107 protein-coding genes, 6 tRNA genes and 1 pseudogene (2 of these 114 only partly in view) are annotated in these 115,343 nt (G+C 50.8%); 78 read left to right on the top strand and 36 right to left on the bottom strand.

Annotated features, from left to right (window positions below):
- Nucleotides 1–515, bottom strand: partial view of a cytochrome ubiquinol oxidase subunit I gene (locus tag CFI10_RS12205; protein WP_206834744.1) — the start only. It extends 1,066 nt beyond the left edge of the window; 515 of the gene's 1,581 nt are visible here — the first part of the coding sequence; it begins with the start codon at nt 513–515; its stop codon lies beyond the left edge, outside the window.
- 277 nt (nt 516–792) lie between these two features.
- Here CFI10_RS12205 and CFI10_RS12200 point away from each other — a divergent pair, with 277 nt between their 5' ends.
- From CFI10_RS12200 to CFI10_RS12185, 4 genes are read left to right on the top strand one after another with little or no spacing between them, the layout of a single operon-like run.
- The gene (locus tag CFI10_RS12200) at nt 793–2,142 is read left to right on the top strand and encodes a sigma-54 interaction domain-containing protein (RefSeq protein WP_242529978.1); all 1,350 of its coding nucleotides are present in this window, start codon (nt 793–795) and stop codon (nt 2,140–2,142) included.
- A 44-nt stretch (nt 2,143–2,186) separates the two neighbouring features.
- Nucleotides 2,187–2,942 (top strand): hypothetical protein, encoded by a 756-nt coding sequence (locus tag CFI10_RS12195; protein WP_206834743.1) that lies wholly within the window; start codon nt 2,187–2,189, stop codon nt 2,940–2,942.
- The gene (locus CFI10_RS12190) at nt 2,935–3,486 is read left to right on the top strand and encodes an elongation factor P hydroxylase (protein WP_242529977.1); all 552 of its coding nucleotides are present in this window, start codon (nt 2,935–2,937) and stop codon (nt 3,484–3,486) included. The genes CFI10_RS12195 and CFI10_RS12190 overlap by 8 nt, the downstream gene beginning before the upstream one ends.
- Nucleotides 3,479–4,009 carry a hypothetical protein gene (locus CFI10_RS12185; protein ID WP_206834737.1) on the top strand — a complete coding sequence of 177 codons (531 nt, stop codon included), beginning with the start codon at nt 3,479–3,481 and terminating at the stop codon, nt 4,007–4,009. The genes CFI10_RS12190 and CFI10_RS12185 overlap by 8 nt, the downstream gene beginning before the upstream one ends.
- Nucleotides 4,010–4,042: 33 nt before the next feature.
- Here CFI10_RS12185 and CFI10_RS12180 read toward each other — a convergent pair whose 3' ends face one another.
- From CFI10_RS12180 to CFI10_RS12170, 3 genes are read right to left on the bottom strand one after another with little or no spacing between them, the layout of a single operon-like run.
- Nucleotides 4,043–4,507 (bottom strand): copper chaperone PCu(A)C, encoded by a 465-nt coding sequence (locus tag CFI10_RS12180; RefSeq protein ID WP_206834736.1) that lies wholly within the window; start codon nt 4,505–4,507, stop codon nt 4,043–4,045.
- Between the two features lie 4 nt (nt 4,508–4,511).
- On the bottom strand, nt 4,512–5,129 hold the full coding sequence (locus CFI10_RS12175; protein ID WP_091826553.1) for an SCO family protein: 618 nt from the start codon (nt 5,127–5,129) through the stop codon (nt 4,512–4,514).
- Complete coding sequence (locus CFI10_RS12170) at nt 5,126–5,614, bottom strand: hypothetical protein (RefSeq protein WP_206834735.1); 489 nt, start codon at nt 5,612–5,614, stop codon at nt 5,126–5,128. The genes CFI10_RS12175 and CFI10_RS12170 overlap by 4 nt, the downstream gene beginning before the upstream one ends.
- Nucleotides 5,615–5,773: 159 nt before the next feature.
- Here CFI10_RS12170 and CFI10_RS12165 point away from each other — a divergent pair, with 159 nt between their 5' ends.
- Complete coding sequence (locus CFI10_RS12165; protein WP_206834734.1) at nt 5,774–6,628, top strand: diguanylate cyclase domain-containing protein; 855 nt, start codon at nt 5,774–5,776, stop codon at nt 6,626–6,628.
- A gap of 7 nt (nt 6,629–6,635) precedes the next feature.
- On the opposite strand, the gene trpB is transcribed toward CFI10_RS12165, so the two are convergent.
- Nucleotides 6,636–7,838, bottom strand: a complete 1,203-nt coding sequence (gene trpB / locus CFI10_RS12160; RefSeq protein WP_206834728.1) for a tryptophan synthase subunit beta — start codon at nt 7,836–7,838, stop codon at nt 6,636–6,638.
- Nucleotides 7,839–7,946: 108 nt separating this feature from the next.
- Nucleotides 7,947–8,186: a hypothetical protein gene (locus tag CFI10_RS12155; protein ID WP_242529976.1), complete on the bottom strand. Its 240-nt coding sequence runs from the start codon at nt 8,184–8,186 to the stop codon at nt 7,947–7,949.
- Nucleotides 8,187–8,303: 117 nt separating this feature from the next.
- Between CFI10_RS12155 and pdxB the strand changes: the two genes are divergently transcribed.
- From pdxB to CFI10_RS12140, 3 genes are read left to right on the top strand one after another with little or no spacing between them, the layout of a single operon-like run.
- Nucleotides 8,304–9,482: a 4-phosphoerythronate dehydrogenase PdxB gene (gene pdxB / locus CFI10_RS12150; protein ID WP_206834726.1), complete on the top strand. Its 1,179-nt coding sequence runs from the start codon at nt 8,304–8,306 to the stop codon at nt 9,480–9,482.
- On the top strand, nt 9,479–10,195 hold the full coding sequence (locus CFI10_RS12145; RefSeq protein ID WP_242529975.1) for a flagellar brake protein: 717 nt from the start codon (nt 9,479–9,481) through the stop codon (nt 10,193–10,195). The genes pdxB and CFI10_RS12145 overlap by 4 nt, the downstream gene beginning before the upstream one ends.
- A complete protein-coding gene (locus CFI10_RS12140) occupies nt 10,192–11,313 on the top strand; it encodes an ATP-NAD kinase family protein (protein ID WP_206834721.1) in 1,122 nt (373 codons plus the stop codon). The genes CFI10_RS12145 and CFI10_RS12140 overlap by 4 nt, the downstream gene beginning before the upstream one ends.
- A 64-nt stretch (nt 11,314–11,377) precedes the next feature.
- Here the strand turns inward: CFI10_RS12140 and htpX are convergent, their stop codons facing one another.
- Nucleotides 11,378–12,268, bottom strand: coding sequence for a protease HtpX (gene htpX, locus CFI10_RS12135; RefSeq protein ID WP_206834720.1), 891 nt, complete (start codon nt 12,266–12,268; stop codon nt 11,378–11,380).
- A 175-nt stretch (nt 12,269–12,443) separates the two neighbouring features.
- Between htpX and CFI10_RS12130 the strand changes: the two genes are divergently transcribed.
- Nucleotides 12,444–12,920, top strand: a complete 477-nt coding sequence (locus tag CFI10_RS12130; protein ID WP_206834719.1) for a 3'-5' exonuclease family protein — start codon at nt 12,444–12,446, stop codon at nt 12,918–12,920.
- Between the two features lie 3 nt (nt 12,921–12,923).
- Here CFI10_RS12130 and CFI10_RS12125 read toward each other — a convergent pair whose 3' ends face one another.
- Both CFI10_RS12125 and CFI10_RS12120 read right to left on the bottom strand, forming a co-directional pair.
- Complete coding sequence (locus CFI10_RS12125; protein WP_091826540.1) at nt 12,924–13,292, bottom strand: hypothetical protein; 369 nt, start codon at nt 13,290–13,292, stop codon at nt 12,924–12,926.
- A 93-nt stretch (nt 13,293–13,385) separates the two neighbouring features.
- Complete coding sequence (locus CFI10_RS12120) at nt 13,386–14,600, bottom strand: pyridoxal phosphate-dependent aminotransferase (RefSeq protein WP_206834718.1); 1,215 nt, start codon at nt 14,598–14,600, stop codon at nt 13,386–13,388.
- Between the two features lie 190 nt (nt 14,601–14,790).
- Between CFI10_RS12120 and CFI10_RS12115 the strand changes: the two genes are divergently transcribed.
- Entirely contained in the window at nt 14,791–15,459 is a 669-nt protein-coding gene (locus CFI10_RS12115; protein ID WP_206834717.1) for a DNA-3-methyladenine glycosylase I, read from the top strand.
- Here CFI10_RS12115 and syd read toward each other — a convergent pair whose 3' ends face one another.
- Complete coding sequence (gene syd / locus CFI10_RS12110) at nt 15,460–16,044, bottom strand: SecY-interacting protein (protein ID WP_206834716.1); 585 nt, start codon at nt 16,042–16,044, stop codon at nt 15,460–15,462. It abuts the gene before it with no gap.
- A gap of 221 nt (nt 16,045–16,265) precedes the next feature.
- On the opposite strand from syd, the gene CFI10_RS12105 reads away from it, so the two are divergent.
- The 16 genes from CFI10_RS12105 (at nt 16,266) to CFI10_RS12030 (ending at nt 26,593) form a co-directional block, all read left to right on the top strand.
- Nucleotides 16,266–16,342: transfer RNA gene (locus CFI10_RS12105), tRNA-Asp, on the top strand.
- A gap of 129 nt (nt 16,343–16,471) precedes the next feature.
- Nucleotides 16,472–16,547 (top strand) — tRNA-Val (locus tag CFI10_RS12100).
- A 6-nt stretch (nt 16,548–16,553) separates the two neighbouring features.
- Nucleotides 16,554–16,630 (top strand) — tRNA-Asp (locus CFI10_RS12095).
- A gap of 47 nt (nt 16,631–16,677) precedes the next feature.
- Nucleotides 16,678–16,753, top strand: a tRNA-Val gene (locus tag CFI10_RS12090).
- 6 nt (nt 16,754–16,759) lie between these two features.
- Nucleotides 16,760–16,836: transfer RNA gene (locus tag CFI10_RS12085), tRNA-Asp, on the top strand.
- Nucleotides 16,837–16,936: 100 nt separating this feature from the next.
- Nucleotides 16,937–17,012: transfer RNA gene (locus CFI10_RS12080), tRNA-Val, on the top strand.
- Between the two features lie 177 nt (nt 17,013–17,189).
- Nucleotides 17,190–18,110: a 1-aminocyclopropane-1-carboxylate deaminase/D-cysteine desulfhydrase gene (locus CFI10_RS12075; protein WP_206834715.1), complete on the top strand. Its 921-nt coding sequence runs from the start codon at nt 17,190–17,192 to the stop codon at nt 18,108–18,110.
- Nucleotides 18,111–18,156: 46 nt separating this feature from the next.
- Nucleotides 18,157–19,044, top strand: coding sequence for an NAD(+) kinase (locus CFI10_RS12070; RefSeq protein ID WP_091823787.1), 888 nt, complete (start codon nt 18,157–18,159; stop codon nt 19,042–19,044).
- 3 nt (nt 19,045–19,047) lie between these two features.
- Nucleotides 19,048–20,031: a metallophosphoesterase gene (locus CFI10_RS12065; RefSeq protein ID WP_206834713.1), complete on the top strand. Its 984-nt coding sequence runs from the start codon at nt 19,048–19,050 to the stop codon at nt 20,029–20,031.
- Nucleotides 20,028–20,876 carry a rhomboid family intramembrane serine protease gene (locus CFI10_RS12060; RefSeq protein ID WP_206834711.1) on the top strand — a complete coding sequence of 283 codons (849 nt, stop codon included), beginning with the start codon at nt 20,028–20,030 and terminating at the stop codon, nt 20,874–20,876. Before CFI10_RS12065 ends, CFI10_RS12060 begins: the two co-directional genes overlap by 4 nt.
- A gap of 41 nt (nt 20,877–20,917) precedes the next feature.
- Nucleotides 20,918–21,187, top strand: a complete 270-nt coding sequence (locus tag CFI10_RS12055; protein ID WP_206834709.1) for a YeaC family protein — start codon at nt 20,918–20,920, stop codon at nt 21,185–21,187.
- On the top strand, nt 21,180–22,016 hold the full coding sequence (locus CFI10_RS12050) for a DUF2797 domain-containing protein (RefSeq protein ID WP_206834708.1): 837 nt from the start codon (nt 21,180–21,182) through the stop codon (nt 22,014–22,016). The genes CFI10_RS12055 and CFI10_RS12050 overlap by 8 nt, the downstream gene beginning before the upstream one ends.
- Nucleotides 22,017–22,028: 12 nt before the next feature.
- On the top strand, nt 22,029–24,644 hold the full coding sequence (pepN, locus tag CFI10_RS12045) for an aminopeptidase N (protein WP_206834707.1): 2,616 nt from the start codon (nt 22,029–22,031) through the stop codon (nt 24,642–24,644).
- 69 nt (nt 24,645–24,713) lie between these two features.
- Nucleotides 24,714–25,100 (top strand): hypothetical protein, encoded by a 387-nt coding sequence (locus tag CFI10_RS12040; RefSeq protein ID WP_091823775.1) that lies wholly within the window; start codon nt 24,714–24,716, stop codon nt 25,098–25,100.
- 14 nt (nt 25,101–25,114) lie between these two features.
- A complete protein-coding gene (locus CFI10_RS12035; protein ID WP_206834706.1) occupies nt 25,115–25,927 on the top strand; it encodes an AlbA family DNA-binding domain-containing protein in 813 nt (270 codons plus the stop codon).
- A gap of 102 nt (nt 25,928–26,029) precedes the next feature.
- Nucleotides 26,030–26,593: a hemerythrin domain-containing protein gene (locus CFI10_RS12030; RefSeq protein ID WP_206834705.1), complete on the top strand. Its 564-nt coding sequence runs from the start codon at nt 26,030–26,032 to the stop codon at nt 26,591–26,593.
- On the opposite strand, the gene CFI10_RS12025 is transcribed toward CFI10_RS12030, so the two are convergent.
- Nucleotides 26,590–27,210, bottom strand: a complete 621-nt coding sequence (locus CFI10_RS12025) for a riboflavin synthase subunit alpha (RefSeq protein WP_206834704.1) — start codon at nt 27,208–27,210, stop codon at nt 26,590–26,592. The genes CFI10_RS12030 and CFI10_RS12025 overlap by 4 nt on opposite strands.
- 80 nt (nt 27,211–27,290) lie before the next feature.
- Here CFI10_RS12025 and CFI10_RS12020 point away from each other — a divergent pair, with 80 nt between their 5' ends.
- Complete coding sequence (locus tag CFI10_RS12020) at nt 27,291–28,181, top strand: TIGR01777 family oxidoreductase (RefSeq protein WP_206834702.1); 891 nt, start codon at nt 27,291–27,293, stop codon at nt 28,179–28,181.
- Between the two features lie 10 nt (nt 28,182–28,191).
- Here CFI10_RS12020 and CFI10_RS12015 read toward each other — a convergent pair whose 3' ends face one another.
- Both CFI10_RS12015 and CFI10_RS12010 read right to left on the bottom strand, forming a co-directional pair.
- Nucleotides 28,192–29,910, bottom strand: a complete 1,719-nt coding sequence (locus CFI10_RS12015) for a BatD family protein (RefSeq protein WP_206834700.1) — start codon at nt 29,908–29,910, stop codon at nt 28,192–28,194.
- Between the two features lie 341 nt (nt 29,911–30,251).
- Entirely contained in the window at nt 30,252–31,556 is a 1,305-nt protein-coding gene (locus tag CFI10_RS12010; RefSeq protein WP_206834329.1) for an IS1380 family transposase, read from the bottom strand.
- A gap of 134 nt (nt 31,557–31,690) precedes the next feature.
- Between CFI10_RS12010 and CFI10_RS12005 the strand changes: the two genes are divergently transcribed.
- From CFI10_RS12005 to CFI10_RS11955, 11 genes are all read left to right on the top strand, one after another.
- The gene (locus CFI10_RS12005) at nt 31,691–32,593 is read left to right on the top strand and encodes a LysR family transcriptional regulator (RefSeq protein ID WP_206834698.1); all 903 of its coding nucleotides are present in this window, start codon (nt 31,691–31,693) and stop codon (nt 32,591–32,593) included.
- 99 nt (nt 32,594–32,692) lie between these two features.
- Complete coding sequence (locus CFI10_RS12000) at nt 32,693–33,508, top strand: putative hydro-lyase (protein WP_206834697.1); 816 nt, start codon at nt 32,693–32,695, stop codon at nt 33,506–33,508.
- Between the two features lie 30 nt (nt 33,509–33,538).
- Nucleotides 33,539–34,504: a TRAP transporter substrate-binding protein gene (locus CFI10_RS11995; RefSeq protein WP_206834695.1), complete on the top strand. Its 966-nt coding sequence runs from the start codon at nt 33,539–33,541 to the stop codon at nt 34,502–34,504.
- A 51-nt stretch (nt 34,505–34,555) separates the two neighbouring features.
- Nucleotides 34,556–35,074, top strand: coding sequence for a TRAP transporter small permease (locus CFI10_RS11990; RefSeq protein WP_206834694.1), 519 nt, complete (start codon nt 34,556–34,558; stop codon nt 35,072–35,074).
- Complete coding sequence (locus CFI10_RS11985; RefSeq protein ID WP_206834693.1) at nt 35,074–36,381, top strand: TRAP transporter large permease; 1,308 nt, start codon at nt 35,074–35,076, stop codon at nt 36,379–36,381. The genes CFI10_RS11990 and CFI10_RS11985 overlap by 1 nt, the downstream gene beginning before the upstream one ends.
- 116 nt (nt 36,382–36,497) lie before the next feature.
- Entirely contained in the window at nt 36,498–37,229 is a 732-nt protein-coding gene (locus CFI10_RS11980; protein WP_206834692.1) for a 5-oxoprolinase subunit PxpA, read from the top strand.
- The gene (gene pxpB, locus CFI10_RS11975; protein ID WP_242529974.1) at nt 37,226–37,921 is read left to right on the top strand and encodes a 5-oxoprolinase subunit PxpB; all 696 of its coding nucleotides are present in this window, start codon (nt 37,226–37,228) and stop codon (nt 37,919–37,921) included. Before CFI10_RS11980 ends, pxpB begins: the two co-directional genes overlap by 4 nt.
- Complete coding sequence (locus CFI10_RS11970; protein ID WP_206834691.1) at nt 37,911–38,831, top strand: 5-oxoprolinase subunit C family protein; 921 nt, start codon at nt 37,911–37,913, stop codon at nt 38,829–38,831. Before pxpB ends, CFI10_RS11970 begins: the two co-directional genes overlap by 11 nt.
- Nucleotides 38,832–38,960: 129 nt before the next feature.
- On the top strand, nt 38,961–43,820 hold the full coding sequence (locus CFI10_RS11965) for an NAD-glutamate dehydrogenase (RefSeq protein ID WP_206834690.1): 4,860 nt from the start codon (nt 38,961–38,963) through the stop codon (nt 43,818–43,820).
- On the top strand, nt 43,821–44,042 hold the full coding sequence (locus CFI10_RS11960; protein ID WP_091823756.1) for a DUF2835 domain-containing protein: 222 nt from the start codon (nt 43,821–43,823) through the stop codon (nt 44,040–44,042).
- Nucleotides 44,043–44,109: 67 nt separating this feature from the next.
- Nucleotides 44,110–45,138 (top strand): quinone-dependent dihydroorotate dehydrogenase, encoded by a 1,029-nt coding sequence (locus CFI10_RS11955; RefSeq protein WP_206834689.1) that lies wholly within the window; start codon nt 44,110–44,112, stop codon nt 45,136–45,138.
- Nucleotides 45,139–45,197: 59 nt separating this feature from the next.
- Here the strand turns inward: CFI10_RS11955 and rmf are convergent, their stop codons facing one another.
- A complete protein-coding gene (gene rmf / locus CFI10_RS11950) occupies nt 45,198–45,404 on the bottom strand; it encodes a ribosome modulation factor (protein WP_091823749.1) in 207 nt (68 codons plus the stop codon).
- Between the two features lie 327 nt (nt 45,405–45,731).
- Between rmf and rlmKL the strand changes: the two genes are divergently transcribed.
- Nucleotides 45,732–47,885 carry a bifunctional 23S rRNA (guanine(2069)-N(7))-methyltransferase RlmK/23S rRNA (guanine(2445)-N(2))-methyltransferase RlmL gene (gene rlmKL / locus CFI10_RS11945; RefSeq protein WP_206834687.1) on the top strand — a complete coding sequence of 718 codons (2,154 nt, stop codon included), beginning with the start codon at nt 45,732–45,734 and terminating at the stop codon, nt 47,883–47,885.
- A gap of 232 nt (nt 47,886–48,117) precedes the next feature.
- Complete coding sequence (locus CFI10_RS11940; RefSeq protein WP_206834686.1) at nt 48,118–49,329, top strand: ammonium transporter; 1,212 nt, start codon at nt 48,118–48,120, stop codon at nt 49,327–49,329.
- A 53-nt stretch (nt 49,330–49,382) separates the two neighbouring features.
- On the opposite strand, the gene CFI10_RS11935 is transcribed toward CFI10_RS11940, so the two are convergent.
- A complete protein-coding gene (locus tag CFI10_RS11935; RefSeq protein WP_091823740.1) occupies nt 49,383–49,865 on the bottom strand; it encodes an FKBP-type peptidyl-prolyl cis-trans isomerase in 483 nt (160 codons plus the stop codon).
- A 268-nt stretch (nt 49,866–50,133) separates the two neighbouring features.
- Between CFI10_RS11935 and CFI10_RS11930 the strand changes: the two genes are divergently transcribed.
- The 6 genes from CFI10_RS11930 to CFI10_RS11905 all read left to right on the top strand — a co-directional run bounded on the left by CFI10_RS11930 (nt 50,134) and on the right by CFI10_RS11905 (nt 57,644).
- Nucleotides 50,134–51,084: an NAD(P)/FAD-dependent oxidoreductase gene (locus CFI10_RS11930; RefSeq protein WP_206834685.1), complete on the top strand. Its 951-nt coding sequence runs from the start codon at nt 50,134–50,136 to the stop codon at nt 51,082–51,084.
- Nucleotides 51,085–51,159: 75 nt separating this feature from the next.
- Nucleotides 51,160–52,080 (top strand): AAA family ATPase, encoded by a 921-nt coding sequence (locus CFI10_RS11925; protein ID WP_425270452.1) that lies wholly within the window; start codon nt 51,160–51,162, stop codon nt 52,078–52,080.
- The gene (locus tag CFI10_RS11920; RefSeq protein ID WP_206834684.1) at nt 52,073–53,041 is read left to right on the top strand and encodes a DUF58 domain-containing protein; all 969 of its coding nucleotides are present in this window, start codon (nt 52,073–52,075) and stop codon (nt 53,039–53,041) included. Before CFI10_RS11925 ends, CFI10_RS11920 begins: the two co-directional genes overlap by 8 nt.
- Complete coding sequence (locus tag CFI10_RS11915) at nt 53,038–55,023, top strand: transglutaminaseTgpA domain-containing protein (protein ID WP_206834683.1); 1,986 nt, start codon at nt 53,038–53,040, stop codon at nt 55,021–55,023. Before CFI10_RS11920 ends, CFI10_RS11915 begins: the two co-directional genes overlap by 4 nt.
- Nucleotides 55,023–55,709, top strand: a complete 687-nt coding sequence (locus tag CFI10_RS11910; RefSeq protein WP_206834682.1) for a M48 family metallopeptidase — start codon at nt 55,023–55,025, stop codon at nt 55,707–55,709. The genes CFI10_RS11915 and CFI10_RS11910 overlap by 1 nt, the downstream gene beginning before the upstream one ends.
- Before the next feature lie 120 nt (nt 55,710–55,829).
- Nucleotides 55,830–57,644: a methyl-accepting chemotaxis protein gene (locus CFI10_RS11905; RefSeq protein ID WP_091823724.1), complete on the top strand. Its 1,815-nt coding sequence runs from the start codon at nt 55,830–55,832 to the stop codon at nt 57,642–57,644.
- A gap of 10 nt (nt 57,645–57,654) precedes the next feature.
- Here the strand turns inward: CFI10_RS11905 and CFI10_RS11900 are convergent, their stop codons facing one another.
- Complete coding sequence (locus CFI10_RS11900) at nt 57,655–58,452, bottom strand: response regulator (protein WP_091823722.1); 798 nt, start codon at nt 58,450–58,452, stop codon at nt 57,655–57,657.
- 239 nt (nt 58,453–58,691) lie between these two features.
- Here CFI10_RS11900 and CFI10_RS11895 point away from each other — a divergent pair, with 239 nt between their 5' ends.
- On the top strand, nt 58,692–59,879 hold the full coding sequence (locus CFI10_RS11895; RefSeq protein ID WP_206834681.1) for an MFS transporter: 1,188 nt from the start codon (nt 58,692–58,694) through the stop codon (nt 59,877–59,879).
- Between the two features lie 3 nt (nt 59,880–59,882).
- Nucleotides 59,883–60,722 (top strand): class II glutamine amidotransferase, encoded by an 840-nt coding sequence (locus tag CFI10_RS11890; RefSeq protein ID WP_091823716.1) that lies wholly within the window; start codon nt 59,883–59,885, stop codon nt 60,720–60,722.
- Nucleotides 60,723–60,740: 18 nt separating this feature from the next.
- Here CFI10_RS11890 and CFI10_RS11885 read toward each other — a convergent pair whose 3' ends face one another.
- Together CFI10_RS11885 and CFI10_RS11880 are read right to left on the bottom strand one after the other, a co-directional pair.
- The gene (locus tag CFI10_RS11885; protein ID WP_206834679.1) at nt 60,741–62,723 is read right to left on the bottom strand and encodes a flavohemoglobin expression-modulating QEGLA motif protein; all 1,983 of its coding nucleotides are present in this window, start codon (nt 62,721–62,723) and stop codon (nt 60,741–60,743) included.
- A complete protein-coding gene (locus tag CFI10_RS11880; RefSeq protein WP_091823711.1) occupies nt 62,707–63,744 on the bottom strand; it encodes a glutathione synthetase in 1,038 nt (345 codons plus the stop codon). Before CFI10_RS11880 ends, CFI10_RS11885 begins: the two co-directional genes overlap by 17 nt.
- A 328-nt stretch (nt 63,745–64,072) precedes the next feature.
- Between CFI10_RS11880 and CFI10_RS11875 the strand changes: the two genes are divergently transcribed.
- Nucleotides 64,073–64,978, top strand: a complete 906-nt coding sequence (locus tag CFI10_RS11875) for an ATP-grasp domain-containing protein (protein ID WP_091823708.1) — start codon at nt 64,073–64,075, stop codon at nt 64,976–64,978.
- Nucleotides 64,979–64,982: 4 nt separating this feature from the next.
- Here CFI10_RS11875 and ptsP read toward each other — a convergent pair whose 3' ends face one another.
- Nucleotides 64,983–67,298, bottom strand: coding sequence for a phosphoenolpyruvate--protein phosphotransferase (gene ptsP / locus CFI10_RS11870; protein ID WP_206834676.1), 2,316 nt, complete (start codon nt 67,296–67,298; stop codon nt 64,983–64,985).
- 167 nt (nt 67,299–67,465) lie between these two features.
- On the opposite strand from ptsP, the gene CFI10_RS11865 reads away from it, so the two are divergent.
- Both CFI10_RS11865 and CFI10_RS11860 read left to right on the top strand, forming a co-directional pair.
- Nucleotides 67,466–70,012: an EAL domain-containing protein gene (locus tag CFI10_RS11865; protein WP_206834674.1), complete on the top strand. Its 2,547-nt coding sequence runs from the start codon at nt 67,466–67,468 to the stop codon at nt 70,010–70,012.
- A gap of 34 nt (nt 70,013–70,046) precedes the next feature.
- Entirely contained in the window at nt 70,047–70,253 is a 207-nt protein-coding gene (locus CFI10_RS11860; protein WP_091823703.1) for a hypothetical protein, read from the top strand.
- Here the strand turns inward: CFI10_RS11860 and CFI10_RS11855 are convergent.
- A complete protein-coding gene (locus CFI10_RS11855) occupies nt 70,250–70,822 on the bottom strand; it encodes a TIGR04211 family SH3 domain-containing protein (protein ID WP_091823700.1) in 573 nt (190 codons plus the stop codon). The two genes, CFI10_RS11860 and CFI10_RS11855, sit on opposite strands and share 4 nt — an antisense overlap.
- A gap of 130 nt (nt 70,823–70,952) precedes the next feature.
- Here CFI10_RS11855 and CFI10_RS11850 point away from each other — a divergent pair, with 130 nt between their 5' ends.
- Complete coding sequence (locus tag CFI10_RS11850) at nt 70,953–71,762, top strand: mechanosensitive ion channel family protein (protein ID WP_206834673.1); 810 nt, start codon at nt 70,953–70,955, stop codon at nt 71,760–71,762.
- 6 nt (nt 71,763–71,768) lie between these two features.
- Here CFI10_RS11850 and CFI10_RS11845 read toward each other — a convergent pair whose 3' ends face one another.
- The 4 genes from CFI10_RS11845 to CFI10_RS11830 form a co-directional block, all read right to left on the bottom strand.
- Complete coding sequence (locus CFI10_RS11845; RefSeq protein WP_206834672.1) at nt 71,769–73,952, bottom strand: sodium:solute symporter family transporter; 2,184 nt, start codon at nt 73,950–73,952, stop codon at nt 71,769–71,771.
- Nucleotides 73,953–73,976: 24 nt separating this feature from the next.
- Complete coding sequence (gene yidD, locus CFI10_RS11840) at nt 73,977–74,279, bottom strand: membrane protein insertion efficiency factor YidD (RefSeq protein WP_175527579.1); 303 nt, start codon at nt 74,277–74,279, stop codon at nt 73,977–73,979.
- 101 nt (nt 74,280–74,380) lie between these two features.
- Nucleotides 74,381–75,871 carry a malate dehydrogenase (quinone) gene (mqo, locus tag CFI10_RS11835; RefSeq protein ID WP_206834671.1) on the bottom strand — a complete coding sequence of 497 codons (1,491 nt, stop codon included), beginning with the start codon at nt 75,869–75,871 and terminating at the stop codon, nt 74,381–74,383.
- Between the two features lie 393 nt (nt 75,872–76,264).
- Nucleotides 76,265–77,653: a PhoH family protein gene (locus CFI10_RS11830; protein ID WP_206834670.1), complete on the bottom strand. Its 1,389-nt coding sequence runs from the start codon at nt 77,651–77,653 to the stop codon at nt 76,265–76,267.
- Nucleotides 77,654–77,870: 217 nt separating this feature from the next.
- On the opposite strand from CFI10_RS11830, the gene ppnN reads away from it, so the two are divergent.
- Nucleotides 77,871–79,262 (top strand): nucleotide 5'-monophosphate nucleosidase PpnN, encoded by a 1,392-nt coding sequence (gene ppnN / locus CFI10_RS11825; protein ID WP_091823687.1) that lies wholly within the window; start codon nt 77,871–77,873, stop codon nt 79,260–79,262.
- Here the strand turns inward: ppnN and CFI10_RS11820 are convergent, their stop codons facing one another.
- Nucleotides 79,263–81,626 (bottom strand): proline dehydrogenase family protein, encoded by a 2,364-nt coding sequence (locus CFI10_RS11820; protein WP_206834669.1) that lies wholly within the window; start codon nt 81,624–81,626, stop codon nt 79,263–79,265. It abuts the gene before it with no gap.
- A 156-nt stretch (nt 81,627–81,782) separates the two neighbouring features.
- On the opposite strand from CFI10_RS11820, the gene CFI10_RS11815 reads away from it, so the two are divergent.
- The 5 genes and pseudogenes from CFI10_RS11815 to CFI10_RS11795 form a co-directional block, all read left to right on the top strand.
- Nucleotides 81,783–82,718, top strand: a complete 936-nt coding sequence (locus CFI10_RS11815; RefSeq protein ID WP_091823681.1) for a M23 family metallopeptidase — start codon at nt 81,783–81,785, stop codon at nt 82,716–82,718.
- Nucleotides 82,667–83,134 (top strand): bactofilin family protein, encoded by a 468-nt coding sequence (locus tag CFI10_RS11810; RefSeq protein WP_206834668.1) that lies wholly within the window; start codon nt 82,667–82,669, stop codon nt 83,132–83,134. The genes CFI10_RS11815 and CFI10_RS11810 overlap by 52 nt, the downstream gene beginning before the upstream one ends.
- Before the next feature lie 3 nt (nt 83,135–83,137).
- Entirely contained in the window at nt 83,138–83,926 is a 789-nt protein-coding gene (locus tag CFI10_RS11805) for a class II glutamine amidotransferase (RefSeq protein ID WP_091823675.1), read from the top strand.
- Nucleotides 83,926–85,584: an AMP-binding protein gene (locus CFI10_RS11800; protein WP_206834667.1), complete on the top strand. Its 1,659-nt coding sequence runs from the start codon at nt 83,926–83,928 to the stop codon at nt 85,582–85,584. Before CFI10_RS11805 ends, CFI10_RS11800 begins: the two co-directional genes overlap by 1 nt.
- 34 nt (nt 85,585–85,618) lie before the next feature.
- Nucleotides 85,619–86,683 (top strand): annotated as a pseudogene (locus CFI10_RS11795) (DEAD/DEAH box helicase); the annotation flags it as partial.
- A gap of 150 nt (nt 86,684–86,833) precedes the next feature.
- Here CFI10_RS11795 and CFI10_RS11790 read toward each other — a convergent pair.
- Nucleotides 86,834–87,235 carry an HAD domain-containing protein gene (locus tag CFI10_RS11790; protein ID WP_206834665.1) on the bottom strand — a complete coding sequence of 134 codons (402 nt, stop codon included), beginning with the start codon at nt 87,233–87,235 and terminating at the stop codon, nt 86,834–86,836.
- Between the two features lie 79 nt (nt 87,236–87,314).
- Here CFI10_RS11790 and CFI10_RS11785 point away from each other — a divergent pair, with 79 nt between their 5' ends.
- Nucleotides 87,315–88,040, top strand: a complete 726-nt coding sequence (locus CFI10_RS11785; RefSeq protein WP_206834664.1) for a hypothetical protein — start codon at nt 87,315–87,317, stop codon at nt 88,038–88,040.
- Between the two features lie 49 nt (nt 88,041–88,089).
- Here CFI10_RS11785 and CFI10_RS11780 read toward each other — a convergent pair whose 3' ends face one another.
- Nucleotides 88,090–89,229, bottom strand: a complete 1,140-nt coding sequence (locus tag CFI10_RS11780) for a zincin-like metallopeptidase domain-containing protein (protein ID WP_206834662.1) — start codon at nt 89,227–89,229, stop codon at nt 88,090–88,092.
- A gap of 150 nt (nt 89,230–89,379) precedes the next feature.
- Here CFI10_RS11780 and CFI10_RS11775 point away from each other — a divergent pair, with 150 nt between their 5' ends.
- Nucleotides 89,380–89,877 carry a hypothetical protein gene (locus tag CFI10_RS11775; protein WP_206834660.1) on the top strand — a complete coding sequence of 166 codons (498 nt, stop codon included), beginning with the start codon at nt 89,380–89,382 and terminating at the stop codon, nt 89,875–89,877.
- Nucleotides 89,878–89,921: 44 nt separating this feature from the next.
- Here the strand turns inward: CFI10_RS11775 and CFI10_RS11770 are convergent, their stop codons facing one another.
- The 5 genes from CFI10_RS11770 to CFI10_RS11750 all read right to left on the bottom strand — a co-directional run bounded on the left by CFI10_RS11770 (nt 89,922) and on the right by CFI10_RS11750 (nt 93,463).
- Nucleotides 89,922–90,401, bottom strand: a complete 480-nt coding sequence (locus CFI10_RS11770; protein ID WP_206834658.1) for a hypothetical protein — start codon at nt 90,399–90,401, stop codon at nt 89,922–89,924.
- A 61-nt stretch (nt 90,402–90,462) separates the two neighbouring features.
- Nucleotides 90,463–91,236 carry a DNA-methyltransferase gene (locus CFI10_RS11765; protein WP_206834656.1) on the bottom strand — a complete coding sequence of 258 codons (774 nt, stop codon included), beginning with the start codon at nt 91,234–91,236 and terminating at the stop codon, nt 90,463–90,465.
- 62 nt (nt 91,237–91,298) lie between these two features.
- Nucleotides 91,299–92,087, bottom strand: a complete 789-nt coding sequence (locus tag CFI10_RS11760) for a DNA-methyltransferase (protein WP_206834654.1) — start codon at nt 92,085–92,087, stop codon at nt 91,299–91,301.
- 76 nt (nt 92,088–92,163) lie between these two features.
- Nucleotides 92,164–92,652 (bottom strand): hypothetical protein, encoded by a 489-nt coding sequence (locus tag CFI10_RS11755; RefSeq protein ID WP_206834652.1) that lies wholly within the window; start codon nt 92,650–92,652, stop codon nt 92,164–92,166.
- A 76-nt stretch (nt 92,653–92,728) separates the two neighbouring features.
- Nucleotides 92,729–93,463, bottom strand: a complete 735-nt coding sequence (locus tag CFI10_RS11750; RefSeq protein ID WP_206834649.1) for a hypothetical protein — start codon at nt 93,461–93,463, stop codon at nt 92,729–92,731.
- 246 nt (nt 93,464–93,709) lie between these two features.
- Here CFI10_RS11750 and CFI10_RS11745 point away from each other — a divergent pair, with 246 nt between their 5' ends.
- Nucleotides 93,710–93,913: a hypothetical protein gene (locus tag CFI10_RS11745; protein WP_206834647.1), complete on the top strand. Its 204-nt coding sequence runs from the start codon at nt 93,710–93,712 to the stop codon at nt 93,911–93,913.
- Here the strand turns inward: CFI10_RS11745 and CFI10_RS11740 are convergent.
- Complete coding sequence (locus CFI10_RS11740) at nt 93,906–94,250, bottom strand: hypothetical protein (RefSeq protein ID WP_206834645.1); 345 nt, start codon at nt 94,248–94,250, stop codon at nt 93,906–93,908. The two genes, CFI10_RS11745 and CFI10_RS11740, sit on opposite strands and share 8 nt — an antisense overlap.
- Before the next feature lie 72 nt (nt 94,251–94,322).
- On the opposite strand from CFI10_RS11740, the gene CFI10_RS11735 reads away from it, so the two are divergent.
- From CFI10_RS11735 to CFI10_RS11710, 6 genes are all read left to right on the top strand, one after another.
- Nucleotides 94,323–94,724: a hypothetical protein gene (locus tag CFI10_RS11735; protein ID WP_206834642.1), complete on the top strand. Its 402-nt coding sequence runs from the start codon at nt 94,323–94,325 to the stop codon at nt 94,722–94,724.
- A 98-nt stretch (nt 94,725–94,822) separates the two neighbouring features.
- Nucleotides 94,823–95,065, top strand: coding sequence for a hypothetical protein (locus CFI10_RS11730; RefSeq protein ID WP_206834640.1), 243 nt, complete (start codon nt 94,823–94,825; stop codon nt 95,063–95,065).
- A 199-nt stretch (nt 95,066–95,264) separates the two neighbouring features.
- Nucleotides 95,265–96,047: a P-loop NTPase family protein gene (locus tag CFI10_RS11725; protein ID WP_206834638.1), complete on the top strand. Its 783-nt coding sequence runs from the start codon at nt 95,265–95,267 to the stop codon at nt 96,045–96,047.
- Nucleotides 96,048–96,064: 17 nt separating this feature from the next.
- On the top strand, nt 96,065–96,685 hold the full coding sequence (locus tag CFI10_RS11720) for a hypothetical protein (RefSeq protein WP_206834636.1): 621 nt from the start codon (nt 96,065–96,067) through the stop codon (nt 96,683–96,685).
- A gap of 80 nt (nt 96,686–96,765) precedes the next feature.
- Nucleotides 96,766–99,714 carry a hypothetical protein gene (locus tag CFI10_RS11715; protein WP_206834634.1) on the top strand — a complete coding sequence of 983 codons (2,949 nt, stop codon included), beginning with the start codon at nt 96,766–96,768 and terminating at the stop codon, nt 99,712–99,714.
- Nucleotides 99,711–102,311 (top strand): hypothetical protein, encoded by a 2,601-nt coding sequence (locus CFI10_RS11710; protein ID WP_206834632.1) that lies wholly within the window; start codon nt 99,711–99,713, stop codon nt 102,309–102,311. Before CFI10_RS11715 ends, CFI10_RS11710 begins: the two co-directional genes overlap by 4 nt.
- Before the next feature lie 45 nt (nt 102,312–102,356).
- Here the strand turns inward: CFI10_RS11710 and CFI10_RS11705 are convergent, their stop codons facing one another.
- Both CFI10_RS11705 and CFI10_RS11700 read right to left on the bottom strand, forming a co-directional pair.
- Nucleotides 102,357–102,860, bottom strand: coding sequence for a hypothetical protein (locus tag CFI10_RS11705; RefSeq protein ID WP_206834630.1), 504 nt, complete (start codon nt 102,858–102,860; stop codon nt 102,357–102,359).
- A 103-nt stretch (nt 102,861–102,963) separates the two neighbouring features.
- Nucleotides 102,964–103,254: a hypothetical protein gene (locus CFI10_RS11700; protein ID WP_206834628.1), complete on the bottom strand. Its 291-nt coding sequence runs from the start codon at nt 103,252–103,254 to the stop codon at nt 102,964–102,966.
- 133 nt (nt 103,255–103,387) lie between these two features.
- Between CFI10_RS11700 and CFI10_RS11695 the strand changes: the two genes are divergently transcribed.
- The 11 genes from CFI10_RS11695 to CFI10_RS11645 all read left to right on the top strand — a co-directional run bounded on the left by CFI10_RS11695 (nt 103,388) and on the right by CFI10_RS11645 (nt 115,280).
- Nucleotides 103,388–103,963 (top strand): hypothetical protein, encoded by a 576-nt coding sequence (locus CFI10_RS11695; protein WP_206834625.1) that lies wholly within the window; start codon nt 103,388–103,390, stop codon nt 103,961–103,963.
- The gene (locus CFI10_RS11690) at nt 103,960–104,379 is read left to right on the top strand and encodes a hypothetical protein (RefSeq protein ID WP_206834623.1); all 420 of its coding nucleotides are present in this window, start codon (nt 103,960–103,962) and stop codon (nt 104,377–104,379) included. The genes CFI10_RS11695 and CFI10_RS11690 overlap by 4 nt, the downstream gene beginning before the upstream one ends.
- Before the next feature lie 40 nt (nt 104,380–104,419).
- Nucleotides 104,420–105,352 (top strand): hypothetical protein, encoded by a 933-nt coding sequence (locus CFI10_RS11685; RefSeq protein WP_206834621.1) that lies wholly within the window; start codon nt 104,420–104,422, stop codon nt 105,350–105,352.
- Nucleotides 105,349–105,822, top strand: coding sequence for a hypothetical protein (locus CFI10_RS11680; RefSeq protein WP_206834619.1), 474 nt, complete (start codon nt 105,349–105,351; stop codon nt 105,820–105,822). Before CFI10_RS11685 ends, CFI10_RS11680 begins: the two co-directional genes overlap by 4 nt.
- 197 nt (nt 105,823–106,019) lie before the next feature.
- Nucleotides 106,020–106,964, top strand: a complete 945-nt coding sequence (locus tag CFI10_RS11675; RefSeq protein ID WP_206834617.1) for a hypothetical protein — start codon at nt 106,020–106,022, stop codon at nt 106,962–106,964.
- 82 nt (nt 106,965–107,046) lie between these two features.
- Nucleotides 107,047–107,253 (top strand): hypothetical protein, encoded by a 207-nt coding sequence (locus CFI10_RS11670; RefSeq protein ID WP_206834616.1) that lies wholly within the window; start codon nt 107,047–107,049, stop codon nt 107,251–107,253.
- The gene (locus CFI10_RS11665; protein WP_206834615.1) at nt 107,250–108,017 is read left to right on the top strand and encodes a hypothetical protein; all 768 of its coding nucleotides are present in this window, start codon (nt 107,250–107,252) and stop codon (nt 108,015–108,017) included. The genes CFI10_RS11670 and CFI10_RS11665 overlap by 4 nt, the downstream gene beginning before the upstream one ends.
- A gap of 74 nt (nt 108,018–108,091) precedes the next feature.
- Entirely contained in the window at nt 108,092–109,330 is a 1,239-nt protein-coding gene (locus tag CFI10_RS11660) for a hypothetical protein (RefSeq protein WP_206834614.1), read from the top strand.
- Nucleotides 109,331–109,449: 119 nt separating this feature from the next.
- On the top strand, nt 109,450–112,173 hold the full coding sequence (locus CFI10_RS11655) for a class I SAM-dependent DNA methyltransferase (RefSeq protein WP_206834613.1): 2,724 nt from the start codon (nt 109,450–109,452) through the stop codon (nt 112,171–112,173).
- A 4-nt stretch (nt 112,174–112,177) separates the two neighbouring features.
- Nucleotides 112,178–114,097: a DEAD/DEAH box helicase gene (locus CFI10_RS11650; protein WP_206834612.1), complete on the top strand. Its 1,920-nt coding sequence runs from the start codon at nt 112,178–112,180 to the stop codon at nt 114,095–114,097.
- Between the two features lies 1 nt (nt 114,098).
- Complete coding sequence (locus CFI10_RS11645) at nt 114,099–115,280, top strand: GIY-YIG nuclease family protein (protein ID WP_206834611.1); 1,182 nt, start codon at nt 114,099–114,101, stop codon at nt 115,278–115,280.
- 7 nt (nt 115,281–115,287) lie between these two features.
- Here the strand turns inward: CFI10_RS11645 and CFI10_RS11640 are convergent, their stop codons facing one another.
- Nucleotides 115,288–115,343: the 3' end of a hypothetical protein gene (locus tag CFI10_RS11640; RefSeq protein ID WP_206834608.1), read on the bottom strand. The gene runs 163 nt beyond the window's last position; 56 of the gene's 219 nt are visible here — the last part of the coding sequence; its start codon lies beyond the right edge, outside the window; it ends in the stop codon at nt 115,288–115,290.

The following is a 115,343-nucleotide window of genomic DNA, read 5'->3' as shown; positions in this document are numbered from 1 at the left end:
CTGGTCATCTCCATGCGCATGGTTTCGTAGTTGAACTCGGAACCGACCGGATTCTGCATCCAGCCGTTGGCCACCAAAATCCAGAGTGCAGACAGGTTTGAGCCCAGTGCGACCAGCCAGGTCACCATCAGGTGCTTGACCTTGGACAGTCGTTCCCAGCCAAAGAAGAACAGGCCGACAAAGGTTGATTCAAGGAAAAATGCCATCAGGCCTTCGATCGCCAGCGGAGCGCCAAACACATCGCCTACGTAATGCGAGTAGTAAGCCCAGTTGGTACCGAACTCGAATTCCATGGTCAGACCGGTAGTGACCCCAAGCGCAAAGTTGATGCCAAACAACTTGCCCCAGAATTTGGTCATGTCCTTGTAGATCTGCTTGCCGGTCATGACGTAAACCGACTCCATGATGGCAAGCATGAATGACAGTCCCAGCGTCAGCGGGACGAAGAGGTAGTGATACAGCGCCGTTATGGCGAACTGTAGCCGGGAAAGATCAACGATTTCCTCAGTGATCATTACCAGTCTCCTGTTGCAGGTTAAAACCGAGTGCGTAATGCGTCTGCCTGCAATAATGCAGGACCTGTGCCATATATTTCAATTTGTTTGTAATGGGTAACATTTTTGCATAAGTCAGTATTCATCAAGTGTAGATCACAATAGTGACTGGAGTTTTACGCTGATCTTGGCGTCGGTGGAAGTGACAAAGTGTCGCGGAGCGTCAATAATGTCAGTCGCTGATGGCGTGGCTGACATCGGTGGCGGTAAGGCTTTAGGTGAAATATGGAGGTAGTCGATGCAACAAACCGGGCCATTTGATCCTGCGACAATGCTGGAAGCAATACCCGAACCGGCAGCGTTGCTGTCGACTGAATACAGAGTCATGGCAACCAATCAGTCTTACCGTGCCCTTTATGCGGGTGAACGGGAGGTGATTGGCCGCACCTGCTATGAGGTGTCACACGGTTATTCGGTGCCCTGTGACCAGGCGGGGGAGTCCTGCCCGTTGAAGGAATGCCGTCAGAGTGGTCAGCGTCAACGTGTATTGCATCTGCACAACACGCCCTATGGTGACGAGCATGTGGATGTGGAAATGATGCCGCTGACCGATGCGCGCGGGCGCCTGACCGGGTTTCTGGAAGTGATGCACCAGGTACGCGAAGCGCGGGCGCAGGTCAGTGATCAGGAAGGGCTGGTTGGGCGTGCGCCTGCCTTTACTCGCATGTTGTCATTGATCCATCGCGCGGCGCCCAGTGAAATCACTGTGCTGTTGCTGGGCGAGTCCGGTACCGGAAAGGAGTTGGTTGCGCGTGCCTTGCATGAGAGCAGCCCGCGTGCGCGTGCGCCATTCGTAACAGTGGAGTGCTCCGGCCTGAGTGAAGGGTTGTTTGAAAGTGAGTTGTTCGGTCATGAGCGGGGGGCGTTCACCGGTGCAGTCAGTCGCAAGAAGGGGCTGGTGGAAGCGGCCCGAGGTGGCACGTTGTTTCTGGATGAGATTGGCGAAATTCCGCTCAGTCTGCAAGTCAAGCTGTTGCGTTTGATCGAAACCGGCAGCTTTCGGCCCGTGGGCAGTGTTGAGCCACAACATGCCGATTTCCGGCTGGTCTGTGCGACTCACCGTGATTTGCGTCAGCAGGTGATAGAAGGGCTGTTCCGTCAGGATCTTTACTATCGGATTTCAGCGTTTCCGGTACCCTTGCCGGCGTTGCATGAGCGTATAGAAGATCTGCCATTGCTGACGGCGTCGCTGCTGCAACGTCTGCCGGGCGGAGTGGGGGTGACGCTGGCTGCGCAAACGCTCGACCTGCTGCAGCACTATGCCTTTCCGGGGAATATCCGTGAGCTGCGCAACATTCTGGAGCGCGGGATTCTGCTGGCCGATGATGGCGTTATTCAGCCGGAGCACTTGCCACAGGAATGTCTGGAGATACAACCGCTGCCGCAGCAGGATCTGGATGCGTTGCCGCTGATGCCACTGGATCAGCTTGAAAACCGCTATCTGGAGCAAGTCAGTGCCCGCTTCAGCGGTGAACGTCGGGAACTGGCACGGCGCTTGGGAGTCAGTGAGCGTACCCTGTATCGCAAGCTGCAGCGTTTGCAATTGGGCCATGAAACGGACTCGGGCAATGCTGATGCCGGCGGCTAGATCGGATAAGATAACTACACATTTTACGGTGACCCGAGGCTAATGTGCGCATCATCAAATTAACCCCCTTGCTGTTGAGTGCCCTGCTTTTGGGGTGTAATGCCACCAATCAGACGCGACCGGAAAGTACTTCTGACGAAGCCCCACAAACTCAGCAGGTGCGTGATGGTGCAAGGGCAGAAGCCTCTGGCGGTCAATCTGCCAGCGAAGATCGCTCACGTCCCGAACAGCAGCCACCTGCGGCGCCAGCGATTTCTAGCCAGTCACAGTTTGATCAACTCAGTGGTCGCCTTACGCTCATTCAGGAGCAGATGCTGCAACTGCGCTCCGATAATCAGCGGCTGCAGGAGCAAAACCAGATGGTGCTCAATCGCTTGCAGCTGATCAGCAGCAGTACTGCAGCTACAAGTGAAGTGGATGTTGAATCAGAAGCCTCGGGAACAGCTGCCAATGGTAGTGAACAGCTGGATATGGCGATCGGGCAGCTGATGCAGGTGTTGAATTCGCTCGACAATACCGGTTCCTCGGATGGTGAATATGCACTCGGCACGACCTATACACGCAACGGCGACTGGATTCTGCTGCGTTACCACCGACGGAACGGTTCGACCTGGCTTGCGGACAGAGGTGAATGGCGTCCGCTGCAGGAGCAGCAAGCGCCATGGCAAGGGGACTATAAAGTGCTGCTGCACCGAGCGGACCAGGATCGCAAAGGGTATGTGGCGGTCAGGATTGATCGTAACACCGGCAGTACCTGGTGGCTCAACGATACCCGCTGGCAGGAGTACATCAGTGACTGAACCGGATTACCAGCCGCTGATTCGGCTGTTCAACCGCCTTTTTCTTCTCAGCTACAATACTGAACTGGTAGCGGGTGACGATGAGCCGATCTATCTGCCGGCCGATCAGGTTCATCCGCATCATCGCATCATCTTTGCGCATGGCTTTTATGCCAGTGCGCTGCACGAAATTGCACACTGGTGCGTGGCGGGTCCCGAGCGTCGTCTGCTGGAAGATTTCGGTTACTGGTACAAGCCGGATGGTCGCACTGCGGATGAACAGGCCGAGTTCGAGCGTGTTGAAGTGCGTCCCCAGGCCTATGAGTGGATCTTTAATATGTCCGCCGGACGCAAGTTTCACTTCAGTGCCGATAATCTCAGTGCCGGTATCGGTGCCAGCGATGGCTTCAGGCAGTCGGTACTGGCTGAGGTGCAGATGATACTGCGGCAGGGGTTGCCGCCGCGGGTCAGAACGCTGGTGGAGGGACTGCAGCAGGAATATGGCACGGAACCGCTTCGGCCGGAACAGTTCTGCCTCGAACATGACGAGTGTGAGTATGCGTAACTTGATGATTCAGGCAACCGACTGGGTCAGTTGCCTGCCGGATGCGTCATGTGAACTGCCAAATCAGGAGCAGTTACTGACGCTTGAGTGTGCCCGCTCTGACCAGTTTTACTACCAGCGCCTGGCGCTGACTCGTGGGGCTGAGGTGTTCTGGTATCTTTATGCCTGGAATGAAGACGCCAGCTGGGTACTGGGTGTATTTGATACCGCTGGGCAGGCAGACTTTTTTCTGGCTCTGCACACCGACAATCCGCTGAAGGTGCCTGCACTGGAGCTGCCTCGGTCAGGCCCGCCTGTAGCGGTGGTCGGCGGGAAGCTGACTTATGCGGATTATGCCGGTGTTTACCGGGTAGGTTTCAAGTCGTATCGGGTTGAGACGGACAAGCTGGATCCCGAACTGCGCAGCATGCACTATGTGGAAGGTTACAACAGTCAATTTTTGGGTGTGGCAAGCGAGAAGGAAGCCTGCCTGGCAATTTACAGCCATTTCGACGCACGCTTGCGCGGCTGCAAGATGTGCTGAACCAGAGCCTGCCAGCCCCGGTTCATTCCGGGCTCAGTGGCTACCGTGTTTTTGCTGTTGCATCTGCATGCCGGCCGGCATCGCCATTTGTACAGGAACCTCAACCTGCTGTTGGCTGCCATCTGCATATTCAAGGCTAAGGTCGATCTGACTGCCGGCCTGCAGCGGTTGCTTCAAGCCGATCAGCATTACATGCAGTCCACCGGGTTGCAGTACAGTAGTTTCTCCGGCGGGCAGTTCAATCTTCTCGATTTTGCGCATGCGCATTACACCTTCGTCATTGGTGTGCGTGTGCAGTTCAACCACGTCTGCCACGGATGACTTGGCTGCGACCAGCGCGGTTGTCTCGCCCTTGTTGACCAGTTGCATGAAAGCGGCGCTGTTAGGCTGGCCCGGTGGTGTGGCACGGGCAACGGGTTGTTCAACGCTGATATCGGCGGCAAAGGCCATGGAGCTGCTCAGGCAAAGGGCGGTCAGCAGAGTCGGCAATCGAGTCATGATGTTATCCTTGTTCGGCGAGAAGTTGTTTAAGGTGCAGCGTTAGTTCATCCGGGGTGCTGTTGTGCAGCAGTGTGTCCACCAGCTGTCCTTCGCGATTGATCAGGTAAAGCCTTGATGAATGATCCACGGCATATCCCAACGCAGAATCACGCATCTCTACGCGTCGATAGAAGGCGCCATATTGTTTCACCACCCTGTCGATTTCACTCTTGTTGCCGGTAACACCGATCAAGCGTGGTGAGAAGAAAGCGGTGTATTGTGCCAGCTTCTCGGGGGTGTCTCGCTCCGGGTCAACACTGATGAAAATGCCCTGTACCTGTTCGCGCTGAGTGTCATCCAGGTTGCGAAGTGCCTGGGTCAGCACGGCCAGCGCAGTGGGGCATACATCGGGGCAGGAGGCGTAGCCGATATATACAACGGCAACCTGCCCCCTGAAGTCGGACAGGGATACCGGCCCCGTGGCAGAAGTCAGGGTGAAATCCCCGCCAAGGCGGGTATCGCCCTGTGCAATGCGTGTCTCGACTGGCTGTGGCCGCAATACAAACGCGAGCGTAAGCCCCGCCAGAAGAAAGGCGGTCAGTAACAGCAATATCTTGAGTGTTTTCAGCTGTGTATTCATCGGGCATTGAACTCGAATCGGGCCTGTTTCTGCCCTGTGGTCGTTTCAAGCATCAGCAGAAGGTACCAGCGCATCTCGCCGGTGGTACAGATGGCAAGCTCGCTGCGTCCGCGCCATAGGTTGCTTTTGCCGGGTTCAGCTGTGAGATTGAAACGGTTCTGTCCCATATACATCTCTACCCCCTGTAACTCTGCATTAACTTGGGTAATATCCAGTTCACCCTGTACCTGCAGAAACAGCTCGAACGGCAGCAATGACCGCAGAGGTCTCGGTGTTGCTTCAAGCTGCATCAATACCCCGTCCAGCTCAAACTGGCACGGCCCCTGTTGCAGGTCACAGTCCACTGTTTGGGCATGAGTCCCACTGCTGAGGCTCTCTTGGATCAAGCGTGCACCCAGCCAGAAGCTGGCCAGCAGGCCGATCATCAACAGCGCCATCAGCAGTGGCTTCAGCCAGTCCATGGCAGTATCGGTGCGCGTATTCATTCGGGCTCCAGTTTAGGTGAGCGGGGGTAAGCCGTGAAGGTGACAAATTGTCGCACCTGATGGCCTGACAGGTCGAGACAATCTGGTCAGATGGCGCAGGATTGGTTATCGTGTCAGGCCCGACAGACTTTGTAACAACCAGATCAGGAAAGCCCCCCAATGAGTGCCAGCAGCACAGAACAAAAAACAGTACAGGCTGTAAACCCGCAACACCTGTATGCCCTTATGGACCAGTTGCCGGAGCTGATTCTGGTCCTGAGTCTGGATGGAACCTGCAGCTGGTGTAATCTTGCGTTTGCGCGTCTCACCGGTAAATCTCGTGAAGTGCTGCTGGGCAAGGCCTACCCGTTGCCTGTCTTGCGTGAACTGATGGTGACGGACGAGCGCAAGGATCTGGAGCGCTGGCTGGAGGTTCCTGATTCCAGCCCGCGTCTGATTCGATTCGAGGTGACTCCCGGAATCGGCGATGACGAGGCGATCGATTCGGTTCTGATTACTGGGCGTGACATGACACCGTTGTACCGCCTGCAACATCCGCTGGCTCCTTTGAGTGAGGACAACTTGCCGCCGGCAGCAGACATGAAGGTGCGGGCACGCCTGGAGCACTCCCTGCAGCGCGCCCAGCGAGCTCAGGAGTATGTTGTGTTTCTGTCGCTGCAACTCAGCGGGCAGCAGCCGGAGCAAGCGGAGGGGCGCTACAACAACAGTCTTAGGCGGATGTCGCAAGTGCTGCAGGAGCAGATTCGCAAGGGTGATACGCTGGCGCGGCTGGACTCAGGCGCCTGGCTGGTGGTGCTGGAACAGATCGACTGCCCGGAAGCCATTGAGCGGGTGATCAACAAGCTGGCGGCGGCGCTGGAACAGATGCAGCAAGCGGATCTGCCGGGGCTTTGCATCAATATCGGCGTGGCGGTGAGCCCGGATGATGGTCTGACAGCGGATGAGCTGATCGACCGGTCAGAGCAGGCGCTGCACCGGTCGATCATGCTTGAAGAGCGGGTGTATTACTTCTAAAGGGGCGTTACAGCCCCAGTTTCAGTGCTACGTAGTCCGCGTCTTTATCGCCACGGCCTGACAGGTTCACCAGAATGCACTGTTCCGGGCTTAGCTCTGGGGCCTTGCGCATCGCCCAGGCAACGGCATGTGAGCTTTCCAGTGCAGGAATGATCCCCTCCACACGGGACAGGGTCATGAAAGCATCCAGGCATTCGTCATCGGTGGCGGTTTCATACTGTACCCGACCCAGATCCTTCAGATAGCTGTGCTGTGGGCCGACCCCCGGGTAGTCCAGGCCTGAGGCGATGGAGTGTACCGGCATCGGTGTGCCATCTTCCTGCTCCAGCACATAGCAGCGCATACCATGGATTTCACTGGGCTTGCCCAGAGTCATGGTGGCGGAGTGCTTGTCGGTATCCAGGCCAAAGCCAGCGGGTTCTACACCGACCAGGTTGACGTTTTCGTCTTCCAGGAATGCCGTGAACATGCCGATGGCGTTGGAACCACCGCCGACGCACGCCGTGACATAATCGGGCAAACGGCCTTCACGTTGCTGGAACTGTTCACGCGCTTCCTTGCCGATGATGCTCTGGAAATCGCGCACCATTTTCGGGAAGGGGTGAGGGCCTACCACTGAACCGATGGCATAAATGAAGTTGTCAGGGTCTTTCAGATATTCTTCAAAGGCGCTGTCGACAGCGTCTTTCAAGGTGGCGGTGCCGCGCGTCACAGGAATCAGTGTGCAGCCAAGAATTTTCATCTTGACCACGTTGGGATGTTCCTTTTCGATATCGACCTGACCCATGTGAATTTCGCAGGGGATGCCTACCAGTGCACAGGCGGTTGCCAGTGCAACACCGTGTTGGCCGGCACCGGTTTCGGCGATTACCTTGGTCTTGCCCATGTATTTGGCCAGCAGGGCTTCCCCCAGACAGTGATTGATTTTGTGAGCACCGGTGTGGTTGAGGTCTTCGCGCTTGAGGAAGATGCGTGCTCCACCCAGTTTCTCGCTCAGGCGGCGGGCATAGAATACGGGGCTTGGACGTCCGACATAGTCGGTGAACAGATCGGCCAGTTCCTGTTGAAATTCGGGCTGGTGGCGGATCTCTTCGTAGGCCTGGTCAATCTCATCCATCACCTGCTTCAGCTCGGGCGGAATCAGCTGGCCACCGTATTCACCGAAGTAGCCGTTGGCGTCGGGCATCTGGGAAAACTCGAATCTGCTCATACTCTCTCCATGCGCTGAGGCATCTGGCTGCCATCAATCAGTCATATTGGTGCGGTCAGAGACTATAAAACGCAGGCGTGAGGGTGCCAAGGCTGAAGTGATAAAAACTCAACTGAAATCAAAGCCCAGTTGTTCTTCATGGGCGGCTGTACGGCGATAGCCTCGCTGGCGTTGTTCACGGCTGATCTGGCGCAGTAACTGCAGTGCTGCCTGATAGGAAGGGGTCAGGGTCTGGTGATAGCACTCCGGCGTCAACCGGTTGCCCTCGCATTGGGTCACGACCCAGTCGCCAGCCAGATCGCGGTAGATCCGGACAACAAGAAAATCATGATTTTTCTGCCAGCGCACAACCAAGGAAGCGTTACCGTTCAATGACCCGAAGGGGGGATAGTCTTATAATGGGGCGCGTGATTGAGCCTGATTCACCGGCATTTGTAAAGCCCCCGGCCTGATAAGGATAGGAACTTGAAGACAGCTGAACTGACAATTGTGGCCGATGAGAACATGCCTGCGCTCGATTCCCTGTTTGGCGGCCTGGGCCGTCTTGTACGCCGCCCCGGCCGGGAGCTGTGTCGTGATGACCTGGTGGCTGCGGATATACTGTTGGTGCGTTCGGTGACGCAGGTGAATGAGGCGCTCCTCGCCGATACGCCAGTGCGCTTTGTGGGCACGGCCACCATCGGCACGGATCATGTTGATCTGCCCTGGCTTGAGCGGCAGGGTATTGGCTTCAGCAGTGCGCCGGGCTCCAACGCCGACTCGGTGGTGGAATATGTGCTCAGCAGTCTGTTGCATCTGGCCGGTGAGCGGGGATTCGATCTGTTTGACAAGGTGGTCGGCATTGTAGGGGTCGGTAATGTGGGTGGCCGGCTGCAGCAGCGGCTACAAACCATGGGTATCGAAGTGCTGTTGTGTGACCCGCCGAGGGTTGGTCAGGAAGGGGAAGCGGGGTTTGTTGATCTTGCCACGTTGTTGCAACAGGCTGATATCGTCTCTCTGCATACACCACTGGTCAGGTCAGGGCCCTGGCCAAGCTGGCATCTGTTTAACGCTGAAACACTGGCGTTGCTGAAACCGGATGCGATTCTGCTCAATACCGGCCGTGGGTCGGTGATCGATAACCGAGCGTTGCTGGCGTTCAAGCGGCAGCGTCCTGACGTGACGCTTGTATTGGATGTGTGGGAACATGAACCTGAAGTTGATCCGCAGCTGGCGGCACTATGTGCCGTAGCGACGCCGCATATTGCCGGCTATGCGCTGGATGGAAAGATACGGGGCAGCTGGATGCTCTATCGTGCGCTGTGTGAGTATCTTGGTCGGCCTGCGACTATTAAGCTGGAGAAGATATTGCCCGCCGCCGAGGTGGAATCCCTGGCGCTGTCACTGGATGCCGACCTGCTGACACCGGTGCGGCTGGTGTATGATCCCTTCCGGGATGATCGAGCCCTGCGCGCTACGTTGTCCCTGTCACCTGAACAGCAAGGGAAAGCATTCGATCAGCTGCGGCGCATGTATCCCGAACGCAGAGAATTCGCTACCCTGCGCGTTTCTGCCAGTGGGGTGCTTGAGCGTCAGCTGGACGCATTGGGTTTCACCATCGATAACCGCTTGGGACAACTGCAACAGACGACAGGTAACGCATGACCGATATGTCCGCCTTCTTGCCAGGCAAAACACTGAAAACGCTGGCTGAACTGAATCCGGTGATCGGTGAAAAGGTACGCTTGGAAGTGCGCTCACCGCGTCAGCGTTTTACGGTTCAGCTGATTGGCCTGAAGGAAAATCAAAGCCTGTTGGTGACGGGTCCGAAGCCGTCCGGCTCGGGGCTGGTACATGCAGGAACCCGTTTTACCGCTCGGCTGATGAGTGGCAATTATCTGTGTACCTTCGAAACCCGCCTGTTGCATATCCAGTCGCAACCGTTTCACTACTGGCATCTGGCCTACCCGCAGCAGGTCGAATTGAAAAAGGTGCGCCAGCACACCCGTGTAGCAATGAATCTGACTGTCAGGATTGAAGCGGATGAGTTTGCGCTGCCCGGCTCAAGCCCGGCCATTACGGCCTACTGCCGTGACCTAAGTCTGTCAGGTGCACGTATTGATGCTGCCCGTATTCTCGGTCAGCCCGGTGACTCGCTCTATGTTACCGCACGAGTCAGTGTGGCCGGTATGGATCATATGCTGTTACTGCCGGCGCGTATCTGCAACCAGTATCAGTCTGCCGCTGGACTGCTCAATGCCTTCAGTCATGGTATTGAGTTCATCGACCTTGAGGAGGAGACACGTCTGATTCTGGCGGGCTTTATTTACCAGCAGCAGTTACTGGATACCGGCTACCTGGAGGAGATGGAAAGATGAGCTTCAGGCTGGGATTGATCATTAACCCGCTGGCCGGTTTGGGTGGCAGTGTGGCGCTCAAGGGGAGTGATGATGTTGCTGCACGTGCGCTTGAGCTGGGAGCGGTCCCGCGTGCCATTGAGCGTACGCGTGTCGCGCTGATGGCTGTCCAGGGCATGGAGATTGAAATACTGACCTGGGACGGTGATATGGGGGCTGATCTTGCGCGTGAGCTGGGCTTTGTCACCCGGGTTATCGGTAAGCCACAGACCGATCCCAGCACCGCTGATGATACCTTGGCTGCGGCGCGAGCCCTGAAAGGGTCAGGTGCTGATCTTATCCTGTTTGCAGGAGGTGATGGGACTGCGCGTAATGTCTGCGAAGCGGTGGACGATACGATTCCGGTACTGGGTGTTCCGGCGGGAGTCAAGATTCACTCCGGTGTCTACGCGATTACACCTGCCGCCGCAGGTGAGTTGCTGGCCATGCTGGTGCGTGGTGAGCTAGTCAGCCTGGGTGGGCAGGAGGTGCGTGATCTTGATGAAGATGCCTTTCGTGCCGGGCGAGTGCAGGCTCGCTTTTTTGGCGAAATGAACGTTCCGGTCGAGCATCGCTATCTGCAGCATGTTAAAAACGGCGGTGGTCAGGAAGATGAGCAGCTGGTGCTTGATGATATTGCCGCCGGCTTTATCGAGCAGATGGAGGCGGACGTGAACTATCTGATCGGTTCCGGTACCACTGTGGCGGCCATCATGGATGCGCTGGGGATTGAGAATACCCTGCTGGGTGTCGACCTTGTGCGCAACGGCGAATTGATTGCGTCTGACTGTACTGCCCACGAGCTGGAGCGCTTAACGGCAGATCAACCAGTGCAGATCGTCATCACTCTGATAGGAGGGCAGGGGCACATCATCGGCCGTGGCAATCAGCAACTTAGCCCTGAATTGCTCAGGCGTGTTGGTCGAGGCGGTCTCTATGTGGTGGCGACCAAAACCAAGCTGAATGCACTTGATGGGCGGCCGCTGATCGTTGACAGTGGTGATCCTGAGTTGGATGCCTCGCTGGCAGGGCTGATTCAGGTGCATACAGGCTATCGCGATGCTGTACTTTACCCTGTTGCGAAACCGGTAAATCAGTAGTTATACGAACAACCTTCCCTGAAGCTGAAAAGGCGCCTGTCGAGGCGCCTTTTCGGTTATGTGTCTAGCGGCCGATCTGCTTCAGGTGAGCAATACGATCATCCAGCGGCGGGTGGCTGGCGAACAGGGCCATGAATCCCTGCTTCATGTGGCTGCTGATGCCAAAGGCGGTCAGCTGACCCTCCAGCTGATCAGGCATGCCGTACTCGGCCTTCAGACGCTGCAGTGCACCGATCATGGCATGGGGGCTGGCCAGCTGTGCGCCGGCTTCATCGGCACGGTATTCGCGGCGGCGAGAGAACCAGGCCACGATGGTGGAAGCAATAATGCCGAATATGATTTCGAACACGAATGTGGTGATGTAGAAGCCGATTCCAACTCCGCCACTCTGCTCGCCGCGGCGCAGGAAAGAGTCCACTGCATAACCGGCAATACGAGCAAAAAACATGACGAAGGTATTCACGACGCCTTGAATCAGAGCCAGTGTCACCATGTCACCATTCGCAACATGACCGATTTCGTGAGCCAGCACGGCGCGGATCTCTTCCGGGCGAAAGCGCTGCATCAGACCTGCACTCACCGCAACCAGTGCATCATTTTTGTTCCAGCCGGTCGCAAAGGCGTTGGCCTGCTGTGCCGGGAAGATACCGACATCCGGCATTTTGATGCCCGCTTTCTGTGACAGCTCTGCAACGGTATCCAGCAGCCAGCGTTCCTGTTCGGTGCGGGGTTGCTCGATCAGCTGGGTGCGGGTGGACATCTTGGCCATCATTTTTGACAGCAGCAGTGAGATGATGGAGCCGGCAAAGCCGAACACGGCACAAAAGATCAGCAGTGAAGTCAGGTTAAGGCCTGTTCCACTGAGGTAGTGTTCAACCCCGAGCAGGTTCAGCGTGACGCTGGCAACCAGAATGACAGCCAGGTTTGTGGCCAGAAAGAGTGCAATTCTCATCATGGTGGTTAAATGTTCCTGAAGTTGGGTTAGCCCATTAGATGGGGGTGTTGTGCGTTAGTTTCAATCAGTGTGCTGAGCTGGACAAGAAAATTTTGCTTCCGCTTTGTCCCCCGAATCGCCACATAAATTGGTATCATGAGCTCCCGTTTGGAAGTTAAGCAGTTGGGAGCAGTGCGTGATCTGTATCGACCTTGAAGCCAGTGGTCTTGCCTCGGACTCCTATCCGATCGAGATTGCATGGGCCTGTGCCGAAACAGGTCGCAATGACAGCTTTCTGATTAACCCGGAATCTGTACCCGGCTGGATCTATTGGGATGAGTTTGCCGAAGAGCTGCATGGAATTGAGCCTGAGTTGCTTCAGCAGGACGGCATCGATGCGGACGAAGCCTGTCGGCGCCTGAATAAGGCACTTAAGGGTGAGGAAGTGATCAGTGATGCGTTTGATTATGATGGTTTCTGGTTACGTCGGTTATATCAAGCCGTTGGCATGCAGCCTTCGTTTCGGCTGGTAGGGCTTGATGCCGTGCTCAGTGGCGAGCAGCGCATCCAGTATCAGTTCATCGCCCGTACCCAGTTTCGCAGGCATCGGGCGATGCGTGATGTGGAGGATCTGATCAGCGCCATTCGCACGGTGCTGTATGAGTCCCCCTAGCGCTCAGGGGTTGGCGACCTGCTGGTCGATCACGCCGCGAAGCTCTTCATAGGTATCCACGTTCTCGGGCGAGAAGTAAAGCTTGTAGTACTGTCGCTCCACCAGGCGGCCCTTGTTGCCGTTGATGGTTTCCTTGTAGGTCGCGTATAGATAGGTCATTTGCAGATGGATGACCCGTGTCTGCAATGGCAGCTCAATGTCGTGGCCTTCCAGATCCTGACGTACCTTGCGATCCTTGATGGTGTAGAAGGATGCTTCCGCAACCTGACTCAGGTTGAGCAGAAAGTTTGAGGTAACCGGAACCAGACGGCCTTTCTCAAGACCGTTGTGTTCCATCTGAATACCGCAGTTTTTCTTGATCTTGATAAACATGATGACTCTCTGTCATGGGTGGGTCTGTCTTGAGTATATGTCATTCAGGTGACATTTTGCTGACAACCCGAGCGGGTTGTCAGCGGAGGTGCATCACTGCTCGTAGGTACGCAGGAAGCTGCCGATGCGTTCGATGGCGTCGGTGAGCAGGTCCTTGGAGGGCAGGAATACAAGCCTGAAGTGTTGAGTGTCAGGGTAATTAAAGCCGCTGCCCTGTACGATCAGCACCTTCTGCTGCTGCAGCAAATCAAGCGCAAACTTCTCGTCGTTGCGAATCGGGTAGCGTGCAGGGTCCAGTTTCGGGAACAGGTACATGGCGCCTTTCGGTTTGACACAGGATACGCCGGGTATGTCGTTCAGCATCTCCCAGGCCAGGGTGCGTTGCTCGTAGAGGCGCCCGCCAGGCACGATCAGTTCATTGATGCTTTGATAACCGCCCAGTGCCGTCTGGATGGCATGCTGCGAAGGCACGTTTGCACACAGGCGCATGTTGGACAGCATCTCAAAGCCTTCGATCAGATCGCGGGCGCGGTGTTTCGGGCCGCTGATGATCATCCAGCCGGACCGGAAGCCGGCCGCACGATAGGTTTTGGAGAGGCCGTTGAAGGTGATGCACAGCACGTCATCAGCCAGTGAAGCCAGTGAGGTGTGTTGCTCGCCATCGTAGAGGATCTTGTCGTAGATCTCGTCGGCAAACACAATCAGCTTGTGTTCGCGGGCCAGCTCCAGAATCTCCAGTAGCAGCGATTCCGGGTAGAGTGCTCCGGTGGGATTGTTCGGGTTGATGACGACAATGCCACGGGTGTTGGGGGTGATCTTGCTGCGAATGTCGTCGATGTCCGGGTACCAGTCCTGCTGCTCGTCACAGATGTAATGTACCGGGTTGCCACCGGCCAGGCTCACCGCCGCTGTCCAGAGCGGGTAGTCCGGAGCCGGAATCAGCATCTCGTCGTTATCGTTCAACAGTCCCTGCATCGACATGACGATCAGCTCGGATACGCCATTGCCGATGTAGATGTCATCAATGCCCACATTGCGGATATTTTTGCGCTGACACTCCTGCATCACCGCCTTGCGCGCTGAAAACAGGCCCTTGGAGTCGCAATAGCCCTGCGAGGCGGGCAGGTTGAGGATTACATCCTGCACGATCTCTTCCGGTGCTTCGAACCCCCAGGGGGCCGGGTTGCCGATATTAAGCTTGAGGATGCGGTGACCTTCCTCTTCGAGGCGCTTGGCCTCCTGCAGGACGGGGCCGCGAATATCGTAGCAGACGTTGATCAGCTTATTCGATTTGCGAATGACGGACATCTTCTCGTTCCTGAGCTCCAGGCGCGACGGGCGGGCGTATGCATCTGGCCGAGCGTGGCACTGACTGGACAGCAAATTTAAAGTGACCAATCATACGCGCTCGGTACTGGTCGTGACAATGGCGCCCTGGTCCCGCTTGAGCAACAAACTGATCTGTTTTCAGACCTGATTTGAACAGGAGATGGTGTCCATGAAGAACTGGTCGGAACTGTGTGAGCAGGCACTTAATTTACATCCGGAACGAAGACTTGATGAAATACTTGGACCGTTGCCTTTGGACTCAATGACTCTGGCTGCGCTGAATGATGATAGGGTGTTTTCCGTAATGACCCGGCGCATCTTTCGCGCCGGCCTGAAGCACTCGCTGGTTGATGCCAAATGGCCGGCATTCGAGCAGGCCTTTTTCGGCTTTAACCCGGAAGCGGTAGAGGAAATGAGTGACGAGGCGCTGGAGCAGTTGATGCACAACCCTCAGCTGATTCGTCATTTTGGCAAGATCAAGGCGACCCGCGCCAATGCAGTGCTGATCACCGACCTGGCGCGTGAGTATGGCAGTGTCGCTGGGATGATCGCTCAGTGGCCGGAAGACAACATCATTGGCCTGTGGCAACTGTTCAAAAAGCGCGGCAAACAGCTGGGCGGCAATTCAGGCGCTTACTTTCTGCGCATGCTGGGCAAGGATACGTTCATTTTAACCGATGATGTAATCGTGGCGTTGAAGGCGCAGGGCGTGGTGGACAAAAAGCCTACCGCTCAACGTGACTTGGAACATGTGCAGGAGGCTTTCAATCAGTTGCGAGAGCAGTCAGGTCGTCCTCTGTGCCAGATTAGTCGCTTGCTGGCACACAGCATAGGCTGATCAGCTCTCCACGTCGGGCAGTTTCAAAGGCGTCAGCTGATCGAGGAAGTCGGCCAGACGGTCGGAGATTCGCTCCAGCGGTGCCTTGCCGGCTCGTTCCAGCCAGATGCTGCCATCCGTGTTGTCGACGCTGAAAAAACGATCGGTGTCCGGCTCCAGTGTGGCAAAAAACAGGGTGAGAGGGCGCTTCTGCTTCTGTTTGCTCAGGGCATGGCCGATCAGGTTGCCGCGCAGCCGCTCGAAATCCTCCCGGTTCCAGATCTGGAGCAGGCTGACTTCTCGTCCGTCGGGCAGCTGGGTCGGAATATGATCTGACCAGTAGCGGCTGTAGAAAGTGATAACGGAGGGGTGTATCGGTTGTTCAAGCGCGTTGCTCAGTCCCTCAAACAGGTCTGTTCCGTCAGTATTGAGCACAGGGCGCCATAGTACCCGTACGCCAGTGGCGGCTTCCTGCTGGTAACAGGGGCTGGGCCAGTCGGGGTCGTATGGAGTGAGTGGCCAGCTATCGGGCTGGTGCAGATCAGTCAGGCGCTGCATGAATGCGTCCAACGCCCTTGCGGTATGATTATCGGCAACTGAAGTCATGGCTGTGTTTTCGATTGGTTTCTGATTTGGTCACACTCTGTCTTATGCCCGTCAGCGCTGCAAGCCGTCTGATCGCCTCGTTGAAACTCTATGCAGGTGGGTGGGCGGAAAATAAAAAAATCTCTGATAAACGATTGACAACGCAGGCGAACTCCTTAAAATGCGCACCTCATTCACGGGGTGAGTTTAAACGCACCGGTTTGTGAATGAATGAAGTAAGTGGAGCGGTAGTTCAGTTGGTTAGAATACCTGCCTGTCACGCAGGGGGTCGCGGGTTCGAGTCCCGTCCGTTCCGCCAACTCCGAGAGAAGAAAGGTTAGAATACCTGCCTGTCAGCTCTCAAGGGATGTTATGGGTCGCAAGCCCCGTCCGTTCCGCCAACCTCTTCATCGAAGTGCTGGTGAAGTTGTATCAAGCCAAGTGTTTTGGGCGAATAGCTCAGTTGGGAGAGCATCTGCCTTACAAGCAGAGGGTCGGGGGTTCGAACCCCTCTTCGCCCACCAAAGCACGGAGCGGTAGTTCAGTTGGTTAGAATACCTGCCTGTCACGCAGGGGGTCGCGGGTTCGAGTCCCGTCCGTTCCGCCAACCTCTTCATCGAAGTGCTGATGAAGTTGTATCAAGCCAAGTGTTTTGGGCGAATAGCTCAGTTGGGAGAGCATCTGCCTTACAAGCAGAGGGTCGGGGGTTCGAACCCCTCTTCGCCCACCAAAACGCGGAGCGGTAGTTCAGTTGGTTAGAATACCTGCCTGTCACGCAGGGGGTCGCGGGTTCGAGTCCCGTCCGTTCCGCCAACACTGAGAAAAGATAGCTTAGAATATCCGTCTGTCAGCTCTCAAGGATGTTACGGGTCACTGGCCCTGCGCGTCTACACGTTACACCCATGTCTGTTCTGGGCGAATAGCTCAGTTGGGAGAGCATCTGCCTTACAAGCAGAGGGTCGGGGGTTCGAACCCCTCTTCGCCCACCAGAACATCCTTCCTGTTTTAGATCTCTTTTATCTCTTTGTAACAAGTAGTTGCGCTTGGTTGCTGTCTTCCGACGAAAGCTGAATAGTTCAGGCTTGGACTGAACTGATAGTCTGTTGTCCAAAATCTGTTTGATGTGATTCTGGAATCTGTCCTTGTTTGAGCCTGCCAAAATAGTGATGCAACCGCTGTGCTCCCGTTTATATGACCGGTTCGGGGTTGATGTGTCAGTGTTGCGCCTTGATGGAATCCATCCCCTGGTGAGCGGTAACAAGTGGTTCAAGCTCAGGCCTGCGCTTGAACAGGCACGAAAACTGAGATGCCCCATCCTCAGCTTCGGTGGTGCCTGGTCCAACCATATCCACGCACTGGCTTATGCGGGTTTTCAATCAGGTGTTGAAACCGTTGGTATCATTCGTGGTGAGCCTGAATATGCAGCCAATGCCATGTTGAGTGATGCGCGGCGGTGGGGTATGCGGCTGCAGTTTGTGGACCGAAAAACCTACCGTTTTCGTGATTGTGCGCACTATCAGCATCAACTGTCGCTGGAGCATGGTGATGCCTTGGTTGTCCCTGAGGGTGGAACTACGCCTTCGGCCGTTCATTCCGTAAGCGAGATATGGCAGTTGCCGGTTATGCGTGTGCAGGATGCCGACCTGCTGCTGACGGCTGTTGGCAGTGGCGGTACCCTTGCAGGGCTGGTGGCCGCAAAGCCTGAAGGTATCCGTGTGCTGGGTGTGCCGGTACTCAAGTGTGGGCCTGAAATGGTCTCAAGGATCAATGCGTTGCTCCTCAGGGCCGGCTATGCTGACAGCAGTGGCTGGGAACTGCTGGAAGATGCCCATCGTGGGGGCTATGCGCGGCTGGATGCCGAGCTTGCAGCCATGATCAAGCATGTTGATGAGGTATACCGGTTGCCACTTGATCCGGTCTATACCGCAAAGCTGTTGATGGCATTCAATCGATTACTGTTCGAAGGGCGGGTCGTCGCAGGCAGCAAGGTGGTGCTGGTACACACTGGCGGGTTGCAGGGCGTTCGCGGCCATCAAGCCAGGCTTTCAATGCTGGCGTCTGCCTTTAGCGGGCCTCTGGTCGTATAATGCGTTCACATACACCTAAAGATCCTATCGGGAGAGCAGGGCTGGCATGGATAACTTTCGCAACATCGGCTTGATTGGGCGCCTCGGCAGCAAGTCCGTCATTGATACCCTGAAACAGCTGATTCGCTTTCTGGACGATCGAGGGTTGAACGTCATACTGGACCAGTCCATCGCCGAGGTGATGCCGGGTCATGGCCAGCAGGTGTGTAAACAGAAGATGATGGGAGAGATCTGTGATCTTGCCATTGTCGTAGGTGGTGATGGGAGTCTGTTGGGTGCCGCCCGCTCGCTCGCACAAAGCAAGATTCCGGTGCTGGGGATCAACCGTGGCAATCTGGGTTTTTTGACCGATATCTCCCCACAGGATTTTGAAGACAAGTTAATACAGGTGTTGTCCGGGCGTTACACGGTTGATTCACGCTTTCTGCTGGATGTGGAGATCAAGCGTAACGGCGAGCCGATTGCCGAGATGACCGCCTTGAATGACTGCGTGATTCACCCGGGCAAGGCCACCCGAATGATTCAGTTTGAGCTGTATATCGAAGGGCAGTTTGTCTATACCCAGCGTTCGGACGGACTGATTGTATCCACGCCGACCGGCTCAACAGCCTACGCTCTGTCAGCGGGCGGTCCCATCATGCATCCCAAAATTGATGCGCTGGTGCTGGTGCCGATGTTTCCGCATACTCTGTCCAGCCGCCCGATCGTGGTTGACGGAAACAGCGAGTTGAAAATGGTGATCAGTGAGGATAACAAAACCTATCCCGCGATCTCCTGTGATGGTCAGTTGAACCTGAGCCTGGCGCCGGGAGACAGTATTACGATCCGCAAGAAATCGCAGAAACTGAAACTGTTGCACCCGCAGGATTACGATTTCTATCGCACCTGCCGTGAAAAACTGGGATGGAGTTCCAAGCCCGGTCAACAGGAGTGAAATGTGAAAAGCCAGGGTTATGATCTGATCGGTGATGTGCATGGCTGTGCGCTCAGTCTGCGCATGTTGCTGGCCCGCATGGGGTATCGGCAGATCAATGGCGTCTATCGCCATGCTGATCGTAAGGTCATTTTTATTGGCGATATCATTGATCGCGGGCCGCATATACGTGAAGCGTTGCATATTGTCAGGGATATGGTTGATGCCGGCCAGGCCGAAATCGTGATGGGCAACCACGAGTACAACTATCTCTGTTACATGACACCACATCCGGACCGGCCCGGTGAATTTCTGCGTGAGCATACCCCGCGTCACCAACGTATTCTGCAGCAGACACTGGAGCAGCTTTCACCCTGGCCAGATGAACAGCGGGAGTACATGGATTGGTTCCTGCAGCTGCCATTGTTTCTCGAATTTGATCACTTTCGGGTGGTGCATGCCTGCTGGCATCAGGGCTTGATTGATCGTTTCCGACAGCAGTACGGCGGCAATCAAATCACGCACGACTTTTTGTGTCGTTCGGCGATCGAAGACAGCTTTGAATGGGAAATAATGGATCGTCTTCTGCGTGGTACTCATTTGCGCTTGCCCAATAATGAAGTGATGGTAAGCAAGGATGGTTTTCGACGTCGCTTTTTCCGCACCAAATTCTGGACGCCGGATCCACAATACCTCGTCGATGTGGTATTTCAGCCAGACCCGCTGCCGCCTCACCTGGCACGCCTGCCCATTACCGAGAGGCAGCGGAAAGACCTGATCTACTATGGCCCGCAGGAAAAGCCGTTGTTCATAGGTCACTACTGGCGGGAGGGGGTGCCGCGGCCTGTCACGGACAATATTGCCTGCATTGATTTCAGTGCGGTCAAGTACGGCAAATTGGTAGCCTACCGACTGGATGATGAAACCCGCATAGATCCTGACAAGTTTGTTTGGGTCGATGTGGCGCGAGAGGTTCATCTGCCTCAGTCGGAGATCGGTGCCTCATGATACCGGCCGTCGAATCGCCTCTGAGCGAGGATCTGACCGAATTTACCGCGTTCCTGTGGCAGCATGGGGTGTCCCATCGTGTGGTCGAGGAAGGTGAGTGGCAGCGGCTTTATGTCAGTCCCGAATTCAACCCGGCTCAGGTGCATGAGTTGTACGAATACTGGCATGGCGGCGGCAAGCTGGATCAGGTCGAAATTCGCTCCCGAAAACGGGCGATAAGGTCTGTCAGCTGGCGTAGCATTCCGATTACCTTGTCACTGATAGTGTTAAGCGCGCTGTTCAGTCTGCTGATTGGCTTCGGTTCGGATCTGCAGCAGATGGCGCTGTTCAGTTTTACCTCCTTTGAGGTGTTCGGCCAGCAGGCGCGTTGGCATACGCTGGCGGCCATGCTGGCAACCGGTGAGCTGTGGCGACTGATTACGCCGGTTTTCATGCATTTCAGCCTGCTGCATATCATGTTTAACCTGCTCTGGGTTTGGGTTGTCGGCGTAAGAGTGGAGCCGGAGCAGGGCAGCCTGCCTTTCCTTGGCCTGGTACTGTTCAGTGGCGTATTGTCCAACCTTGCGCAGTTTGTTGTCAGCGGCCCCATGTTTGGCGGCATGTCGGGTGTGGTGTTTGCCTTGCTGAGCTATGCCTGGTTGTGGGACCGGTCTGGTATGCAGCCTCGTATCGGTCTGCCGCCCGCATTGATGGGCTTTATGCTGCTGTGGCTGGTATTGGGGTTCACCGGTGTGTTGCAGGGAGTCGGCCTTGGCGCAATAGCCAATACCGCCCACCTTGCCGGGCTGCTGGCCGGGCTGCTCTGGCTGTTGCTGGTACGGTTTCTGGGCAGGCGTTTCAGCTGAGCACTGTGCTAAAATCGGAACATCCAACTCAGGAGATGCTAATGACTCTGGACAAGATGATTGAGGCGATGACGCCGGATATCTACCAGTCACTGCGCCGCGCAGTGGAGCTGGGCAAGTGGCCCAATGGCGAGCGTTTGACGCAGGAGCAGCGCGAGACCAGTCTGCGTGCCGTCATCGCCTATGAGCACAAGCGCAATATGCCCGAAGATCAACGTGTCGGTTTCATCGACCGCACCCGCCCCGATGGCAAGCAGCATGGCAGTGATCCGCTGCAGCCGCAGGTTCTGAAGATTCTGGCTGATGGTTGATACTGTAGATACCCCTGCTGTTGGTGGCTTGCGCAAGATGTATACCCGGCTGGAGCAGCCCGTTCACTATCAGCTGCCGATCGGTGATGAGCAGGTTGATCTTAATACACTGATCGGAAAACCGATTCGACTGGTGTACCAGCAAGAAATCAACTGTCTTCACTGTGGTCGCAAAACGAAAAAAAGCTTCAGTCAGGGCTATTGCTACCCCTGCTTTACCAAGCTTCCCCAGTGTGACAGCTGTATCGTCAAGCCGGAAAAATGTCATTATCACGAAGGTACCTGTCGTGATCCGGCCTGGGGCGAACGTCACTGTTTTCAGCCCCACGTGGTCTATCTGGCCAACTCATCCGGCCTCAAGGTAGGCATTACCCGGGGTGAGCAGATACCCACCCGCTGGATGGATCAGGGCGCCATTCAGGCGTTGCCGATCCTTGAGGTGGACAACCGCCTGCATTCGGGTCTGATTGAACAGATCATTGCGGCCCACGTCAGTGACAAGACCAATTGGCGGACCATGCTCAAGGGGGGAAATCCGGGTATCGACCTCAAAGCGGAACGTGACCGTTTGCTTGGGCTCTGCTCTGATGAGCTCAATAAGCTGCGTGAGCGTTTCGGTGAGGCGGCAATCCGCCAGCTGGAGGCCGATGTGGTCGAGATCGAGTATCCGGTAGACCAGTACCCGAGCAAAATCAGCACTCATAATTTTGATAAGGAACCGGAGGTATCCGGTGTGCTCCTGGGTATCAAGGGGCAGTATCTGATTCTGGATACCGGTGTCATCAATATACGTAAATTTTCCGCTTACAAGGTACAGCTAAGCGTTTAGGCAGGAGTCGCAATGTCAGCTCAACAGCCCCATGCAATCTATCTGGAAGACTATCAGCCCCCCGCCTGGCGAGTGGAGCGTACAGCGCTGCGCTTTGAGCTGGAAGAAGAACAGGCACTGGTGCGAGCGCAGCTGAGCATCAGCATCAATCCGGAAGCGGGCAGTCGCCAAGCGCTTGAACTGTTGGGTGATGACGAGATTGAGCTGCAGCGGCTGAGCATTGACGGCGAGGTGCTGTGTGCATCCGACTATGCCCGCGCCGATGGCCGATTGGTCATCCCAAACGTGCCTGACAGCTTTACGCTGGAATGCGTCACCCGGCTGCTGCCACAGCAAAATACTGCACTGGAAGGCCTGTACAAGTCCGATGGCATGTTTTGTACCCAGTGTGAGGCCGAGGGTTTCCGGCGCATCACCTTTTTTCCCGATCGTCCGGATGTCATGTCGGTATTTACCACTACGCTGGTAGCCGACAAGACGCGTTATCCTGTACTGCTGTCAAACGGTAACCCGGTTGCCTCAGGCGATTCCGATGGCGGCCGTCATTGGGTGACGTGGGAAGATCCCTGGCCCAAGCCCAGCTACCTGTTTGCGCTGGTCGCAGGTGATCTCGCGTTGGTTGAGGATCACTACACCACCGCTTCGGGCCGTGAAGTGGCACTGCGTATTTATGCCGAACGCAAGGATCTGGACAAACTGGACCATGCGATGGTCTCGCTCAAGAATGCCATGCGCTGGGACGAGGAGGTGTATGGCCGTGAGTACGACCTCGACATCTACATGATCGTGGCGGTGGATTTCTTCAACATGGGTGCGATGGAGAACAAGGGGCTTAACATCTTCAATACCTCCTGTGTGCTTGCTCACCCGCAAACCACTACCGATGCTGCATTTCAGCGCGTGGAAGCAGTGGTGGCACACGAGTATTTCCATAACTGGTCGGGTAACCGTGTCACCTGCCGTGATTGGTTCCAGCTCAGTCTGAAGGAGGGTTTTACCGTCTTCCGGGATGCCGAATTCTCGGCTGATATGAACTCCCGTACCGTGAAGCGTATTGAGGATGTGACGCTGTTGCGCACGGCCCAGTTCGCCGAAGATGCCGGCCCCATGGCGCATCCGGTACGGCCGGAGTCCTACATCGAAATTTCCAACTTCTATACCCTGACAGTGTACGAGAAGGGGGCAGAGGTGGTGAGGATGCTGCACACCCTGCTTGGGCCGGAGCTGTTCCGAAAAGGCAGTGATCTCTATTTTGAACGGCATGATGGCCAAGCCGTTACCACAGACGATTTCGTACGAGCTATGGAAGATGTCTCAGGTCGCGACCTGAGCCAGTTCCGCCGCTGGTACTCTCAAGCCGGTACGCCCAGGCTCAATGTTTCCGATCAGTACGATGCCGAAACCGGTTGCTACGAGCTTCAAGTCAGTCAGAGCTGTCCACCGAGTCCAGGCCAGGAGCACAAGCTGCCCTACCACTTGCCGCTGGCCATGGGGCTGCTGGCTGATGATGGTACCGAACTGTGCAGCCGGGTGCTGGAGTTGACCGAAGAGGAACAGGTGTTCCGCTTCGAAGGTATTTCGAGCCGCCCGGTGCCCTCACTGCTGCGTGGTTTCTCGGCCCCGGTTAAACTGGACTATGCCTATACGGATCAGCAACTGTTGATGCTGCTGCGTCATGATACTGATGGCTTCAATCGCTGGGATGCCGGCCAGCGATTGAGCGTGCGTTTGCTGCAGCAGCAGACAGAAGCCTGGTGCCGGGGCGAGCCGATGCAGTGTGAACAGGCGCTTGCCGATGCCTGGCGTGGCCTGCTGCGTGATGAGAACCTTGATCCCGCGATGGTGGCTCAACTGTTGCGTTTGCCATCCGAGGCACAATTGAGTGAACTGGCCGATGAAATTGATGTCATTGCCATTCATGAAGCGCGTGAATTCATGCGCACAGCACTGGCGCGAGCGCTTGAGTCGGAGTGGCTGGCAGTCTACCAGCGCTGTGATGCTGCATCCGGTACCTACTCGCCGGATTCAGCATCGATCGGATTGCGCAGCCTGAAGAATCTGGCCCTGGAGTATCTGATCGCCACAGGACGTGAGCCTTGGCTGGAGCTTGCACGCCAGCAGTTCGAGCAGAGTGATAATATGACTGATCAGCAGGCGGCGCTCTCGCTGGTTGTGCATTCGGGCTTTCGTGAAGTGGGCGCCGAGTTGCTGGAAGCGTTTTACCTGCAGTGGCAGCATGAGTCGCTGGTGATGAATCAGTGGCTGGCAATTCAAGCATCCGACTCGGCTCCCGGTGCGCTGGAGCGCGTGGTTTCGCTGAGCCGGCATCCCATGTTTGATATGCGCAACCCGAACAAGCTGCGTGCATTGATCGGTGGGTTCTGTGGTCAGAACCTGGTGCAGTTTCATGCCGAGGATGGCAGCGGCTATGCCTGGCTGGCAGACTGGATTCTGAAGCTGGACCGTCAAAATCCTCAGGTGGCAGCAAGGCTGCTGACACCGCTGACTCGCTGGAAGCGTTATGAACCGGTGCGTCGAGCGCTGATGCGTGATCAGCTACAACGAATGATGGATACCGCCGAGCTGTCGGCTGATGTATATGAAGTGGTAAGCAAGAGCCTTGTCTGAACAGGGCATTACAGCGCGCCCGTTTGGTGGTGCACACAACCGGAACAACAAACCGTGAAGGATAAGTAGATGGAACCGTATCTGAACGCCAGTGACAAATTTGATCTTCAGCAGAATTACCGCCGTTATCTGAAGTTCCATGATCAGTGCCAGGTACTGAACGAAATACTGAAGGATGCCCGTGCCAGCAGGGTCTGGGTGGCAGGTGTGGTGTTGATGGTGTTTGCGCTGGGCTCCGAGTTCTTTCTGGGTGCTGCAGCTGGTCTGTTTGGCCTCTATTTCTACCGTATCCTTTCGGCCTGGTATCGACTGAGTCAGGTTGAGGAAAATGTTGAAGGGATTGAGCGCTGGTTTGCCAGCAAAGGGCTTAAGTTTGAAAGCCGGGTGCTGTATCAACGCAATGATGACCAGCTGGCACAGCCTCTCGATCCGTTTAATGAAGAACTTTACCGCTGATCTGACACCATACGATGCAGCGAGAGTACCGACGCCTTAGCCAGCACACCCGCCACCTTCTGTCGTTACCGGAAGGTCTGAACGTGGATTTCAAGCGTGAAACCCAGGCGGTGAAGGCGTCGGATCTGGTTGCCTTTGCCAATACGGCACTGGGTGGCACATTGTTGATCGGCATCGATGAGTACACCACTGAAGACGGTGTGCAGCGTGGCAGGGTAGTCGGCTGTGAAGTGGACGACAAAGCCAGGCTAACGCTGGTCAACAAGGCCACCGGCTGTATACCTAACGTTGATATCCATATTTTTACCGAAAACCTCTCGGCTTCCAGGCCCATCTTTCGGGTCGAGATTCCCCCCGGGCAGAATAAGCCCTACTGTACCCAACGCGGCGAATACTCTATCCGTACCGATGGTCGTAACCGAGCCATGCTGCCGGAAGAGTTGCTGGCTATTTTCATGGAACGAGAAGGCGAGCAGTTTCTGTCCCGCTTTCGTCATGCCGTCCAGCAACTGGAACATCAGCTTGGCAGTGTCAGTCACGCCCTCAGTGATGGCATGCTGGGCGTGAGCGAGCGTTTGCATGAGCTGGATCATCAGTTGCAGCGCACCCTGTCACGTATTGAACAACTGACCGACAGCAACAAGAAACGCTCACGCAATTTGATGCAGGCTTTGCGGCAAAGTCAGGATGGCATCGTGCAGCTTGAAAACAGTATTGCTCCGGTCATCAATGACAAGGGGCAGCACCTGCTGCAGGATATCGAGCACAAGCTGGGTATGTTGCTGGATCTGCTTGATATCGACAGCAGCAACGGCAACGGTCACTGATCAACCTTCGTCTACCGCACTGGTTAAGCTTGATCCCTGTCAAGATGAGGCAATGAGACTCGTCTATAGTGAAGTAAAGCAAGCTGTAGCGGAGACACCAACATGACAATTCTGTCAGAACTGCATCAGGATCATATCAACCTGAACCGTCTGCTCGAAATACTGACGCTGAAAGTAGAGAGGTTGCGTGAAGGCAATCATCCGGACTTTTCATTGATGGCGGACGTGGTGGCGTATGTCGGCAGCTATGCCGACCAGCATCACCACCCGCGTGAAGATGTGATGTATGAACACTTCCGTGGCCGTGACGCTGGCCTGGACAAGGGTTTTGACCAGTGTGAAGCCGAACACGCAAAGCTGAAGCAACTGTCTCATGACTTGGCCGAGTCCATTGATGCGATCCTGCATGACGCCGTGATGCCGATGGAACGATTCACCAATCAGCTGAATGAATTTGTCAGCACTGAGCGCCAGCATCTGGATTTTGAAGAGCGAGAACTGTTCCCCGGTATTCGCAAACTGGCCGGTGATACTGACTGGCAACAGCTTGAAGAAGCGTTGCCGTTGCCTGAAGACCCGCTTTTCGGTGAAAAGCAGGCTGCCGAGTATCGTGATCTCTATCGCGCATTGATGGAAGACATGAACCGTAACGGTGCGGCGCACTAGCCGCGCTGTACCAAATAACGCTTGACCGTATCGACGATTGCCTGAGTCTGCGGATCGACCTCCAGATTGACCCTGTCGCCCGGTTGCAGGCTGCCGAACGTTGTCTGCGACAGGGTTTCCGGTATCAATGATATACCGAACTCCCCCCGTTGGTTATCGACCTCAGCCAGTGTCAAGCTGCAGCCGTCCAGGCCGACAAACCCCTTGGGGAGTAGGTAGGGGGCCGCGGCTTGTGGAATTTCAAAGTGAATATGGTGGTTGTGCTCGCTTGCTTCGATTCGGCTGATGCGTGCGCAGCACAAGATATGTCCGGACATCAGGTGGCCGCCTATTTCATCACCAATGCGGGCGGCACGCTCAAAGTTGACTCGGTCGCCGGGTTTCAGCTCACCCAAGTTGGTCAACTCTAGCGTGGTATCAATCAAGTCAAAGCAGACATGGCGACCCTTGAACGAAGTGATGGTCAGGCAGGTGCCATTAACTGCAATGCTGGCACCGGTCTCCAGGGCGCTTGCACGGGCAGGTGGCAGCTCCAGTTCCAGTTCCAGTTGCATGAAACCTTCGTGGCGATGGCAGGCGATAACCTCGGCGGTGCCCTGAACAATGCCAGTAAACATGTTGTGCTAACCTCTATACATCAGATCTGATTCGGTATTGGGAGCGTAAGTTTAACCCAAAGCCGCACGGAGAATAAAAAATGCGTGTATTGATTACAGGTGGTAGCGGGTTTATAGGACAGGCCCTGAGTACGGCCCTCATCGCCCGTGGAGATGATGTCATCATACTCAGCCGGGCGCCGGAGGCCGTGCCTGCACGCAAGCGAGTACAGGCTGTAGGGGCTTTGCATCAAATTGAAAGCCAGGTTGATGCGGTCATCAACCTGGCGGGGGCACCAATTGTCGATAAACGCTGGAGTGGTGCGCGCAAGCAAGTTTTGCGTGACAGTCGTATCCAGCTGACCGATGCACTGGTGAACTGGATGCGACAACAGTCACAGCCACCGGCTGTTCTGGTCAGCGGCTCCGCTATTGGCTATTACGGCAGTCATGCTGATGAAGTGCTGGAGGAGAATGCTGAGCCCATGCCCGGATTTGCCCATGAGCTTTGTCGTGACTGGGAGCAGGCTGCCCTTGAGGCTGAATCATTCGGTGTACGTGTCTGTCTGATCAGGACTGGAGTGGTGCTGGGACCAGAAGGTGGGGCGTTGTCAAAAATGCTGCCAGCATTCCGGCTGGGTCTGGGTGGTCCCATTGGTGATGGCAAACAGTGGATGTCCTGGATCCATCTGGACGATGAGGTGGGTGCCATTATTTATTTGCTGGACAATCCTTCTCTCCACGGGCCGTTTAACCTGACTGCACCAGAGCCGGTGCCTAATGAAGTGTTCAGTCGAACATTGGCGCGTGTTTTGCGTCGACCTGCGTTTATGCGTGTACCCGCGACGATAATGAAACTAATGCTGGGCGAGGCCAGTGAGTTGTTGGTGGAAGGCCAGCGAGTTGTACCTGAAAACCTCCACACCGCCGGCTACGAGTTTCAGCAACCACGGCTGGAGGACGCACTGCGAAAGGTGCTGGATGTGAAATGAGGTAAGGCCCTCAGGACACCATCAAAAGATCCTGTTCGCGAGAGTCCATACTCGGCTCCGCGTTGCGCAGGCGTCTGCGACGCATCGTTTCCAGTGCTTCAAGTAACAGGTCACCCTGCCACAATGTTGGTTCGTGGCGCAGGTGGTGTTCCAGATCCATAATCAGAAAGTCAAGCGCCTGGCTACCTGCCGCTTCGCACAGGGACGTAAGGGAGTGCACATGGTGATCAAGCCAGAATTGCTGTCCCCAATCGATCAAACGTTGTTGAGTGCTGCCGGCATCGTTCTGCTGGCAGGCGATGGCCAGTGCCTGAAAGGTGTTGCGCTCCGCCTGCTGGTGTGACCGGTGCAACTGCGCTGCCTGCGCTGCCTGCACTTCCTGGCTGGCAGCCTTGTCACGGTTACGCAGCTGGCGCAGCTGATGCCAACTGTAAAGCCAGCCCAGAGAGCTGATGATGCTCAGTAGCCCAAGACCTGCGACCAGCATCCGCGAAGGGCTGCTCGGGTTGGTAGCGTCTCGGGCTACGGGTGTGCTTGAGTCTGTAACGGGTGGCAAGGACACCATGTCGATCTCCAGCTGTCTGCCGGGCAGCGTCAGAATTTGCCCTCTGTCACTGAGTGTGTTCCACCAGTGAATATCGATGGCGGGCAGAACCAGTCCGCCTTCACCCAACGGCTCAATCAAGATCCTTTCCGTGCGAGTGCTCACCAGCCCCTGCGGGGTTGCCGTTTCCGTCAGGCTGACATCTTCAGTACGGGCAAATGCTGAGTCCAGCTCTGCAACAAACAGGGAGGGCAAGGCATCGGCGGGCAGGCCAAGTGCTGTCAGGCTGATCTCGCGGACAAAGCTTTCACCAGGTTGCAGGCTGTCAGGCAGAGGAGCCTGTTCCTCGAAGCTGAGCCGCTCTGCTGGCAGCCAGTAGCCACGCTGGCTGTGATGTGCCTGTGGCAGTACCTCTATCTCGAAACTTTCCACGGGGGCCAGTGCAATCGCATTTGGGGTAACATCGCTATCATCGTCAAGAACCAGCCGTGCTCCTCGCAGGGTGTGCAAGCCCTCGTTTGAAGGAAAAAGCGCAAAGGCCTGTTCGGTAATCTGCCAACTTTCGCCACCGCGATCGGTTTCGTAACTGCGCTTTTCCGTCAGTGGTATGACCAGCGCCTCGGGCAGTTGGGGAGGCTGGAACCGGGCTGATTCAGGCAGTGGTTCTGTATGAAATACCCGCGCGGTATACAGCAGCTGAGCATGGCTGTAGATCTGATCCTGACTCAGTAGGCTGTCCATAAACAGGTTGCCGCGGTTCCGTGTCGGAGCGAGGTTACCTGTTACCTCAACTTCCATGGGGGCACTCAGATCGCTACCCAGTCGCAGGGGCGGAATCCGGATTTTGCCCGTGGTGCGAGGACGCAATTGCAGTTCCCAGCGCGTTCGTACGGCACGGCTGGAGGAGGAGTGGCTGGAAATGATGACCTTGCGGCTGCTGAGTACACTGAAGTCTCCTTCAAGTGGAGTCAGATCAGGGCGTTGCTCCAGCTGATCCGTTGTTTCCAGTGTCAGGGTCAGTACATCGGCGGCCGTTAGAGAGTAGCGGTCGAGCGAGGCGCGCACCTCAGCCCAGGCTGGCAATGAACAGCTCAGCAGTAACAGCAATGCCAGCAATGAACGCATCCACAGCTCCATGATGGTGCAGAAGATAAATAATGATAATCCCTTGTTATTATCGATCATGATACAGACCAGATCAATATTATATATTGAGAGGATTATGGGGTTTTCTGTACGAGAATGGCTTATCTGGAAATTATGTGCTAATCACTAAGCGGTTTCTTAATCCTGAATCAGTGACTTCACCCGCTGTTGCAGCACCCAGCACTGAAGACGACCTCGCTCTTTAACACAGCTCGATCTTATCTAACGTGTACCGGGTTAATCTACGCCACTGCAGCATCGATCATGCTTCTCACCGCAGTATTTCGTCTCGATTCTGTCTGCAGGCCAAGGCATACCCTGCCATGCATGGCGCTCGGGCGTGTGGCTATTTTGAATGGCTGTAAATCCGACAGTCCGGATCAGGCCAGCCCGTAGACGCGACTGAATGCCCCGAAACCGGGACAATGTCGTCCGAAGCGCAGGTGGAGACGACGACCGCTGCTGACTAAGCGACAGGCCATATACATCAGTTCCTGAATCACGGTTTTCAGCCGCCGACGCTTGGCCGGATGACGCACCGGTGCATCCGGCCCCAATAGCGCGTTCTGTCCCATCCAACGCAGTATGTTGTAGCCCAGTACGGCAAAGGCTATGACCAGGTCGTTGGTATCGAACTTCCCTGACGGCAAACGTTCGAGATCCAGATCAGTCTTGAACTCACTGTGGAACTGTTCGCTGGTGGCGTGATCCTGGTAGAGCGCAATGACCTTGGCGTTATCTGCTGCGTCCGATGTGAGTGAAGTCGTCCAGCCCTCCAGGCTGACCTCCGGCTCCAAAAACAGCTGTCCTGAACTGTCACTCTGGCGCACCGTCACCTTGACGATCAGGCGGTCGTCCGTGCCATCCAGCGGTTCGCTTACCAGCGTTTCCATTTTGCCCGGTCGGGTATGGCACCAAAGTGCGCCGGCCGCATGAGCCTTGTCGACCCAGGCCAGTCCATCTTGTGAGCGGGGGTTCCACTTAATCAGGTAGTCTGCCCCGTGCGCACGGAAGTACCCCCGGTTCTCGGCGGCATCATGGGCGCTGTCAAGACGTACCAGTAGCGGTGCATCGGTCAGCTCTCGGACTCGAGGCAGCACCCGGTCGAGGGTGTGAATAAACTCTTTATTGGCATGTTGGTTACCCGGTCGCAGCTCACAGCCCAGACACCAGCCCTCCGTGCCCAGGTAGGCCGCGATGGGGGCATAACCGTCATGCCCCTTGTAGGTATAGGCCACGCCCTCTTTTTTACTGTTGCTGTTGTCCATGGGAAACACGTCCATATCCAGTGGCACGTGCCCGGTGGTGAGTGTGCCGATAGGCACCGAAGCGTTACACAGAAACTCGACGCTGGCCTCATCCAATAACGGGATCAGTGCGCGGGCATCTTCATCAAAGCGCTGACGCAGCCGGGCCGATGAAGGTGATTGCTTGATGCCCATGGCCGCTTTGAAGAAGGGATCATGGCGTGCGTGCTCGACCGCTTCGAAGTCGCTCTTGCCAAGGCAAATCAACCCCAGGTAGGTACGGATGAGGTCGATGTTGGCGATGCCATGGCGCTTGACGATGGAGCGCGAGGTCTTAGCCAGAGAGGTCATCCTGTTCACGCTGTGCCCAACCAGCGCCAGACCACCGTGGGGTGTGATAATCTCGGTTTTTGACTGTTCAAGCTTGAAGGTACGCATAGTCAGATATCACTGCCTGGGTGAATCGAGAATGGCGTCCATATTACCGCCGCAGGCCGCGTGGTTACAGTGTTGTAGAGGTGTGAGTGGGGTTGTAAGTCACGGAATCAGGTTAATATCATGGAAAATGCAGCGTGAATTTTAAACGACTGGAAACTTTTGTTTGGGTAGCCACTCTTGGCAGTTTTCGAAAGGCCGCTGAACGCCAGCATACCACTCAGCCTGCGATCTCCAGCCGTATTGCGATTCTTGAGGATGAGTTGGGTGTCAAACTGTTTGAGCGAGAAATGGGTCCGGGGCCTGTGGCTCTCACTGCAAAAGGTAAGGAATTGCTTCCGTATGCCGAAAAAATAATATATATGCAGGAACAGCTCAAAAAACGTGCAAATAATGTACAGGGGGTATCCGGTATATTGCGGCTGGGTGTTTCTGAAACAATTGTACACACATGGCTACCCGAGTTTCTTCGTCGCTTGAATAATGAGATGCCTCACCTCGAGGTGGAAATGACAGTCGATGTCACCAGTAATTTGCGTGCCGGTCTGCTCGACCGATCAATTGACCTTGCCTTTTTGATGGGACCGATTTCGGATCCCAGTATTGCCAACCTTTCACTGTGCAGTTTTCCGCTGGCCTGGATTGCCAGCCCAGCGCTCAAACTCCCGGATCGTTTGCTGTATATCGAAGAGCTGGCTCAGTGGCCCATTATCACTTATGCACGCAATACCAAGCCGTTTGCCGAGATCAGTCAACGCTTTCGCGCCATTGATGGTGCGCCAGTACGCTTCATGTCCTCCAGTTCGCTTGCTGCCTGCTATCGACTCACGGTTGACGGGGTTGGCATTTCAACCTTGCCCTACCGGATGATCACTGAAGAGCTTGAAAAGGGGATCATCACCCGCCTGCATGTAACCTGGACACCTTCAGAACTGACATTTACGGCATCCTACTCGGCGGTGCCCTACAGCCCGATTGCCGAACGGGCAGCGGAACTGGCGGTGGTGGTTTCAGAAGCCTATGCAGATGAAGCTATATAAATTTTTTTTATCATTAAATAGAAAAAACCATAATTAGACTTTTTTACCCTCTCGATTAGTCTTAGTAAAACACCGATTGTCCTTAACGAGAGGTCAGGCATGAACAGGCAGGCGGTTTCCAACTATAAGCAGGGTTTGCTGGAGACGGCGCATACACTGCGCCACAAGATTCGAGTCGGTGAGTTTACCGGCAGTACCAGTGGTTTCGCCCCGGGGCTGATTCAGGGCAATGTGGTGATTTTGCCGTCAGACTGGGCGCAGGACTTCCTCTACTTCTGCCAGCTCAACCCCGTTTCCTGCCCGCTGATTGCAGTGTCGCGACCCGGTGAGCCCCTGTTGCCAGAGCTGGGCAACGATATTGATATCCGTTGCGATGTGCCCGAGTACAACGTGTTCGTTGATGGGGAGCTGACGCATACGGCCATTGACATTGCTGACCTGTGGAATGAACAGATGGTGACCTTTATATTGGGCTGCTCCTTCTCCTTCGAAGAGGCGTTGCAGCGTGCAGGGCTGTCGGTGCGCAATATTGACCTCGGTCGCAATGTGTCCATGTATGAAACCAGCCTCCCAACATCACCCAGTACACGCTTTCACGGCAATACGGTTGTAACCATGAGGCCGTTTTCACCGGCCGATGCAATTCGTGCCATACAAGTGACAACCCGCCTGCCGAAGGCACATGGCGCCCCGATCCACATCGGGCGACCGGATCTGATCGGTATTGATGATCTGACATCGCCTCATTTCGGAGACAGCGTGCCGGTAGGAGAGGATGAAATTCCCGTTTTCTGGGCCTGTGGTGTGACGCCGCAGGTCGCTATCCGTAATGCAAGGCCACCGCTGTGCATTACACACGTCCCCGGCAAAATGCTGGTGACTGACAGGCTCAACGATGAGCTGGCCGTTCTCTAGGCTGAAACAATAACACGTGGAGATCCAATCATGTTGAAGAAGATTGCTGGTATTGTTGCCCTTGCAGGGGCCATGAGCACTGCGGTGCAGGCAGACACATGGCATATGCCAACCCCGTATGGCGATGCCAACCTGCCCACCAAAATAGCCTATGAATTTGCTGACGAGATTCGTGAAAAAAGCAGCGGTCAGATCGATATCAATGTGCATTCAGGTGCCTCGTTGATCAAGCATCCCGAAATCCCGCGTGCTGTCAGAACAGGGCAGGTACAGTTGGGTGAGGTGTTCATCGGTGTGATGGGTAATACCCACCCGGTTTTCAAGCACGACAATATCCCCTTCCTGGCCACCAACTTCGATGACTCCAAGAGACTTTGGGAAGCAGCCAAGCCCGAAATCGAAAAGCTGCTGGACAAAGAGGGTATGCAGTTGCTGTATACAGTCCCCTGGCCGGCACAGAGCCTGTATACCAAGTTTCCGGTTAACACACTGGAAGACCTGAAGGGAACTAAAATGCGTGCCTACAGCCCTTCAACCTCGCGTCTGGCAGACCTGATGAATACCTCACCGACAACGGTGCAGGTGCCTGAAATCCCACAGGCGTTCAGTACCGGGATCATCGATGCCATGATCACATCCCCCTCAACAGGTGCAAATGGCCAGGCGTGGGACTATCTAACCCATTACACCGATATCCGCGCCTGGATTCCCAAAAACATTGTGGTCGTGAACAAGCGTGCGTTCCGTCGCCTCGACAAGGACACTCAACAGATCATCCTGGCGGCTGCTGAAAATGCAGAGCGCAAGGGCTGGGAAGGCGTGCGAGCAACAGCCAAACAGGATACTGAAACCCTGGCCGCCAACGGCATCGTCGTCAGTGAACCCTCCGCTGAGTTGATGAGAGAGCTGGAAAAAATCGGTGCCATCATGATCAAGGAGTGGGAAGCCGAAGCGCCTGCTGAAGTGGGCAAGATTCTCAAGCAGTATCAGCAGTAAACGCGAAGGGCCCCCGAGCACTGCAGGGGGCCCAATGATGAGGCACTTTCCATGTCAGCATTAAAAGAAAACCTATATCTGACATCCGGTTACCTGTCTGGAGCCTGCATCGTTGCCATCATGGTGCTGATACTGGCGCAGATTGTCGGCCGATTTTTCGGATTCATTATTCCGTCGGCTGAAGACTTTGCGGGCTACGCGCTGGCGGCGTCCATCTTCTTTGGTCTTGCCTACACCTTTCGAGAAGGTGGCCATATCCGGGTTACGCTGGCCATTCAGCGCCTGCCGCGCCACTGGCGTCGGCTGCAGGAACTGAGCGTTCTGTTGTTTGGGCTTGTTCTGAGCGGTTTCATGACCTGGTACTGCTGGTTCATGGTGTGGGAGTCCTACGTCTTTGAAGAGATGACACACGGTTACATCGCCATGCCACTGTGGGCACCTCAGGTGCCGCTGGGAGTGGGCGCTTCAGCGCTGGCGCTGGCGGTGCTGGATGCATTGATTGCAGTGCTCAGGGGCGACCTTCCGGATTACATCGGCGCTGAAGATGAAATTAACCTGGAGGAAATCTGATGGAGCCGATGACGTTATCGATTGTCCTCGCGATCAGCATGTTATTGATGCTTGCGTTGGGTGTCTGGGTTTCGCTTGCGCTGGTAGGGGTGGCGGTTCTCGGGCTGATGCTGTCCGGCAATGAACAAATTGGCCTGCTCTTTGGTACTTCAAGTTGGGGTGCCAGTACGGCATGGTCATTGACTGCGTTGCCGATGTTCATTTGGATGGGGGAGGTGCTGTTCAGAACCCGCCTGTCATCTGATCTGTTCAAGGGGCTTGCCCCCTGGCTCGGCGGGTTGCCGGGCAAACTGCTGCACGTGAATGTACTCAGTTGTGGCATCTTTGCGGCCGTCTCCGGTTCATCGGCCGCCACAGCCGCCACCATCGGACGCATGACCCTGCCAGAGCTTAAGGCTCAGGGCTACAGCGACCGCATGGCAGTGGGTACACTGGCCGGATCGGGTACGCTTGGGCTTTTGATACCGCCGTCCATCATCCTGATAGTGTATGGCGTGGCTGCGGAAGTATCGATCGGACGACTGTTTATTGCCGGCGCATTGCCGGGCCTGCTGTTGGTTGTACTGTTTATGGGCTACACCATGGTCTGGGCCATGATGCACAAGGATGAACTGCCTGAGCATACCCGCGATCAGGTGTCCCTTGCCGCCAAGGTCGCGGCACTGCGAAAGCTGTTGCCGATCATGGGGTTGATCGGTTTTGTACTGGGCTCCATCTATGGTGGATTTACGACCCCGACAGAGGCTGCAGCTCTGGGCGTTTTTGGCGCACTGGTACTGGCGGCCGTGACAGGTTCGTTGAGTCTTGAAAGTTTCAAGCAGAGTCTGCTCGGTGCCGTCAAAAGCTCCTGCATGATCGGCCTGATTCTTGTAGGCGCACATTTTCTCACCCTGGCAATGGGATTCCTGGGTATTCCGCGTGCGCTGACCGAGTGGATCGGCACATTGGGGCTGACACCATTTGAACTGCTGATTTACCTGACCGTCCTGTTCGTAATTCTCGGCTGTTTCCTTGATGGCATTTCGGTTGTCGTGCTGACGGTTGCGGTTGTTCTGCCGATGGTGCAGCAGGCCGGCATTGATCTGCTCTGGTTTGGCATCTACATCGTCCTGGTGGTCGAGATGTCTCAGATAACTCCTCCTGTCGGATTCAACCTGTTCGTGATTCAGGCACTGACCGGCAAAAACATTCTCTATGTGGCCAAAGCGGCCCTGCCTTTCTTCCTGTTGATTCTGCTGGCGATCGTCTTGATCTACTGGTTCCCGGAGATTGTCACCTATCTGCCGACGACCATGACACAGCGCTAGTGTACGACGTTGCCCGTCTGGGGGAGTTACCCGGGCGGGCTTGATGGATATCCAAAACAGTTTTCGCAACTGCGACCTTATCGGTTGCAGGGACCTTTTACAGCTGGAGATCAGAGATGAAGCTCAATTGTGACATGGGTGAGAGTTTCGGCTCATGGAGCAAAGGCATGGATGCGGACGTGATGCCCTATATTGATATGGCGAATATTGCCTGTGGCTATCACGCATCAGACCCCCAGACGATGGACGCGACCGTAAGACTCGCTTGCGCGGCAGGGGTGATGGTGGGGGCCCATCCGGGGTATCCCGATCTGCTTGGATTCGGGCGTCGAGACATGGTGTTGACGGCCGACGAGCTGCGCTTGATGACGGTCTATCAATTGGCGGCGCTGGATGGCATCTGTCGAGTCAACGGGACTCGGATTCAGTACGTCAAACCTCATGGTGCCCTTTACAATCGTATGATGGTTGATCAGCAGACACTGGATGCATTGATGCAGGCCGTCGCAGACTACTCGATAGACTGCCCGCTGGTGGTGATGGCAACGCCGGAGGCTGATGATATTCGAAGGCGGGCTGGCCATTATGGGCTGGAAGTTTGGTTTGAGGCTTTCTCGGACCGGGCCTATGACGACCATGGTCGTCTTGCCAGTCGACACCTTCCCGGTGCCGTCCATACCACGACAGAAGCGATTGAGGCTCAGGTACTTCAGATCGTTGAGCAGGGAACCGTCACAACGTTGGGAGGGCATCGGATCCCGATCAAGGCCGATACCATTTGTATCCACGGCGACAGTGAACATGCGGTTGCAGCGGCGCGTCATATACGTGAGGTTGTGGGCTCATGATTCGGATGCAGGCTGTTAACGAGAACACCTGGATCATTTATCTGGGTGACGAAATCAGCGACGCGGTAGCGGCTCGCGTGGCGCAGTTGACACACAGCATTCGCGCGACTCTGGGGCCAGGTCTGATCGATATCATTCCGTCCTATACCAGTGTGCTGGTCAATTTTGACCTGCAACAGGCAGACCGATTCGCGATTGAGTCGCGATTGAATGCCGCGGTACGCCAGATGCAGAGTCTGGCCGCTCAGGAACTGGACGCCGATGAGATTGTGTTGCCGGTCTATTATGGCCCCGAAGCGGCGCTGGATATGGCACAGATCACCCGGGAGTGTCAGCTCAGCACGGATGAGGCGATCCGGTTGCACTCCGAACAGCGTTATCGTGTCTACACCATTGGCTTCAGCCCGGGCTTTGCCTATCTGGGCAATACCCCCGAAGCACTCCGGGTTGCACGAAAAGCCACACCGAGACTCAAGGTGCCCGCTGGCAGCCTGGGTATCGCGGATAACCAGACGGCCATCTATCCGACTCAAACACCCGGCGGGTGGCAGATCATCGGCCGAACGCCACTGGACATGATCGACTGGAGCCGTGACACCCTGACACGGGTAAAGGTTGGAGACTGGGTTCGCTTTGAGCCGATTGATCGCGACACGTTTCTGGAGATGGGAGGGCAGTTGGATGAGCTTTAAGGTGATTGATCCCGGTGCCATGGCGTTGATTCAGGATGGTGGTCGCAAGGGTTTTCAGCATTTGGGAGTGACCACCGGTGGTCCCATGGATGAGTACGCCTTTGACTGGGCCAACTGGTTGCTGGGCAATACGAGAGGAGCGGCTGCCCTGGAAATCACCTATGGATTGGTCGTGCTTGAAGCGCAGGCTGACGTGACCATCGCCCTGACCGGTGCAGACCTGGGGGCCACCCTGAACGGTAAACCGCTGTTGCCTTGGCGGGCCTGTCAGGTAAGCGCGGGGGATCGGCTGAGCTTTGCAACCCCGGTCAGCGGGTTGAGGGCCTACATAGCCATGCCCGGTGGCATTAAGGCCGAGCCTCGGCTTGGCAGTGTGGCAACGGTGGTCCGTGAAAAGGTCGGCGGCCTGGATGGGAGTGGTCAGTCGCTGAAAAAGGGAGACACTCTTCAGTCCACATCTCCTCACCCAAATGCCTTGCGTCACATGCCTGACTGGGCTGTACCGGATTATGGCGCGCCTCTGCTGTTGGGGGTAATACCGGGTTATCAGTTTGAGTGCTTCTCAACAGTGCAGCGCATGAAGTTTTTCAGCAGTGATTATATGGTTACGTCCAATATTGATCGAATGGGGTACCGGCTTAAAGGAGAGGCGGTCATCAGTGAACAGTCCGGCATTATTTCCGAGGGTATTGCTCTGGGAGCCATACAGATTCCTCAGGACGGCCAGCCGATTGTGTTGATGCGAGATCGGCAGACAATTGGTGGATATCCCAAAATCGGCTGCGTGTTTTCACTGGACCTGGCCAAACTCTCCCAGCGCAAGCCCGGTGACAGTGTTGCGTTTACATTGATGGATGTAGCAGACGCTGAAAACAGGCGGGTTTTATATGATCACCAGTTTAGGCTTTGATGTGGCTTGAATATCAACATGTGTATTGACTTAGATTGATCCGTTTTGAGCGTCTATTATGAAGAACATCAGTAGCTGATAAAGCGAAAAGCTCAGCTTGTTTGCGGAATAGAATAATTGAGGATCTATATGTCCCGGCAACGTGCAGACAGCAAAACCGAACTCATGCAGCAACTTAAAGCGACCATTCGGCAGCGGTTGCCCAAGGAGCGGGCAGCACCACTTGGAAGCTTCGTTGATCACTTCTTTGCCCATGCGGCAGATCAGGATCTTGGCAGCTGGCGCCTCGATGATCTTTATGGTGCCACACTGGCGATCTGGCACTTTCTGCAGCAGCGTTCTGCAAGTGAAGAGATCAAGGTCAGGGTGTTCAATCCTGACTTTGAACGGCATGGCTGGCAGTCGACCCACACCGTTATCGAGGTAATGCAGCCGGATATGCCCTTTATTGTTGACTCGCTGAGGATGGAACTGAACCGTCGAAACCTTACCATTCACGCGATCATCAATACGGTTTTCAGCATCCGCCGGGACAAGAAGAAAGGTGAGCTGCAGGAATTACAGCCGCGTAATGTGGCGTGCAAGGGCGGTGAACCCGAATCGCTGGTTGTCATTGAAGTGGATCGTCATACGGATCCGGCTCAGCTGGAAGAGCTGCGTAAGGGCTTGCTTGAGGTGCTGGGTGAAGTCAAGGCAGCGGTAACGGACTTTGATGCTATGCTGGCCAAGGCGCATGAGCTGCTTCAAGAATATCAAAAGATTCCCGAGGGACTGGAAGAAGAGGATGTTGTTGAAGCCCGCGACTTTATTTCCTGGCTGAAAAACCATTTCACCTTTCTAGGATACGATGAACTGACCCTGACCGGTGAAGGCAAAAGCCGCCAGCTGGAGCCAGTATGCGACAGCTGCCTGGGTCTGTTTAAACAGCAGGATGGCAGTTGCCATCCGGGTGTGCTGCCATCAGGTGATCGAGAGGATGGCGGGTTTACGCTGATTCCTGATCTGATGTCATTTACCAAGTCATCCCGGCGCTCACGCGTGCATCGGCCAGCCTACCCTGACTACATCAGCATCAAACGGTTTGATGCCGAGGGGCAGCTGGTAGGTGAGTCACGTTTTCTGGGACTTTATACGTCATCGGTCTATCTGCATGGCGCCACCGATATTCCTGTCGTCAGGCGCAAGATCAACGCAGTCATGGAACGCTCAGGCCTGCACAGGCAAGGGCATGACTGGAAAGAGCTGAAACAGATTCTCGAAATTCATCCGCGAGATGATTTGTTTCAGGCAAGTGTTGAAGAGCTGTTTGATACCGCCATGGGGATTTTGCAGATTCATGAGCGACGTCAGATCAGGCTGTTCCTGCGGCGTGATTATTATGGCCAGTTTTTCTCTGCGCTGGTGTATGCCCCGCGTGAGGTGTACAGCACCGATTTCAGGCAACGCGTGGAACGCATTCTTCAGCAACAGCTTGGCTGCGACCAGGCCGAGTTCACGACATACTTTTCCGAATCTGTATTGGCCCGTACCCAATTCATTCTGCGGACCAGCAACCATCAGGAAGTTACTCGAGAGTTTGATGTAGTCGATCTTGAGCGGCGTATCACTCAGGCGGCCAGCAGCTGGAACGAAGAGCTGTACGCGGCGCTGGTCGAAAGTCTGGGTGAAGAAAAGGGAATAAAAACCTACAACCATTTTTGCAGCGGTTTTTCGGCGGGCTACCGGGCGGACTTTTCACCGCGTGCGGCGGTGGTCGATATTCAGTATATCCGTCGATTGACCGAAGACGCGCCGATTGCACTGAGCTTTTATGAAGCGCTTGAGCGTGAGCCAGATGAATTGAACTTCAAGCTTTACCATTTTGGACAGGCGCTGCCGCTGTCAGATGTGCTGCCGGTACTGGAAAATCTGGGTCTCAGAGTTATCGATGAACACCCCTACCAGGTGGAAACAGACGGACGCTGTATCTGGATTCACGACTTCAATCTGCGCTACACCGGCAAGCAACAGGTTACGGCCGAAACTATGCAGAACCTGTTCGAAGATGCTTTCCTGAATATCTGGAACGGCAATACCGGTAATGACGACTTCAACAAGCTGGTGCTTGGGGCGCAGCTGCACTGGCGTCAGGTTGCGCTGCTGAGAGCCTATGCCGGCTACATGAAACAGATTCGCTTTCCGATCAGTCAGGAAGCGATCAGTCTGGCGCTCAAACATCATGTGGCGCTGGCACGACTGCTGGTGGAGCTGTTTGCTGCACGCTTCGACCCTGACAGGGCCGATCCCAAACGGGAAGACAAGTTGGAAGCGGATATTCTTCAGGGGCTTGAAGAGGTCGCCAGTCTGAACGAAGATCAGGCAATCCGTCAGTATCTGGCACTGATACGTGCCACATTAAGAACCAACTTCTACCAGCAGCTTGGTGGTCAGCCCAAGCCCTATCTGTCGTTAAAGCTTTCGCCGCGTGATATTCCTCACGTGCCCGAGCCTCGGCCCTTGTTTGAAATTTATGTGCATTCTCCGCGGGTGGAAGGGGTGCATCTACGCGGTGGCAAGGTTGCCCGCGGCGGGTTGCGCTGGTCTGATCGCCTGGAAGACTTCCGTACCGAGGTGCTGGGGCTGGTCAAGGCTCAGCAGGTGAAGAACGCGGTTATTGTTCCTGTCGGTGCGAAGGGTGGCTTTGTCGCGCGACATCTGCATTCGGATATGAGTCGTGAAGCCTGGATGGAGGAGGGCGTAAGCTGTTATCGCACCTTTATTCGTGCCCTGCTGGATATAACCGACAATCTGATTGAGGGTGAGGTCGTACCTCCCAAGGCAGTCGTACGCCACGACGAAGACGATACCTATCTGGTTGTGGCCGCGGACAAGGGCACTGCAACGTTCTCTGATATCGCCAATGAAATTGCCGCCGATTACAATTTTTGGCTGGGTGATGCCTTCGCCTCCGGTGGCAGTCAGGGGTATGACCACAAGAAAATGGGCATTACCGCACGCGGCGCCTGGGTATCGGTAGAGCGGCATTTCCGTGAGTTGGGACTGAATACGGCAAAAGAGCCGTTCACATGCATTGGGATCGGTGACATGTCTGGCGATGTGTTTGGTAACGGCATGCTGCGCTCGGATCAGATCAAATTGGTGGCCGCGTTCAATCATTTGCATGTTTTCATCGACCCTGACCCGGACCCCGCGGCTTCATTCAAGGAGCGTCAGCGTCTGTTTGAGCTGCCACGCTCGGGCTGGGGGGACTATGACGCCAAATTGATCTCCAAAGGCGGTGGTATCTTTAATCGCAGCGCCAAGTCGATCAGTTTGACGCCAGAAATCAAGCGGTTGACCGGTCTGACTTCAAGCCGAGTTACACCCAATGAGCTGATCTCGGCCCTGCTGTGTGCCGAGGTGGATCTGATCTGGAACGGTGGTATCGGTACCTACATCAAGGCCAGCGATGAAGCTCATGCCGATGCGGGTGACAAGGCCAATGATGGCCTGCGAGTCGATGCGCCGCAGGTCCGCGCGCGCGTGGTTGGAGAAGGGGGTAATCTGGGGCTGACCCAGCGTGCGCGTATGGAGCTGGCATGCAATGGCTGCCGCCTTAATACCGATTTCATTGACAACGCAGGTGGCGTTGACTGCTCCGACCACGAAGTGAATATCAAGATTCTGCTGAATCAGCTGGTGGCCAGTGGTGATATGACCGCACGCCAGCGTAATAAGCTTCTCAGTGACATGACTGATGATGTCGCGGAGCTGGTGCTACAGAACAACTACCGTCAGGTACAGGCAATTTCACTGGCGGAGGCGCGTTCTGCAAGCTCCATGGCTGAGTACAGGCGCTTTATCAATGCGTTGGAATCTCAGGGGAAACTCAAACGCAAGCTGGAATTCCTGCCGACAGATGAACAGTTGGCCGACCGGCAGAACAATCGTCAGGGGTTCAGTCGACCGGAACTGTCAGTGCTGGTTTCCTACAGTAAGGCTGATCTCAAGGAGCTGTTACTGGCGTCTACGGTGCCGGATGATCCCTATCTGGCGCAAGAGCTGGCCACGGCCTTTCCTGCACGAATCTGCAAAACCTATTCTGATGCCCTCAATGAACATCGACTGCGCCGCGAGATTATTGCTACTCAGATCGCAAATCAAATGGTCAATCTTATGGGCATCAATTTTGTTGATCGCTTGCTGACCTCTACGGGAGCCGACATAGAGCATGTGGTACGTGCCTATGTTTTGGCTCGGGATATTTTCAATCTGAAGCCGCTGTGGCAAGAGATTGAAGGGCTTGATTACAAGGTTAAGGCCGATGTGCAGCTTGAGATGATGCATGATTTGCAGCATTTGATTCGGCGCGTGACGCGCTGGTTTGTTCGTAACCGTCAAGGTACGCTCGACTGCGCCAAGGAAGCCGAACATTTTAGCCCCTGCTTGGTGAAATTGGTGCCTGAGCTGGGCAACCTGCTGAGTGGGCAGCCATTGGAAGTGTGGCAGAGTGCACATGACCGTTATGTCGATGCAGGCGTTCCCGAGAAGCTGGCGCAGCGTGTCGCTGGCTCAAGAGCATTGTATCCGCTGCTGGGCATCATAGAAGTGGCGCATGACTGCGAAGTGTCTGTAGAACTGGCAGCAAAAGCACATTTCAGCATGGGTGATGCGCTTGAGTTGCAATGGTTCAGCACTCAGCTAAACGATCTGGATGTGAACAGCTACTGGCAGGCTCTTGCGCGGGACAGTTTCCGTGATGATCTGGATACTCAGCAACGCGCTCTGATTGCGACCCTGTTTGCCCCAAAAGGCAAGCTGGACCAGTCGGGGCTGGAAGCGCGCCTGGATGCCTGGCAGGAGCAGAATCAGCCGCATGTGGAGCGCTGGCTTAACATTTTGACCGAGTTGAAAAATGCCAGTGTTCAGGATTACGCAATGTATACTGTCGCCACACGAGAGCTGGCCGATCTGGCCCGCTGCAGTAGCTTGACGGAATCCAGTGGCTAGATGAACGAAATAATTGTTGATCTCAGGATCAGCAGTGAAGAATTCTTGAAAGTGTATCGGGGCCCGTCCCGGGTGGTATCAACCCGCGCCCGGGACGGTCGTCGAGTACAGTTCCCGGCCAATATTCTGCGCCCCTGGCTGCTGCATGAAGGCATCAGGGGCACCTTTCGCATCCGCTTCAGTGACGCAGGCAAACTGGAGGATATCCAGCGCTTGAGTTGAGTGGTGTTCATAACCCGGCCGCTCGCCTATAATGTGGCCTCAGTTTATAACCACCTCAGTGACTCTCATGCTCTACGACCTCGCACGCGCACTCATGTTCAGGCTGGACGCCGAAACCTCGCACGAACTGGCATTGGGTAGTATGAACCTTGCTGCCTCTCTGGGTTTGCCTCGCCTGTTGGGTGCTCAGCAAATTTCGCTGCCAACCAAGGTGATGGGCATTCGCTTTCCCAACCCGGTTGGGCTTGCGGCGGGTCTGGACAAAAACGGTACCGCCGTCGATGGCCTGGCTGCCATGGGCTTCGGCTTTATTGAGGTGGGTACGGTAACTCCCAGGCCACAGCCGGGTAATCCAAAGCCTCGACTGTTTCGGATTCCGGAGCACGATGCCATTATCAATCGTATGGGGTTCAACAACGCAGGCGTTGATCAGCTGTTGAAGAATCTTGATCGCAGCCGGTACAAGGGTGTTTTGGGCATCAATATCGGCAAGAACAAGGATACTCCGAACGAGCAGGCGGATCAGGACTATCTGGTTTGCATGCGCAAAGTGTATTCCCGTGCCAGCTACATTACGGTCAATGTTTCATCGCCCAACACGCCGGGCTTGCGTACACTGCAGTTCGGAGATTCGCTGAACAGTCTGCTGGATGCTCTGAAAACCGAACAGGCCAGGCAGGCCAGTCTGCATGGACGTTATGTACCCATTGCGGTCAAGATTGCTCCGGACATGAATGATGAAGAGCTGGGGCTTGTAGCCACCGCTCTCAAAACCTACGAGATGGATGGTGTGATTGCCACCAACACTACGCTGTCACGCGAGGGGGTTGAAGACAGCCCACTGTCGGATGAGGCGGGTGGCTTGAGTGGCGCACCGGTACGCAATCGTTCTACTGAGGTGATCAGGACACTGGCTTCACATCTGGATGGTGCTCTGCCGATCATCGGTGTGGGGGGGATTACCGAAGGCTTTGATGCTGCCGAGAAAATCGAGGCGGGCGCCAGCCTGGTGCAGATCTATACCGGATTCATCTATCGTGGGCCGTCACTGGTACGGGATTCGCTTGAAGCAATTGAACAGCTTAAGCGAGGTTGAACCCGGCGGCAGGCCTGCGAGCAGGCCTGCCGTTCAGATTTAAGAGGTGAGTTGCACCGTCAGTGCATTGAAGGGTTGTGTTGGATAGCAGAAACGCCGGACATTCCACTCCAGTGCGCCTCACGTCCTTCGCGCCAGCCACTCATCCAGTGACTGCGCAGCTCAACTGTCTGGACTGGGCATTCCTCACGGGAACGCCCGTTGATGCCAGCCATGAATCCACGATTAAACAGAGTAGAGGTACGATCCCGTTTCTGTTTCTTCATACTTTGCGCCTCACATATTCTGATTATACTGTCCCCGACGTTAAGGTAACTGCATGGAACGGGGATGCGCTTTACGGTTTTCTGTCGTGACGTCACACCCCTATTGATATCTGAAAAAACAGGCCGTGGCGATTTAAATAAACTATGTTGTTACAGTGTTGTAATAAAATTTATCCGAGCGCAATTGCAGCATCGGTTATTAAATCAAGTGCTTAATCCGAATTGCTGCAGTTGCGGCGCTTGAATGAATATTTTTCACTTTCATGACAGGTCGTTACCTGCAGACAGTAAAACATCGTCATGACCAGGTCGGAGCTACTCCAGACAATGCAACTTTTCATCACCTGTCCCAAGGGGCTGGAAAATCTGTTACAGGACGAACTGACTCAGCTGGGTGCTGCCGAAGTACGTCAGACCGTCGCGGGTGTGTCCTGTGAGGCCGAACTTGAAACCGCTTACCGCATCTGCCTCTGGTCTCGGCTTGGTAACCGGGTGCTGATGCCGCTGGCAGAAGGTGAGGTGCCGGACGCGGATGCACTGTATCAGTTGGTACAGACCGTGGACTGGCTTGAGCATCTCCGTCCCTCCGGCACTCTGACGGTGGATTTTAATGGCCGTTCTGACGCGATCAACAACACTCACTTTGGTGCACTGAAAGTCAAGGATGCCATCGTGGATCAGATTCGCTCTGCAACTGGACAGCGTCCGAGTGTAGAGCGCAACCAACCCGATCTGCGCATCAATGTTCACCTGCAGCGTAACCGGGCTACGGTGGCACTTGATCTGTCTGGAGACAGCCTGCACCGGCGCGGCTACCGTCTCAAAGCCGGTGCGGCACCGATGAAAGAGAACCTGGCCGCTGCCGTGTTGATTCGGGCGGGCTGGCCCGCCGCTGGCTTTGATACGCTACTGGATCCCATGTGCGGCTCAGGTACTTTGCTGACGGAAGCGGCACTGATGAGCGCCGATATCGCGCCTGGCCTGTTTCGACAGACATTTGGTTTCAGTCGCTGGCCGGGGCATGATTCCCGTCTTTGGCAGCAGCTGGTTGAAGAAGCCCGCCAGCGTCGTGAAACCGGTCTGTCAAAGGTACAGGCGCAGTTCTATGGTTTTGATGCCGATGCCAGTGTGCTGTCACGGGCTGAAGAAAACGCCCGCCGTGCCGGTGTCGCTGAACTGATCCGATTTGAACGCCGGCCACTGGATCAGTTACAGAGGCCAGAGGGGGGCGACAAAGGCCTGCTGATTACCAATCCACCCTATGGTGAGCGCCTCGGCGAAACCCAGGAGCTGATGTTCCTGTACCGTTTGTTGGGCGAGCGACTGAAGCAGGACTTTGCCAACTGGCAGGCTGCTGTATTTACCGGTAACCCTGACCTGTGCAAGGTGATGAAGCTGCGGGCGGAGAAACAATACCGGCTGTTCAACGGCACCATCGACAGCAAACTGCTGCTGTTTACCGTACATGAGCAATCGGAAGAGCAGCGTGAGGAAGCCCGGCAGCGGCTGGAACAGGGCAGCGAGACCGTTGCTTTGTCCGAACAGGCGCAGATGTTTGCCAACCGCCTGAAAAAGAATCTGAAACAGCTGTCCCGGTGGGTGAAGCGAGAGTCGATCAGCTGCTACCGTGCCTATGACGCTGACATGCCCGAATATGCCGTCGCCGCGGATATCTATCCAGACCACGCCGTGGTTCAGGAATATGCACCACCTGCGTCCATTGATCCGGTCAAGGCGTTCTCGCGACTTCAGGATGTGATGCTTGCCGTTCCGCAGGTGCTTGAACTGCCGCCGGAGCGGGTGGTTCTGAAGCAACGCAAGCGTCAGCAGGGCCAGCAGCAATATGAGCGCCAGGACCAGACCGGTCATTTCATGACAGTCATTGAGCATGGCTGCAAGCTGCAGGTTAATTTGCACGATTATCTCGATACCGGTCTGTTTCTTGACCATCGCCCGGCTCGGCTCAAAGTGCAGCAGTTGGCGGTGGGCAAGGATATGCTGAATCTGTTCTGCTACACCGCCAGTGCCAGCGTACATGCCGGTGTGGGCGGGGCACGCAGTACCACCAGTGTGGACCTGTCTCAGACCTATCTGGACTGGGCTCGGCGCAACCTGGAGCTGAATGGCCTGCCGAAGGCGCAACATCAGCTGATCCGCTCGGACTGCCTGCAGTGGCTGCAGCAGCCACACCATAATCGCTATGATCTGATCTTCATGGACCCGCCCACTTTTTCCAATTCGAAGCGGATGGATGATGTGCTGGATGTGCAGAGAGACCACGTGCAGCTGATCAAGGGTGCGATGCAGCTGCTGCGTGATGATGGTCTGCTGATTTTCTCCAATAACTACCGCCGTTTCAGTATCGATCGTGAGGCGCTGGCGGACTTTGAAATCCGGGATATTACGGCCCAAACACTGGACCCGGACTTCAAGCGCAACGCCAGAATTCACAGTTGCTTTGAAATTCGTCATCGTCGCTGATGCACTGCCACGGGGCTTTTATCGCCCGACTGCACTGAACTGGCACAAAAACTGCTTGATTTTGCACCAATGCTCTGCACGGCGCTGGTGCAAATTGTACACATTGGTGCGTAAGCCCAGTCACCACGCCGTCTGAGCCATTCAACTTACTTCGGGTGTTGATTCAAGCGGTGCTGTATTGCGGTGCAGTTGCCTCTTGATGGTGCATCCGTCAACAGACGGAGGGGATCGAGTGGAATCCATCAGCAGTGCAATCTCGCAGCTGTCGCAGAGTGCCAATACTCTGTTTATCCTGTTGGGCGCCGTTTTGGTATTTGCCATGCATGCCGGCTTTGCATTTCTTGAAGTGGGAACGGTACGTCGCAAGAACCAGGTCAATGCACTGGCCAAGATCATGAGTGATTTTGGCTTTTCAGCGCTGGCATACCTGTTCGTAGGCTATTGGCTGGCCTACGGAATCACGTTCTATGACAGTGCTGCCGTGCTATCCCGCGACAGCGGCTATGAGCTGGTAAAGTTTTTCTTTTTAATGACCTTTGCCGCTGCGATTCCTGCCATTATCTCGGGTGGAATTGCCGAGCGGGGTCGCTTCTGGCCGTTCTTGATAGCCTCAACTCTGGTCGTTGGGCTGGTATATCCGTTGTTCGAGGGTATTGCCTGGAATGGTAATTTTGGTGTTCAGGCCTGGCTGGAGGAGCGCTTCGGGGCACCGTTCCATGATTTTGCCGGCTCTGTTGTGGTGCACGGTGTTGGTGGGTGGTTGGCACTGGTTGCAGTACTGTTGCTGGGCATACGTCATGGTCGCTACAAGGGGGGGCGGCTGGTTGCATTCCCGCCGTCGAATATTCCGTTTCTGGCACTGGGTGCCTGGATTCTGTGTATTGGCTGGTTCGGTTTCAACGTCATGTCGGCTCAGACGCTGGATGGTGTGTCCGGTCTGGTGGCAATGAACAGTCTGATGGCGATGGTTGGCGGTATCGTGAGTGCGCTAATTGCGGGGCGCAATGACCCGGGCTTCATTCATAATGGCCCGCTGGCGGGTCTGGTGGCTGTCTGTGCCGGATCTGATCTGATGCACCCACTGGGCTCTCTGGTGGTCGGTAGTGTGGCCGGTGCGCTGTTTGTGTGGACGTTTACACTGATACAGAACCGCTGGAAGATCGATGACGTGCTGGGGGTGTGGCCGTTGCACGGCTTGTGTGGTGTCTGGGGAGGCGTTGCCGCCGGTATCTTTGGCAGTGAAGCACTGGGTGGGCTGGGCGGTGTCAGCCTGGTTTCACAGCTGCTTGGATCTCTGCTTGGGGTTGTGATTGCAGTGCTGGGTGGTCTGGTGGTCTATGGTGCCATCAAATCATTGGTGGGTCTGCGTTTGACTGCTGAGGAAGAGTTCAATGGCGCGGATTTGAGTATTCACAAGATTGAAGCAACATCTGACGATCGTTGAAAACAAAAATGCCCGGCATGGCCGGGCATCCTGATCAGTGCTGAGTTCCGAACTCAGTGCTGGTGTCCACCGGCACCGTGAACGTGACCGTGCTCAAGTTCTTCTTCAGATGCTTCACGTACTTCAACAACTTCTACGTCAAAGCTCAACGTCTGGCCTGCCAGCGGGTGGTTGCCATCCAGCGTGATGTTCTCGCCTTCAACCTTAACCACAGTCACGGGCTGTTCACCCCAAGGGGTCTGAGCCATGAACTGCATGCCCACCTGTACATCATCGATACCGGCAAAGGCGCTGCGATCAACGTCCTGAACCAGCTCTTCGCGCATAGGACCATAGCCTTCTTCAGGCTCAACGGTTACCTGCAGGCTGTCACCCACGGCCTTGCCGAGCAGGGCGTTTTCCAGTCCCGGGATGATGTTGCTGGCGCCGTGCAGGTAGGCAAGTGGCTCTTGGCCATTGGAGCTGTCCAGCACGTTGCCTTCTGCATTGGTCAGAGTGTAGTGAATGGATACAACGGATTTGTCAGCGATCTGCATCAGGGTCTCTCCTGGTGATGCGGAGATGCGTCGATGCACAGGCTCCCGGTCGATCAACCCCTGCCAGTGATGACACAGGGCTCAGCGAGCCGAAAACAGGGCAGCTTGGCAGGGCTCCCGGTTGGTTTGGGGCAACATGCTAACGGCCCGGCAGAGCAGGTGCAACCCGCAGCGGCCTTCAGGCATGATCTCAAGCGACCAAAATGGCGTAGTATGAAAAATTTTGTAGAACATCAAGGAGCATTGGTCGGTGAAGCAGGGAGAACGGGTGGCAATTATAGGTGCGGGGCTTGCCGGTGCGCTGGTGGCTGAAGGACTGCATCGCTTTGGAGCGCAGGTAACCGTTTTTGATAAAAGCCGGGGTACCGGTGGTCGTCTGGCAGCCGCGAGGTTGGGTGAGCTGAGCATGGATCTGGGAGCGCCCGGGCTTAACCCATCTCAACGCAGCGCGCTGGCGGCGCTGTTGCCGGGAGCATCAATGCCACCCCTGTCCCACTGGCAACCCATTGCTGTGGATTTCAATCTGAAGCCTGAGGCGGCTAAACAGCTTTGGATGGCCCAGCCACGCAGCAGTGGTCTTACCCGCGCCCTGTTGAACGGGATTGAGCTCAATACCCGTGTCCGTATTGCTCGGATCGGGTTTTCGGATGAAGCGGGGTACGTTCTGGAAGATGATACCGGTACCGCTCAAGGTCAATTCGACAGAGTCGTAATCGCCACACCGGCCCCTCAGGCAGTATCTCTGCTTGAGTGTGAGCCTGCGCTGCAGCGGGCCGTTCGAACAGTGGAGATGGAACCTTGTTGGATGTTATTGCTGCAGCTTGAGCAGAGACCTGATCGGCTGGCACAGGTAGAATGGCTGGAGGGGGAGCATTCCTTGCTGCAAAGGCTCTGGCGCGATGGCAGCAAGCCCGGCCGCAGTGGCGAAACCTGGGCGGTTGAGGCCAGAGCTGACTGGAGCAGGCGTCATGTTGGTGATACGCCCGAGCGGGTTCAGGCTGAATTGTTACAGGCGTTTTCGGCGTTGTGCATGCAGCCGGCTAAACCGGTCCAGAGCCGTATTCATCGCTGGCTTTATGCCCATGCCAGACAGCCGGTGCTGTCATCATTCTGCAGTGATGATGCCCGTGTACTGGTTTGTGGTGACTGGGTGGCTGGTGGCGGCATCGACGGCGCCATCGCGAGTGCTCGTCAACTGTTGGAGCGGATCCGTTCCTGAGCCATGCTGGTTCAGATGGAGGCTCTGCAGTTACACTGTGGTTATAACAGGGAGGAGATAACTGTGACTGATCAATTGCGACACAAGGTGGAAAATGCACTGAGCACGCTGGGACAGGTGTTGTTGGGCAAGGATGAGCAACTGCGCCTGGCATTGACCTGCTTGCTGGCAGAGGGGCACTTACTGATCGAAGACCTGCCCGGTATGGGCAAAACGACTCTGGCGCATGCCCTGGCGCGCGTGTTGGGGCTGGACGACAAGCGAATTCAGTTCACCAGCGACATGCTGCCGGCCGACATCCTCGGTGTGAGTGTTTTTGAACCCGGCAAGGGCAGCTTCCGCTTCCATCCTGGCCCGGTTTTCACCCAGCTTCTGCTGGCGGACGAGATCAACCGCAGCACCCCCAAAACCCAGTCTGCACTGCTGGAGGCGATGGAAGAGGGGCAGGTCAGTATTGAGGGTGAACGTTATCCGCTGCCTGAGCCTTTTTTTGTCATCGCGACCCAGAATCCATCTACCCAGTATGGCACCTTTCCACTGCCCGAGTCCCAGCTTGATCGGTTTCTGATGCGTATTGCCCTGGGTTATCCAGCCCCGGATGTTGAACGGCGCCTGCTGACGGGCGGGGATACTCGCCAGCATTTGGGGGGACTGTCACAATGCTTGACGCCAGCTGAGTTGTCACTGGCTCAGGCGGCGTGCCGTGATGTACATGCCTCTTCCAGCTTGATTGACTACGTGCAGCGTCTGTTGCAGTACACCCGTGATGCGCCCGGCTTCAGTTATGGGGTTTCACCGCGCGGTGGGCTGGCTCTGTTGCGCTGCGCGCGCTGCTGGGCCTGGCTGGATGGGCGAGATCACCTGGTGCCGGAAGATGTTCAGGCGGTACTCGAAGCGGTGGTCGGTCATCGCGTGCGGGCAGCAGAGGATGTGGCGGGTCATGAAAGCCGTCGGCTGGTGTCAGAGCTGATGGCGGAGGTGGATGTTCTTGGTTGACACACTGCGATCACGGCTACAGGGACGTGTTCGACGCTGGGCGCTGAAGCGCTACCCGCGCAGTCGCAGTGTAACACTGACCCAAAAGCGCATTTTCATTCTGCCTACCCGCGCCGGCGCCGGTTTCATGTTGCTGCTGCTTATGTTGTTGATAATGGGCGTCAACTACGAAAACAACCTGATCTATGCCATCACCTTTCTGGCAGCCGGGGTATTTCTGGTCTCCTGCCTGCATACTTACAGCAACCTGGCCGGCATAAAGTTGCAGGCACTTCGTGGCAACAGCTGTTTTGCAGGTGAGCAGGCCGGTTTCGAACTTGAACTGGATCATCAGGCTGGGCGGCAGCCTGAGCAGATACGATTGCAGTTTGAGCAGGGCAGCCCTCTTTTGATTGATCTGGAGCACAGAGGTCAGCGTCTGGAGCTTTTCTGTGCTGCACCTGAGCGAGGCTGGTTGGATCCCGGTGGCTTGAAGCTGGAAACCTGTTTCCCGCTGGGATTGTTCAGAGCCTGGACCTGGGTCAGCCTGGAGCTGCAGGCACTGGTTTATCCCAAGCCTCTTGGGGGAGAGCTTCCGGCTCCTGAAGGCGGCGGCCAGTCGGGCGAAACCGGCTTGCAAAAGCGGGATGGCACAGATGATTTCACAGGTCTTGAACAGTTTCAGCCAGGGATGTCGCTGCGTCAGATTGACTGGAAAAGCTATGCCCGCGGGCTGGGTCTTCAGGCCAAGCAGTTTGGAAGTCAGCAGAACCCGGATATCTGGCTGGACCTTGAAGCTTGTCCGGGAAACCTTGAGCAGCGTCTGTCGCGCTTGACCTACTGGGTGCTGGAACTGTCCAGACGAGAGCAGCGCTTCGGACTCAGGCTGGGAGCCCTGGAGCTGCTCCCCGAGCAGGGTGATAATCATCGCTATGAAGCTTTGAAGCGACTTGCGCTGTATGGTCGTGGAGGTCGAGCATGAGGCACGTCCAGATAAGTCGAAGTGCGGTGATTCTGCAGCTGGTGACATTTGTTGCTGTGCTGCTGCCCCATCTGAACTGGTTGCCAATCTGGACCACCCTGTTGGCTCTGGCCATGGTAGGTGCACGACTGATGATCCATACCGGTCGCTGGCCATTTCCCCACTGGCTGATCAAGCTGGCACTGATTGGTGCAGGTACGCTTGGATTGATTTTCAGTTTTGGTGGCAATGCGGGTCCTGAAGCGATGGTCGCACTGCTGGTTTTGGGACTGGCACTTAAACTGATCGAGATCTATCACCGCCGTGATGCGCTGATTCTGCTGTTTGTGGCCCTGTTTGTACTGGCGACGGCGTTTCTGTTTCATGAAAGTGTCTGGGTCGCCGCGTACGTATTGCTGGTGGTCTGGCTGTTGCTGGCCGCCCTGTGTGCAATTCACCAGCGACCGGGACGCACGCAATGGCTGCCACCCTTCAAACGCGCCTTTGGGTTGCTGCTGCCGGCCCTGCCGCTGATGTTGGTACTGTTCCTGCTGTTCCCGCGGCTGGAGCCTTTCTGGTCAGTGGAGATCAGTTCTCCGCGTGCGACCACCGGCTTGTCAGACAGCATGAGCCCTGGTGATGTAAGTGACCTGGCGCTGTCAGATGCGCTGGCGTTCAGAGTGAGTTTTGATGGCAATCAACCACCTGCTCCGGCTCAGCGTTACTGGCGAGCGCTGGTACTGAGCCAATTTGATGGACGAAGCTGGCGTCAGGCCTCGCCGGGTCAGCTCAGCCGTTTGCGAGAAGAAAAGTTGATTGCCAAGGCCGAGCCGCAGGGGTATGAAATCGTAATGGAGCCCAGTGGCATGCCCTGGCTGATGGCGCTGGACTTGCCGTTGGCTCAGGCACAGGGGCAACGGATGACGCCGTTCAGAACGCTGGTGAACAACGCTCCTCTGGAGCGGCGCACCCAATATCGGCTTGAATCGGTGCAGGATTATCGGCTCCAGCCTCTGCTGACACAGCAGGAACAGCAACATTACCTGCAGTTGCCGCAAGTGGGTAATGACCGCAGCAGGGCGCTGGCAAGACAATGGCAACAGGACAGCAATGGCGAGCCTGAGCTGTTTATTCGTCAATTGATGAATCATTTCAATCGTGATTTTGAATACACCCTGACCCCCGGGGTATTGGGGCGTGACGGTATCGATCAGTTCCTGTTTCAGACACGTCGCGGCTACTGTGAGCACTTCGCTGGCGCCAGTACCTTTCTGCTGCGCTCAGCCGGGATTCCGGCGAGGGTGGTTACAGGCTACCAGGGTGGTGAGTGGAACACATACGAGAACTACCTGCAGCTGCGTCAGTACGATGCCCATGCCTGGACCGAGGTGTGGCTGGAAGGGGCGGGATGGATACGGCTTGACCCGACCGCTGCTGTTGCACCGGAGCGAATTGAATCTTCAACGGAACAATTTTTTCAGCAGCGTGGCGATACCTCGTTTAGCGGCGGGCGTGGTTTCAGGCTGCAGGCCGATTGGGCTCGCCAGCTGCAGTTGCGCTACGAAGCCTTCAATTTTGCCTGGCATCGCTGGGTGTTGAACTACCAGAGTCAGCAAACGGATCTGCTCAAGGACTGGTTGGGTGGACTGGACTACTGGCGCATGATTCTGGCTCTGATGCTGCCGGCTACCGCCGTTGTGGCAGCCGTTATGGGCTGGCAATTGCGTCAACGCCTCAGAGCGGGTCGCAAGGATCCCTTCGAACGCAGGTTGCAACGGTTACAGGCCGTGCTGGGGCAGCAGTTTGAACCGCGTCAGCCCTGTCAGTCCCTGACAGGCTGGCTCAGGGTTCTGGCTACTCAATGGCCAGAGCAACAGGGCAGGCTGGAGCAACTGGCCAGGCTGGACGAACGGCAGCGCTATGCTCGTGACAGCGATCAACAGCTGCGCCAACAAATGTTGCCGCTGGTTGATCAGTTGCTGCGCGCAGCGCGGGAGCGGTGATGACACACGCTTACCAGCTGATCCGCAGCCGCAAGCGTAAAACCTTGGGCATTCGCATCCGTGATGCCGAAATTCAGGTGCGTGCTCCAGCCGGTGTCAGTCGAGATGAAATTGATCGATTTGTACTCAGTCGCAATGACTGGATCAACCGTCACTTGAGTCATCAGCGGGAGCAGCTCAGCCGGTATCAGATCCAGATTAGTCAGGGTGGTCGTGTAATGTTGGATGGACGCTGGTTGGCACTGGAGTGGCAGAGAGCCGCCCGAAACGAAGTGCGTCAGTTGCCGGAACAATTAAAACTGACCCTCTCGGCTCGGGTGCGCCGTGAAGAGTGTGAGGCCGTGCGAGCTCTGCTGCAGCAGTGGTTTCGGGCCGAGGCTGAAGCGCGTTTGATCCCGCGCTGTCAGGAATTGGCCCAGATAACCGGATTGATACCGGCGAGCATTAGCATCGGCAGCTGGCGAGCACGCTGGGGACAGTGCTCCTCAAAAGGTGAAGTTGGTCTGAACTGGCGGTTGTTGCAGCTAGAGCCCAGGCTTCAGGATTACGTCATTCTGCATGAGTTGTGTCACCTGCAACAGATGAACCATGGTCCGCGTTTTCATGCTCTGCTGGCGCATCATTGCCCCGCACACATTCAATTAAGAGCTGAGTTGGCTCAATATACTGTCTGTTTGAACTGGTAGTCTTGATACCTAAGGAGGATGGTACCTCGCTTGTATCTGTGGCCAAAATAGATCACTTCGTCGCAGGAGGCCGCAAAGCAAGCCATCCCCTGTGCCTATAACGATAAGAAAGAGTGTCTGATGAGTCTCTATACAGCTATTGAGAAGGCCGCTTTCAATACATTGACCAAAAAAATTGTGGGCAATGTCATCTTCCTGCTGTTACCCCATCTGGTTCTGATTCTGGTTGGCATCTATTACGCTGCAGAGCTGCGCCAGCTGCTGCACAGTCTCGATCTGAATGAAACCCAGCTTGGCGCGATCGAAAGCAGTCTTATTGCCTTGATGTTTGCGACCGGTACCACTGTAACGCTGGCGCTGCTGGCGGGCATCTTCACCATCTTTTTCATGCGCCATCTGTTTCTGCGCCCGATTCGTGAAATTACGTCGGTGCTGCGTGCAATCAAGGAGGAAGATGGTGATATTTCAGCCACCTTGCCGGAATACACCCATGATGAAATTTCCGAAATGGCGGCGGCCTACAACGAGTTTTCGGCCAGTCTTAAACGGATGATCGCCGAGAGTCAGCGCCGCTCAGTGAGCGTAGCGCTCTGCGCAACGCGACTGCAGAAGGTGGTGATTCAGGCGCATGCTTCGGCGGAGCGTCAGGAGGGACAGGCCCAGCTGGTATTTCAGTCCAGTCAGGAGTCGACCCAGGCGATTGACGAGATCGCCCAGAGCACACTCACCATCAGTGAACAGAACAACAGCAACATGCAGGAAGTGCATGGCTCCAGCGAAGAGCTCAAACGGGTTCAGGAGCAGGTCAAAGCGGTGTGCGATCTGGCGGTTGGGTTCCAGCAAACGGTGGACAAGCTCAGCGAGAACTCTGGCAATATCACCAGTATTCTGTCCATGGTGAAGGACTTTTCCGATCAGACCAACCTGCTGGCCTTGAACGCATCCATTGAGGCCGCCCGTGCGGGCGAGGCGGGGCGTGGTTTTGCTGTCGTGGCAGATGAGGTGCGCAACCTTTCACAGAAGGTCAGTGCCGCTACCCAGCAGATTGACAAAAACATCAGTGAAATGGCGGGTCTGGTCGAGAGCACTCGCAGCAGTGCCCACAATATTCTGGAGTACGTCGAGAACACGGATCAGTTCATTGTCAGTACCAATGAACAATTTGCCCGCATGGTACATGACTTCGAAGAGGTTAACGCACAGCTGACCGGTATCAGTGCCGCCATTGATGAACTGTCACACACCAACCGGGAATCGCATAGTCATGTGCGTGAGATTACCGAGCTGTCCGGTGGCATCCGTGATGAAATGGCGCAATCGCGCACCTATTCTGAAGAGCTGGAAATCTCGACGGAAGAAACCCAGGAGCTGCTGTCACGTTTCATTATCGGCTATGGTGGTTTTGAGCGCATGATTCAGACCGGCAAGCACTGGGCACAGGAAACCGTTGACGCGATGCAGAGGCTGCAGGCCGAAGGCGTGAATCTGTTCGATCACAACTACCGCTGTACCAACAAGGGGCAGAAGCCTGAGAAGTTCGACTGCAGCTACACCAACCGCTTTGAGCAGGCGCTGCAGCCTTTGTTTGACCGTTTTATCACCGAGCGACCCGAGTTTATCTATGCCATTACGGTGGACAAGAATGGTTATGCGCCGGCACACCACTCCAAGGTTTCGAAGCCTCTAACCGGGAATTTTGAGGTTGATAACCTGCAAAGCCGCAATCGGCGCATTTTCAATGGCAACCGTGCCGAGAAGCGCCGGGCTTCTCACACTTCACCGTTCCTGCTGCAGACCTTTGTACGTGATACCGGTGAGGTGCTGAATGATTTGTCGATTCCGATCTACCTTAATGGTCAGCACTGGGGGGCACTGATCATGGGCTTTAACCCTGAGCAGTTGTTGCGGGATACGGAAGAGAAAACGGTGAACTGATCTTTAGAGATCAGTTCACCGCTACCAGCTGACGCACCAGCTGCTTGAGCATGTCGTAGTTGAGCGGTTTGTTGCAAATGGCAGAAACCCCGGCACTTTGAACAGCAGCCAAACGGCTTTGATTCTGCTCAGAGGTGATCATCATCACCGGAACAGTCGGCTGATCGCTGTAGTGGCGAATATGCTCTACCAGCTCCAGACCATCAATATTCGGCATGTTGTAGTCAGAGATCACCAAATCAAAGCGCTGCTGTTTCATTATCTGCAGTGCTTCGGCCCCATCTTTGGCTTCAATGACATTATTGATCCCGATGGCGTTCATGCTGCGGCGGACAAACTTGCGTGACATGACACTGTCATCCACCACCAGCACCTGCATGTCTTCCAGCTCATCATTATCCAGCGGTTCGGTTTCCTGAGTATCGCGTATATAATGCATGGTGTTGCGCAGGGCCACTTCCAGTTCTTCACGCCGAAACGGCTTCGGCAGGATGGCGATGGAGCCGGCTTGGCGAATCGGCTCCAGATAGCGGTAGTGGGTTTCCGAAGAGATCAACAGGAAGGTCACGTCGGTCAGCTCGGCGCTGGCACGCATGCGGGTTACCAGCTCAGTGCCGGTCATGTCCGGCAGGTGCATGGAAGAGACAACGATATCCGGCACTACATGTTGCATCCGCTCAAGCGCGGGACCGGCCTCTTCAAATGGCTCAATCTCACGTAGCCCGACGTCTTTGAGCATGTCGATGATGATATGCCGTTGAAGTCGTGAGGGCTCAATTACCAGTACCAGAAGTTCATCGAGGTTCATATCAGTTCAATCCATTCTGACTTGAATCAGTCCCAGACCCCGGTCGTGAGTCTGATGTTCAGCTTTTATCTACAGTATACAGGGGGAACTGCCTGTGTTTAGTGTCTCAGATTATCAACATTAGTGCCGCCTTTTCCGTATTTTTTTGCCCCGGCTTGGCTCAGGGATCCGCTACGGCTTGCATCAAGGGGAGAGATCGCCGTTAAATAGCTGGCTTTGGTCTTGGATGGAATAAGTATATGAATCGCCATGTCTGGTTATTGGCACTCTGTCAGGCATTGTTGAACACCGGCAATGTGTTGCTGGTATCGGTCAACGCCCTGATCGGGCTGCAGCTCGCACCGGCCAGTGAGTGGATTACGCTGCCAGTGGCGTTTCAGTTCATAGGTCTGATGCTGGCGACCATTCCCGCTTCTCTGATCATGCAGCGTATCGGGCGGCGCAACGGCTTCTTTCTGGGCAACCTGATAGGCTTCAGCGGTGCTTTGCTCTGCCTGTTGGCGCTGCAACAGCGTTCGTTTGTGCTGTTCTGTACGGGTACTGCCCTCCTTGGGGTGGGCATCGGCTTCGGCATGTTGTATCGCTTTGCCGCCGTTGAAGTGTGCAACAAGGGCTATGAAAGTCGTGCCATTTCCATGGTAATGGTGGGTGGGGTGGTTGCGGCCATTCTGGGGCCCAATATTGCCGTTTACAGCCGTGACTTCGAGATCGGTGCCGATTTCAGCGGCGCCTTTGCCGTACTCGCCGGGCTGTATCTGCTGGCACTTGTTCTTCTGACGCAAATTCGAATTCCGCCGATGCAGCAGGGGACGAATGGCGAAGTAAGGTCGTTGCGGCAAATCCTGCTGCAGCCAAGGTTTTTGCTGGCGGTGATTGTGGGCATGACAAGTTATGCGGTTATGAACCTGCTGATGACAGCAACTCCGCTGGCGATGGATCGTTGTGGCTATGCCTTTTCCAGTGCAGCCAACGTCATTGAGTGGCATGTGTTGGGCATGTACCTGCCATCCTTCTTTACTGGCCAGCTTATTCGTCGTTTTGGCGAAGTGCGCCTTATGCTCTGTGGTGCGATCATCATGCTGGTGTGTATTGGCATCAACCTGCACGGTGTCAGCGAGTGGCACTTCTGGAGTGCGCTGTTCCTGCTGGGTCTGGGCTGGAACTGGATGTTCATCTGCGCAACCTCTTTCCTGACCAGGGCCTATCGGCCGGCTGAGAAGGCGCGGACTCAGGCCGCCAATGAATTTCTGGTATTCGGGACGGTCACCTTTTCGGCGCTGGCAGCTGGCTGGCTGGAGTCCAGCCTGGGCTGGCAGGCGATGAACGCCTTGATGATCCCGGTAGTGGGTTTTACCCTGTTGGCAATCCTGTTGCTGGAGCCCTTGCGTCGACAGCAGGAAGTTCCGCAACCAGCTGGAGTATCCTGAATCATGTGTGAGCTGCTGGCGATCTCAACGGCTGAACCTGTGCATTTGTCACTTTCACTGGAACGCTTTGCTCGTCATGGTGGGCTGGAAGGTCCTCATGGCGATGGCTGGGGTTTTGCTTGGTATGAGGGAGCAGATGTCCAGCTGATTCGTGAAGCGGCCGCTTGTGCTCACAGTGAGACGGCGCACTGGCTGCGGGAGCGTCATCGACCTTCAAGTCTGTTTGTCGGCCATATACGGCATGCCACTCAGGGCGAACTGGCACTGCGCAATACCCAGCCGTTTCAGCGAGAAGCCTCAGGACGCATGCACCTGTTTGCACATAATGGTGATCTCAACCAGTTCATACATAACCCCAAGCGTTTTCCCACTGGTGGTTACCGTCCCGTGGGTGAAACCGACTCCGAACGTGCCTTCTGTGTACTGATGAATCGCATCAGTGCCGTTTGGCAGGATGGGCGTCCCGATCCGGAAGTACGACTGGCGGTGGTGGCCGATTTTGCGGCACGCATGCGCCAGCTCGGTACGGCCAACTTTCTCTACTCAGACGGAGAGCTGTTGTTTGCCCACAGTGACCGCAGGCGTCAGGCTGATGGCACTGTTTCGGCGCCAGGACTGCATCTGCTGGAGTGTGACGAGAGTGGTAACGCCCATATAGACGGTATCGAGATTGAACCGCTGCGTAACAACCCCGGCGTAATGCTGGCAAGCGTGCCTTTGGATGGACGTAGCTGGCAGCCATTGCCTGAAGGAGAGGTGATGATGTTTCGCGATGGGGTGCTGCTGGATCAGTGCCCGCGCCTCTCTCTTTGGAGTGAGGCACGGGAACAGCTGGAATACTGAACGACCGGTTGTAGCAATTCAGCGGATACAGTTCACCAGGTAGGTGATCTCGGGGCTGCAATTTTGTGGGTTGACCAGACTGTCGGGCAGGTAGGTCGGAGGCTCTACAAGACCGCGAGCCAGCAGTTCGTTGATCAGTGGCAGGTAGCTGAAGCCGGTCTTGCCGATATACAGCCCCTTGATATCCCCCTCGCGCCACAGCTTCAACGCCTGGCTGAAACCGCTCAAGTAGAGATGATCCTTGGTGAAACCGCCTCCACGGTGTACCCGTGCAGTGATCTTGAATGCCTCTTCCTCTGGGCAGGCGTGATCTTCCACCAGCGTGCGCCAGGTGCGGCAGAAGTCGTTGTAGCGGATCATCTGGTCAACCGCGATGACCCTTAATGCCAGTGTCTTGAGACGCTTCAGCGTGAGGTGGCCACACAGGTACTCGCTCAGAATCGCCAGTCCTTCCTGCGCATGGGTATTCCCGGGCAGGCCCAGGGTAAACACCTTCAGCGGCTGAGCAGCAGCATTGAGCGACGTGCTCATGTGAACCCCCAGCTCATGATGTGCCAGCGCGTGCAGCTCAGCCTCGCTGGCACGGGCGCTGCGTTTCACCAGCAGTGCCTTGCGGCCGTTATTCACCATCGCCTGTGCCAGCAGTCGATCCGACAGCTCTACCTTGCACTCCAGCCCCCATTGCTGCGCTTTCTGTTCGAAGAACGGGATCATCTCTTCGGCACTGTAACGTACGCCATTATGCTCTTCAGGCCGTTCGGCGGCATGCAGCAGGAAACGGGCATTCGCCAGATCTTCAGAGGTAGGCTCACCGTAATAACGCAGTGAATTATACAGGAAGCGGTCACTGCCGATGCTGACCAGCAGGTCGATCCGCTCGGCCAGTGCATCGATCACCTCACGGTAGAGCTGGCGCAGGGCAGGGTCGCGGATGCGGTCAACCGGCAGGCGGTACAGCTTCTCGCGGTGTACATAAGGGTCAATGCGCAACTGACGATAGCGGAACTGCGGTTGATAGCGACCACGGTTGCGCATGAACAGCCGCTCTTCCCGGGCAATATTGATAGGGTTGATGTACAACAGAGTCTCCAACCCCTTGGCCAGCTTTTTAAGTGCGCGGTCGACGCGCAGCACTTCACCAGGTAGTTCGCTGGGCATCAGGTCATGGCCGCGAATCCGTTGGCCCGACCTTTGCCGGGCCAGAATGGCGGCGGTCTCGTACAGGCTGTGATGCAGCCCGGTGCAAAGTGCATCCACCACCAGTGGATACAGGGCGCCGCTTCTGTCGCGGAATACCGGGTCGATCTGTAAGGGGATGGTCAGGGTCTGTTCATGACGGGTGTTCACATGAGCACCCAGGTACTCTCCCTGATGTATCGGTTCACCGGTCGATACACTGACGCTCTGGTTGGGAAGGCTGATCTGGTCAAGCTGCTTGAGCAGACCATTGACCACCGTTTCACCTTCCGGCAAACGTACCTGACTGGCGATGACGTGAAAAATCCCGCTTTCGGTATCTGGCTCTCGTGGGTGGCTGTGAAGGTCGATCAGCAGGCAGTGGCCATGGTCCTCTTCCAGTGCATCCAACAGTGCATCCAGCAGATGGTAGAAGCGTTGGTGCTGACGATGAGCCCGCTGTTGCATCTGCTTGGTGGGAGGGCGCTGCCACAGGCTGCGGCCGTCGATGCGCCTGCGCAGGCATTGCGACAGCGGAAAATTCAGGTCGCAGCCCAGGCGAGATTCTTCAACAATCAGCGTGATCGGCAGCAGGGCGGCGAGCTGCTCCGTACCGGTCGTCTCGAAACGCTGCCGCTGCTCTTCGCTGATGGCCAGCCGCGAGGAAATTTCAGGCCGCAGGCTGGTGCCCGCATGTAAAACGGTGCATACCAGCGGCACATACTCATCAATGCGTATGGTCAGCCCGGCGTTGCGCAGCCGGGCGTGAACCGGCTGGCGTGCTTCGATCAGGCTGACAACCTGGGCTTCAGACAGCGTCTGCATCTTCGATCACCTTGCGGAAAGCGGTTTTGCGCTGTTCGACCATGTTGCGCGCCTCGACCACATTTTCGACAAAGTCGATCACCTGACGTTGCAGGCGTACCCGATTGAGCTTATTGATTCGAACGATGCCACCCGGTGCCATGACGTTCACTTCCAGCAACTTGCCGTTGATCACATCCAAACCGGTGAAATAGAGGCCGTCACGCACCAGTTTCGGGCCGAAGCTGCGGCACAGTTCCAGTTCCTGTTTTGTGAGGGTGTGTTTCACTACGCGACCGCCTGCGTGCACATTGGAGCGCATGTCGTTCTCGGCCGGGATGCGGCGCATTGCGCCAATCGGCTCGCCATTGAGCATCAGAATACGGACATCGCCGTTCTCGGCGCCTTCAATGTATTCCTGCAGGATGACATAGTTGCTGCTGCTGCCACTGCCGATGTAGAAGTCGAGCAGAGAGCGGAAGCTCTGACGCGCGCTTTTCTCGATGACGATCACTCCCTTGCCACCGAAGCCGTTCAGCGGCTTGAGGATCATGCGCTCGCCGGGTGACTCATCCAGTGCCTTTTCCAGGTAGTCCTTGTTCTTGGATACATGGGTCACCGGCAGATACTGTGCAGCGGGGCCGTTAAATGCCGCTGTATAGAGTTTGTTGTTGCCAATGCGCAGGCCATCCAGTCCATTCATGATAAACACTTCACCATGAACCGAATCCAGGAAGTTCAGCACGATGGTATCCAGCGGCGGGTTCAGACGCACGATGATGGCATCAAAGCCAGCCAGTGGCAGACGGCTGCGGCGGAATTCGGCGTGGCGGTAAAAGGATGGAATGTTGTCCGACACCTTGCTGCCCTTGCGCAATACGTTGCAAAACGCACTGCTGATGTTGTCGCGAATGGTCAGGTTGGCGGGTGAAGTGATCGCCACGGTATGACCACGGAGGGCCGCCTCATGCACCATGCGCAGTGTGGTGTCGGTGTCCGGTTTGATTTGTTCCCAGGGGTACATCAGAAAGCAGATTTTCATGTCTTTCTCCTGCAGACAGACAGACGTACCGGGCAGCACATCTGCCGGAATCAGGAAGCTGTCAGTGTGTCAGATATAGGGGGTAAAAAAGGGCCGCTGTACAGGTCTGGACAGCGTGCGACAAGTGCGCGCATTGGACGCCATATCGCCGTTTGACACAACACTTTTTACCCGGTGAAACATGGATTTTTTTCATCTATTCGCCTGAGTATAGTGTGCTGTGTTCATGTTGTGGCAGGCGGTGTAAAACTTTTTGGCCTAGACTCTGGTACAGCTCATGTGGCGGGCTTAATATCGCCGCTCACACCCTTCGGAGTAGCCCCGACAGATGCTTGGCTGGATTCTTTACAAATCGGACAGCACCCTGGTCAAACAGGAAACCTACGAACTTGAGCGACTGGTTGCGCGTGCGCCTTCGCACGGCATCGATATCCGCGTGTATCAGCCCGAGGACTTCGACCTTACGGTCACCCGTGATGATCGCAACAGCGTAATGATCAACGGCGAGTCCACCCCGCTGCCGGATTTCTTTCTGCCTCGCATGGGGGCAGGCACCAATTACTTTGCGCTGGCGGTCATTCGTCACCTGGAGCGCCTTGGGGTACACAGTTTCAATTCGGCCGAAAGCATCGATACGGTCAAGGACAAACTCTACAGTCACCAGATTCTGGCTCAGAACGGGCTACCGGTACCCAAAACCATGCTGGTTAAGTTTCCAGTCAACCCGGAACTGGTGAAAAAACAGATCGGTTTTCCGGTGGTGGTAAAAACGCTTTCCGGCTCTCAGGGCAGCGGCGTGTTCCTGTGCGAAACCCTGAACCATTTTGAAGACCTGATGCAGATGGTGGAGCTGACCAACCCCAAAGCCAACATCATTCTGCAGGAGTTCATCGCCGACAGTCGTGGCCGAGACCTGCGCGTGATTGTGATCGGGGGGCGAGCTGTGGCCTGCATGGAGCGGGTGGCGGAAGAGGGCAGCTTCAAGGCCAACTTCTCCCGTGGGGCCTCGGTTCGGCCCTATCCGATGACTCCCGAAATCGAATGGCTGGCGATCGAAACCGCCAGAGTACTGGGCCTGGAGATCGCGGGGGTGGATCTGCTGTTTGCCGGCGATCACTACAAGGTGTGTGAAGCCAATTCATCCCCCGGCTTTGAAGGTGTGGAGAGCTGCTGCGAGGTGGATGTGGTGAACGAGATCTACAACTTCCTCTGTATCCGCCTTGGTAACTTCTAATCTGTTATTGGTAGCCCGCTTCGGCGTTGTCAGGGTCGTTCAGATGCGGGCGTGGCTCACGTCCCCAGCCATACTGCTCAAGTACAGGCAGCAACAGTGCACGTACCTCGGCTTCACTGTTGCAGGCTCTGGCCTGCTCCAGTACCGGCAGCAGCTCGTCCCGGTTGATCGAGCGGATAAGCAGTTTGATACGGGGAATGTTGTAGGCACTGAGGCTCAGGCAGTCATAGCCCATGGCAGTCAGTACCAGTACTGCTGCCGGGTCTGAAGCCATCTCGCCACAGATTGACACCGGCAGTGACAGGGCCTTGCATTGCTGCAGAATATATTCCAGGGCCACCAGTACCGCCGGGTGAAGATGGTCAAACAGCGCCGAGACGCGCGGGTTGTTACGGTCTACCGCCAGCAGATACTGTGTCAGGTCGTTGGAGCCGATCGAAACGTAATCGATGTAGGGGGCCAGCTTTGACAGCAGCAACATGGAGGAGGGCACTTCGATCATCATGCCGATCGGTGGCACTTTTACCTGATGTCCTTCGCGCAGCAGTGAATCGACCGCCTTCTCCACATATTGGCGAAACGCCTGCATCTCGTCCACCCGTCCAACCATCGGCACCAACAGCTTCAGATTGTCGGTGTCGACATTGGCCCTCAGCATGGCACGCACCTGACTGATCAACAGTTGGGCATTGTCCAGCGTAAAGCGGATGCCACGCCAGCCTAAATAGGGGTTACTCTCGCTGATGTCGAAATAGGGCAGCTGCTTGTCGCCACCGATATCCAGCGTACGCATTGTAACGGGCCTAGGCGCATAGGCCTTCAGCACCTTCTGGTACAGGGTGAACTGCTCCTGCTCGGTAGGAAAGCTGTCATGAATCATGAACGGAATTTCCGACCGGTACAGACCAACCCCTTCAGCGCCGCGCTGAAGACCGGGAGTGGCATCTGCCAGCAGACCGGTGTTCGTCAGCAGGGTTACGCGGAAGCCATCCTGGGTTACGGCGGGCTCATCGCGCAGCTTCTCGAGCCCTTCCATAAAACGTTTTTCTTCCGCGATCATCCGCTTGTATTCAGCCAACAGCGGTGGTGGCGGATTAAGTACGGCTTCTGCCCGGTTGCCATCAACAATTACGCGAGCGCCACGGTGGTGCTCCGGTTCAAGTTGCTCCAGCCCCATCACTGCAGGAATCCCCAGCGCATTGGCGACAATGGCGGTATGGGACAGGGTAGATCCTTGAGTGCACAGAATGCCGCGAATCTGTTGCAGTGGAAAGTCAGCCAGGTCGGCGATACTGACCAGCTCGCCGGCCAGGACCAGCTCTTCATCCGGGGTTTCGATGACGGGGCGTTCGCGCGATAAAAGCTGGTTCAGTACCCGCTGGCCGATGTTGGCGATATCCTCACCACGGGCGCGCAGGTAGGGGTCTTCCGACTGGTGAAACTGATCAGCCATTTGCTCGATTGTCTGACGCAATGCCCAGGCCGCACTGTCGCCGGCCTCAATCAGTGCCAGTGTCTGCTGGGTCAGCTCCGGACTGTGCAGCATCATTTGATAGACGCTGAACAGCGCGTGTACATCGCTGGGCAGGTGGCTGCCAAGATGGCCTGAACCGGACTCAAGCTCGTCACTGACCATGGAGATGGCCGCCAGCAACTCGTCGCGCTCCTGCACCGGATCACTGTTGATCCCGGGCTGAACCTGATCGAGCGACATGTGTGGTTTTACGAGCCAGAGCCGTCCAAGGCCGAGCCCCGTGGCTCCCTTCAGACCGACATGGCGACGGTACACGCCGCGATTGCTGCGCGGGCGTTGCTCGTACCAGTCCCCCCGACTTTGCAGGGCATGCAAGCTGCCGGCCAGCTGGGAAGCGATGGTAATCAGGAAGGCCTCAACCTCTTGGGAAAAAGGTTCACGCTCGCGCCCCTGCACCACCAGTACACCCACCAGACGGCGCAGATGGATCAGTGGTACGCCAAGAAAGCGGTGGTACGGCATTTCGTGGGTTTCCGGAATGAACACGAAGCGATCATCCGCCGGCGCATCGCCAAGATTGAGAGTGCTTAGTGAGGCGGCTATATGCCCTACCAGTCCCTCGTCAAGCTTCAGTCGGGCCTTGCCAACAGCTTCTCTGGACAGACCTTCGGTCGCGGCCAGGATCAGATGCTCCTGATCCGGTGTGCACAGGTAAAGGCTGCATACATCAACGTGCATCAGCTGACACAGGCGTTGGACGATGGTACTCATCATTGCTTCAGGATCGCCGGTACGCGCAATCTGTTCAACAATAGCGGTCAGGGCGCTCAGAGAGGGTTGTTGCATGGTCGCAGTTCCGAAAAAGGTTCCGACAATGAATCCGGCAATCGGCAGGTAATGCATGGATGCTGTCACAGCTGTGACAGCAGAGCAATGCTTTGATGCGAATCAAAAATCTGTCACTGATAGACTACAATTAGCGCAAATTGCGAAGTGTGGTAATCTTGCAGATCATGAATACACATCTCCGACATCTGCCGGCAATGAAGGTTGCAGCAATCTGCCAGGCTGAAATTATCAGCATCGAACTCGGTGCCCCCCTGTCGCAGGCGGTAACCCTGATGGCGCAGCACCATATTGGCTCAGTGTTGGTGGAAGATGGTGCCCGTCCGGTGGGGCTCTTGACCCGTAGCAGAGCGATGCAGCTGGTGTTGCAGCAGGGCTCCAGCAATACCCTGATTGAAGCCAGTATGCTGGCACCGGTACTGCAGGTGGATGCCAATCTGAGCGTGGATGAGTTGGGGCTTGAGTTCATCAGTCAAAGTGCAGCCCATGCAGTTGTTGTCGGGATGGCCGGTCAATGGGTTGGTATTGTCAGCCAGAGTGATGTCGTTAACAGTCAAGGGCTGGAGCACGACCTGTTTCTCAAATCGTTGGAAGAAATTACCAACTTCAATGTACTCAGACTGTCCCCGGATTGCAGCTTGAGGCGGGCAATCGAGCGCCTGCGCAGCGTGAATTATACCGCCATGCTGGTAGGTGATGATGCTCAAGGCTGGCAGATCATGACTGAAACCGATGTCATTCATCTGCTGGCCGAAGCGGTCGACCTGGATCAGCCGCTGGCTGGCCTGGCACTGCCAAGCTTGATATCCGTTGACAGCCGCCTGAGCCTTTATAATGTGCGGCGCTATTTTCGAGAGCACAACTGCCGTCATATCGGCGTCAAGGATCACAACGAGACAGTGATTGGCCTGGCCTCCTATGGCGATATACTGCGCAGTGTCGAGCTGGACTACATCTATCGGCTGCGAGAGCTGCTGCATGACAAGAGCCGTGCCCTGCAACAGTCTCAGCATAACCTGCGCCTGATTGAACGGGTGATTAATGCATCCCGCGAGGGGATTGTGATCACGGATGGCACGGGTCATATTCAGAGCGTTAACCCGGCGTTTACCGCCATCACCGGTTATGAAGCCTGGGAAGCGCTGGGGCGTAACCCCAGCATGCTCAGTTCAGGGCGTCATGATCGTCAGTTCTACCGTCAGCTTTGGCAGACTCTGGAGCAAGAAGGGCGCTGGCAAGGGGAGATCTGGAACCGTCGCAAGGATGGCAGTATTTATCCTGAATGGCTCAGCATTACCGCCATCGAGAATGACGACGGCCAGATTACACAGTATGCCGCCATATTTCATGACTTGACCGAAGCCAAGCGCTCGGAAGCACGCATGCAGCAGCTGTCTTGGTTTGACAGTGTGACAGGGTTGGCCAACCGTCGGCTTTTTCATGACCGGCTGCAGATGGCGCTGGGTTTTGCCCGCGAGCAGCAGCGATCGTTGGCGCTTCTGGCGCTGGATCTGGATATGTTCAAGCAGATTAATGATCGCTTTGGCCACAGTGGTGGCGACCAGGTGCTGAAGCAGATTGCCGAGAGGATCGAGTCTGCGCTGCAGGAGTGCGGCACCGCGGCGAGACCGTCCGGGGACGAGTTTTATATTATGCTGACAGAGATCAGGGATGAGACCTGCATCACGGCCTGTCTTGACCGGATAAGCAGGGCATTGTCACTGCCGATCCTGATTGATGATCGTGAAGTGCGTGTACGTGGCAGCATGGGTGTGGCGGTCTTTCCGACTGATGCCGATGAGCCGGGAGAACTGGTGCGAGCTGCCGAGGTGGCGCTGGAGCACTCCAAGGAGCGGGGCCGCAACAATATCTGCTTCTTTTCGCCCGCTCTGCACGAGCAGACGCTGAGTCGTTATCGTATTAACAGTTTCTTGCATCAGGCCCTGGAGCGTGAAGAGTTCACCCTGGTGTATCAACCACAGGTCTGTCTTCGAAGTGGCACTCTGCTGGGTGTCGAAGCCCTGATTCGCTGGGACAGCCCGGAACTGGGACGCGTAGCGCCGGATGATTTTATCCCGGTGGCCGAAGATACCGGCCTGATTGAATCAATTGGTGCCTGGGTGCTGGATCAGTCTGTACGGGATGCGGCTGACTGGTTGGCTCAGGGCCTGGTACTGAAAATGTCGGTTAACTTCTCTGCTCGTCAGTTTCAGCGTACTGAAGTGGCGGATCAGGTCCTCAGGGCACTGCAGACCTACCGGTTACCGGCCGATCAGTTTGTGGTGGAGCTGACTGAAACCAGTTTTCTGCACAGTGCCGAGCGCACCGAGCATGAAATCTGCCGCTTGCGCAATCAAGGCGTGCGTATCGCCATTGATGATTTCGGTACCGGTTACTCCAGCCTCAGTTATATCCGCCAGATGTCACTCGATATGCTCAAGATTGATCGCAGTTTCGTCAGTGGAGTACAGGCAGGCAGTACTGACGCGCGGCTGGTACAGGCCATGATCGATATGAGTCATGCGATGGAGCTGATAGTTGTGGCGGAAGGTATCGAGAACGAGCAGGATCTGCGGGTGCTGCATGAGCTTGGCTGTGATCAGGCGCAGGGGTACCATATTGCCCGGCCGATGCGGGCGGAGGAGCTGGTGAAGTGGGCTGAACACTATCAGGCCAATGCTCTCCTTTCACCGGATGATTCGGCTCAGTTATGAGGCGATGGCCTGAGACTTCAGCGGGAGTGAATGCGTGAAAAGCTATATTTTTGCCACCGACAACGAGCGCGGCGGCGTAATACTCTGTGATATTGATACGCTGGAAGAGGCGGTCGAATACCTGCAGCAGCGCTTTGAAGGGGTGATCAGGGTAGAGCAGGGGCGCCATTATTGGGCCAGAGGCGAAGGGTTTGCCGAACTGGAACCCCTGCCTCCGTCTCTGGGGCGTGTCAGCGCCTAGAACCAGTCGTCGCGGCGTTTGCGCTTGCGCGGCATATAGGGCATCACCAGTCCCAGGATGACGCCGCCAAAGGCGATCAGGCCTCCATAGGTCAGCCAACGCATCAGGTTGCTCTGATCCATGTTTGCAATCTGAGACTGCAGGTCCCGAATCTCGGTGTTGAGTGTTCTGATCTGATCATCATAGGTCCCATTCTCGCTTTTCAGCTGGCTCAGGCTGGTGTTGAGCTGCTCAATGGTCTTTGCCTGCTGGCTGATGGTGGCCTTGCTTTGCTCCAGAGACTGCTCCAGTTTTGGCAGTTCGATCAGCTTGCTGTCCCCCGTCGCTACAAACTGATCGGGCATCCAGCCGGTACGACCACTCTCTGTTTGAATCTGAACGTAACCGGTACCGTTGTTACGTCCCAGGATTTCCACGGGCTCGCCACTGTTAACCCGGCCGGTAATACGGTACTCATTGCTTGGGCCGCCGTGGAAAAAAACGTACACATCGTCGGCAATATGTCCTTTCTCAGCCAGAACCGGTAACGAGAAGCTGAGCAGGGCGGTGAACAGGGCTGTTTTTCTCATCGTTTTCCCATCTGCGTAATCAACAAAAACATGATTTTACACTACAAACACTTTATCGTTTAGGAGCTGTCCCGTACATGAACGGCAGCAAAACATGATTAATGTGCCTGAATTTTCAAGGGGAGCACAAATGGAAGCCTTTTCTCAGGAATATATTTTACCTTGGGCGGTCAATATCGCCCTGGCAATCGCGATCTTTTTTGTGGGTCGTCTGGTTGTGAAACTGTTGATGAATGTGGTGGGGCGACTGCTGCGCAAGAGCAAAATGGATGTAATGCTGATCAACTTCATCAGTTCCATCGCGCATGCTCTACTGCTGCTGTTTGTTATCATTGCTGCACTGGGTCAGCTGGGTGTTGATACTACCTCGCTGATCGCCTTGATCGGTGCGGCTGGTCTGGCCATTGGTTTGTCACTGCAGGATTCGCTGAAGAACTTTGCTGCAGGCGTAATGTTGATTGTGTTTCGTCCGTTCAAGGCTGGTGATTTCGTTGAAGCCGGTGGCGTGACCGGTATCGTTGAGCACATCACTATTTTCAACTCTGTTTTTCGTACCGGCGACAACCGCGAAGTCATTATCCCCAATGGCAAAATCTATGCTGACAACATTACCAACTACTCCACACGTGAGACACGTCGCGTGGATATGGTATTCGGCATTGGCTACGGCGATGACCTGCTGAAAGCCAAGCAAATTCTGGTTGATATTCTTGCTCAGGATGAGCGCGTACTGAAAGAGCCTGAGCCAGTCGTGAATGTGGCGGCGCTGGCCGACAGCAGTGTTAACTTCAACGTGCGTCCCTGGGTCAAAAATGCCGACTACTGGCCGGTGCTCTGGGATACCACAGAAAAGGTAAAGCTGGAGTTTGACCGTCAGGGAATCAGCATTCCCTTCCCGCAGATGGATGTCCATTTCCATCGGGAAGAGTCGGCCGACTGAACCTGCCTACCCCTCCTGTTGGGGTTTCTGCAGCAGCTGCTGACGCAGCGTCTCGTTTTCATGACGCAGGCGCTGCGCTTCCACTCGATAATCGAATATCTCCTGGTAACGCTGTTCCAGGCGCGTTTCAAGCTGCTCAACCTGATTCTTCTGCTGGTCCACCTTCAGCTGCAACCGTTCCAGTTGGTTCTGCAGATCATCCAATGCTTCAAAGCTGTGATTTTGTGGCTCGTGCGCCTTGTCCGGGTGAAAACGATAGGACCCCTGCAACTCGTTTACAATATGGCTGTAAATGGCGGTCAGGTCCGAGCGTTCCCGGTCGGTATAGCGAATACTTTCCTCAATGGCAGTATGCGCGCTGGCAGCCCCAATTGAACCTGCCAGTACCTGCTCCAGCATGCGGTGGAACTCCATCAACTCCACAACCGAAATGTGACTCTTGTCGTAAACCTGCAGGTCTTCGGCGATACGATTTACGCTGTGCTGCGCCTTCTCTTCACCCAGGTAGCGCTTGAGTAACTGTTCCGCCTCCACCAATTTGGGGGCTAATTCGATATACGCATTGAGTCCGGTAGGGCGTGTTTTTTCCTGAGTGCGCAGTGCTCGCGTTGTATACAGGAATTCGGTAGTCAGTGTGCGTTCGTGTTTTTGTGGGTGGTAGAACCAGGACCCCAGCAGATAAAACAGGATGTTGGCCAATAGAGACCAGAATACGGCATGAGGAACCTGAGGCAGGTCCAGGCCAAACAGCATTTCCGGTCGCAACCACTCAATCCCGAAAGGCCCGTTATTGAGCAGACTGGCTGACACCCAGCCTTCCTCCACCCAGGCTGGGATGATCAATGTCCATCCCCAGAGGGCAAAACCGACCAGCATGCCAAGAAAAGCCCCCATGCTGTTGCCGCGAGACCAGAACAGACCGATGAGGGTTGCCGGTGCCAGCTGCAGTGCGGCTACAAATGAGATCAGGCCTACAGCCACCAGCATGTGCGTATCGCTGAGTAGCCGTGCCAGACCAAAGCTGCCAAACAGAATCAGTGCCACGAGTACCCAGCGGACCTGCAGTAGCCAGGTACGCATCCAGCGCAGATTATCAAACTTCTCGCAGACCGGCAGTAGCAGGTGGTTGGAGACCATGGTTGAGAGTGTCATGGTTGTGATAATGACCATGCCGCTGGCGGCTGAAAAGCCGCCAACAAAGGCAAGTAATGCCAGAAGCGGTTGGCCCAATGCCTGTGGAACCATCAGCATGAAATAGTCGGCGCGGGCTTCGGGCAGGCCCAGAATCATGCCGGCTGCGGCGACCGGAATCACGAAGGCCGTGATCAGAACCGTATACAGCGGAAACATCCAGCGTGCACGGCCCAGGTGACGGGGTGACACATTCTCCACCACGGATACATGGAACTGACGTGGCAGCAGCTGCACACCAACGAAGCTGAGTACGATCAGCGTCAGCCACTGGATACCCGCATCTTCGCCTCCCAACCCGAGCAGGTGTTGATAGCCGTTGGTCTGGATCTGTTGATACATATCCACCGGACCATCAAAAAAGTACCAGGTAATGAAGCCGCCCAGTACCAAAAAGGCCACCAGCTTGACTACGCATTCGGCCACCAGCGCAAGAATCATTCCCTGGTGCCGTTCGGTGGGGTCCAGGCGGCGTACCCCGAACAGAATGGTAAACACCACCATCATCAGGGTGATCAGCAACCCTGAAGAGCTCCAGTGGATACCATCGGCTTCTTCAATGGTGATCAGGCGAAAAGAACGCACCACCGCTTCAAGCTGCAGGCTGATGTAGGGCAGCAGGCCGAGAAAGGCGATCAAGGTTACCAGCGCCGCGATCCGTTGCGAGCGTCGGTAACGAGTCGAAATCAGGTCGGCAATGCTGGTGATACGGAATGTTTCCTTAACCGCAATCATGCGCCTCAGGGTCATCTGCCAGAAGAAAATGGACAGTAAAGCGCCAACATAAATACCCAGATACAACAAGCCGGACTGAGTGGCAAAACCGATACTGCCGTAGAAGGTCCAGGTGGTGAAGTAGACTCCCATAGACAGGGCATACAGGGTAGCCGAGTTAAACGGCTGGCCGCGTCGTGTGCGCTGCTCACCCCACTGAGCCAGACCAAACAGGAACGCGATGTAGACAACAACAACCAGAATGACACTCAGTGGAGAAAACATCTTTGCTCCTGCAGCCGGTGGCGGTCAGTGATTCTTTTCAGTGTAGTCAGGTTGTGACAATTCGGAACGCTCGTCGTGGCCGGCACAGCCACAGCGTGGAGGTACAGGATCAATTCCACCGTCGCTGTAGGGATGGCAGCGCAGGATGCGTCGAGTACCGAGCCATAGCCCTTTGAACACGCCATGCACTTCGATCGCTTCGATCATGTAGCTGGAACAGCTGGGATAGAAACGGCAGTTGTTGCCGAGAAAGGGGCTGAGCAGTAGCTGGTAGCCACGCACCAGCAGAATAAGGAGTTTTTTAAGCCATTGGGTCAGTTGATGCATGGGAACCTCGAAACCATCTGTTGCAGATGATAGCCCGTGCAGCAGGCAACAGCCAGTGAAGAGAACTGTGAGGGGCCTGTAAAAGGCCCCTCGGCAAGTGATCAAGACTGGCGATCCAGCTCCAGTACCGACAGCGTGCGCTTGCGCACCTGAAGCAGCAGCTCCGTGTTTTCAGTCAGGTTCTGGCCGTAGGAAGGCACCAGTTCGGTGATCTTTTGTTTCCAGCTCTCTTCCTTCATGCGCTCTGCAAAACAGCGCTCGACGATGCTCAACATGGCGCTGACAGCAGTGGAAGCGCCCGGAGATGCGCCCAGCAGTGCCGCCAGTGAGCCGTCAGCAGAGGTTATTACTTCGGTACCGAATTCCAGCTTGCCCGCGCGTTCGGTACCAGGCTTGATGATCTGCACACGCTGACCGGCATAGGACAGTTCCCAGTCTTCCTCTTTTGCATCCGGGAAGAAGTTGCGCAGAGATTCAACCCGCGAACGGTGAGACTGGCGCACTTCACTGATCAGGTATCGAGTCAGGTCCATGTTGTGCATTGCCACCGACATCATTGGCGCCAGGTTGCTTGGGCGAATGCTCAGCGGCAGGTCCAGAAACGAGCCCTGCTTGAGGAACTTGGTGGTAAAGCCGGCGAAGGGCCCAAACAGCAGCGCCTTCTTGCCATCGATCACACGGGTATCCAAGTGTGGAACCGACATGGGCGGAGCACCGATCGGTGCCATGCCGTACACCTTGGCCTGATGCTGTTCGATGACTTCTGGGCGTTTGCAGACCAGCCACATGCCGCTGACCGGGAAGCCGCCGTAACCCCGACCTTCTTCGATTGCAGACTTCTGCAGCAGTGGCAGTGCGCCGCCGCCAGCACCGAGAAACACGAAACGGCTGCGAACGGTTTCAGAGCTGCCGTTGCTGTTGTTTTTCAGCACCACGTCCCAGCTGCCATCACTGTTCTTGTTCAGGTCCTTGACGTTGCGGCCAAGCAGCAGATCGAAGCCATCCTGTTGTTCAAGGTTGCTGACCAGGTTGCGTGCCAGGGCACCGAAGTTGACGTCAGAGCCATAGCGAACCCGGGTGCCGGCAACCTTGTCGGACGGGTCGCGGTTCTGCATTACCAGCGGCATCCACTCGCGCAACACGGCGTGGTCTTCGCTGTACTCCATGTCTTTGAAGCAGGGGTGCTGGCTCAGCGCGGCGTAGCGCTTGCGCAGAAACTCAACGTTTTTTTCGCCCCAGACGAAGCTCTGATGCGGAGCCGGGTTGATGAACTCACGGGGTGAAGGCAGGTTACCCTGCTCGACCAGATAGGACCAGAACTGCAGGCTGACCTCAAAGGAGGTGTTGATTGCGAACGCCTTGGTGGTATTGATGCTGCCATCAGGCTGCTCGGGCGTGTAGTTCAACTCACAATAGGCCGCATGGCCAGTACCGGCGTTGTTCCAGGCGTCGGTACTCTCGCGCGCAACATGGTCAAGACGCTCGACCATACAGATCTTCAGGGCCGGGTCCAGCTGTTTGAGTATCATCCCGAGGGTGGTACTCATGGCACCGGCACCGACAAGCAGCACATCTACAGTTTTAGTGGTCATATGAGTTCGCCATTTGATCGTAAACAATGGGATTCAGAAACCGGGAGGAAGGCTTTTGGCACACCTGATCGGACCCGTGCCGTTGGGCACAAAATCGGTCAGGACCTCCGGGTCTCACTGCAGCGGTCACCGGCTGATGCTCGGTCCCGCGCGCAGATTGCATGATTATTTACGCTGAATACGTTGGTGCGGTGCATTATATGCAACTGTCGACAGAATAAAACTCACTGCTCGAATCCGGTGCCTTGCCGGGGTGGTGTCATCAGGCTGTAACCCGCGTGAGATAAGGCGTTGAGGCGGTTTTTAGACTTTGGTCTCGCGATTGTCGCGGTTTTGAATTCCACTGTTGCAGCGAACCGTTTGGTTCGCTGCAACTGCGCAGGCTGACGCTGTTCAGAGGTGTTCTTCGGCGTACTCTGCCAAGCGTGAGCGGAAGATGCCTTCAAAGTGAACGCTGGCCGAACCTTCAAAGTCACGGAAGCGTTCGACAATGTAGGTCAGGCCCGAGGTCAGTGCTGTGAGGTAATTGGAATCGATCTGCGCCAGGTTACCCAGGCATACCATCTTGGTACCCTTGCCACAGCGGGTCAGAATGGTTTTGAGTTGTTGAGGCGTCAGGTTCTGTGCTTCGTCAATCAGTACGATGGCATTTTGTATGCTGCGGCCGCGGATGAAGTTCAGTGACTTGAATTGAATGTTGGCTTTCTCAATCGCGTATTTGACACTGCTCTGTGGACGCTCGTCCTGTTCATGCATCGCTTCAAGGTTGTCGTTGATTGAACTCATCCAGGGCGTCATCTTCTCCTCCTCGGTGCCGGGCAGGAAGCCGATGTCCTCCGCCACTGGGGGAGTTGAGCGTGTCACGATGATCTTGTTGAAGCGCTGTTCTTCAATCACCATTTCCAGTGCACAGGCCAGCGCTATCAACGTCTTACCCGAGCCGGCGGCGCCCAGCAGGATACTGAGGTCGACCTCGGGATCCATCAATGACTGCATCGCAAACGCCTGCTGCAGATTGATCGGCTGAATCCCCCAGCAGGACTGTTGCATCAGGCGCTCATAGCCCAGATCCAGCAGCGTAACCGTGGTTTCATCCACCTTAACGGTGCGTGCCGCAAAATCCTTGCTGTCGTCATAGATGTATTCGTTCATGTAGGTGTCAGGCAGCAGGCTGCGATCCACCTTATGGTAGGTACGGCCGTCCTCCTGAAAACTGTCAACCTTGTCCACGCCTTCCCAGAAGGGGGCATCCAGATGATGGTGCCCGGCTGGCAGCATGTCGATGTCGGATACCAGCTGGTCGGTGCGGTAGTCTTCTACCCGCTGCAGGCCTGCCCCCAGCGCCTTGAGGCGCATGTTGATATCCTTGGTAACCAGAACAATCTGCCTGTGAGGGAAGGTGGCCTGCAGGTGCAGAGCGCAGTTTATGATGCGATTGTCCTTGTTGCTTTCATCCGGCAGGAAGCCCTGGCGGCTGGTCAGTTCATGATCCGGAAAGATCGACAGCTTGCCCAGTTTCTGCTCGCGTTCCTTGCCCTCAATCAGAATGCGCACACCCTTGGTTATCTGGCCGGAGTTGGTGGCGCTGGACAGAATGTTGTCAATCACGCGGATGGCATGCCGCGCCTCTGCGGCTACGTTCTGCTTGCGGTCCTTGATTGAATCAAGCTCTTCGAGCACGGTCATCGGGATGGTGATGTCCTGCTCCTTGAACTGGAACAGACACTTGGGATCATGCAGCAGAACGTTGGTATCGAGGATATACAGTTTTGATGCAGACATCGGCAGGCTTCCTTGTACGACAGTGTATGGCTTCAAACTAATTCAAGGTGAGACCAATTACAACGCGTCCGGTTAGGCTTTTGCTGCATATCAGTTCAGTGAGGTGCTGTAACAGGGTTGACATGCGGTGGTAGTAAATCTGTCCGGCAGCGTTCATAGTTAAAGCCACACGCAGGTATCGGCGTGTGTCAAAGCAGTAGCGAACAAGGAGGTCAGTATGATGACCGAGCACTACATTACCTCCAGCGTAACACCGCTGGACAATCTCGATGTTCTTTCACCTTATGAAGTGGCCCGACTGCAGGACAAAAGCCAGGGCGGTCTGTACAACCTGTTTCGTCAGTGTGCACTGGCGGTCTTGAACTGTGGCAGCGAAATGGACAGTACCCGTTTGGTGCTGAATCGCTTTCGCGAGTTCGATGTACAGATCAGTCAGAAGCACCGAGGGGTACAACTGGATCTGATCAATGCACCAGCCGCAGCGTTTGTCGATGGTGAGCTGATTCAGGGGATTCACGAGCACCTGTTTGCGGTGCTGCGTGACCTGCTATATGTCAGTGACAAAATTGATGGCTGCTGCGAGGGGCTGGACCTGTCCGGTACCATCTCCAATCAGGTATTCAACACCCTGCGTCATGCCAATGCTCTGCGGCCCCATGTGAAGCCGAACATGGTGGTATGCTGGGGCGGACATTCGATCAATCAGGTTGAATATGACTATACCAAGCGGGTGGGCTACGAGATGGGCCTGCGCGGCATGAATATCTGTACCGGCTGTGGTCCGGGAGCCATGAAGGGGCCGATGAAGGGCGCCACGATTGCTCATGCCAAGCAGCGTATCCACGATGGCCGTTATGTGGGTATCTCGGAGCCAGGCATTATTGCGGCTGAGTCTCCCAATCCGATTGTTAACGAGCTGATCATCATGCCTGATATCGAGCGTCGACTGGAAGCGTTCGTACGGCTTGGGCACGGTTTTGTCGTATTCCCCGGGGGGGTTGGTACAGCAGAAGAGATTTTGTACATCCTTGGCATTTTGCTGCAGCAGGATAATACAGAACAGCCATTCCCGCTGATCTTTACCGGTCCCGCTGGCAGCGAGGCCTACTTTGAAACCGTGGATCGCTTTATCCGCAATACGCTGGGTGAGCGTGCCGCCAGCTGCTATGAAATCGTTGTGGATGATGCGTATGAGGTGGCGGAGCGGATGCGGGTGGGACTGGAAGCCGTGACTTCATATCGAAAGGCGACCGGAGAGGCGTACCATTTCAACTGGCAGCTGCATATCCCGTTGTCGCTGCAGCAGACTTTCGAGCCGACACACGCCAACATGCGCGGGCTTAACCTGTCTCGTCGGCAGGAGGATCATGAGCTGGCAGCCCAGTTGCGTTGTGCGCTGTCCGGCATTGTGGCTGGTAACGTCAAGGAGCCGGGTATTCGAGCCATTGAGCAACATGGGCCGTTCGAGCTGCACGGCGAACCTGAGGTGATCGAGGCGCTGGATGAGTTGCTGGAATCCTTCGTTTCACAGCGCCGCATGAAGATTAATCATGACGATTACCAGCCCTGCTTCCGGCTGGCACGAAACAATCGTGCCTCGGCCGGTTGATCAGAGCTGGCGCGAGATGGTGCGTTCACGCACAAATGATGTGATGTAATTGGGGCCGCCATAGAGCGGCCCGGTACCTGATGTGCCTGCCCCGCCGGCAGGTCTTACTCCGGCTGACAGGTCGGCCAGGCTGCGGTTGATCATCAGGCTGCCGGCCTGCAGCTGTTGTCGCACCCGAGCGATCAGTGCTTCATCATGGGTGTGAATGCCGAATGCCTGCCCCTGGCAGTAACGGTTGATTTCGTCGATCACACGCTGCAGGTTTTCCCGGTTGTAACGGATGAGGTGCAGTATGGGGCCATTTACACAGTCTTGCAGCTCATCCAGGGTGTACAGTCGCAGCAGCGTTGGGGGTACAAAAAAGCCATTGTCATGGCGGTCGTCCAGTGGCAGTTGTGCCAGCAAGCGATCACGCACACGCAGTCGCTCAATGTGGTGATAGACCCGGTCCATCTGATGACGGCTGACCAGTGGGCCAATATCGGTGTCAGGTTGTGCCGGATCGCCCAGGTGCAAAAGCTGCAGGCTGCTGATCAGTTGGGCTTCCAGCTGGTCGGCTATCGACTCTTCAATATAAAGCATGCCCAGTGAGGCGCGTCGCTGGCCGGCAAAACTGAAGGCACTGTGCAGTAGTTCGCGCACTTCACGGTTGTCCAGTGGTCGGTCAACCAGCTGAGTACCGGGTAGGCTGCTGTGAGTCAGTGGCGGTACCAGCGAAGCCCCTGAGCGGTTGCTGATCATTGCATTCAGAGCTGTGGCTTCACTGGCATCACCAAAAAACACGGCACCTGCCAGCCGGTAGTCTTCAGCCATCCAGGCCGAAACCCGTTCGGTAGGGCCTGGCAGCAGCGCGACAAGCGACTCAGGCAGACCGGTTTCCAGCAGCAGTTCGATCAGTCGAGTCGCGCTGAAAGCCGTGGCGCTGCCTGTATTGACCAAAACGGCATTGCCGCTAACCAGAATGGCCGCAAGTTGACCCACAAGAGTGGCCAGTGGGTCATTGTCATCCGTGATGCAAATGTAGACACCGCGGCCGTGCAGTTCCAGCTGGTTCACCTCACCGGGCAGACCGTGCAGGGGGCGTGTCTGCAGCTGTGTTCGAGCCTGAGCACTATAGTAGTAGCACAGGTTGATGGCGGTACGCAGATCACCCAGTACATCATTCAGCACAAGCCCTGATTCGCGAACACACAATGTGGCCAGTGTATTCAGTTCCTGTTGTAACCGCTGCCCCCAGCGTAGAATCAGATCAGCGCGGTGAGAGACGTGAACGTCATTCCAGCCGGGCTGTGCTTCCACGGCCAGCTGAAATGCTTCACGCACCTGCGCTTCGGTACAATCGCAAACCTCGCCGATCATGTCTTCAACATGAGCAGGGTTAAAGCGTTCTCTGGCCAGCGTATCGGTGCAGCTCTCGCCTGCGATCAGAGGGCAGGCAACCCATCTTTCCCGTTGAACACGCTGCAATGCGTCCTGCAGTGCCTGTTCAATCAACCATTGGCCGCGTATGGGGCCGGTGGCGTTCAGTCTGGCCGGCAAGTAGATGTCGGTTGGTGGTAACGGAGCTGAATAGTGATCAGGAAAAGGGCGGGATTTGGCGAGCCGGGTACGCAGGCAGGTGTTATTGGTACTGTGCAGGAAAGTGTCGCACAGCTCAAATGCGATGTCGCAGTGTGCAGGGTCGGTCATGACCGGATATTCAGGGTAGCCGAGGTGTTGGGCGTTACTGATTTCCGAGGTCTCCGGTGCACCAGTCAGCAGCAGGACCGGAATGTTAAGCTTGAACGCACGCCCCAAGTGTTCCAGATATCCCAGGGTTGGAAGTGCGCGTTTTGATGCTGTCGGAAGGCAGATACCAAAATGGTTCCAGCCTTCCAGACCCGGCAGGGCAAGGGTACTGGTAAAAATGCCCAGTGTAAGTTCGAGAGCCTCTTCCGAAGGGGAGAGTAACAGCACTTCGCGTCCCTGCTCGCGTGCAGCCAAGGCAATTACCTGTAGCCGTTTGCTGATTCCCTCGCTGATTCGCTCGCGCAGAAGCGGCTCGAAACGAGGGTGCAGATCAGCAGGATTAATGATCAGCGGGGTGTTCCGCGGTGTTGGCGAGTTCAGATATTGGTTGAAGCGCTGATTGGATTCTTCAATACTCAGCGGCGGTGGCAGTCGTGTCGGCAGACAGATATCCGTCTGGATTTGTTCTTGCCTGCACCTGGGTTGCCATACTTCCGGAGTCAGGTTTTTCAACTCCTGCCAGGCACTGACCAATAGCTGGTCAGGGACCGTAAAGTATTGGCTTACACCTCGTTGCAGCTGGGCTCGACTCAACAGCCTGAATTCATCCGAAATATAGAGTGCCAGCGGTAACATCCATCTACTCCGCACAATGAGTGGTCGTGACCCAGTCTACCTTAAAAAACGCTCCAGCAACTCCCTTTTGCCAGTGGCGTTGATCAGGGTCGTGTTACTGGTGGCGTGGGGGTACTCGGGTTATAGTAGCTGGATTTGAGCGTATGAGTATCCCGTTTGCGACGTAAGCTGATTCTGACACTGACCACCGTGCGTGGCTCCCGGCAGTATTCCCTTCACCGGGTATTGGGCTATTTGATGCTGATGTTCCTGCTGGTGTCAGCGCTGAGCTTTTTTGTATCCAATTGGTTATTGATGAAGACCCACGACAATCTGACGGATCTGGAACGTGACCATCAAAGCTTGAACGAGCAGTATGAAATGTTACTGGGTACCCAGCAGCTCTACATATCCGAGCTGGGGGAGTTGGGTGCAACCCTGTCCAGTCTGTCAGAAGAACGTGAGCAACTCGCGTTGGAAAATCATCAATTCAGTACTGCTCTGGATGATCTGGAATCGATGCTGGGGCTTTTGGCTGAAGACAGCGCTGCCGATAATGCTGAGCAAAGGCTGGAACTCGCTCGGCTGGCCGCTCGTCAGCGTCTGTTCCTGCTGCACAGTATTCCCAACGGGGTGCCGATCCAGGCGGAGCAGGTGAATGACAGCTACGGCATGCGTTTCCATCCAGTGCTCAAAACCCGCAAAATGCACAATGGTACTGACTTTAAGGCTGACACAGGCACACCCGTGTATGCCACAGCAGATGGTGTGGTTGAGTATGCCGGCTATCGCAAGGGCAGCGGCTTTGGCAATCTGATCATTCTGCAGCATAATTTCGGTTTTAAGACCTATTATGCCCACCTGCACAAGGTGCAGGTCAAAAGCGGCAGCTTTGTCTACAAGGGGCAGCAGATCGGACTGAGTGGCAACACCGGTCGCTCCACCGGTGCTCATTTACACTACGAGGTTCGACATCTGTATCGGCCTCTGAACCCGGAGCCCTTTGTACAGTGGGGGCTGGATAATTTCGACTCCCTGTTCAGTCGTGTCGAGGAGGTACCTTGGGAATCATTAAACGCGATGTATCCGCTAAATCAGGTCGGTCTGCAGTAACCATCATCGCTCAGGGCAATCACTTCAAGGGTGATACCCAGGTATCCGGCAAGATGCATGTGGATGGCCTGTTTGAGGGCAGTGTTGATTCGTCCGAGGATATCTCTATCGGGCGCCATGGCTGTGTTCGTGGCCGTATCAAGGCACGTAACGTAACAGTCAGTGGTGTATTGGAAGGTGAACTGATCTGCGATCAGCTGCATATCGAGCGTGGCGGGCAGGTACGCGCCACCGTCTACAGTGATAATCTGAGCATTGACCCACAGGGTTGCTTTGTCGGCGAGCGCCGGCTTCAGGTTACGCCACAGCTGGAATATCACCCTGAAGAGGCAGTGCGTGAACACAGTGGCAGCATCGACTACAGTCTGATCGACTCGCTGCCGGACCGTATTACCCTCAGTGCCAAGGGAAGCTAGGCCATGTGCGAATTGCTTGGCATGAGTGCCAATGTGCCGACGGATATCTGTTTCAGCTTTACTGGTCTGATGCAGCGCGGTGGTCGCACCGGTCCGCATCGGGATGGTTGGGGTATCGCCTTTTATGAGGGCAAGGGGCTGCGCTGCTTTCATGATCCCAAGCCCAGTGCAGACTCGCGCATTGCGAATCTGGTCGCGGACTACTCGATCAAGAGCAGGGTGGTGATCAGCCATATTCGTCAGGCCAATGTCGGCCAGGTTTGCCTGGAAAATACCCACCCGTTCAGTCGTGAACTGTGGGGCTATAGCTGGACCTATGCCCATAACGGTCAGCTTGACCCGAACCTGTTCGACTGGCCATTGAAGTTCTATCATCCGGTGGGTACCACCGACAGCGAATATGCCTTCTGCTGGCTGTTGGATCAGATCCGTAACCGCTACCCCGAACGTCCAACTGACCTGCATGAGCTGGAGCGCTTTATTCACCAGTGCTGTGAGAGGCTGCGCGGGCTGGGCGTGTTCAACATGCTGTTGAGTGAGTCTACCCATTTGTTCTGTTATTGCAGTACCAAGCTGGCCTGGATTACACGGCGGGCACCTTTTGGCGAGGCTCGGCTGAAAGATTGCGAGATGAGCGTGGACTTTGGCGCTGAAACAACACCGAATGACGTGGTTACTGTCATTGCCACCGAACCGCTCACGGATAACGAACAGTGGCAGCGACTGCAGGCGGGTGAGCTGGTTGTATTCAATGACGGCGAAGTTGTATGTGATTTGTCGGAGGCGTCCTGATGCAGGCGCCCGGGCCGCAGTTCGACAGTCTGTCCGACATGCTCCAGTTGCTGGCGCGCCGTTTTGATGAACGTCCGGCCTTTGGGCATATGGGAGCCAGTATCAGCTTTGCTGATCTGGATCGCCTGTCACGCCGCTTTGCCGCCTGGGTGCAGCATGAAACCGATTTGCAGCCGGGCGACCGAATCGCATTACAACTCCCCAACCTGATGCAATATCCAGTGGTGTTGTTTGGGGCTCGCCGGGCTGGGCTGGTGGTGGTGAATACCAATCCCCTTTACTGCTGTGAAGAGCTGTGTCAGCACTTGAAAGACTCGGGTGCGCGTGCGCTGGTTGCCTTTGCGCCGCTGCAGGCGCAGGTGTGTCAACAGCTTGCCGGCACCGAAATCGAATATCTGGTTACCACCGAGCTGGGTGATCTGCATCCTCTGCGTAAGCGCTGGGTGCTGAATCTGGCCGCCCGCTTTAAACGAGGCGGTGCGACACAGTTGCTCCAGCCGGTACCTCAATTATCAGGTATACAATGCATGCGCTTGACCCAAGTGATGCAAAAGGGCGGCGGCTTGATTTGGCAGCCGCCGGAGCGGTTCGGCCAACAGGAGTCATTGGCATTGCTGCAGTACACCGGTGGAACGACAGGGCCTGCCAAGGGTGCCATGCTGAGTGAAAAGGCACTGCTGGCGAATCTGGCCCAGATTCGTGCCTTGCTTGACCACTATTGTGAGCCGGGTCAGGAAAAACTGCTGCAACCCTTGCCGCTGTATCATATCTACTCGTTCATGTTGACGCTGGTCATGTTGAGCATTGGCAGCTGTATTGAGCTGGTACCGGACCCGCGTCGTATCCGGACTCTGGTCAAGTGCTGGGATCGTTTCGATCCGACTGTAGTGGCCGGAATCAACCCTCTGTTCATCTTTCTGTGTCAGCAACCGGAGTTTCAGCGCCTGGACTTTGGTCGCTTGAAGTTGACCATTTCAGGCGGTATGGCGCTCACCCAATCGGTCGCACAACGCTGGCAGCAAGTGACGGGCAACGCTATTTGTGAAGGTTACGGCCTGACCGAGTGTTCACCGGTGGTGAGTGTGAACCGGCCCGATGATATTCATCTGGGCAGTGTCGGTTGTCCGTTGCCGGATACAGAGGTTCGTATCATTGGTGAGCAGGACCAGAGATTGCCCGATGGCGAGGTTGGTTCCATTTTCGTGCGCGGGCCACAATTGATGCAGGGCTATTGGCATCAGCATGGCGAAACACAGCAGGCCTTTCATGAAGGCTGGCTGGATACAGGGGATATCGGTCTGATCGATACACAGGGTTATCTGCGTATCATTGACCGTCGCAAGGAGGTGATCAATGTATCAGGCTTCAAAGTGTATCCCAGTGAGCTGGAAGATATTATTGCGTGCCACCCGGATATTCTGGAATGCGCTGTGATAGGGCTACCGGACAGCTGCAGTGGTGAGCAGATCAAGCTTTACGTGGTGCCTGCCAGTCAACAACTGACCATCAAGGCAGTACGCGACTATTGCCGTGAACGGCTGACACCCTATAAGGTGCCGCGCTTGGTAGAGTTCTGCCAGCAGTTGCCGCGTACCTCGATCGGCAAGGTTTCGCGACGTGCGTTGCGCGAGCAGGCGCTGGGGCGCCGTACTCTCTGAACACATTCATTTACCCGCAACAGGTTGTATCGGTTTGTCTGACTCCATTATTAGCTTGAAACAGAGGCTGCAGCAGGTTCGCCTCGCGGACCGCTTCCGTTTGCAGCGAGATCTCAACCGTTTGCAGCGTAATACTCAAACGCCGGACCCGGATCGTCTGCAACGCCTGAATGAACAGATTGACGCTTCAGTGGCTCAGGTCGAACGTTTGAAAGCCCTGCCTGCAAAGCCTGAATACCCTGATCTGCCGGTATCGGAGCGTCGAGAGGAACTGCTCAAGGCCATTGCTGAGCACCAGGTGGTTGTAATCGCTGGCGAGACTGGTTCCGGAAAGACCACCCAGATACCCAAGCTCTGCCTTGAGCTGGGACTGGGTTGCCGCGGCCTGATCGGCCACACCCAGCCACGCCGATTGGCGGCGCGTACCGTTGCTGCTCGTATTGCCGAAGAACTGAAAACTTCGCTGGGCGAGCGTGTGGGGTATCAGGTGCGGTTCCATGATCAGGTAAGCGACAATACCCAGATCAAGCTGATGACCGACGGTATTCTGCTTGCTGAAACCCAGCATGATCGTTTTCTTGATAAGTACGAAGTATTGATTATCGATGAAGCCCATGAGCGCAGTCTCAACATCGATTTTCTGCTTGGTTACGTCAAGCGTCTGTTGCCGCGGCGACCTGACCTCAAGCTCATTATCACCTCAGCCACCATTGATCTGGAGCGTTTCTCAAAGCACTTTGATGATGCACCAGTGATCGAAGTATCCGGTCGCACCTATCCTGTTGATGTTCTTTACCGCCCGTTGCATGAAATGGAGGGTGAGGATGAGAAGGCGTTGGACCTGCAGCAGGGAATTCTGGCAGCGGTGGATGAGCTGGTCGAAATTGATCGCGCCAAGCGAAATGGAGGCCCCGGTGATATTCTGGTATTTCTGCCGGGTGAGCGTGAAATTCGTGAAACCGCCGACCTGTTGCGTAAGGCTCAACTGCGTGACACTGAAATCATTCCACTCTATGCGCGTTTGTCACTCGCGGAACAAAACAGGGTGTTTCATGGCGGTCGGGCTGCGGGGCGCCGCATTGTACTTTCGACAAATGTAGGGGGATCAAAAAAGCCAAAAATGGTTCTTCGTAAAAAACGAAAGAAAACAAAGGGTTAGAACGAACTTTTACGAAAAGAGAATTTTTCGTGATTGAAAGAAAAATGAGTGTCTGAAAATGGTTCCAAGGGTTAGACCCCTGTTGTGAGCTTACAGGAGCCTCTTCAGGCACTCATTGAAGTCCTCGTTGGTGAACCTTCCACCTTCCACCAAAACGAGCTTGTGAGCCGTTCTAGGATACTCATAAGCTCTATCGTCAATGGCTATCCAGTCATCTACTTCGTGTTGCTTGAGATAGTCCAGAACTTCCAGTTCCTTGCAGTGTTCGGCGGCTGGGGCATGGATGTCCGGTGTTGCACCAATCACCATGCCATTGAGCATTGAGTTGAAAAACTCAGTCCCCTTCAAGAGTTTCCAGTTAGAAGCAATAACAATTCTGCTATTTGTTCTAACGCATAAATCAATAATTAACATAATAGAATCAGAAAACCATTCTGAATGATTTGTCGGATTCTTAATAATTCCATCAATGTCTAAAAATATTATTTTCATATATATAATATATATAGTGTTGACATATTATAATGATATGCTAATTTTAAAAAAAGAACAATAAAAATATAGAGGAAATATGAATAAAAAAATTAAATCAATAATAGCAACAGCAGCTTTAACAGTATCAGCAATAACTTCAGCAGAATATGTATTTAAAGCAAATATACCGGCAGATACATTAACATCAAATAGCACTCAACCTAGTTATTCTTTGTTTTATGCTCCTTATGGTGGTATGGGTGATGCTGGTATAAATTGGAATATAACAAATAACAATGCAGTAAGTTATCAGTATTATCCAATGCAAGCATTAGTTTTCTTGGATAGTGGTAATGTTGAAATCACCACTCCGAATGGTCAGTTCAATTACAATGTAACTGATTTTAATAACATGGTGTTTAGTGAATTGGCACTTTCAGGAAGCGTAACTACAAATACTGGGAATTTGAATATATATGATATATTTCTTGGTGAAGTAGAACAGGTTAATGGTTTGAACTATGGTGTATATCGTATGAATGGATCTGTAGGTTTGAACATTATTTTAGATGATCCTTCTAATGTATTAAGTTCAGATACTAATATAATGTTTACAGCTTCAATGGACAATGGACAAGAGGTTTGGTCTGTAGAAGTGGTGCCAGCAACAGGTTCTTCAACTTATGTTCAACACAATGCAGGTTCGAGAGAATTTAATTTTTCAAGTACATACGGCTTCAAAGTTGTCGTACCGAACGGTTTTTCTATAACGAATACTGGAAATCCTATAGAAAGTGAGAATTTTAGAATTCGTAGATTATAATAAATAAAATAAAGTGATAAAAAAGACAGCCTAAGCTGTCTTTAATTTTTTATGGTCTGGCTCTTCTTCTTGAGCGATTCTGTTCTTTCTTTTCTTCAACGAACTCTGAAACATTCTCAAGTTTGTTTTTCATGTAAAGCTCATATTTTTCCATTGTGTATTCAAAAGCTTTATATGCTTCAAATGCCGCTTTCTTGAGCTTGTAAGCATTCTTGTCCTCGCCTAACCAGCCTTTTACATAATTAGCATGTTCTGGAAGTGAATTGACACCAAAGCTTCTACAAACAAGCATTGCATGAATTTCAGCTACAGCCTCTTCATATCCTCTTTCATTGCTGTAGTTGTAAAGAGAAGAACGATTCAACCTGTCTTTGTGTCCTGTAGCATGTCCAAGCTCATGAGCGGCCACTGAAAGCATTTTTCTATGAGATTTGAATCTGTCTTCAGCTCCAAGTCCAATGAAGTCAGAATGGCCGTAATGAGCTGTTTCAATAGCATCTGAAAAACTATATGGAATTCCTGAACTCTCCAACAAATCAATTGCATGTTGTCTTAGCTGAAGGTCTACTTCTTCTGGAGACATTTTCTTATCTAATAAAGCTTCAGCTTGAGCAAAGATAGGGTATTGAGCTTTCACTTGCTCTGGAAAGTAGAGGTGATTCACACTCCAGATTGCATGTTTCGTATGAACTGGAATCTCTTCTAATTTTAATTCCTTGATTTCTTCTCTTGTTGGTTCATAGCGAGTCTTGTTCTTACCATCTACAACTTCAACTCTCTTGAAGAATTTATCACCTTCTTTGTAAGACTTCTTGGAGAAGATAACGAAAGCATCTGACTTTTTACCTTTTAAAGGTCTTTCAGGATCGATGCCTTGTGCTTCAACTTCTTCTTTAGAAATGATTCCGTCTTTTAACCAGCTTTTAAACATATCTGAATATTCATTGAAAGTAACAAAGGCTGGTATCTTCATTGAATCGTCTTTCTGCTGAAGCCCTATCAACATGATTGTATTAGCATAACTGTAAGGCTTGCCAGTTGTAAGCTTGATAGGAATTCTATTGAGCTTAGTTGAATGCATGTAGCTCAAATCGGCTGATTCATTATTGTTTGTAATTAAATCAGCTATTTCTTCTATTAGAATCTGGTTAGCAGATTTTTTATCTTTATTTTGTTTCTTATAACTCATCCTTATTCCGGTTGTTTCTATAAATATTATAGCGTGAACAAGGAAATATCCAAATATTTTAATACTTGATCAATGCTCTAATGATGATAGGATTAAATTATACGATATATATTGTATATTTAATGTAAAAAAACAAAAGAAGAGGAATTTATGAAAAAAATAATATTAATTTTAATGGCAATGATTTCAGTGAGTGCATATGCAGAAGAATCAATTGTAGAGAACTATTCGTTTAAGGCTAATGAATTTGTTGGAACACCAGAAATGATGTTCGAGAAGGGGACAATCGCCTTTACCAATTTAGACATAAAAACAACTGGCTTTGCGAAGAGTCTTCACCAGTTGAATATATTGCCATTGCTTTACAACAAGGATAATCAAGCGGTTCATCTCTACACATGGACTAACAAAGTTCCAGCTAAAAGAATCTACAAAGATAGAGTTGAGTTTTGTGATAAAGAATCAAATATTGAGAAGTGCGACTTCAGAATAGGAAAGCTGTTCTTTGACTTTATCAACGAGAATGAAGGAATTATGTATTACAGCTACATGAAGCCTGATAGGTATGCTTACTTCTATTTTGATAAAGAATTGAAACTTGAAACGAGAAGTGAATATTTAAACAGGATTAAAGATTCATTGCTGTAATTGAAAGCCGAAATATAAAAAAGACAACTTAAAGTTGTCTTTTTTCATGCTGCTTTAGATTTAAAATTCTTAATGAATGACTCTGAGTAGTATCTGTAAAACTTCCCATCAATTCGTGCTTCACAATAATCACCAGAAAAACAAAGATAGTCACCTTCCATAGCTTCTTGAAGGTCTTCAAAAGATAGATCTTCAATATCCATAACAACTTTCAAGCCATTATGATAAATCAGCTTCTTATCAGCTCCAGAATCGGTCTGTAGAAGCTTTTCATCTATCTCCAGCTCTATGTTACTGACTTCTTGAAACTCTATCCCTGTAGCCGCTCCATCCTCATCTTGCCATGTTACAAGCACTGAGAGAGGAGAGAAGAAGAAGCATGTATCGCCTCTACGACTGCCGTTCTCGAACTGAAGATAAGACAACTCCAACTCTACAAAGTAACCCTGAATGTTCTCATAAGTGCCTTTGTAACCAATACTTTCTGAATCGTTATGAATTATGAATTTATAAAATGTGTTCATTTTTTCTCCTTTTATGTAAATTCTGGTTGAGCATGGCTAGTGCCAGTGCTCTTTTTTAGCTTTAAGCTGCTTCTAATTGATTTGATACAAAATTACATGGTTGATGATCATTATCATATAGAGTTGATACTGAATTAATTCTGTCTTCAGCAACTTCAAAAAATGACTCATCCTTTTCAATACCAATGAACCAGCGATCTAAGAGTATTGAAGCTACACCGGCTGAACCAGAACCCATAAATGGATCTAGCACTATTTCTTCTGACTTACTTGAGTTATCAATTAGCAATTTCAAAAGTTCTAAAGGCTTTTCTGTTGGGTGTTGCTTATGTCCTCTCTTAATATTGTTTATCTCAATAATAGACTTGGTTCCCATATTGTTAATGCTTTTGGCTTTACCTTTACGAAACATAACTATGAATTCAGAGTTTTTAAGGTAATAGCGATTTGGTGTATGTGTATCTTTTTTCCAAATTAAAATATTTTGAATTTTAAAACCAGCTTTAGTCCCTTCATTAAGAATCTCTTGCATATTTCTATCATTGACCATGATGTAGCAATGAGATTGATCTTTCAAAACTCTAAATACTTCTGGAACCCAGTCGCTGAACTTAATTTCATTGTGTTTAAAAAGTTTTCCATTCTTAGAATGCTCTTGAGTTAAGGAGTTTCTTTTGCTTAAAAATCCACCACACTCAGTTCCATTTTTGATTTTAGAACAACCCCCTTTAGTGATTTTGTAAGGTGGATCAGTAACCACTAAATCAATACTATTGTCAGGAATGTCTTTAAAAGCCACGATGCAATCATTGTTAATCAAAGAATATTTAATCATTCATTATCTCCTATTATGTGATCTGGTTGAGCATGGCTAGTGCCAATACTCTTTTTTTAGCTTTAAGCTGCTATAGGTGCGTTTGTCTTAAGTATTGAATCTTTAATTCTTGATTTAGAAATATCGTAAAAAAAACTATCGATCTCTATACCAACGAATTTACGATTAAGATTCAAAGCAGCTACGCCGGTTGAACCAGACCCCATAAAAGGATCTAAAATGACTTCTCCTTCACGACTACAGTTTCGAACTAGCTTTTCAAGCAAATCAATTGGCTTAATGGTTGGGTGTCCATAAAACTTTTTATCTCTGATATTTATCGGTGCTTGATATAGTGTTTTTGCATCCTCATAGCTTTGCGGATTGCAATAACCTTTCTTTCTGGCATAAAAACAGTATTCAGTATCACTAAGCATTTTGTTTTTGAAAGTTGGAACAGCATTTGTTTTAACCCATTTGATAAGGTCAAAACTACAACCGTGCTTAGTTACAAAATAATCCATGTAGAATGGTAGCTGTGCCTTATTGCAGAAGAGCATAATATTTATGTTCTTGCAGACTCTTACCATCTCATCAAGAATCTCAGTATTAAAACCATTAACTAGATTCATTGATACAAGTTGATCATTAACTGTTTGGAATGACTTATTGAACTTGCTGTTTCCACCAGCCTTTGTGTTTTTAATGTCATATGGTGGGTCAGTGAGGATTAAATCGACACTGTTAGATTTCATGTCTCTAAGAATGTTCAGGCAGTCATTGTTGAACAGGTAGTATCCTGAATCAATTGAGATAGTGCTTGTAGATTTTACATTTTCTTCTTCATTAAAATTCTCTGTTTTATTGTTCATGAATTATCCTTATAGTATTTTTCTTTTGAACAAGAGTGACCCATTCACACTTGCTCGGTAACGCACCTCGTAATCTTTATGCAGCTACTGACTGCTGAAGTTCCGCTTCGATCTGGTGATATGAATGACTATCGACCAACGAATAGCTCTGGCCGTGGTAGTGCAAAGAAATATGATTCTTTGAATAGGCCAAAAGGAATTCAGTATCTGCCTGAGCAGGAGAAATGTTTTTTGAATGGAGAACTTGAAGTTCTTCAGCCCCTCGAATGATTGTCTTCTTCGAGAGCTTTGAACTCTTGAGAATAGCTCTATAAGTGCGAGTGTTCTGCTGTTCCTCATTAACAATGAAGAACTGTTTAAAGACGGCTTCTCGTCCTTGAGAAAAGGAGTGTATTACTTCGTATTGAGATACAAAGAATGATTCATAACCAAGTTCAGCATAATGCTCGAATAGAGCAACGGTGCAATCAAGCTGGTTATCGTAATCTTCTTCAGTCCAAATTGGATATGTTTCTTGTTTTACGATTTTTTCATTTTTAATAGAAATCTCTCTAATCGGGTTCATGGATTATCCTTATAGTATTTTTCTTTTGAACAAGAGTGACCCATTCACACTTGCTCGGTAACGCACCTCCATAGCTTCAAGAGCTAATTGAAGTTAATGTTTTAAAACTTAATTTACACAAATTCCAAAGTGTTATTTCTTCATTGTAGAGTCCATATTTTTTAATAATTGGTATTTCTAAAAAATGTCGTCCTGTATTCGAGAAAATCAATTTATGATTCTTCTCAACAAATAGACCGTCACCTTCAACCACTTCAATGAATGGTAAGGAAATGTTTTTATTATCTTTTTTGGCTACAGCCATATGAGAAGCAATGATCTGAATAACCGAAATCTTCGCGGCCAACTCATCCAGCTCGACCAAAATGAAATAGTGCTGACTGTAGGTATCCAACGAATCATGCTCTATTGCCTGTTCCAGAGCTTTTTTCATTGTGATGAGCGGTATTGCAGCAGTGCCACAAGACGTATCAGCAAAAGAGCGAGGAGTGTTGTAATCAGGCTCCAACATGCTCTGTAAGCTAAAAATCAAAGATTCAGGTGTATTGTGTTGTGCCAGACTGGAATCATTCAGGAAAAGTGAGTCCCTGAGCTGTCCAAGACTATCTGAAAAGGGGGTAACAGATACGACTTGCCAATAAGCTTCAGCGAACTCGTTTACTGGTTCAAAAAGGGGTAAATATTTATCTGGAATAGAGCTTGTTAAAGCTATGGAATACAAGCTTTCAACAAATGCAGAAAAGAAGGTTTCTGGCTTGAGAGAGTAGCGATTTGTGATCTGTTCAAAAGTCTTTTTTAGTTCGTTGTTCATTCCTGTTTCCTATGAAGATGGGCGAATCATACCAATATTCATAAGTCAAGTCAATATATAAATTATTTTAAGAATATAAAAAACGACTAAATATCAATGATTTGAAAGCCTTTTCGGTGAGTGAAAACTTCCATAACATGATGATTTTGATCGTTTTTTTCTGGAAATGACTGAAGAGATAGAATTGGTGAAAAATGTTGAAAAATGATGCTAGGATCGCCCTGAAACAAGCTGTGAGGCGATTTTATGGATAGGGTTGTTTACTTCTTTGAGGACGGTTCAAAGAGGGTTGAGAGGGTCACTGAGAAGGACTGGCTAGAAGAGATCCAGAGTGAGATAGCTTGTATGAAAAACATAGCCTCTGTAGATGCTGCTGTAGCTGAGTTCAACAGCACCTTACAGAAGCTTCAAGCGGGTCATAGAGTGGCCTATCTCCGTTCTATCAAGTGAAAGCAAGGGCAAAGCCGTTCTCCGGTTCACATGGCTTACTGAACAACTCCTGTAGTGAGTTGTATAGCTCATAGCAATCTGAATCCATAACACCAAAACCAAGCTCCAGCTTCGCCTTGCTGACCTTCAGACTCCAGTTCCTGTCAAAGACTTCTACAGTCATGCCCTGCTCGATGTAGTCTTTAATCTCATCTACAACCGGCTGAACCTGCTCCATTAGATAGAGCTTCTGAGACTTTACCTTCCCTGCCTTCCAGATTCTCAATGTAAAGCTGGTATGAGTCGCATGGCGGTAGTTGAGAAGGTCTTCAAATTCTTCCATTTCATTAATAAACATAATGGCGGGCCTTGAATTAATTAAGCATTATGATATTCATGTATATATACAATATATATTATGGTAATAAATATGTCCATGAAAAATAAAAATATTATAGAAGAATTAAAGAAAGAGCTTGCTCCTATTTCACCTGAACAAATAATTAACAACATTATTGAAGAGTTGGCTAAGACTGGTTCAGTAGAGTTGTCTAAAGACGGTTTAGAAGGCTTCTATCCAGTTATACATAAACGAGACTATTTTAATGAACTCTATACCGTTCATTGTAAGAACTATCACAATCAAGAAAGAAAGTTCTATTTAGTAAATGGATATATCAAATCTGTGAATGTTGCTCGTGATGAATCCAGTAACTTCAAGAGTGTCAAAGTGTATTCGGCTTCAAAGCTGATGTTCTTCTACTTTTTGAGAAAGAGAAGGGTGGATGTTAGAAGTCCTTTAAAATTAGTAACAAACAACAATAAGAGGTAATTATGGTTTCAAGTATATATTTATGGGTTTTAGTCGTATGTTTAATTTGCATATACAGTATTGTCAGAGAATTCAAATATCTTTCTTTCAGGAGTAAGTTGCTTAAAGAAGAATATGAGATGAAAGAGAGGGTAGAAGAACTGGAAAAAGAACTTACTGAGAAAAATTCTATTATTCATATGCTTTATGAACAGAAGAAGGAAGATAATCTTTTCTTTAGTAGTGAGTTTGGATATTACAAAGCAGAAATAAAAGCACTTGAAGAGAAAATTAAAGAGCTTGAAAGCGAAAAGGATTCAGAATCTGTTAAGCAAGAAGATGCTGTAGAAGAAATAAGATAAATTAAAAAATAAAACAAATCTCCATATGCCGCCAAATAGGGCGGTTTTTTTTGTGCATAAGTTATTGATCTAATTATTATATTTAATTAATCATTGGAATATATTTAAAATATCTTTAAAAAATATTTAAAATATCATTGACAAATATTTAATTCCACGTTTACATGAATATATAAATAAATTATTGGAGAAATAAAAAATGAATATTGTAAGAAAGGATAAAGTAAAAGAAATAAACCTTCTTATTGATAAGAGTAAATTCACACCAATAAGCATCTGTATCATGAGCTTGAAAGGTGGTGTATCTAAGACAACTATCGCTAATCACCTTTACACTGGTATCAATACTTACCTTGGCAAGTCATATCCGCTTCTATTGGACTTTGACTTGAGAAACCAGTCAAACAAGTTCAATTCACATCGTCAGAGTGTCTTTGATTTTCCTGAAATTAATAATGCTTCATTCAATGAAGTGGTTGATGAAGTGACACCAAAAGCTATTGTCGATTTGTTGGGAAATCTAAATGAACACTTGATTAAGGTATTCGACAACTCTGCTAACGATAGCACTGCTGCACGAACAACAGCTCAATGCTCGGATATTATCTACATACCGACCAGTGATACAGCTAATGACTTGGACATTACTTGTGAAACACTTCAGTTGCTTGAAGAAATTATCCTAAACAATCCAAACTTGGATTCTTCCAGCTACACAATCAAAGTGATACCAGCTCGTATTCGTGCATACAACGGAATTCAAAAGATTAACAAGCTCAAGAAAATTAAGGCATATATCTCTGAAAGATTGCCTCAATTTGCAGATGATAGCTATTACTCAAAAGCTTTCATTACTGACCGTGTTGCATACCACGACAATCTAATAACTGGTAAGTGTGCCCATGAAATAGATCCTAAATGTGAGATTGATGTTAAGTCACTTATTGACGAAGTAGCAGAATTAATAATAGATAAACAATAATAATCGGAGACAAGAAAATGAATATTAAAGATTTAAAAGCAAAGAAAAACAACAAGATTGAGCAAGTGTTGAACCAAGACAACCAGAAGACACTTATCCCTAAAGTAGCTGAAAAGCTTGCAGCGGTTGAATCTTCCACTTGTGGCGACTACTCAAGTGTAATAGCTGAATGTAAAGAATTGCTAAAAGAACCAGCAAAAAGAACATCAGTGAAGATAAATGATGAAACTACTAAAAATGCTGCATTTGTAGCAGGTGCTTTCAATAAAATCTATAACACTAAATTCAGTGCTACAAGTCTTCTTCAGACTTTGATATATCAACTCATTGTTGAAGATATTAATGAAGTATTCGGTAAAAAAATAGAGAGTCCTGTTTCTAGTTATAACTTTGACTTCTCTAATGGTGTTGGAGAATTTGAAATTCCTATGCGTAAACAGTTAAAGGGTAATAAAAATATGCAAAGAACACTTGTGATTAATATGAAAGTAGTAGAGAAATTAATCAGCATATATGAAGAGTGTGCAAAGGAAGCTGGTTCTATTGAAGCTATTAATTTCCGTCCTCAACCATACCTTGAAGCAATGTTTGAAAGAAGAATAAATAATATTGTATCAAGTATTAAAATGGCCTCCTAAACTGGAGGTTATTTTTTATTATAATATTGACTTAATATATATTATATATATAATGAAAATATAAACAAAATAAAAATGCAATGTTCAAGAGATTTAAAGGAGTAGTATATTTAATAGCAATTTTCTTTTCGTTCACCGCAAGTTCAGAAGATATTGCATATCCAGATTGTGGTTTGAAAGACGGTAAGATAGATCCTTTCAACTCAGAAATATGTCCTTCAGATACAATTCTCCAGTCTTTCGCTGCTGTATATCCTGAACAAGTTGAGAAAATGGGTGTGTCCAATGCGATAGGATACCCAACTTCTAAAATATCTGAATCAGAACATTACAATCCTTCTTATGCTACTGAAGCGATCTTAGCTCGTTTAACTTGGCTGTTTATTTCTATCATAGCGGCAGTAGGAATTTTTAATCTTTCCAGAACATCAATTCCTTTGATCGGTAGTGCTTTAGATAAAGGCGAATGGAATAAGCAATATACGAAGTTAAGTATCGCAACAATGGTCTTGTTGCTGTTGTTCTATGCTCCATACGGCAACTTCACTCTTATCCAACACTTCTTCTTGATATGTGCCTTTTATAGCTTAAAGCTTGCTACAGCTCTTTATGCTTACTTCTTGGCTGATCTTGAATCTAAAAATATTGATTCAATAACGTCAACTGATAAATTCAACAAATCTCAAGAAGTAGAAACTGATTCTTTTAAACATAATAAAGCATATGCCTATCAGTATGTATCATCTTTAACTCACTCAATGCTTTGTAAGCAGTCTACAACCAATTACACAAATCTAACTGATGCTACTTCGTCAAGCTGGTTCAGCAAAAATCAGGTTATAGACAATCTTTACATTGAGAATGAAGGAAGATTAATCAAGTCTTCATTCGGTGACGAAACATTCCTTAATTATACAGATAAATTAATTGGAACTGATAAAAGGCATATCAATGGAATAATTTTTGGTAAACCAACTGAAGATAAAAAAACTTCAAATACGTTTGATTTTGAATGTGGTTCTATCAAGGCAACACTACCAGTAATCAAAGATACAAAATTAGAAAAAATAGCGAAGAATGTAAGGCTTTACGACTTCATTCAAGAGACAGTGGGGCAAATCAAGCATTACGAAGCTTCAGCGATTCAGGACACAATCGCTTCTGGTGCAATGACTCTAAGAATGGCTGTAGCTGATGATTTAGGTCTTAAGTCTCCTTCCGTTGCTAACAAAGAAGAGAAGGAAATTCTGAAGAAGATGTCTCTTGTCTATCACCAGAATGTATTAGCGGCATTGCTTGTAGGATACGGAGAGAACGACAAAGGATCTCTTATCAAAGAGAACACTTACATGCTCAGAAAGAGCCTTTCTCAAGCTGAAACGATAGCAAGGGGTATCAGAGAGCAGGCTTGTTTCGACAACAGGGAGAATGTTCAGGGTTCAGTAAGAACTTACAACCATTTAGTGAACGGCACTGACATTAATGGAGTGGCTACAACAGCTTGCCTTGATACAAACGAGAAGGGGGTTGTAGGGGTTCTTGCTTCTAAGGACAACAAGAGCATGTATTACGAGAGAGAAGAGCTTGTAGCGGCTAGAGAGTCCTCATTTACAGCACTTGAGAAAGCAAGAGACGGTTTTATTAGTGACATCTATGAGTTGAGAACGGCTGTTGAAAGAAGCTATGTGTTGGACATTTTCGAGATAGACAATGCCAGAGCTTACTTTATTCAATTGAGACAAGAAGGGGTTGCCACTATAGCAACGAACTTCACGACTCTTCTTAGTTCATTCAAGAACACAAATCTCAATCAAGCGATACTTAGAAACACTGTTACTACAGATACTGGTGCATTGAGTGATACATATATTCCATTGAATGATGATGCAGATGTGTCTGGTCTTTTCCCTATCTTAGACAATTATGTAGCAGATGCTTTCACTGGCTACAACTTCAATTCTGAAGATATTGTCAATATCAACTTTGAAGATTACACAGATTACTATCTCAAAGAATCTACAGAAAGAAATTATAGTGGTGTGGATTTCACTTCTAACATTACTTCGTTTTTAACAAGCCCATTAACGAAATTCAAAGAAGTATATGAATGGCAAAATTCAGAATGTGAAGGTAAGTTTCTTTGTTATATTTCTTCTGCTCATCCAATTCAGAGACAAGCTGAATTTGGTAATACGTTATTAAATGTTTCAGCAACTATCATAATAACAAGAGAAATAATGTCAGTAGCTTCAGCCATGAAGACTGATAAATCTAAAGGTAAATTGAAGAAAAATAAATATGGAGTTGCTGGGGTTGGAACACTTGCTTCATTAGCAGGGGGAGCATTCGCAATAATAAACAGTGTTTTAGATCCTATTATGCCATTGATATACATGATTGGTGCTGCTGGTATTGCTTTGATAATTTTAAAAATGGCATTAGTGTTTATTTTAAAATTGACATTCATAACATTTATTTTGAATGTGATTATATTGTTCATGTCGATTCCATTCTTCATGTTGAGATTCTTCAGATTCCAGACACATGAAGAGTTTAATAAAGCAGTTATGGAATTCGTTAAGTTAATTCTATTCGTTATCGCATACTTGCCATTATTCTTAATCGGTATACTTATCAGCACAATATTGTTATCTGTGTTTAGTTCGATCATCTCATATATGACATTTGAAATGTTCGGTGAAGCTATACAAGATCCAACTTTCGTTATGGGCATTGTAGTAATGTGTATAGTTTTTGTGATAACTGCTTTTGTTAATTACAAAATAACAATGCATTTATTCAGAAAAATGAATGACTTGCCATTAGATTCAATGAAGAAGTTCTTCGATTCTGAAGAAGCTGAAGAAAAAATGGTAAGAGATTTGAACACTATTGCGGCTGGTTCAATCTTAAGTTCGCTTAAGAGTGTTGAGCAAGGAAAACAAGAAAAGCTTAAAAAGCAAATTCAGGAAGAAAGAAGAAGAAGAGAAAAACAAAAAGAAGAACAAAAAAATGAAGGTATGAAATGAAATGGTTAAGTTATATAGTATTAGCAATTAGTTTATTTTTTGGTATTGCATCTGCTGATAATAATGAAACAATTAAAGATAAAGTCCTTTATCAGGATTATGAAGTAAAAAAAATTGCTGAAGTAGAAGAAATATTTGAAAAAACTGAATTTCAATTCATTCTAGGATTTTTTGGTAAAGAGTATTTAGCAAGTGCTGTTAGTGATATTACTGTTCCAGCAAATGTTGAAAAAATAAGAAATTTATCAGTTGAAGAAGTTCGATTGAATTCAAAATCTTTTGCTAATTGGAGCAAAGGTTGGTATGTGCTAAAGCATATATTAGTAGTATTTGTTTTTTTGGGATTCCTATACTTCATGAAAACCCTTCTTACTTCTACTGTCATGACAATGAGTGAAGGGAAGTTGTATGGCGGTAAAGTTCCTTTAGTCTCATATGTTATTCATACATTTCTTCTATTTATATGCTTGATTCAGTTTCTTGTTGTAGAAATAAATGAACCTTCTTATATCGAAAGATTTATATTTAAAAAACTTGGTAGTAGTTTCGTTGTCGCTGATGAATCACTTCAAGAATATAACAATAACATCTCTACAGGTTTGCCGACTGTAAAGATTCCTCGTCCGTTCATTTATCAAGATGATATGTTTAATTTGATTAATGGTTTAATGGAAGAGAAAAGTGTATTAAAAAATGATTCTGAACTTGAGTTTAAATTCACAAGATTAAATGAAAAATATGTTGGTGGTTTGAATGGTATTAAAGGAGATATTAGTTTCAGTCTTCCAATTGATACTGTGTTAGTTAAAAATCAAGCTGAATTAGGCAATACAGGAATTTTAAATTACTATGATCAAAAAGTAGAAAGTGTATACAGAAAAATAATTAATAAAGCTAATAAAATTACCGATAATGTAATGTCTCAAGAAGTAAATAGCTGGTTTAAATCTGATAATACTGACTTCAGATGGGTGTCTGGAACTTGTGCGAATTACGAAGAAGTAAGCTTGGAAAATGCTTCAGCAACTTCGATCAGAGACTACATACAAGAGGCTTCAAAATGCCTTTCTAAAGACCTTGTATCCAGCCTTACAGCTATTCCCAACTACGACTATGACAAGGTGATCAGAGGCGATTACGGCTTGAGAGGGAACACAATACAGCTTTGTGGAGTGGTAGAGGAATCATTTGGTAAGAGACAGGTGAACACCATGACAGTCGCTGAGATTCAGGCTTGTATGACTCAGTATTGTTCTGATGGTGATACTTCGAGTGTGTTCAGTTGCTCCCTTGCTACTAACCTTTATCTCAAAGCTGATTATCGTGCTGAGAACAGCAAGAAAGGCTTCTTCAACAACTTAATCATGTCTCCGTACTACAGCATAATTAAGATAGATTCTAATCCGGCAAAGTCTGTGATCAACGGATTGGCAGTGTTGGAAGAAGAACCAGACTTGGTTGATACAACCACATTCAGCATAGTGATTGATACTAAGCACTATCCGCACTTCAACCATGAGACTTATCTTGATTTCATTAAAGACAATGGTACTTCTATCGTTGATGGAATCCAGTTCCAGTCTATCAGTGAAGTCAGCTTCTCCGATCTCATAACAGGGTTTGACGGACCTTTCGGATTAACCAGATTCCAGACTTGTTTGAATAATCCCAACTCAATAACAAACGGTTATGTTTGCGACAATATTTTCTCTGAAATGAATGCTATGGGTGAGAGCTTCTTGGTCAATGCTTTAGCTATCAAGACAGCTTCTCCATTCATCTCAAGTCTTCTTAAAAAGAAAAATAAGGCCATTCCTGCCAAGCTTCTTAGTGGCGGTAATGTTAAACAAAAGATAAGAAGTGCAGCTGTCAAGGGCAGTCTTGGTATCGCTGGGGGTGCTACAACAATAGCCTTGTTTTCATTTCTTGATAATACTGGTCAAGACTACTTCTATGGCTGGGATGACAACATTAGAGAGAATGCACCAGAACTTGCAGCTTTCATTATTACGTTATCAGTATTGGAAGAGAAGTTTGGTATCAGTCTTACAAATAAAATATTTTTTGTTCTTGTGGTTTTTGGTATTTTGATTGGTTACATATTTCCACTCGTGCCTTTCATTATAGCGGCTTTTATTGTTATAAAGATTGCAGCAAAAATATATGAATCATTCATTGCAGTTGTTTTGAATTTTATCTTTGCGATAAATCCTTCACAGAAAGATAGAAGTGAATATCTTATCGAAGCATTTTTAAATGTAGTTTCGCTTATTTTGATTCCATTGTTTGCAGTCATGGCTATCGTGATCTTCAATATCATGACTCAAGATATAATTCCTCGCTTCAAGATTTTTGAAACTGATTCCAGCTATGCAACAGATGGTTCTTCAGCACAAATTATCTTGTTCGTTGTTTATGCGATTTTGAATGTGTATTTTCTTTTCAGATTGGTGAACTATGTTGGCGGGACATTGAAGAACTTCTTGGATAACAGCAACTCAATGATCTACAACGAAACAAAGCTTGGACAAGCTGAAGAAATAAATGACGGTAAAGACGAAGTAACGCATGTAGCGAAGCGATTCTTCAGACAATAAAAAAGCCCCTTTGAGGGGCTTTCTTGTAGGTGCTGAACCAACCAATTACTCTTCTTCTTTCTTAGCTTCCAGTTCAGCTACTTTCTTAAGATATTTTTCACCAGTAATAGGAGTACCTACAGAATAGGTAGCAAAAATATCGTTCGTTTTAGTTTCATTTCCACCAGCCTTTTGAATGGCTTCAAGGATATCTGAACTAACTCGACGTGCCTTGGCAGAAATGAGGTAATCTTTTCCACCAATCTCCAATACTTGCCATTCTTTATTTTCAGGCGGCTCTACAGGCTTGGAACTAGATGCCTTGGAAGCTCGCTTGGTAGAAGTTCCAATATTAAGCTCATAGATAGCAAATTCACGAACTTGTTCTTTAAAGCAAGCGAGAAGGTCATTGATGCTAAGATCATTTTTTACAAGAAGATCGTTCACTTCTGTTTCAAGACTCTTAAGAGACTCGTTACGAAGTTCAGCTTTCTTGTTCTGAGCCTCTGAAATGATTGCATTGATCTCTTCAGCAGTCTTCCCTTCAAACAACTTTGCGTAATCAGTCATGATGACCTTCTCCTTGTGTAGAGAATTAGAATTCTTTATGCATATTGTTATGCATTTGTGAACATCATAGATGCTTAAGATATGTTGTCAAGAATATTTTTTATTATTGAGTAAATATAAAAATATATCCGGCAAATGTAGTCACGAGAAATAGCGAAGCAAAGTAGGGATTGATACCTCTAACCTTGCTGATAAACGAATCTATTACCTGACCAAGGGTTCTGTCGTGCTGATGCTCTTCTATGTATTCTTTAACAGCTTTGTCAAAATTCTCTTGTTCAAAAGCTCTATTCAAAGAATCAAGCACTTCGTCACCTGTTGCTACAACCTCAACAACCTCAATCTTCTCTTCTTTTAAATCTTCATTCTCCTTTTTTAATTTCAACTCACTCATCTTGAACCTCTTTTTATTGTTTATAATTAAAAATCACGTTAATGCATATATATTATATATATCATCAAAAATATACTTGATCAATATTATAATAATGATAAGATGAAATTAATAAACAATTATAAGTGAGTTTATGAATAATTTAACAAAAGAGGAAAGAAAGCATTTATTAGATTATATATGTGTTGAAAGAGAGTATAAGATCAGAGCGGATAACATGCTTGATTTTTCATTCGATAAAATAGAATCGCATGATGCCTTCATGCATTCAGAAAGAATGGCAAAATTAGAAGGTTATCTATTTAATGCTAGAGTTGTCGATAATATCAGACAGATAGAAAGAAAAAATAACAATCCTTCCAAAAGTCTACTTAATCAAGTCAAAGACTACATAGAAAATAATCCTGATTACGATAAATCAAGATTCTATACTTCTGACGAACTTGAAACATTCTTTTTGAAATTAAGTTTTCAGAGAAAAAAGACATTAGAGCTTTTAAATGAAATTAAGTATGTCTATCAGAATGATGATAAGAAGTTAAAAGTTAGAATGTCGGAGCTTCAGGTTCTGGACGAAAGGGCTGAATCATCTGATGTAGATAATCTGGTTGAACAAATTAAAATCAAAAAGGATTATTTGAACTTTGAAGAAAGGATTAAGAAAGACCAGCAAGGGAGAGCACTAAAAGCAGCAGGGAGGGTGAAATGATTGTAGATAAAAGTTCATTCTTCATAAAAAAGACAATACAAAGTGAAAGAGTCAGAGAGCTTAAAGGTGTCCATGAGTTTCTGAAAAACCATGATTTGATTCAAGTGTTTATTCGTTCAGAAGCGGGACAAGCAACTGAAGAAGAGAAAGCAGGTTTAGCTGAATATGTAGAATTTGCTAAGAACAATGAATACACAATTCATATGATTGTTCTTTGTGATTGCTACAACTTAGTTAAAATCAAAAAATCCATAATTAAGTACATGGATGATAATGATTGGAGCTGGAATGATCGAGCAGCATACTTTCAAAAAGATAGTTTCTGGAAATGTAGAGATTTGAATTTTTATAAATTATGTCGCGGATACTTCGAGCTTGAAAAACAAATCTATAATGATTTGGAGTTTATAAAATGAATGGTATAATAATATATATAACAACTAAAAAGAGGAAAATATGAAATATGATAATAACAATCCAATTGGCTCAATTGAAATAATAGAAGATGAATTTGATAATCCAGCTTATATAACAAGCGGTGAAGAGCCAAAACCGTTTAATGAGTTGATTGACGATTTTGAAGAGAGAGCAAAAGCTAATCCAGATATTAATAAGCATTTAGATGAAGCAATTCTTCAAGATTTAGAGGATTTATGTAAGAGATACAGTTACAGATTTAAAGGCAATAAAATCTACTCTGTAGATGAAGATGGTAAAGCCCTTCAAATGGTCGCTAAATACAGTCCATTGAAAGACCAGCTAGAGATAGCTAATTCCTCCCTTACAGATCCAAAAGTAGCTGAATTGAGTGCTCAATTCGCCAAGTCTAAAAACTGGAAAACAGTCACTGTCGTTCCTCCAAGGAATGCCGCTGCTCAGAAGTTCATGGAAGTAACCCTTACAGCACTTTTACAAGCTGATATGTATGAAGCTGAAGAAGTGAATGTGCCAAAAGAATACGAAGCTATGAAGGCTGAGATAGCGGCTAGATTGAGAAATACTTCAGCATTGAAGGAAGGCAACGAGAATGATGTAGAAGCTCCAGAATCGGCTCCTGTTGCTGAACAAGCACAACCTGAAACCGAAACTGGTGCAACTTTAGAGAATGCAGGTGAAAAGCCTGAAGAATCTCTTACAGTCGAAGAGGAAGAAGCCCTTGCAGCATTCGACAATGATGATGTCTTTGCTAAAGAGCTTTCTGAAGACGGTGAACAACCAAAACAAGAAGCTCAAGTACCTGAAGACGATTGGGTTGCTGAAGAGGTATCTTTTGATAAACCTGACAATGAATCTGTTGATTACGACATGGGAGCTTTGAGAGGTGAAACTGTAAAAAAGCAAGAAGATAACGAAGTGAAAAGAACTAACACTCAGAAGAGGGGAATATGAATGAGAGCACAAAAGAGTTATTACTTGAAGAACTAATCAAGATAACTAATAAGAGTTTAAAAAACTCAATCTTAAATAGTCGTATAAGCGAAGCTGAAATAATTCAAGATGAAGCCTATTACGGCTTCAAAGATCCAAAAAAATACATTTTTGTAAAAGCAATAACGGCTGCTACGGACTACTTCTGTAAAGTCGAGCGAGAGTTAAATATTGATGTATATAGCTTTAGATCTGATAAAGATTTGAAAAGAAAAGTTATTTTGGCTTTTGCTAATCATATCAGCAAGATTAGTAAAGATAATGTTTATGAACCTTCTCAAAGAATAAAATCTACAGAGAAAATCGTTCAAAATACTTCTGATTATCTAATCAATGTAATCTATCCGTACTGTTCTCAAAGAGCAGCATACAGCAAAAACTTCCCACCTTTAAAACCTTCACAATTTTCTCGAAAGAGATCACCACAATAAAAAAAGGAAGCTGAATGCTTCCATTTTTTAAAACAAAAAGAGGAGTTCATGAACACATATGAATGATTCACTCTTTCTATTAATGCATGGATATATTTATTTGTCAATGGCGTATTGATTATTTTTTTATTTATTATAATATGAAATTATGGGTATATATAATATATATTTGTGATAATAATTATAAGGGTGAAAATATGAATGATAAATTTAAAAGATTAAAGGAGTGTCAGAAAATAGTAGAAAGAAATATTTATATTTATGATAGCAATAATAAGTTCGATGAAATTGCTAGTTTTATTAAAGCATTGCTTGTTTCAATATCTGTTAAGTCTAAAAAGATACAATACGATTCTTCAAAGATAAATGAGGAATTAAGTAAATTCAAAAACATAAGCGATTACAAGGAAGTGGTGAATTCGTTTCATGGTTTTTTGAATGAGTTCAATGATGAATTTTACAAAGAAGAATCACAAGAATATTTAGACTTGTGTTTTAATCAAATGATTCTACAGGCTCATGCTGACTACTACACTGAATACAGCAAATTCTACAAAGAAAATAAAAAAGTGTTTCCTGTTCAGAAACGAAAATTATCTAAATCAGTAAAGTTAAAACTCAAGCAAGCGAAAATTGATCTTTGGTCTTTCAATAAAGACAAGTCAAATACTGGATACAGACTTATTTTCAACACTACAAAAGCTTTCACAAGACAAGGCTTTATGTATGTAAACGATAAATCAGATTCAGCAACAGTAAAAGTTGAGTGCTGTGACGGTAAGTATTTAAAAGGTATTACATTTGAAGCTGAAGGGTTGATAGTTCATGCGGATTCTGGAGATGACTATACGCCATACAATCATATTGAAATGGTAGCCAATCGAAAGGAATATCCAAAAACAAAAATTGTCAATGTTGCTGGTTGCTATGATGGTTTTAACCAGATTTATTCTAAGTCGAACTATGCTCAAAAGTATGTCTATTTCACATCTGACAATGTTGGTCTTACATACGTCGAATACTCGAATGGTTCTTCAAGAACATTGAAGGCGGTTACATGGTTGCCAGACAGATTGATAGTTCATCTTAACATTGGTTCTAAAGAATTCCTTTACAGCAACTTAATAAAGCAGGAGAAATAACCTGCTTTTTTTGTAAATATAGGGGCCGCATTTCTCAAATCATGATGATAGCATCCGATCTGAATGAGAAATGAGGTGAAGTATGGACACTCTTAACAAAGCTTCGTTTGCTATTGCATATCTGAATCAGAACAAGAAAAAAATGTTGTTCGGTATGGGAACCATCGAACTTGTCCGAAACATGCAATCATTCCAGAAAGACAATCCAGACACTTTTCTCTATGAGATTTTTGAGTGTGGTGAATGGGTTGGTATTGCTGATTCTTCTCTTAAAATTGAACTGGTATGAATGTATTAGACAAGTCTGTGATAGAGCTGGTCGCTATCTATCATTCTGTAGTGAAGAGAAGCGATCTTGAGTGTATACGAGATATTGAAGTAATAACCTTTCTTCTTGATCTTGATACGCACTTCTACTCAGAAGAAGAGTTGAAGTCTCTCCCTGTCGTCCAGCGAAAGCTCTTCAAGGCCAAATCTTCTCAAGCTCTGGAGATAGTCGGGCGGTTACTGGAAGACGATAAAGCCCCTAACTGGTGGCTCTACGGTATCAATCTGGATCTGGATTGTAGTGTCTGGAAGCCCTTGTGTGCTTCTGATAACCATAGTCCTAGATACAGGCATATGTTCAGTAATATCGTTCTTGAAGCCGATTGGAAGGCTCCTGTGCTTCGTTGTAAACAACACCGCTACCGCTTCTACTTCATGGACGACAAGGGGAGTATTGTTCTTCCTGCTCTTCTCCTCACTGACTACCCCTCAATGGCTCAACTCTATGTCACCAAGATAGAGAAGGTGTCATACGGCTCCTCTATGGCTCATCTAGCTGAAATGCTGTCTCTGTTCACCACTGTAAAACTCAGACTCAGGGAAGAAGATACAGGGGAGATAGAGATACTTGGATTCGGCAAGAATCTGATTCTGGAAGTGAATGATTGGATGTTGCTTCTGGAGCGGGATGAACTGGTTGAAACCTATCTCACTGAACCATTTCAGCGAGATAATGTAGAGTTACTTTTTATTATAAGGGATTTGTTAAAGAATCAAATTTTATAGATATATTATATATATGCTTGAATTATTATTATTTTGTGGTAGTCATGATAATAAGCAACAAGCATTATAATATTATGAAAGATTTAGAAAAAGCGGTTGAGCAATCTGAAGAATTGCTTAAAAAAGTGATAAGAGAAATGGATGAATTTAGAGCAGAAAGAGAACTGTCAGAGAAGATAGAAGTTACGCTTCCTGTCGCACATAACGATACAGCCTTTCAAACATTCATGGTCAGTTATTGGAAGAACTACTCTCTAACTGTAAAGATTAAGAATAAATCGTCTTTGAACACAGAAGTTCATTCTTTCACATTGAAAGGTATAGAGTCTGTTTATCATAAGCTCCAACAATTTAATGACGAAGATTTTCAGTTTATTGACTACTTTAAAGTGGAAACAAACAAATGGTTTTTCTTTTACGAGAAAGATGCTTGGGTCGAAAGTAATAATATTGATGAATTCGATACTTTGTGTGAAGTATTTGAGCCTTTCATTGAAGAATTTCGTTACAAGGCTTTGTTCTACAAAACAGATAATGGAGTTAATAAAGAAGGCGGAATAATGGCTTTCGATGATCCTTATTATTTACATGAAGATTGTCTTAGAAGAGAAAATGGAGTCATTGTAAGCTTCTTCGATAATTATTTATTTGAGCATTGTGAAATTGAAGAAGGTCTTTATGGTTATAAATTTGGAGATCCTTTAGAAATTTCAGAAGAGTTATATGGTGAGAAAAATATAGAAGCTCTTTTTGACATAGTTAATCAGCATCCATTTTTAATAAAACATTTGCCTTTGGATTGGTTAATATATTTCGATATTTCTGATTTTAAATTTACTAACTACGATATAGATTTCTTGGATTATATTGAGTTGTTAGAAAACATGCCTAAAATTGCTGAAGATTTCTCAGTTGATTTGATTGTGTATGGTAAAAAACCGACTCTTTATAAATCAAGACATTCTTCTTACAAAGTGAATGAAAGAGAAGTCTATAAATTGCTATTTGAAAATAGTAGTTTTCGTGAATTGCTAGAAACCAAGGCATTCGGTTATCTTGAATTCTTAGTAAAAAAATATAATAAAGGTGGTGAATTCTGCACAACAAGTTCTGTGTTAGAACTGCCTGAATTTGGTTCTGTGATTAGAGTATTAGATAAGATATACAATGGCTTTGCTTCAATCGTCTACAGCAATGAAATGAATATTAATCAGTTATTTGCTGCTGCACAATTCGCTAAAGTTAATTTTGATAGCTATTCAAAGTTGAGTCAAAAAGATAAAGATTTTATTTTGATAAATATTAAGATTTAAAAGATAGCTGACAATAATCCTGATTTGTGGTATAAGATTCATCTTAAAGATCAGGACGATTTGCTTCATATTACGGAAATATATAGTCCTGATTAGTCATGTATTGAACAGGACTTCACATGAACATTACACAAATTGAAGAGAATACAAAACAGCTAGTCAACAAGACCATTTCTGGTGAAGTTGCTCTTCAAGATTTTGTCTATGAATTGTTATTGGCATATGGTCATCGTCCTCAATCTGTGGGACGGCTCCGCTCTGGTGAACGAAATCTCGCCAAGGTTGAAGGTGAAGTTCTTTGGAAGCGGCATATTTATTTCAAACATTCCAAAACAGGTTCTCTCCATTCTGACATTGATACAATGCGGAAGGAGAAGTTTGTTTCCAAATATAAAGTCCGTTTTGTCATTGCAACTGACTTCAATGAATTCTTGGCTGTCGATACAAAGACACTTGAGCCTCTTGATATAGACTTTGAAAATCTCGCCAAGCACTTTGACTTTTTCCTGCCGTGGGCACAAATGGAGAAGGCTGTGTATCAGGGGGAGAATCCCGCTGATGTCAAAGCTGCTGAAAAAATGGCGAAGCTCTTTGACCTCATCAAAGAAGAGAATTTTGATAAGGATTCAAAGAACGATCTCCAGAAACTTCACAACCTCAATGTCTTCCTGACACGGCTTCTGTTCTGCTTCTTTGCTGAAGATACGGGTATCTTCAAAGACAACCAGTTCAGCAATGCGATTGGTTCACACACTCTTGCTGACGGTTCTGACCTGTCCGAGTATTTAAACCGGCTCTTTACTGTCCTGAACACTGCTGAACGGGATAGAGGGGATCTCCCTGACTATCTGGCTAAATTCCCCTATGTGAACGGTGGTCTGTTTGCTGATGATATTCCTTCACCAGACTTTTCAGCTCGTTCTCGTAGAATCCTGATTGAGTGCGGTAGTGACCTCGACTGGTCGAACATTAACCCTGATATTTTTGGTTCAATGATTCAGGCGGTCGTTCACACCGATCAGCGGGGAAGCATGGGTATGCACTATACCTCTGTTCCCAACATTATGAAGGTGATAGAGCCTCTGTTCCTGAACAGTCTCTATGATGAGCTGGAAGAGGGTCAGGACAATCCTCGTAGGCTTGAGAGGCTTTTACAGCGGCTTGCCAGCCTTAAAATCTTTGACCCTGCCTGTGGCTCCGGTAACTTCCTGATCATTGCTTACAAAGAGCTGAGAAGGCTTGAAATGGAAGTGTTCAAGCGGCTTCAGGAGCTGGAACTTGAACGAATCGACTCTTCCAAGGGGGAAATGGCACAACTCCGAGTGCCTATGTCCGGCATAAAACTATCTCAGTTCTATGGCATTGAGCTTGACGACTTCGCCCATGAAGTAGCGATTCTTTCTCTGTGGCTTGCAGAGCACCAGATGAACCAAGAGTTTAAAGCTGAGTTCGGTGATTGTGCTCCTTCTCTGCCGTTGAAGAGAAGCGGGAACATTGTTGCTGATAATGCTGTAAGAATTGAGTGGAATTCTGTTTGTCCTTCTGAAGGTGAGATTTATGTATTGGGTAATCCACCTTATGTTGGATCTAGGTATCAGGATTCTAGCCATAAGGCAGATATAGAAAATTTGTTTTCTGGTTTATCAGAATATAAATCTTACAAAAAACTGGACTATATAGCTTGCTGGTTTCAAAGAGCTTCCTCTTTTATAAGTGGGAATACAAATTCAAAATTTGCTTTCGTCTCCACCAGTTCAATTAGTCAAGGTGAGCAAGTAGAAATATTTTGGCCGCCATTATACAGATATGGTCTAGAGATAGACTTTGCACATCGTCCGTTTAAGTGGAGAAATAATGCAAAAAGTAATGCGGGTGTTTCCTGCATTATAGTTGGTATGAGAAATATATCTAATACCCCCAAGATTTTGTATGAGAATGATATATACAAGAAGGTCGATAATATTAATTCTTATATTGTTGCTTCTAAAGATATTATTGTGTCTAAAAGGACTAGCTCTATATCATCGCTACCGAAAATCGTTAGCGGGAATAAGGCTAATGATGGTGGTTATTTAATCATGACCACTGAAGAAAAAAATTCGTTAATTAGTGGAAATCCTGAACTAAATAAAATAATAAGAAGAGTTTTCGGAGCCGAAGAGTTTCTTAATGGAAAATCTCGTTGGTGCCTGTGGATTGATACGCCTGAGAAACTAAATCTCGCTCTTTCTGTTGATGAAATTAAAAACAGAATTGATAATGTAAGAACAACTCGTCTTGATAGTAAAGATAAAGGCGCAAATAAACTGGCATCGATTCCTCATCAATTTAGGGAGATGCGTGAGCCTAAAGATTATTCTCTAATCATTCCAACTGTATCATCTGAAAAAAGAAGGTATTTGCCAATTGGTTATTTGGGAGTTGATGATGTAGTTATAGCACCAAATATTGTATTGTATGATCCACCACCATATTTATTTGGTGTTCTTTCGAGTTATATGCATATTCAGTGGGTGCGCGCCGTTTCAGGTCAGCTTGAGTCGAGGCTGAGATATTCATCACAACTTTGTTATAACAGTTTTCCGTTGCCCAAAATCAATGAAAAACAAATATCGTTGATTACAGAAGCCTCTTTTGGAATTTTAGAGGCTCGTGAAATGTTCCCAAATAAAACTATCGCAGAATTATATGATCCTAATTCTATGCCATCAGAGCTTCTTCAGTCTCATGAAAAGCTTGATGAAATAGTTGATTCTTGTTACAGAAAAAATAAATTCAGAAGTGACGAAGAACGTTTGGAACTTCTTTTCGATATGTATGAAAAGATGACTAAAGGGAATTGATACTATGCCTAATTTATTGGATGTCACTTATGCTCAAACTGGTGAATCAACAAATACAAATGAAATGGGTATGCGGCCTATGCAGGCTCGTGCCTATGAAGCAAGAAACAACCAGTATCTGTTGATAAAGGCTCCTCCTGCTTCGGGTAAGTCTCGTGCCCTGATGTTCATTGGTCTGGACAAGATTCACAATCAAGGGCTGAAGAAGGTCATTGTTGCTGTTCCTGAGAAGAGCATTGGCGGTTCCTTCAAATCAACAGAACTGGCTAAGTATGGCTTCTTCACTGACTGGAATGTAGAGCCTCAGAACAACCTTTGCACGGTTGGCGGTGAGAAGAGCAAGGTCAAAGCATTTAAACGGTTTATGGATAGTGCTGATCAGATTCTGGTCTGCACCCATTCGACTCTTCGCTATGCCTTTGAAGAGCTGGACGAATCCAAATTCAATGATACGGTTCTGGCGATTGACGAATTCCACCATGTCAGTGCTGACGGTGACAATATCCTTGGCGGTTTAATCAAGTCCGTCATGGAGAACAGCACGGCTCATATCGTGGCTATGACAGGCTCCTACTTCAGGGGTGATGCTGTTCCTGTCCTGACTCCAGAAGACGAGTCAAAGTATGCCAAAGTCACTTACAACTACTATGAACAGCTCAACGGCTATACCTATCTGAAGTCCCTTGGTATTGGATACCACTTCTACAAAGGGCGGTATACCGATGCTATCGGTGAAGTGCTGGACACCAACAAGAAGACAATCATCCATATCCCGAATGTAAATTCTGGTGAGTCTACAAAAGAGAAGTATGACGAAGTAGACGCAATCATCGATGTCATTGGTGAGTTCGATTCAAAAGACGAAGATACAGGGGTGATTCTGGTCAAGCGGTCTGACGGTAAGTTGATCAAGGTGGCTGACCTTGTTCACGATGAGCCGAAGGACAGGGACAGGATTGTAGAATACCTTCGTAATATCGAATCTCCAGACGATATGGATATTATCATAGCTCTTGGAATGGCGAAGGAGGGCTTTGACTGGAGCTGGTGTGAACACTCCCTGACAGTCGGTTATCGTGGTTCACTGACCGAAATAATCCAGATTATCGGTCGTTGCACAAGGGATTCCAGCAACAAGAGTCATGCCCAATTCACTAACCTCATAGCTGAACCTGATGCTGAAGATGCTCAAGTTCGTTATGCGGTTAATAATATGCTCAAGGCAATCACCTGTTCACTCCTCATGGAGCAGGTATTGGCACCCAGCTTCAAGTTCAAAACAAAGCAGGAAGGGGATGATGAACCTGCACCTGCTGGAACAATGAAGATTAAAAACTTCAAAGAGCCAAGCACTCAACGGGTGAAGGATATAATTGCCACTGACCTTGATGAGCTTAAGGCTGCAATTCTTCAAGACGATAAAGTGATTTCAGCTTCTGCGGGTGGGGTAGATGCTGAAGTGGTGAACAATGCCCTTATCCCGAAAATCATTCAGATTAAATATCCTGATCTTACAACTGAAGAAGCTGAAGAGCTGAGACAGCATGTTGTGGTTGATAGTGTGATTTCTACTGCCCAAATCAAAGAGGAAGGTGGTAAGAAGTTCATTCGTATGGCTGATAAATTCGTCAACATAGACGACTTGAACATTGACCTGATTGATAGTGTAAATCCATTCCAGAAAGCCTTTGAGATTCTTTCCAAGTCCGTTACAGCCAATGTCCTGAAGCTGATTCAGGAGAGCATTCAATCCACTCGTATACAAATGACCTTGGAAGAAGCAAAGGTTCTCTGGCCGAAAGTGAATGCTTTTGTGAAAGAGAAGGGGCGGCACCCTGACATTAATGCTTCAGATATGATGGAAAGACGAATGGCTGAGTGTCTACTTTTCATTCGTGAACAACGTCGCCAGCACGGGGTTTGATATGGATCTGGATTGGTTGAAAGAAGTTGTTGAAGGTGATGACATGAACCTTCTGGAAGTGAAACAGAAGAGCAAGGGAGTAAGCCCTGACGAACACCTTCTCTCAAAGTTTGAAGAGATAAATAACTTCATTACAAAGAATGGCCGTGAACCAGAGCCTGACTTCCTGAAGCCGACTGAGCACATGCTTTATAAACGGCTATGCACTATCAAGGACAGCCCTGACCAGTGTGAGAAGCTGGTTGATTACGACATTCACGGCATCCTTCCTGTTGTGGCTCCTACAGAACCTGAAGAGCCGAAAGAGTACGACTCGTTAGAAGACATTTTTGCTGACGATTCGTTAGGGCTGTTGGATGACGGTGCTGATAGCATCTTCAACATAAAAAATGTCCCTAAAAAAGCTGATATGCCGAGCAAGATTGCTCAAAGGAAGAAGTGTCAGAACTTTGAAGACTATCAACCCCTGTTCCAGAACTGCCATGAGCAGCTTCAGGCGGGTGAACTGGTTCAAATGAAGTTCACTGGTGAACAGCAGATTCAGCACGGACAGTTTTTTATTCTTCATGGTGTCATGTGCTATGTGGCTGACATTGGTGAACGAATCAAGAAGAACGGGAAGGTGAATGCCAAACTACACCTAATCTTCGAGAACGGCACTGAGAGCGATATGTTGCTTCGTTCATTAGCTACTGAGCTTTATAAAGACGAGACAGGGCGAAGAATCATGCCCAAGTCTGAGAATGCCTTGGATGATATGCTGGGCATTACTTCTGAAGACCAAGCAACCGGCTATATTTATATCCTTTCTTCGCTGAGTGAAAACCCTGAAATTTCTTCATTGGAGAATCTATACAAGATTGGATTTTCTACTGTAACGGTTGAAAAAAGAATCGCTAATGCAGTCAATGAACCAACATATCTTATGGCTCCAGTGAAGATTGTAGCGGTTTATAAGAGTTTCAATATGAACACTCATAAGTTCGAGACTCTGCTACATACTTTTTTTGGTAAGGCTTGTCTGGACATTGATATTGTTGATGGTGAAGGAAAGGTCTGTCATCCGAGAGAGTGGTTTATTGCGCCTCTGAATTGTATTAATGCAGCAATTACATTGCTTGAAAATGGGGAAATAGTGAATTATAGATATGACCCTGTGACTCAAGATATTGTTGAAAGATAAAGAGGCTTTATGCCTCTTTTTTTGTGGTTTGTGATAGTGCTTGTATCAAATCGTATTCGCTTC

The sequence above is a fragment of the Marinobacterium iners genome, from assembly GCF_017310015.1.
GTDB classification, from domain to species: Bacteria; Pseudomonadota; Gammaproteobacteria; order Pseudomonadales; family Balneatricaceae; genus Marinobacterium; species Marinobacterium iners.
This window is presented reverse-complemented; position numbering and strand designations above follow the sequence as displayed.

Bases quoted from the DNA above. Each gene is read 5' to 3' on its own strand.
- CFI10_RS12200 (WP_242529978.1), top strand. From the start codon at position 793: ATGCAACAAACCGGGCCATTTGATCCTGCGACAATGCTGGAAGCAATA.
- CFI10_RS12185 (WP_206834737.1), top strand. From the start codon at position 3,479: ATGCGTAACTTGATGATTCAGGCAACCGACTGGGTCAGTTGCCTGCCG.
- CFI10_RS12180 (WP_206834736.1), bottom strand. From the start codon at position 4,507: ATGACTCGATTGCCGACTCTGCTGACCGCCCTTTGCCTGAGCAGCTCC.
- CFI10_RS12175 (WP_091826553.1), bottom strand. From the start codon at position 5,129: ATGAATACACAGCTGAAAACACTCAAGATATTGCTGTTACTGACCGCC.
- CFI10_RS12170 (WP_206834735.1), bottom strand. From the start codon at position 5,614: ATGAATACGCGCACCGATACTGCCATGGACTGGCTGAAGCCACTGCTG.
- CFI10_RS12165 (WP_206834734.1), top strand. From the start codon at position 5,774: ATGAGTGCCAGCAGCACAGAACAAAAAACAGTACAGGCTGTAAACCCG.
- trpB (WP_206834728.1), bottom strand. From the start codon at position 7,838: ATGAGCAGATTCGAGTTTTCCCAGATGCCCGACGCCAACGGCTACTTC.
- CFI10_RS12145 (WP_242529975.1), top strand. From the start codon at position 9,479: ATGACCGATATGTCCGCCTTCTTGCCAGGCAAAACACTGAAAACGCTG.
- CFI10_RS12140 (WP_206834721.1), top strand. From the start codon at position 10,192: ATGAGCTTCAGGCTGGGATTGATCATTAACCCGCTGGCCGGTTTGGGT.
- htpX (WP_206834720.1), bottom strand. From the start codon at position 12,268: ATGATGAGAATTGCACTCTTTCTGGCCACAAACCTGGCTGTCATTCTG.
- CFI10_RS12125 (WP_091826540.1), bottom strand. From the start codon at position 13,292: ATGTTTATCAAGATCAAGAAAAACTGCGGTATTCAGATGGAACACAAC.
- CFI10_RS12120 (WP_206834718.1), bottom strand. From the start codon at position 14,600: ATGTCCGTCATTCGCAAATCGAATAAGCTGATCAACGTCTGCTACGAT.
- CFI10_RS12115 (WP_206834717.1), top strand. From the start codon at position 14,791: ATGAAGAACTGGTCGGAACTGTGTGAGCAGGCACTTAATTTACATCCG.
- syd (WP_206834716.1), bottom strand. From the start codon at position 16,044: ATGACTTCAGTTGCCGATAATCATACCGCAAGGGCGTTGGACGCATTC.
- CFI10_RS12075 (WP_206834715.1), top strand. From the start codon at position 17,190: ATGCAACCGCTGTGCTCCCGTTTATATGACCGGTTCGGGGTTGATGTG.
- CFI10_RS12070 (WP_091823787.1), top strand. From the start codon at position 18,157: ATGGATAACTTTCGCAACATCGGCTTGATTGGGCGCCTCGGCAGCAAG.
- CFI10_RS12060 (WP_206834711.1), top strand. From the start codon at position 20,028: ATGATACCGGCCGTCGAATCGCCTCTGAGCGAGGATCTGACCGAATTT.
- CFI10_RS12055 (WP_206834709.1), top strand. From the start codon at position 20,918: ATGACTCTGGACAAGATGATTGAGGCGATGACGCCGGATATCTACCAG.
- CFI10_RS12050 (WP_206834708.1), top strand. From the start codon at position 21,180: ATGGTTGATACTGTAGATACCCCTGCTGTTGGTGGCTTGCGCAAGATG.
- pepN (WP_206834707.1), top strand. From the start codon at position 22,029: ATGTCAGCTCAACAGCCCCATGCAATCTATCTGGAAGACTATCAGCCC.
- CFI10_RS12040 (WP_091823775.1), top strand. From the start codon at position 24,714: ATGGAACCGTATCTGAACGCCAGTGACAAATTTGATCTTCAGCAGAAT.
- CFI10_RS12035 (WP_206834706.1), top strand. From the start codon at position 25,115: ATGCAGCGAGAGTACCGACGCCTTAGCCAGCACACCCGCCACCTTCTG.
- CFI10_RS12030 (WP_206834705.1), top strand. From the start codon at position 26,030: ATGACAATTCTGTCAGAACTGCATCAGGATCATATCAACCTGAACCGT.
- CFI10_RS12025 (WP_206834704.1), bottom strand. From the start codon at position 27,210: ATGTTTACTGGCATTGTTCAGGGCACCGCCGAGGTTATCGCCTGCCAT.
- CFI10_RS12020 (WP_206834702.1), top strand. From the start codon at position 27,291: ATGCGTGTATTGATTACAGGTGGTAGCGGGTTTATAGGACAGGCCCTG.
- CFI10_RS12015 (WP_206834700.1), bottom strand. From the start codon at position 29,910: ATGATCGATAATAACAAGGGATTATCATTATTTATCTTCTGCACCATC.
- CFI10_RS12010 (WP_206834329.1), bottom strand. From the start codon at position 31,556: ATGCGTACCTTCAAGCTTGAACAGTCAAAAACCGAGATTATCACACCC.
- CFI10_RS12000 (WP_206834697.1), top strand. From the start codon at position 32,693: ATGAACAGGCAGGCGGTTTCCAACTATAAGCAGGGTTTGCTGGAGACG.
- CFI10_RS11995 (WP_206834695.1), top strand. From the start codon at position 33,539: ATGTTGAAGAAGATTGCTGGTATTGTTGCCCTTGCAGGGGCCATGAGC.
- CFI10_RS11990 (WP_206834694.1), top strand. From the start codon at position 34,556: ATGTCAGCATTAAAAGAAAACCTATATCTGACATCCGGTTACCTGTCT.
- CFI10_RS11985 (WP_206834693.1), top strand. From the start codon at position 35,074: ATGGAGCCGATGACGTTATCGATTGTCCTCGCGATCAGCATGTTATTG.
- CFI10_RS11980 (WP_206834692.1), top strand. From the start codon at position 36,498: ATGAAGCTCAATTGTGACATGGGTGAGAGTTTCGGCTCATGGAGCAAA.
- pxpB (WP_242529974.1), top strand. From the start codon at position 37,226: ATGATTCGGATGCAGGCTGTTAACGAGAACACCTGGATCATTTATCTG.
- CFI10_RS11970 (WP_206834691.1), top strand. From the start codon at position 37,911: ATGAGCTTTAAGGTGATTGATCCCGGTGCCATGGCGTTGATTCAGGAT.
- CFI10_RS11965 (WP_206834690.1), top strand. From the start codon at position 38,961: ATGTCCCGGCAACGTGCAGACAGCAAAACCGAACTCATGCAGCAACTT.
- CFI10_RS11960 (WP_091823756.1), top strand. From the start codon at position 43,821: ATGAACGAAATAATTGTTGATCTCAGGATCAGCAGTGAAGAATTCTTG.
- CFI10_RS11955 (WP_206834689.1), top strand. From the start codon at position 44,110: ATGCTCTACGACCTCGCACGCGCACTCATGTTCAGGCTGGACGCCGAA.
- rmf (WP_091823749.1), bottom strand. From the start codon at position 45,404: ATGAAGAAACAGAAACGGGATCGTACCTCTACTCTGTTTAATCGTGGA.
- rlmKL (WP_206834687.1), top strand. From the start codon at position 45,732: ATGCAACTTTTCATCACCTGTCCCAAGGGGCTGGAAAATCTGTTACAG.
- CFI10_RS11935 (WP_091823740.1), bottom strand. From the start codon at position 49,865: ATGCAGATCGCTGACAAATCCGTTGTATCCATTCACTACACTCTGACC.
- CFI10_RS11915 (WP_206834683.1), top strand. From the start codon at position 53,038: ATGAGGCACGTCCAGATAAGTCGAAGTGCGGTGATTCTGCAGCTGGTG.
- CFI10_RS11910 (WP_206834682.1), top strand. From the start codon at position 55,023: ATGACACACGCTTACCAGCTGATCCGCAGCCGCAAGCGTAAAACCTTG.
- CFI10_RS11905 (WP_091823724.1), top strand. From the start codon at position 55,830: ATGAGTCTCTATACAGCTATTGAGAAGGCCGCTTTCAATACATTGACC.
- CFI10_RS11900 (WP_091823722.1), bottom strand. From the start codon at position 58,452: ATGAACCTCGATGAACTTCTGGTACTGGTAATTGAGCCCTCACGACTT.
- CFI10_RS11895 (WP_206834681.1), top strand. From the start codon at position 58,692: ATGAATCGCCATGTCTGGTTATTGGCACTCTGTCAGGCATTGTTGAAC.
- CFI10_RS11890 (WP_091823716.1), top strand. From the start codon at position 59,883: ATGTGTGAGCTGCTGGCGATCTCAACGGCTGAACCTGTGCATTTGTCA.
- CFI10_RS11885 (WP_206834679.1), bottom strand. From the start codon at position 62,723: ATGCAGACGCTGTCTGAAGCCCAGGTTGTCAGCCTGATCGAAGCACGC.
- CFI10_RS11880 (WP_091823711.1), bottom strand. From the start codon at position 63,744: ATGAAAATCTGCTTTCTGATGTACCCCTGGGAACAAATCAAACCGGAC.
- CFI10_RS11875 (WP_091823708.1), top strand. From the start codon at position 64,073: ATGCTTGGCTGGATTCTTTACAAATCGGACAGCACCCTGGTCAAACAG.
- ptsP (WP_206834676.1), bottom strand. From the start codon at position 67,298: ATGCAACAACCCTCTCTGAGCGCCCTGACCGCTATTGTTGAACAGATT.
- CFI10_RS11865 (WP_206834674.1), top strand. From the start codon at position 67,466: ATGAATACACATCTCCGACATCTGCCGGCAATGAAGGTTGCAGCAATC.
- CFI10_RS11855 (WP_091823700.1), bottom strand. From the start codon at position 70,822: ATGAGAAAAACAGCCCTGTTCACCGCCCTGCTCAGCTTCTCGTTACCG.
- CFI10_RS11850 (WP_206834673.1), top strand. From the start codon at position 70,953: ATGGAAGCCTTTTCTCAGGAATATATTTTACCTTGGGCGGTCAATATC.
- CFI10_RS11845 (WP_206834672.1), bottom strand. From the start codon at position 73,952: ATGTTTTCTCCACTGAGTGTCATTCTGGTTGTTGTTGTCTACATCGCG.
- yidD (WP_175527579.1), bottom strand. From the start codon at position 74,279: ATGCATCAACTGACCCAATGGCTTAAAAAACTCCTTATTCTGCTGGTG.
- mqo (WP_206834671.1), bottom strand. From the start codon at position 75,871: ATGACCACTAAAACTGTAGATGTGCTGCTTGTCGGTGCCGGTGCCATG.
- CFI10_RS11830 (WP_206834670.1), bottom strand. From the start codon at position 77,653: ATGTCTGCATCAAAACTGTATATCCTCGATACCAACGTTCTGCTGCAT.
- ppnN (WP_091823687.1), top strand. From the start codon at position 77,871: ATGATGACCGAGCACTACATTACCTCCAGCGTAACACCGCTGGACAAT.
- CFI10_RS11820 (WP_206834669.1), bottom strand. From the start codon at position 81,626: ATGTTACCGCTGGCACTCTATATTTCGGATGAATTCAGGCTGTTGAGT.
- CFI10_RS11805 (WP_091823675.1), top strand. From the start codon at position 83,138: ATGTGCGAATTGCTTGGCATGAGTGCCAATGTGCCGACGGATATCTGT.
- CFI10_RS11800 (WP_206834667.1), top strand. From the start codon at position 83,926: ATGCAGGCGCCCGGGCCGCAGTTCGACAGTCTGTCCGACATGCTCCAG.
- CFI10_RS11790 (WP_206834665.1), bottom strand. From the start codon at position 87,235: ATGAAAATAATATTTTTAGACATTGATGGAATTATTAAGAATCCGACA.
- CFI10_RS11785 (WP_206834664.1), top strand. From the start codon at position 87,315: ATGAATAAAAAAATTAAATCAATAATAGCAACAGCAGCTTTAACAGTA.
- CFI10_RS11780 (WP_206834662.1), bottom strand. From the start codon at position 89,229: ATGAGTTATAAGAAACAAAATAAAGATAAAAAATCTGCTAACCAGATT.
- CFI10_RS11775 (WP_206834660.1), top strand. From the start codon at position 89,380: ATGAAAAAAATAATATTAATTTTAATGGCAATGATTTCAGTGAGTGCA.
- CFI10_RS11770 (WP_206834658.1), bottom strand. From the start codon at position 90,401: ATGAACACATTTTATAAATTCATAATTCATAACGATTCAGAAAGTATT.
- CFI10_RS11765 (WP_206834656.1), bottom strand. From the start codon at position 91,236: ATGATTAAATATTCTTTGATTAACAATGATTGCATCGTGGCTTTTAAA.
- CFI10_RS11760 (WP_206834654.1), bottom strand. From the start codon at position 92,087: ATGAACAATAAAACAGAGAATTTTAATGAAGAAGAAAATGTAAAATCT.
- CFI10_RS11755 (WP_206834652.1), bottom strand. From the start codon at position 92,652: ATGAACCCGATTAGAGAGATTTCTATTAAAAATGAAAAAATCGTAAAA.
- CFI10_RS11750 (WP_206834649.1), bottom strand. From the start codon at position 93,463: ATGAACAACGAACTAAAAAAGACTTTTGAACAGATCACAAATCGCTAC.
- CFI10_RS11745 (WP_206834647.1), top strand. From the start codon at position 93,710: ATGGATAGGGTTGTTTACTTCTTTGAGGACGGTTCAAAGAGGGTTGAG.
- CFI10_RS11740 (WP_206834645.1), bottom strand. From the start codon at position 94,250: ATGTTTATTAATGAAATGGAAGAATTTGAAGACCTTCTCAACTACCGC.
- CFI10_RS11735 (WP_206834642.1), top strand. From the start codon at position 94,323: ATGTCCATGAAAAATAAAAATATTATAGAAGAATTAAAGAAAGAGCTT.
- CFI10_RS11725 (WP_206834638.1), top strand. From the start codon at position 95,265: ATGAATATTGTAAGAAAGGATAAAGTAAAAGAAATAAACCTTCTTATT.
- CFI10_RS11720 (WP_206834636.1), top strand. From the start codon at position 96,065: ATGAATATTAAAGATTTAAAAGCAAAGAAAAACAACAAGATTGAGCAA.
- CFI10_RS11715 (WP_206834634.1), top strand. From the start codon at position 96,766: ATGTTCAAGAGATTTAAAGGAGTAGTATATTTAATAGCAATTTTCTTT.
- CFI10_RS11710 (WP_206834632.1), top strand. From the start codon at position 99,711: ATGAAATGGTTAAGTTATATAGTATTAGCAATTAGTTTATTTTTTGGT.
- CFI10_RS11705 (WP_206834630.1), bottom strand. From the start codon at position 102,860: ATGACTGATTACGCAAAGTTGTTTGAAGGGAAGACTGCTGAAGAGATC.
- CFI10_RS11700 (WP_206834628.1), bottom strand. From the start codon at position 103,254: ATGAGTGAGTTGAAATTAAAAAAGGAGAATGAAGATTTAAAAGAAGAG.
- CFI10_RS11695 (WP_206834625.1), top strand. From the start codon at position 103,388: ATGAATAATTTAACAAAAGAGGAAAGAAAGCATTTATTAGATTATATA.
- CFI10_RS11690 (WP_206834623.1), top strand. From the start codon at position 103,960: ATGATTGTAGATAAAAGTTCATTCTTCATAAAAAAGACAATACAAAGT.
- CFI10_RS11685 (WP_206834621.1), top strand. From the start codon at position 104,420: ATGAAATATGATAATAACAATCCAATTGGCTCAATTGAAATAATAGAA.
- CFI10_RS11680 (WP_206834619.1), top strand. From the start codon at position 105,349: ATGAATGAGAGCACAAAAGAGTTATTACTTGAAGAACTAATCAAGATA.
- CFI10_RS11675 (WP_206834617.1), top strand. From the start codon at position 106,020: ATGAATGATAAATTTAAAAGATTAAAGGAGTGTCAGAAAATAGTAGAA.
- CFI10_RS11670 (WP_206834616.1), top strand. From the start codon at position 107,047: ATGGACACTCTTAACAAAGCTTCGTTTGCTATTGCATATCTGAATCAG.
- CFI10_RS11665 (WP_206834615.1), top strand. From the start codon at position 107,250: ATGAATGTATTAGACAAGTCTGTGATAGAGCTGGTCGCTATCTATCAT.
- CFI10_RS11660 (WP_206834614.1), top strand. From the start codon at position 108,092: ATGAAAGATTTAGAAAAAGCGGTTGAGCAATCTGAAGAATTGCTTAAA.
- CFI10_RS11655 (WP_206834613.1), top strand. From the start codon at position 109,450: ATGAACATTACACAAATTGAAGAGAATACAAAACAGCTAGTCAACAAG.
- CFI10_RS11650 (WP_206834612.1), top strand. From the start codon at position 112,178: ATGCCTAATTTATTGGATGTCACTTATGCTCAAACTGGTGAATCAACA.
- CFI10_RS11645 (WP_206834611.1), top strand. From the start codon at position 114,099: ATGGATCTGGATTGGTTGAAAGAAGTTGTTGAAGGTGATGACATGAAC.